Below are 115,343 nucleotides of genomic sequence, written 5' to 3' on the forward strand. Positions count from 1 at the left end.
CTGGTTGTTTGTGATGTAGCCTGTACACGCTGTTGAATATTTTGCTCAAGTGAATTAATTTCACGCACTTTAGTTTCATATTGTGACTTTAACTGATCTACTTCCGCAGGTTTTGCAGTACTTGCTTTGGCTTGGAGTGCCTGAATGTCTTTATTTAGTTGCTCAACGCGATCTGCAGATGGTTTGACTGACTGTTGTAATGTCGCATTTTGTTGCTTTAAATATGTACTACTTTCAACAACACGTTGCATATCAATCACACCATAGCCAGCTGCATGGGTTAGACCTGTTGCAGTTACACCCAAAGTCAAAAGAAGTGTTGATAGTTTTTTCATTTTAAATGTCCTAAAGTCGTTATGAAAGTCGTACTTAGAAAGTACGACCAATTTGGAATTGAACTGCTTGGGTGTCATCACCCTCTTTTTTGTTCAATGGGAATGCATAGCTAATTGATAACGGCCCAATCATGGTAATCCATGTCAAACCAACCCCTGCACTATAGCGCAAATTACCAACATCAAGTCCAAAATTGTCTTTGCAATATTGTTTTGCTTGATCTGCGGTATAACTATTGGTTGCTGTATTGAACGCACCTACATTTTTACATTCAGTGTCAAAAGTTTGACCACCTTCAACAAACAACGTTGGTCTAACCTGACGCGCCCAATCACCTTTAGAAGGAACAGGTAAAATCAATTCTGCGCCGAATTGCACTAAAGCATTACCACCAGTAGCATCGGTACTTGAGTCTGTAATTTTATTCCCACTATAGTAAACACCGGGATAACGAGGACCTAAGGTGTTGTCTTCATAACCACGCACCGAGCCCCAACCACCTGCATAGAAGTTTTTCCAGAATGGTAAGTCATGGCCATAACCAAGCTTTCCATAACCATGCAAGCCAAAGCCCAAACCAATTGGGAAGAAAACTTGGCCGCTATAGGTCAGTTTTTGGTATTCAGCATCACTGCCTGGTAGTGCCACTTCTAAATTAACGTTATGTAATTGACCAGAAGTTGGTAGCATTGGACGGTTTAAAGTGTTGAATGACCATCCAAGGTTAACTAGATAATTGAGATAATCACCCTCAAACTCACTATCGTAAGTGGTTGATGTTGCATTTCCATTTGCATCTACAACATTTGCCTGAGCTTTAGCTTTACCATCATGACTTAATAAGTAATCTCTAAATGCAGTTGAACCATAGATATCAGTTGAGATACTGGTTTTTTCAATTCCAATAGAACCACTTAAACTTTGGTTTTCGTCAATTGGATAAGAAAGGCTAGTATTTGCCCCATACGTTTCTGAGTAGTAATCACTGACGTGATAATTATCATAAGGCTTGGTTTTTTTGTAGTAAACATTATAACCTGCACTAATGCCATCAATAGTAAAATATGGATCAGTCACTGAAAGGTTATAGTTGGTCGAGTACGATGAACGGGTAAAGTCAAAACCAACACTTTTACCTGTACCTAAGAAGTTAGATTGGCTAATGCCTGCTTGGTAAGTGATACCGCCACTTTGAGAATAACCAATGGCTAAAGTACTTGTCCCCGAGTGTTGTTCTTCAACATTAACGTCTAAATCAACTTGGTCAGGTACATTTGGAATACGAACAGGTTTGATATCAACTGTTTTAAAGAAGCCTGTACGTTCTAAACGAACTTTAGATAAATCAATTTTTTCATTACTTGCTAAAGCGCCTTCCATTTGGCGCATTTCACGACGTAATACTTGATCTTCAGTTTTGGTGTTACCTGAGAAGTTAATACGACGAATGGTCACTTGTTGACCTGGATTAATGTAGTAATTTACATCAACTACTTTATTGTCATTATTAATTTGAGGTACAACATTGACTTCGGCAAAATAATAGCCTGCATTGCCATATTTACGCAGCAATAAGTTTTTTACTGCATCCACTTTTTCTTGCGAATAAGTGTCACCATCTTTATATAGTTGTAGTGTTTTTAATTCTTCAGGTTTAAATAAAGTATCACCTAAAAACTTAGTTTGACCGACTTTAAATTGTTGACCTTCATCGATTGAGACTTCAACGAAGATATTTTTTTTGTCTTCGCTAATATTTAAGTTCGATGAATTGACTGTGAAATTAATATAGCCGTTATTTAGATATAACGCTTTTAGTGCATCTAAACTTGCCGACATACGCTCTTTGGCATAACGGTCATTGCGAGTAACGATAGATGACCAACTGCTTTCTTTAAGTGCAAAAGCTTGTTTAATTTCATCATCTTTAAAAACATGATTACCAATCACATTAATTTCAACAACTTTTGCAGCCTTACCTTCATCAAAGTTAACTGTTAAATCAACACGATTATTTGGACGTGCTGTGGTTGTCACAGTAACTTTAGCGTCATATCGACCTTGCTGAACATACTGCTGTTCAAGTTCAGTTTCGATATTTTGTAAAGTTGATTTTTTCAGCACTTCACCTTCTGCAATTCCCATCTTCTTGAGACCATCTTGCAGTGCTTCTTTCGGAATCAGTTTGTTGCCTTTAAACTCAACTTTTGAAATAACGGGACGCTCAACCACATTAAACACCAAGCTCGAACCTTGTTGTGATGCTTTGATATCATCAAACAAACCAGAGCCATATAGCGAATGAATCGCACTGTTTAACACTGCATCATTAACACGGTCACCACTTTTAATTGGCAATATGCTATATAAGTTGGCAGGTGTCAGACGAACCAATCCATCAAATTTAATATCTTGAGCAACGAATTCGTCTGCCGCATAGACTTGTTGTACAGCAGCCATTGCACTAATCAGTGCCAAAGGCATAAAAATATGTGAGTGACGCATGCCTATTTTTCCACTAAGTTGAATATTGTGTAAATCCTGTTTTATAACCGCATAAAATCATTAAATAAAGCGAGGATCATCATACTTCCAAGCAATACCATACCGATTTTAAACCCAATAAGCTGTACTTGTTCCGAAACTGGTTTCCCTCTAATCGCTTCGATAACATAATAAATTAAATGCCCGCCATCAAGCATGGGAATAGGTAAAAGATTTAAAATCCCTAAACTCACACTCATGAGCGCCATAAAGGAAATAAATGTTTGCCATCCCATTTCAGCGCTTTGGCCAGCAACTTTGGCAATCGTGATCGGGCCTGATAAATTTTCTAACCCAATTAAGCCGCGTACCATTTTAACCATAGAATTTAAAATCATACCCGAAATTTCACCAGTTTTTTGTACAGCTTTTTCTACAGCTTGTAGTGGTGAATATTGAATGGTTTGTTTATAACTCTCTGGTACAACAACTTTTTCTGTTGCAGCTTTAACCCCAAGCATACCCGTAACATTGCCCATATTATCACGCTTGCCTTGAGGCATGACTGATAAATTAACCAATTGACCGTGTCGCAACACTTGAATATTTAATAATTTCTCTGGAGATTTTTGTACAATATCAACTACATCAAACCAATCTGGGGTTTTAACTTGGTTAATTGCAACAATAATATCACCCGCTTTCATTCCCTGACGAATTGCAGCGCCATCTACGCTCAACTCTGAAATAGTCGGTGTAATATGCGGACGATATGGCAAAAATCCAACACTTTCAAATGGCGAATCTGCTTGATTTTTCAAAAATTGATGAATGGGTAAACTAAAGTTTTTAAGCGAACCTTGGTGTTCCGCTTGAACCATAATTTCCCCTGTTTCACCCGCACGGTCAACTAAAGCAAAATTAAGTGCTTCCCATGTTGGTGTTTGTTTACCATCAATTGTAACAATTTTATCGCCTGTTTTAAGTCCTGCAACAGCAGCAGCAGTGTCAGGCAACACTTTACCAATACGTGTATTAAGCTGTTCTTGCTTTGGTAAAAATAGAATCCAAAACAATAACATAGCAAACAATAAGTTAATGACAGGTCCCGCTGCAACAATAGCAAAGCGTTTCCATACGGGCTGCCGATTAAATGCATAAGCTGCATCTTCAGGTTTTACTTCACCTTCACGCTCATCAAGCATTCGCACATAGCCACCCAAAGGAAGTAGCGAAAGTCGGTATTGAATCCCTGTTTTTTTCGAAGTCCAATTTAAGATTTTAGGGCCAAATCCAATCGAATACACCAATACTTTGACGCCTAAACGCCGTGCAACCCAGTAATGTCCAAACTCGTGAATAGCAATCAATGGCCCAAGCAATAAAATTGCTGCACAAATCATAAATAAGGCATTCATGCTAGGCCTCCTCGTTGTGTTGCAATATATTGCTGTGCTGCGCGACGTGCAGATGTATCTGCATCTAATATTGTATCTAAGTCATCGGCAGATGTGATTGCAATGTGATTTAAACTAAAATCAACCACTTCAGGAATTGCTGTAAATGGAATTTTTTGTGCTAAAAATGCGGCAACAGCAATTTCATTGGCTGCATTTAAAATTGCAGGTGCTGTACCACCACTTCGCATCGCTTGACGTGCTAAAGTTAATGCAGGAAAACGCTGTAAGTCAGGTTGTTCAAAATTCAAATGTTGATGACTAAATACATCAAGCGTAGGTACAGGTGCCGAGATACGATTTGGCCATGCCAATGCATGTGCAATTGGCGTACACATATCAGGATTACCCATTTGAGCCAAAGTCGAACCATCCACATATTGAACCATAGAGTGAATGATACTCTGTGGATGAATTACAACTGTAACAAAATGTTCTGAAATTGAAAATAAATGGCATGCCTCAATAAGCTCAAGCCCTTTATTCATCAGTGTTGCTGAATCAACTGAGATTTTTTGCCCCATCGACCAATTTGGATGCTTACATGCTTGTGCGGGAGTCACGGTTTGTAATTGTTCGATAGAGAAATTTAAAAATGGCCCACCCGATGCGGTTAATAAAATTTGCGATACGCCTTGTTTCGGTTGGTAATTTTCACGTTCTAATTGTAAGTAATTTTGCGGTAGACATTGAAAAATTGCATTATGTTCAGAATCTACAGGCAATAACAGCGCTTGGTGCTGCCTAGCTGCTTGCAGCATGATGTCACCCGACATAACCAAAGCTTCTTTGTTGGCAAGCAATACGCGCTTACCTGCCTTGACTGCCGCCAATGTCGGTAATAACCCTGCCGCCCCGACTATAGCCGCCATGACCACATCAACTTCAGGATGCGATGCCGCAGCGATTAGCCCTGCTTCATCTGCTAAAATTTCAATCTGTTGCAACTGATGTTGTTTTAACAATTGTGCAAGGTGATCAACAAGTTCTGTCGGCACAACTGCAATTTTAGGCTTAAACTGTTTGCATATTGCAACTAACTCATCTATTCGACTATTTGCCGTTACAGCATAAACCGTATATTTTTCAGGATGTTCAGCTAAAACTTTTAAAGTACTCTGACCAATCGAACCTGTTGCGCCTAATATACAAACAGTTTGTGACATTTATAAATCTACACCCATCATTTTTAAAAGATAAAGACCCGTTGCAAAAATAGGCGCCGCAGCCAATAACGAGTCGATTCGATCGAGGACACCACCATGACCCGGCAAAATGTGTCCAGAATCTTTAACACCTGCACGACGTTTAATCATAGACTCGAACAAATCGCCTTGTACTGAACCTAATACCGTTATCATCGACAAGGCTAAGAATAAAAAGTGCTGTGGTAACGTTAAATCTAAATAATAATGCTGTACAGCCAAAACAATTATAACAGTCAGACTAATCCCGCCCATTAAACCTTCTACTGATTTATTTGGACTGACGTTCGGTGCCATCTTACGACGCCCCAATTTTCGCCCCACAAAGTACGCCCCACTATCCGCTCCCCAAACCAATAGGAAGAGATACATTAACCACCAAGGAGAACTTTCCCAAACAGAAAATATTGCTGTAATTGCAGCAGAAATTAGAACTAAACCAATAATATTTAAACTTTTATTATACCAAGCATCATATTTTGGAAAGTTTTTAACCCAATACACACTTAACAACCAAACTAGAATAGACGCTGTCCAAAAAATTAATTGGATATCATGATAATACAGTGCAATCACTGCAACCATCAGTGCTAAAAAAGTATATCCCCAAGTAAACATGGGACGTGTTGATGGGTTCTGCACAGGCATTAATTTATACCACTCATATCCTGCAATGGTTGCCGCAACAGCCATTAAAATCAACATAGGATAGTGTGATGCAGTGGCAAACATACAACTTAGAACAATTGCCACCAATACCAATGCGGTTTTTATCCGCTCAAACATGAATTATTTCTCAATTTTCTCTTGTAGAATTTGTTCTGAAGTTTTGCCAAAACGACGTTCGCGTTGTGCAAATATTTTAAATGCACGATCTAACTCTTGTATGGTGAATTCTGGCCATAATGTATCAGTAAAATACAATTCAGCGTACGCTGTTTGCCAGAGTAAGAAATTAGAAATACGATAATCACCGCCAGTACGAATCAGTAAATCTACTGCGGGCAAATCATTTAGCTGCACATATTGACCAAAAAGTTGCGCATCGATGTTTTCTAGCTGAATTTCTTGCTGTATCACCTTTGCCGCAATTTCTTTTGCCGCATTGGCAATATCCCACATCCCACCATAACTAATTGCAATGGTTAAGGTCATTTTATGGAAATGTGCAGTTTGTGCTTCTGCCGAAATCAGTAGTGCTTGTAAATCACGCGTTAAACGCGAGCGATCTCCAATAAAACGCAAGGCAATTTCAAACTCAATCATCCGTGGGATTTGTTCATGCACTGCTTGTTCTAGCAAGTGCATCAACAAATCAACTTCGGCCTGTGGTCGGTTCCAATTCTCACTTGAAAATGCAAAAACCGTTAAGGCTTGAACACCAACTTCACGACAATGTTCAACAATTGGGTCAAGTGTTGACTTACCCTCTCGATGACCATCCCCTTGCTCAAGGTGCTTTTTCTTAGCAAAGCGATTGTTGCCATCCATGATGATGGCAACATGTTGAGGAAGATGAATGTCGGCTAATGTCGTCATTCATTAAACCTTCATTAACTCTTCTTCTTTAGCAGCAAGACGCTTGTCAACTTCTGCAACATATTTATCAGTGATCTTTTGAATATCATCTGCTGCGCGGCGCTCATCATCTTCAGAAATTTCTTTTTCTTTCAACAATGCTTTAATGTCGCCTAATACATCGCGGCGGATATTACGAATCGCAACTTTGGCATTTTCAGCTTCAGTACGTGCAACTTTCTGCATGTCGCGGCGAGTTTCTTCCGTTAAAGCAGGTAATGGAACGCGTATTGTGTCTGACGTGATTGGATTTAAACCCAAGTCGCTTTCACGAATTGCTTTATCAATTGCAGAAACCATTGTACGTTCAAATGGTTGAACGACCAACATACGTGAATCTTCAATGCCCACGTTTGCCACTTGGTTTAAAGGAACATCTGAACCATAGTAAGGAACCATCACACCGTTTAAAATAGATGGGTGGGCACGGCCTGTACGAACTTTAGCAAAACCAAGTTCTAAAGACTCCATCGACTTTTGCATGCGCAATTCGCCGTCTTTTTTAAGATCGTTAATCATCTGATTTACCTTACTTTCTCAAAACATTTAAATAAAAATTAGCGCTAGTATAAAGAGCTTTCTCGCTCACGTACATTAGTTCGTGACGCGAGTACCTTCTTTTTCACCCATAACGACAGATAAAAGTGCACCAGATTTGTTCATATCAAAAACTTGGAGTGGAACATTGTGGTCACGACATAAGCAAATGGCTGTTAAGTCCATTACACCTAATTTCTCATCTAAGACTTGATCGAATGTAAGTGAGTCATATTTCACTGCATCGTCGTATTTGCTTGGGTCTTTATTATAAACACCGTCCACTTTCGTCGCTTTTAAAATCAAATTCGCTTCAATTTCAATACCACGTAAACATGCAGCTGTATCGGTTGTAAAGAATGGATTGCCTGTTCCTGCAACAAATACACACACTTCGCCATTACCCAAATGACGAATTGCATCACGGCTTGAATATGGTTCAACCACTGTACCGATTGAAAGTGCCGACATTAAACGAGTTTTAATATTGCGACGAACCAAGGCATCACGCATTGCTAAGCCATTCATTACCGTTGCAAGCATTCCCATTTGGTCGCCTGTTACACGGCCAACCAAACCATCTTTTTGCAATTGACTACCGCGATAAAGATTACCACCACCCACAACAATACCGACTTGCACACCCAAACCAACCAAATGAGCAATAGATAAAGACATTTGATCAAGCACTTGCGCATCAATTCCCATGTCTTTATTTCCAGCCAAAGCTTCACCAGAAAGTTTTAATAAAATTCGTGCATAACGTGGATTTTTAGACGCCGACATACCTGTTCTCCAAATCGAATAATTTCAAAAAATTAAGATTTCGTTTTACTTCAAGCCGATTTAATTTGAATCAATTTTGCATATAAATCGTATTCATCTGCATCGGTGATTTCAACTTCAAGTAAGTCACCTGCTTTAATGATTGATTTGTCAATATCTTCAACAAAGACATTACCATCAATTTCAGGTGCATCTGCATACGAACGTGCAATCGCAACTGGAAATTCATCTTCTAAATCATCTACCAACACGGTCATGATCTGACCAACACGTTGCTTTAATTTAGCAGCAGAAATTTCTTGCTGAACTTGCATGAAACGCTCATAGCGTTCTTGTTTGATTTCTTCTGGCACATGATCGGGTAAGTCATTTGCTGTCGCACCTTCTACAGGTGAATAAGTAAAACATCCTACGCGATCGAGTTTGGCTTCTTTCAACCAATCTAAAAGCAATTGGAAGTCTTCTTCTGTCTCACCAGGGAAACCAACAACAAACGTTGAACGAATGACTAAATCAGGACATTTTTCACGCCAAACTTTTAAGCGCTCTAAAGTATTTTCGCTATGCGCAGGGCGTTTCATGAGTTTAAGAATACGCGGGCTGGCATGTTGGAATGGAATATCCAAATACGGTAAAATTTTACCTTGTGCCATTAAGTCAATCACTGCATCGACATGTGGATATGGATAGACATAATGTAAACGCACCCAAATTCCAAGCTGACCTAGTGCTTCACACATGTCATAGAATTTGGTTTTAACCGGCTGACCATTCCAAAAATCAAGCTTGTATTTAGTGTCTACACCATATGCTGAAGTATCTTGTGAAATCACTAACACTTCTTTGACACCTGCACGTTTTAGTGCAGCAGCTTCGTCAAGCACAGAGCCCACAGGACGTGAAACCAAATCACCACGCATACTTGGAATAATGCAGAAAGTACAACGATGGTTACAGCCTTCTGAAATTTTCAAATACGCATAATGTTTAGGGGTTAGACGAATGCCTTGTTCTGGAACTAAGTCAATAAATGGGTTATGTTTTGGTGGTGCAGGGACATATTCATGTACTGCTTCCATGACATCCTGATATGCTGCCGCGCCTGTTACTTTTAAAACATTCGGGTGCATTTGTCTGATTTTGTCTTCATCCTTACCTAAACAGCCTGTTACAATAACACGACCATTTTCACTCATTGCTTCACCAATCGCATCTAACGATTCTTGAACGGCAGACTCAATAAAACCACAGGTGTTTACGACGACTAGATCAGCACCATCATAATCTGAGGCAACTTGATAACCCTCAGTACGCAACTGGGTTAGGATACGCTCAGAATCGACCAATGCCTTAGGGCAACCTAAAGAGACAAAACCGACTTTGGGGGATTTCATGCAACAACTACTCCACTATAATGCGCGTATTGTATGTCTTTTCATGGCATAAGCATAGGTATAAAAAGCAATGAATCCCTAACGCACCAAAACATTGCTCAAGTTTTGACTACCTAAATATTTTGCACCAAATTAGGGCGAACACCATCTGTTTTTGTTATCCTTGCACTCTCATCTTACTCGAACACTGCAATACGTTTTGAATTTCACTTTTTTTTTGCTTAAAAATAAGACATTCTAGAAAGTTGGCTTACATTTTGCTTAAATCTGACCATATTCAATTTATGCATGTTCCATAACAGGGAGCAAAAAAGGTATGAAAAATATGCCATTGCGCCATTTTACATCAGGAAGATTTTGCTAATGGATCAGCCCACAATTGATTATCGACTTTTGGTGGACAATTTAACTACTGCTATTTTGTTAGCAGATAAAAACTTAAATATATTTTACCTTAACTCTGCCTGCGAAACTTTGTTTGATATTAGTTTACTTCGCGCCTCTGGCATGCCTGTAACGCAGTTATTACAAGCACCGAATGACCATTTTGATACCCGTGAAGCCCTTTTAAATACCTTAAAAGTTGGTCAGGCTTACACGCGCCGTGAAGCGACAATTAATGTTAATTTTAAAGATATTCATGTCGATTATTCAGTATCCCAACTCAATACAGGTAAGGCACATCATCCACTGCTGATTATTGAACTAAACCCAATTGACCGAATGCTGAAAATTTCTAAAGAAGAGAATCTAATCCAACAGCATCAAGTGACACGACAACTCATTCGAGGTGTCGCACATGAAATTAAAAATCCGTTGGGCGGAATTCGTGGTGCAACTCAGCTTCTAGCACGTAGCTTGAACGACCCTCAGTATGATGAATTCACTGATATTATTATTAATGAAGTCGATCGTTTACGCACTTTAGCCGACACTATGCTTGGTTCACGCCAATTACCTAGCTATTTAGATGTAAATGTGCATGAACCACTCGAACGCGTACGTTCACTCATTACCAATCAAACCAAAAAGAAAATCAAAATTATCCGAGATTATGACTTGTCTTTGCCTGACATTAAGGCCGATCGTGATCAACTGATTCAAGTCATGCTCAATATTAGTGTGAACGCCGTACAAGCGATGCTTGAAAACAAAGAATTTTTTACCGAGCACAAACCTGAACTTATTTTACGTACCCGTATCCAGCGTTTAGTCACCATTAATGGCGTGCTTAATCGCTCTGCGGTACGTATTGATATTGAAGATAATGGCCCAGGTATTCCTGAAGATATTTTAGAGTCTGTTTTTTATCCACTGGTTACTGGTCGTGCCAATGGTACAGGACTGGGTTTAAGTATCGCTCAAAATATTATGCATCAACACAACGGAATGATTGTTTGTCATTCCGTACCTGGAAAAACAACATTTAGCTTATATTTACCGTGGGAGTCGCAACATGTCGCGAAATAAAATTTGGGTGATTGATGACGATCGCGCCATGCGTTGGGTCTTAGAAAAAACCTTTAAAGAAGAAGGCTTTGACGTTACTAGCTTTGAAGAGGCACAAAGTGCTTTAGATCAACTTTTAGAAGAAGCACCTGATGTTATCTTAACCGATATTCGTATGCCCGGTATTGATGGACTGACTTTCTTAGGCAAAGTTAAAAGCAATTATCCAGATTTACCTGTCATTATTATGACAGCACATTCAGATTTAGAATCTGCGGTATCAAGTTATCAAACAGGTGCATTTGAGTATTTACCAAAACCATTTGATATTGATGAAGCTTTAGCACTGGTCAATCGCGCAATTTTACATATCACAAAATTGCAACAGCAAGAGTCTGCTAAAACCACGCTACCGCTACAATCGACTGAAATTATTGGTGAATCTCCTGCAATGCAAGAGGTTTTCCGTGCCATTGGTCGTTTGTCTCAGTCACATATTACAGTTCTGATTAATGGTGAGTCAGGCACAGGTAAAGAACTTGTTGCCCATGCCTTGCATCGCCATTCTCCACGTAAAGCGAAGCCCTTTATTGCCTTAAATATGGCAGCAATTCCAAAAGATTTAATTGAAACGGAGTTGTTTGGTCATGAAAAAGGGGCATTTACAGGGGCAAACACCCAACGTCAAGGTCGTTTTGAACAGGCCAATGGTGGCACATTGTTTCTAGATGAAATTGGTGACATGCCATTTGAAACACAAACGCGCTTATTACGCGTTTTGGCTGATGGTGAGTTTTATCGTGTTGGTGGGCACATTCCTGTTAAAGTGGATGTGCGTATTGTCGCCGCAACTCATCAAGACCTTGAAAAACTGGTCAATGAAGGTCGCTTCCGTGAAGACTTATATCATCGTTTAAATGTCATTCGCATTCATATTCCGAAACTTGCACATCGTAGTGAAGATATTCCAATGCTTGCACAACACTTCTTAGAAGATGCAGGTAAAGAATTGAACGTGAGTGCTAAAATTCTGCGTCCAGAAACCGTTAGCTATATGAAACAACTGCCTTGGCCGGGCAATGTACGTCAGCTTGAAAATACCTGCCGTTGGCTGACAGTCATGATTACAGGGCGTGATGTTTATCCTGAAGATTTACCGAATGAATTGAAGCAAATTCCAATTCATAAAGCAGGTGAAGTAACGACAGCCCCACTTGGCACACCAGAACATCCAAACACGCAACAATGGGATGAATCGCTTGGTTTATGGGCGGTACAAAAATTGCGTAATGGTGAAATGAAAATTCTTGACATTGCAACGCCAATGTTTGAAAAGGTGCTAATTAACGCAGCCCTTCAACAAACACGCGGACGCAAACGCCATGCAGCAGAACTTTTAGGTTGGGGGCGTAACACCCTGACACGTAAGCTAAAAGAATTAGGGATGGATACTGCTGACGATGAGGAAGAAGAAACTACACACGCCGATTCATAGTCAAAATTGATGTATAAAAGCTGCATTTTTTAGATGCAGCTTTTTTATGAAAAATATTCGCAATAAAATAAAAATATGCTATAAATGATAATAATTATCATTTTAAGTTAGAGCAGTCATGTGGACTTTTCGCCAAAGTAGAAATGCACTCAATGAGAATCTTACTCAGCTTTATCAAAATTTAGATACAGACCTAAAACTCGGACAGCACAAACAGGTATTAAAAACCTTACAGCAATTGCAAAAGCGCTATCCGCAAGACCCTCGTTGGATGACTCGACTTGGCATTGTATACGAACACCAAAGTCAGAAATGTCTTGCCTATCACTGGTATTTATCTGCGGCAGAAAAGAATTATGCTGCGGCTTTTTATCATTTAGGTTGTATTGAAATGAGTCGACATAACCATCGTTTAGCCGAACATTATTTAAAACAAGCCACTCTTCAAAATTATGCACATGCTTTTTTGGCTTTAGGTGAGATGTATTTTCAAATAAGCCAATATCAATTTGCGATTGAAGCATTCAAAAAAGCCTTAGAGCAACAAGTTATTGAAGCTTGGTTGCCACTAAGTAGAATTTATTTAATTCTTAAAGACTTCAAGCAAGCAAAATTATCCTTGGAAGCTGCATTTGAACATGATTTAACCTATAGCGCGCATTATTTGGGAGTTTATTATCAAAGCTTACATCGCTACTCCGAAGCTAAAGATTGGTATACCTATGCATTTCAAGTTGAAAAGAACCTGACTTCACTCGAAAACTTAGGTAAAGTTTTTTGCAGTGAAGGACAAATTTTGTATGGGGAAACGCTGATTACCATTGCACAAAAGCTTGATCAACAACAAGCTCTTAACCACAATCAACAACAACTTTTAGATCAAATCTTGGGTTATTTAAAGCCAAAAATTTTCCCGACAGAGGACTAAATCTACGACTTAACCTTATTTTTATCAAGGGATTTGCTATACTCTGATTGATCCCGTGAATTACATAAATGTATGTCAGCAGACCAATTCCCCCCTTGCCCTTGTCATCTTCCACCTCAAACCAAACGTGGTGTAGAGCGCCGTTTGGCATTTTTGGAATCTGCAAGCCAGCTTTTCATTGAAAAAGGCTATGATGACGTTTCTTTAGATGATGTGGTTCAACATGCAGGTGGTTCTAAAGCAACTATTTACAAATATTTTGGTAGTAAAAAAGGATTATTTAAAGCCATTTGTGACTATAGACGCGATTTATTTTTACAAGATTTATTTCAAGAAACCAGTCAATTTGAGTATCTTGAATTACGCACTTTTTTACTTCAAACGCTCGATAATTTTTATCAACACATTACCCAAATCGATAACCGAAAATTTATTCGACTTTTGTTTGAACAAGTCAAGTACGACCCAGATTTATCTGAATATATCTATCAAGCCTGCCCCGTCAAAATTTTGGCTCATGTCAGTCAAAAACTACGCTATGCACATGACAATGGTCTCATTTTTTGTGAAAACCCAGATGATGCCGCAAAAATTTATTTAGGTATTCTCTGGCACATTGAGTGGAAAATTTTTATGGGTGTAACCCTCACGGAAAACCCGAGTGATATTCAAAATTACATCCTCTATAGCGTCGATTTATTTTTAAAATCCTTACGTAATCCATAATGCTTTGCATTTTTTTATCGTTATCAGTATATTAATCGATTCCTTTTTTTCTCTTAACAAACGACATATTGTTATAAACGTTAATTATAACAATAATGGGGTAAGCCATGGCTCTGCGGCATTTTTTGACTTTACGTGACCTCTCTACAGCTGAACTTAATCGTGTGATTGCCCGAGCGCAAGAACTGAAAAAGCTTCAACACGAAAACAAACTTTATCAACCTTTTACTGGTAAAGTCTTAGGGATGATTTTTGAAAAGTCTAGCACCCGTACTCGTGTTTCATTTGAAGCAGGTATGAGCCAATTTGGCGGTAGCGCAATTTTCTTGTCTCCACGCGACACACAACTTGGACGTGGCGAACCCATTGAAGATTCAGCACGCGTTATTTCAAGCATGCTTGATATTGTGATGATTCGTACCTTTGGTCACGACATTGTTGAGCGTTTTGCCTCTTATTCAAAAGTTCCTGTGATTAACGCATTAACTGACGACCATCATCCTTGCCAATTGCTGGCAGATGTACAAACTTTTGTTGAGCACCGTGGTAGCATTGAAGGTAAAACCGTAGCATGGATCGGTGATGGCAATAATATGTGTAACTCATATATTGAAGCTGCACATATGTGGGGATTTAAACTCAAAATTGCTGCGCCAAAAGGCTATGAACCTAAGCCTGAGTTTTTATCTGAATTTGCACATTGTGCAGAACTGGTTGAATCAGCTGAAGATGCGGCGGTTAATGCCGACTTAATTGTGACCGATGTTTGGGCTTCTATGGGACAAGAAGAAGAACAAAAAATTCGTGAAGCAGCTTTTGCCGATTACCAAGTCAATGAACGTTTGATGAGCCTCGCCCATCCAGATTGTTTATTTATGCACTGCTTACCTGCTCACCGTGGCGAAGAAATTTCTGAAACAATGCTAGATCACTTAAACGCAGTGGTTTGGGACGAAGCAGAAAACCGCTTACATGCACAAAAAGCTTTAATGGAATTTTTAATTCTTGAAAATTTAAAGCCAAATTAATTTTAGCCAGTAGACTGGTTTAATACTGGTCTACTGTATTTTTACAACAATTAAAATATAAATATGACGATAATACCAAGCTCTATTAATGCAATTTTTTAAAATAATATTTAGATATCTGCCTCTATTACAGCAAATATGAATCCAGTATGAATACAATCCCCTCTTTATTTTTTGATGAAGTATTTATTTACCTTGATTACGTATAAAAATCTTTTATTTAAATTTGCTTAGGCTATTTTAGTGGGATTTTAAATTTACAACGTTAGTGGAATTTAGCGTACTAAACCATGTGGTTGTAAAATAATAATTGCTGCGCCAAATATGACAATCATCGCACCAGTAATATCCCAGCGTGTAAATGGAATTTGATCGACAAAGCGCAACCAAAGTAATGCGGTAAAAATATAAACACCACCATAAGCCGCATAAATTTTACCCGATGCGGCGGGATGTAAAGTTAAAAGCCATACAAAAATGCTTAGGCTAATTACAGTAGGCAACCACAACCATGCCGACCTCCCCTGATTCAAGATTAAATAAGGGAAATAACAACCCAACAGTTCAGCAATTGCGGTTATAAAGAATAACCCGAACACGTACAGTATTCGGGTTATTTCAGTTGAATCAAGTAACATTTAAGCGGGTTCAGCTGTCTGATCTTCAAAAACAGAAAGTTGTAAACCAACTGCTTTACCATTGTCTTTTTTCACAGTTACAGCAACATTACCACCATGCTCTGCCAACTCACCAAATAGAATCATTTCGGCAAGTGGCTTTTTCAAGTGCTCTTGAATCAAACGTTGCATTGGGCGTGCACCCATTAAACGGTCATAGCCATGCTCTGCCATCCAATCACGCGCACTTTGATCAACCTCAAGTACAACTTTTTTATCATCTAACTGTGCTTGCAATTCGGTTAAGAATTTATCTACCACCGACTCGATAATCACAGATGGCAATGCTTTAAATTGAATCACGCTGTCTAAGCGATTGCGAAATTCTGGCGAGAATGCACGTTTCATTGCTTCTTGATTATCGCTACTGTTGTCTTGTTCGGTAAAGCCCATACTGGTACGAGAAATACTCTCTGCACCAATATTGGTAGTCATTACCAAAATCACATTACGGAAATCTGATTTTCTGCCATTATTGTCAGTTAAAGCGCCGTGATCCATAATTTGCAACAATAAGTTATAAACATCAGGATGCGCTTTTTCAATTTCATCTAACAATAAAACACAGTGTGGATTTTTATGAATCGCATCCGTTAACAGTCCACCTTGGTCAAAGCCAACATAGCCCGGAGGCGCACCAATTAAACGTGAAACCGCATGGCGCTCCATATATTCCGACATGTCAAAACGCACAAGTTCCACACCAAGCAAGCGTGAAAGCTGTTTGGTCACTTCAGTTTTACCCACCCCTGTTGGGCCTGCAAATACAAAATTCCCCACAGGTTTGTCTGGCGCTTTAAGCCCTGCACGCGACAATTTAATCGCCGATGCCAGTGCCGTAATTGCCTCATCTTGACCAAAGACCACACGTTTTAAATCACGCTCTAGATTTTCAAGAACAGATTTATCGTCTTTAGATACGGTTTTTGGTGGAATACGTGCAATTTTAGACACGATATCTTCAATGTTTTCAACTGTAATATTACGATCAACATTACTTTTTAAACGACGCTGTGCCCCTGCCTCATCAATTACATCAATCGCTTTGTCCGGTAAGAAACGATCATTAATGAATTTAGCAGATAACTCCACCGCAGCAACTAAAGCTTTATCGTCATACTCAACATGATGAAAATCTTCAAATTTAGATTTCAAACCACGTAAAATATCAATGGTTTCATTAACACTTGGCTCATTTACATCAATTTTTTGGAAACGACGTGATAATGCATGGTCTTTTTCAAATACTTGACGATACTCTTGGAACGTGGTTGAACCAATACAACGTAAAGTTCCATTTGCAAGTGCAGGTTTAATTAAGTTTGAAGCATCCATTGTGCTGCCCATGCTAGAGCCAGCACCAATAATCATATGAATTTCATCAATAAATAAAATTGCATTTGGATTTTTCTTTAAAGCAGTTAATAATTGCTTTAAGCGTTTTTCGAAGTCGCCTCGATACTTTGTACCTGCAACCAATGCACCAATATCTAAACTGTAAATTTCGGCTTTGCTTAATGGTTCAGGTGCTTTTCCATTAACAATGAGCCAAGCCAAACCTTCAGCAATTGAGGTTTTACCCACGCCAGGGTCACCGACCAATAACGGATTATTTTTGCGGCGGCGACATAAAATTTGCGCAGCACGTTCAATTTCTTTTTCACGACCAATTAATGGATCGGTTTTACCCTTAGATGCTTCAAGATTAAGATTTAAAGTATATAAGTCTAATGGGCCAGATGCAGCAGTTGGATTCTCGCCTTCTAAATCATCACTTTCTTCTTCAACTTGAATTTCATCTTTACGTGTGCCATGAGACAAATATTGGGTCAAGTTTAAGCGATTAATTTGGTGGCGTTTGAGTAAGTAAACTGCAAAAGCATCGCGTTCAGAGTACATTGCAACTAAAACATCTGCACCTTCTACTGTGCGGTCTGTACCACTTGATTGCACATGAAAAATGGCACGCTGCAAAATTCGGTCAAAACTTTCGGTTGGATGTGGTGCTTGTTCGTTATTTTCACCCAATTTTGGCGTATGTTGCTCGACATATTCTTCAAGCTCTTTACGTAGCAACACAACATCTGCACCGCACGCTTTTAAAGCATTTACAGCAGAATCGTTATCTAATAATGCGAGGAGTAAATGCTCGACCGTCAAAAACTCATGTCTTTTTTGACGAGCCATACTGACAGCTAAACGTAGTGATACTTCTAATTGACGACTAAGCATGTGACCTCCTATACCTTATAATTTTGGCTCAATCTGACAAAGTAATGGATGACCTTGAGAGCGAGCGTAGTTGTTCACCTGATTTGCTTTCGTTTCAGCAATATCACGCGGATAGGTGCCTGCGACACCTTTCCCTTCATAATGTACTGTTAGCATTACTTGTGTGGCTTGGTCAAGATTCAACGCAAAAAAATCTTGTAAAATTTCAATAACAAAATCCATCGGGGTGTAATCATCGTTCATCAACACCACTACGTACAAAGGCGGACGCTTCAATTCAGGCGGTGCAGTCTGTAAGGCAATGTCGCCATCATCCACATCATTTTGCCCATCATGCATCATGGGTTGGATATGCCAATCGACATAACCCGATTGTTGAAAACGGATTTTGGCATCAATTAAACTGGTTTTACACTTCATTTTTTGCATAGGGGTGTTTTTCATCACTTACTGAGATTTTGCCTCAGCTTGAGGCACTTCTGATACAAATGTTGCAGGCGTTTCAACTTCAGGCCCACGTAGCCAACTAAAGCGTTTAGTTTCAGAAACGCTACCATTGACTCGCACTTCAATATATTGTGGTACAAAGCCTTTTGGCATGGTCCAACGCCCTGTTAAACGGGAAAAATCGGCAAAGTTGAAGTTTTTATCTTCCATCGGAACAACAAGCACTTCTGCACCACGTACAAGGCGAATTTCTACTGTTCCTGTCGCATTACGCCCAATTGGACTTGCCTGCACTAAATCAAGTTGATACTCATAGGCATTTTCAGGCAAGGGCTGAATGCTTAAATTCTGAATGGTCAGGCTTAAACCACCCCGATCTTTGAGTACATTACGATAAATTTGGCTTTGACCTTGGGCAATCGATAAATCTGCCTTGGCATTATTGAGAGCATCAGTTAAGTCATCGGTATTTCCAACAGCCAAGTCACGCTCTTGGATGGCAAGGTTGTATGCTTTATTTAAATTATCTAAGTTATCTTTTTGTTTCTTCACCACGTCAACCAATTGCTGCGCATCAGCATCATATCCTACAACAGTTAAGCCCTGACGATGTCCAACTGTATAGCCGAGTACGCCGCCCCCTGTAAATAAAATGATTGCACCTAACAACAAATAAGTATTCGGCATTTTCATTCTTTTTATTTCAAAGTCATCTGACATCATCGGTTTTTCTGTCATATTAAATACTCAATCACAAAGCACGCCGAAAACACGGCGTGCAGATAAAATGTATTGTCGAGTTAAGGCAATAAACCAATGCCTGCCAAGCCTTCATCTTCAGCAAAACCAAACATGATATTCATGTTTTGAATCGCTTGCCCTGCTGCGCCCTTAACCAAATTATCTTGTGCAGACAAAATAACCAGTTTTTTCGGGCCAATTTTATATAAAGCTAAACGTAATTGATTTGCACCACGTACGCTACGTGTTTCAGGCGAACTTCCCGCAGGCATCACATCCACAAAGCTTTCGGTTTGATAAAATGCTTCATATAACGCTTGTAGGTCAAGCGCTGCCCCTTCGTCAGTTAAATCGACATAAATGGTGCTCAGCATGCCACGAATCATCGGAACCAAATGCGGTACAAATACGAGGTCGTTAAATACGCCTTTTTGACCAGAAATACCTTCTAACGCTTCCACAATTTCAGGATGATGACGATGACCTGCCACAGCATAAGCTTTAAAGTTGTCGGCATTTTCACTATAAATCATACCTAAACTGGCTTTACGTCCTGCACCAGATACCCCCGATTTTGCATCAATAATAATACTTTCGGGTTTAATTAAAGCTTGTGCCGACTTTAATAACGGCGCTAAACCCAATTGTACCGTTGTTGGGTAGCAACCGGGGTTACCAATCACCATTGCCGATTGAATACGCTCACGATTGAGTTCAGACAAACCATAAACCGCATCTTTTAAAATGTCAGGGCAGCTATGTTGCATGCCATACCATTTTTCAAATTGTTGCAAATCTTGTAAACGAAAATCTGCGGCAAGGTCAATGACTTTGGTATTGGCAGCAGTCAGTTCGGCTGCGTGTTTCATAGCAACGCCATGTGGTGTTGCAAAAAAGACCACGTCACATTGTTTTAAAATATTAAGGTCTAAATCTGAAAAAGCTAAGTCGGTGTGGCCACGCAAACTTGGAAACATATCAGCCACAGGCTTACCAGCTTCGGTACGCGAAGTGAGTACATCTACACGTACTTGTCGGTGTTTTAATAATAATCTGAGTAACTCAACACCTGTATAACCCGTTCCACCGACAATACCAACTGAAATCACGACTTAACCTCATGTTTGTGTTTTAAACTTGGGTTAGTATGACAGGAAGCCACTAGTTTCAAAACACTTTCACATGTAAAAGTCACGGCTTTTTGTTGTCTAGTGCGAGTTTTTCAAACAAAGTTTAAGCCTCAAGCCACCATGCTGGCCATTTAAATTGCTTTAGTTGCTGCTGATGTTGCAGATAGTTGGGATCAAACTGCCGCACGGCGCGCCAAAATGCAGGACTATGGTCAAAATGCTGGGTATGCACCAATTCATGGATACACACATAATCTATTAATGCTTCTGGCAATAAAACCAAAGCGGCATTAAGCATAATCTTATGTTTGCTTGAACAACTCCCCCAACGACTTTTGGCATGTCTAACTTGTAAACCCTGAAAAGGCAAGTTTATGCTTAGGCTATTTTGTTGTAATTTTTGAGGTAGAACCACTTTCGCATATTCAACAATAAATCGTTTAAGCGCCAATGCCGCATTGTTGTGCTGTAAAAATAATGTATTTGTGCTGCCATCAAACTGAAATAAGTTTTTTTGCTCAATGCGTTGAATCTGCGTCGGTTTATTTTGCCCAAACAATTGTAATTGTATTGGAAAATCAACGGCGTTCTGTTGCCCCACTTTCTGCCACGTTTCAATTAACCATGCTTCCGATTGCTTCAAAAACTGGTCAATCTGGCCTTGGCTACAGCGTGGTGGCACGGTCAAACAAATTTGATGTGAATAAACACGTAAGCGCAAAGACTTTGCCCTTACGTGTCTTACAATCTTTACTTTCGGTAAAGTGCTCATACTTTATTGGGCAGTACGTTCTTCAATGCCGTTGTCGGTGGCAACAATGGCAATATCGGCTTTATTTAAAGCAAAAATTCCGTTTGTGACTACACCCGGAATATTATTAATGGTTTTTTCAATCTCTAATGCATCTAAGATATTTAAGTTAAAAACATCTAAAATAACATTACCGTTGTCTGTGACCACACCTTCACGGTAAACCGGGTCACCACCTAACGCCACCAATTTACGTGCCACAGCCGAACGTGCCATTGGAATGACTTCTACAGGCAATGGAAATTCACGCCCTAACTGACCTACCCATTTAGAATCATCTACAATACACACAAATTTTTTCGCAATGGATGCCACAATTTTTTCGCGAGTTAATGCCGCACCGCCGCCTTTAATCATGTGCATATGACGGTCAATTTCGTCTGCACCGTCTACATAAGCATCTAAACCACCTACGTGGTTCATATCAATCACTTCAATACCCAACTTTTGTAAACGCTCTGCGGTTGCAGTTGAGCTTGCAACTGCGGCTTCTAATTGTAACTGTGGCAACAAATCAATTAAGAAATTAACGGTGCTTCCTGTGCCCACCCCTAAAATCCCACCACGGGGCAAATGTTTCAGCGCCGCTTCAGCCGCCGCTTTCTTTTTCTCGTCTTGGGTTGTATATAAACTCATAAGTAAACTCAGTAATTGAAATCAATGATGGATTTGCCGCAATTTATCAGCGCAAATCTTTAGGGGTTTGCTACAATGCAGGCTTATTTTAAACTGTTAAATGGAAGATGAACATGTTGTTTCGCTTGGTAAGACAAATTTTACAAGCAACAGTCTACGATGTTGCCATAGAATCTCCTCTTGAAGCAGCACCACGAATGAGTCAAAAGCTTAATAATAATATTCGACTCAAACGTGAAGACCTACAACCCGTGTTCTCTTTCAAGCTACGTGGTGCGTATAACCGCATTAGCCAACTGTCAAAAGAGCAGCTTGAACGTGGTGTGATTACAGCATCGGCAGGCAACCATGCCCAAGGTGTCGCACTTTCTGGGGCAAAACTTGGCATTGAAGCGATTATTGTCATGCCAAAAACTACCCCCGATATTAAAATTCAGGCAGTAAAACGCTTAGGGGGCAATGTTGTGCTACACGGAGATGCCTTCGATGCTGCCAACAAATACGCACAAGAACGCGCAAAAGATGAAGGCTTAACCTTTATTCCGCCTTACGATGATGAAATGGTGATTGCAGGTCAAGGCACTATTGCCAACGAAATTCATCGTCAATGGCGTGAAGTCGATTATATTTTTGTGGCTGTTGGTGGTGGTGGCTTAATCTCGGGAATTGCTGCCTATTTTGGCGAAGTTGCACCACACATTAAAGTGATTGGAGTTGAATATGATGAATCAGCTTGTTTAAAAGCAGCACTAGCAGCCAATGAACGTGTCATTTTACCGCAAGTAGGCTTATTTGCAGACGGTACGGCGGTAGCACAAATTGGCAAATTGCCTTTTGATATTTTACGCATGGATAAATCGGACGGTTCAGGTAAAGTGATTGAGCCTGACATCATTACCGTCAATACCGACGAAATTTGTGCAGCCATTAAAGACACTTACGATGAAACGCGCAGTATTGTCGAACCGTCGGGCGCAATGGCTTTAGCTGCAATCAAGAAATTTGTGGGTGAAACCCAAATTGAAGGCAAAAACATGGTGTCGATTGTTTGCGGCGCCAATATGAACTTTGACCGCTTACGTTATATTGCCGAACGCACCGAATTAGGCGAGCATAAAGAAGCGATTTACGCAGTGACCATTCCAGAGCAAAAAGGCGCTTTCTTAGATTTCTGCCGTGCATTACAAGGTCGAAACATTACCGAATTCAACTATCGCTGTAATGATGAATCGTCTGCACAGGTTTTTGTCGGTATTAGCTTAAAAGGCGGTCAGACAGAACGCTTAGAAATTTTAAGCTTGCTACAAGCCCATTACGATGTTGATGATTTATCTGACGATGAAGTGGCAAAACTGCATATTCGTTATTTAATTGGTGGTCACGCACATTTAGACAACGAGCGTTTATTCCGTGTCGAGTTCCCTGAACGTCCGGGCGCTTTACTGACCTTCTTAGAGCGTTTAGGGCCAAACCACAATATTTCACTGTTCCACTACCGTAACCACGGCGCAGCCGAAGGTCGGGTTTTAGTCGGCTTACAAGCCACCGATGCAACAGAAAACCCCGACGTACTCATTGAAACTCTCGAAAATATTAGTTATCCGTATATAGAGATTACTGACAACGTAGGCTATAAGCGTTTCTTAAAATAATCGTTTAATTGAAAGCAAAATATGAAATGGCTACTCCGTTGAGTAGCCATTTTTAATTTTTGGAGGCTTTATTAACTTGGTGCAGAAATATTGTAAATTCTTTTAAGGTCAGCTTAAATCTAGTGCATCACTCAAACCAATAAACTGTTTTTCAATTGGTGTGAAGACATGTCCACTACGTGCAATTAAATACAGACCAATTTTTCGATACGCTTCTGGTGCATCTTGATAATACTGAATCTTAAACTTTGAAAGTAATGATTTGGCAATCATTGAAATTCCCATTCCTAGTTGAGTAAATTCAACCAATGCTTCATGGTCATAAATATGCGTCAGATCTCCTTTTGGAATCTGCTCATCTGCATAAATATGGTTTAAGATCGTTGCATAACAGCATGCTTCAGATGCTAATAAAATGTTTTGATGTGCAAGGCTGTTTTTCAAATTTTCATGATTAATTAGATTTTTACCAATAATCACCAACTCATCTTCAGCCTTTTGAATATATTGTAAATTCTTTTGAGTTGGATAGCCCAATACATAACCAATATCTAAACGCCCATTTAAAATTTCATCTTCAATATAACCTGTTGTACCGGTCTTTATCGTCACAGAGAAATCAGGATATGTACTGTACAACTGCTGAAACGGCGTATAAAAACGCATTCCACCTAAACTAGTATTGGTACCAAAGCGCAAAATATTGGTTTGTTGTTCAATCTTATTTTCAGTTTCCTCCCACATAAACATCATTTTTTTATATTGGGTATACAACTGCATTCCCGACTCGGTTAGGTCAACACCTTTAGGCTTACGAATAAAAAGCTGCTTTTTATAGTGATTTTCAATTTTCTTAATTTTTGCCGTCATATTCGATTGCAAATAATTTAACTTATGCGCAGCAGCAGTGATACTTTTTAGTTCTGCAACGGTAATAAAAGACCGAATGTCATTCATATCAATATTCATAGCATTATCTCACGCATATACGTTCATTCCAAAAGCCAACACACTTCGAAAGACATTAAAAAAAATGATGGGTACATCTAAATATAACATTATTCATGATATCTCTAGTTGTATAAAATCGAATCCATTCATCAAACTGAGTAAAATACATGAATATAAGAGTGATCGGTGCGATTGCATTATTATGTTTAGTCTGGGGGTCTTTATGGGGAATCGTAAAACATAGCCTACAGATTTTTTCACCATTCTTGTTTATTTCAGCTCGACTTATTTTGTCGGGACTAACATTAATGCTACTACAACGGATATTACATAAATCCATTTTGCCACAGCGTAATGAATGGCCCCGTTTAGTTACCTTAAGTTTTTTGGTTTGTATTGGTTTTTATGCCACACAGACCTTTGCCATGCAGTTTGTAGACTCAGGTTTATCTTCCGTATTGGTCTTTACCATGCCCATATTTATTGGTGTTTTAGCCCATTATATTTTGCATGAACATTTAAACCGACAAAAAATTATCGGTTTGATACTCGGTACTTTAGGTCTGATTTCGATCCTTTGGCCACAGTTACATCATTTAGGCTTAAATTTCTCGCTTATGGGACAAATCATTCTGATTAGTTCTGGTTTGTTCTGGGCACTTTCAACCATTTATATTAAAAAATACTTTGCACATTATGACAAAATTAAACTAACAATTTGGCAGTTCATGCTTGGCGGTATAGCCTTACTTTTATGTTCTTTGAGTTTTGAACCTATCCATTTAAAGATTTGGTTAAATCCTTCAAACTTACTGTCACTTTTATATATTGCCGTGATTGGAACAGGCTTTTCTTTTGCACTATGGAATTGGATTATTAGTCAGGTCGATACCTTTGTGGCATCAATCTCCATTATGTGTATTCCAATTATTAGCCTATTTTTTGCAGCCCTCGTTTGGCACGAAAATTTGACCTATAATATTTTAATCGGTGCAGCATTTATCTGTTTAGGGATTGTCATGAGTTCACTGAAAATAAAATCTCAAGCAAAACTAAGCCATTCTCATCTTAAAAAATAATTGCTGTGTATGTCTGCATAACGTGAAAAATGTTTTATGCAGACTTTACAGTCTATACAACTTATTTTTACGTGCCTTCATTGCACTTTCATCTTACAATCATTCTTCACCAAATATTGATACAAAAAGAAGGATGGCAATGGCGATTTTTACTGTAATCGGCTTAGGTTGTTTTGGACAAACCATTGCGCTTGAACTCACAAAACTTGGGCATGACGTTATAGGTATTGATACCGTACAACGTAATATCGAACAAGTTGCAGACCGCATCACTCATGCAGTCATTGCCGATGCGACTGATGAGAAAGTCCTAGACGAATTAAATGTAAAAAAGTCAGCTGCCGCAATTGTCGCCATTGGTGAAGACATTGAAGCGAGTATTCTATGCGTACTCAATTTAAAAAACTTAAATATTGCACAAGTTTGGGTAAAGGCAAAGACTAAGTCTCACCACACCATTTTGTCGCATTTAGGTGTTGAGAAAATTCTCCACCCTGAAGAAGACATGGGTATTCGGATTGCACAAACCTTAAGTTATCCTATGGTCAGTCGCTATATGGCGCTTGATAGTGGACACTTTATTGTTAAGGTATTGATTCACGAAAAATTACACGGCGTAAATTTACAGGGGTTAATGCAAAAATATGCCGAAAACATTCAAATTTTATTGGTACAACGTGATACACAGATATTTTACCAAATTTCGGACGATTTTACTTTGGCCAAAGATGATATTTTAATTGTTGAAGGTCTACAGCATAACTTACAAAAACTATCTTCGAGTTTTCAATAAATGAAAAAAACGCATTTTTCTCACCATAAAAAAACCATCAATTTAAGCCCACCACAAGTTTTAGCCTTGGGCTTTTTAAGTTTTATTGTGATTGGGACATGCTTACTTAAACTACCGTTTGCACATTTCGGTCATTTAACATGGATTGATGCTTTTTTCACAGCAACCTCTGCAGTCACTATTACAGGTTTATCTGTTATTCCCATCGGGCAAACTCTAACAGGCTTTGGGCAAGTCATTTTACTTTCACTTATTCAAATTGGTGGTTTAGGTTTCACAACTTTTGCAGTTTTGGCAGCATTAAGTTTATCACCTAATTTAGGCTTAAAAGAACAACTTATGGTACAAAATTCTTTAGGTCAAACAAGCTTAAGTAAAGCCACAATTATTGCTAAAAATGTGTTCATCTACACTATTTTTTTTGAAATTCTTGGCACAATTATTTTAACTGTACTGTGGTCTAAGCAATATAGCATTGCCACGGCGCTACACTTTGCCATTTTTTACAGTATTTCAGCCTTTAATAATGCAGGTTTTGCTTTATCTCCTCATGGACTGATTGACTTTCATCAAAATTTAGCCATTTGTTTGACTATTAGTGGTTTATACATTACAGGAGGATTAGGTTTTTTAATTCTCATGGATTTAAAAGAAAAACGCAGTTGGAAACGTTTAAGTAGTAATAGTAAATTGGTTCTATTAACCATGCTTATTCTCAACCTTAGCGGATTTATCTTAATTTGGTTATTAGAAGCCCATAATCCAAAAACTTTGGGGCTCATGTCTTTGCAAGATCAAGCACTAAATGCATGGATCCATGCAACAGTTCCACGCTCATCAGGCTTCAATACACTTGATATTTCACAAATGACACATGCTTCTACCCTCATCACAATATTTCTGATGTTTATTGGCGGTGGATCTTTGAGTACAGCTGGCGGCATTAAAATTGGAACCTTTATTGTATTGGTTTTTAGTGTTATTTCATTTTTACGCCGTAATGATGAAATTCGTATTTTTAATCATGCAATTCCATACCAAACTGCATTTAAAGCACTCGCCGTAACCTTAATTACGTGCATGCTGATTTTTTTTGGTTTATTTGGCATATTATTGTTAGAACCGAAACAACCCATTATCGATTTAATTTTTGAAGTCGTTTCAGCGGCATGTACTGTAGGTTTATCTCATGGTGTTACCAATCAACTCAACACCTATAGTCTAATTTTATTGACAATTTTAATGTATGCAGGTCGTTTAGGCCCACTTACCCTTGCCTATTTAATTGCAACACCAAAGAAAAGCCGTGTTAAACACCCTGTCACAGATATTCAAGTCGGATAATGAAATATCTATAGGCATAAAAAAAGTCTGTAATTTGGGGAAATTACAGACTGTAAACTGAGAATTCATATGATTGCTCTATGGATTAAATAGTATACCCAAAATAGTAAAATAGGTTAAATATTTACAAAAAAGTGTGACATATACAACACAAAAACCACAATGCTTGATCAATCATCTACTCACAAACTTACACATTTATTACGAATAACTTATAAATAAACGACTTATTTTTAAACGTAAGATATGAGCTAATTACATAAAATTACAATTCGATTTGGAGATTGCAGTGCTCATAGAATTAGCTACTCCAATATCGTCGCTTCGATGTATGTCCAATACCCACATTAAAACTATTGGTCGGATCAAGTTTTTGATAATGCTGCTGCAATGCTGGTTTAGCAACATACAAATGCCCAACATTATGTTCGGCAGGATATTGCGCCCCACGCTGATCAAGCAATTTCCACATTTGATGTTCCATCGCTAAAGGATCAACACCTTTTTTCACGATATAATCTTGATGAAACACATGACACAAAAAATGCCCATAATATAATTTATGAATAATGGCATCATTCATACTTTGCGGTAATTTTTCCATCCAATCCCGATCATCTCGGCGCAATGCAATGTCTAACGCGACAATATCTTCGACCTCATGCCGATGCGTATCTCGATAACGAATCGCCGCACCTGCAATAGCAAAACGATGTAAAAAGGCTTTACGACCTTCATCGGCATCACATAAAAACGCATCGCCTGTACGATTTTGCGCAAAATATTGCGTTAAAAATGCGGCAACCGTTGCAACATCCTGATCCTCAATTCGTAAAACAAGATGATGTTCATACAAATCCCGAAATTGATTCATTCGTTTAGGTAAATGATTCGGTAAAACTGCCGTTACGGCTTGTAAAATATGATCGGTTAAACCTCTAATTTTAAAGCGTTCTAAAAAACCATCAATTTTGTCTTTAAATGCAAAGGCTTTAGGTACATTCGCCGTACCAAATTTTTCAATAAATAAAAAACTGTCTTTGCCATATTTTGCGCCAATATCGTATGCCACACGGTGAACATACTCACCTGCAATGGGCAATCGTTCAAGCTCGGTAAGTAAATAACGGCGAATTTCGGTTAAATCGTCGATTGAATTTGAACCGACATAAAATACCTGACTTGGAATTTTCTCAAAGGTATCTAAACGCACCGCAAACACACAAACTTTGCCTGCTGAGCCTGAAGCTTCAAATAAGCGTTTTGGATCTGCATTAAAACGTGCTGGACTATGTTCATCGACTTGACGGACATCATGTCCATAGTGTTGATCCGACGCGCAGCAGGTAGAATTATTTTGAATGTCTGCCGCTTGATACTGTCCAGTTTGTAAGCGTTTCAAAATTTCTTCAGGTGTTTGACCTAAATCGATGCCTAAATGGTTAATCAGTTCTAATTGCCCTGCGGCATTGACCCGCGCATATAGCGCCAATTCGGTGTAAGCAGGCCCACGGCGCACCAATGCACCGCCTGAGTTATTACAAACCCCACCCAATACCGATGCCCCAATACAAGAAGAACCAATTACTGAATGTGGTTCACGATTAAGTGGACTAAGCTTGCGCTCTAACACATCAAGTGTTGCACCGGGCAAACACACCACTTGTTTACCCTCATTTATAATGTGTACACCTACCAAACGGCGCGTGCTGATTAAAATCACAGGGCGATCATAATCGTCACCAAATGGCGTAGAACCGCCCGTTAGCCCCGTATTGGCGGCTTGCATAATCACAATACAGTCGGCCGCCACCGCAACTTGCAGCACTTGCCATTGTTCTAACAAGGTTGCAGGAATCACCACTGCCAAGACTTGCCCACTACCATAACGCCGACCTTGCCGATACAAGCGTGTTTGTGTGTCATCAGTAAGTACATACTGTGTACCCACAATATCTTGCAGTTGCTGTAACGTACGATTTAAATCTTGATCGACCATATTTTACCCGTCTGAGGCAAGTGATTTCTGATTTGATAAAAGTGAGATCACATTATAAAAATAATAATGCTGACATTTATTTCAAATGATCTAAATGAACCAAACAATCTTGATTGATCTCTTGAATCGATTTTGCCCCTGTGAGCGTCATCGCAACACGCATTTCTTTATCAATCAATTCTAATAAATTTGAAACCCCAGCACCACCTGCCGCGCCCAAGGCATAAATAAATGCACGACCTAGCATACACAGGTCAGCACCCAGCGCAATCATACGCACCACATCTAAACCGCTACGAATACCGGAGTCGACCAAAATTTTTAAATCACCTTTGACAGCATCGGCAATGGCAGGCAATGCCCGTGCGGTAGACAATACACCATCTAGCTGACGACCACCATGATTCGACACCACAATACCATCTGCACCAAAACGTACGGCGTCTTTAGCATCTTCAGGGTCTAAAATGCCTTTAATGACCATTGGGCCATCCCAATAATCACGAATCCATTCTAAATCTTTCCATGAAATAGACGGATCAAAATTCGCCCCGAGCCAACCAATATAGTCTTCTAAACCTGTTGGTTTGCCTAAATATTTAGAAATGTTGCCTAAGTCGTGCGGACGACCTAACAAGCCCACATCCCATGCCCATTGTGGATGCGCCACCGCTTGCATATAACGGCGCATGGCAGCATTTGGCCCACTCATACCTGAATGGGCATCTCGGTAACGTGCGCCGGGCACTGGCATGTCTACCGTAAACACGAGTGTTGAACAGCCTGCTGCTTTGGCACGCTCCAAGGCATTTTTCATAAAACCACGGTCACGCAGTACATACAACTGAAACCACATCGGGCGCTTAATTGCAGGGGTAACCTCTTCAATTGGACACACCGAAACCGTTGAGAGCGTAAAGGGAATGCCTTTTTTATCAGCTGCCACCGCAGCTTGCACTTCACCACGGCGCGCATACATCCCTGTTAAGCCTACAGGCGATAACGCGACAGGCAATGCCAGTTTTTCATTAAAAATTTCAGTTTCTAAACTTAAAGATGACATGTCATTTAAAACACGTTGTCTTAAAGCAATTTTGGATAAATCGTCTACATTACGTTTTAAAGTTTGTTCGGCATACGCGCCACCATCAATATAATGAAATAAAAATGGGGGTAAACGACGGCGCGCCGCTTCGCGATAATCTTGAGCCGATGAAATGATCATGTAAGTCCAATCCTTTTTAGTTTAGATACACGTGCAAGACGTGCTTCTGCTTCATCAATGCCACGGACTTGCTGAATCACGTATTCAATATGACTGCACACACTGGCACGAGCCAATTGTGCATCTTGTTGGTCAATGGCATCCATGACTTGAAAATGTTGCAAATGCAGTTGTTCAAATTTTTGGGTATCGGTATAAATTTTTTGCCGTCCAACCGTCACGTTATATTGCAGTAGGTTAAATAAACTCTGCATCATTTGGGTCAGAACACTGTTATGCGATGCTTCAGCAATCGCCAAATGAAAATTTGCATCAGCTTCGGAGGCTTTTTCGGCATCGCCAATCGATTGAAAATGCAAAACTTGGTCGTAATATAAATGAATTTTGGCACGGTCTTCTGCGGTGGCACGTTGCGCAGCGTACCATGCGGTACCCCCTTCTAACACCAACCGCGCTTCTTGCACATCGAACCGATACGATGGGTCGGCGTGCATTAAGGCACTAATCGGTTGAATGATAAATTGTTCCGACCAATGCTGTGGTAACTTTTGTAAAAATGTTCCATGCCCCACCTTACTGGTTAAAATGCCCATATTGCTCATTTTTTGTAAGGCTTCGCGTAAGGATGCACGTGAGACTTCAAGTTGCTCACACAATTTACGTTCCGAAGGAAGGCGATCTCCAACCTGCATTTGTTGCTGCTCAATGAGTGCCGAGAGTTGTTGAAGCACTTGATCTGCAATTTTCATATCACCTTCCTTTTTACCCAATTATGGAATCATCCACGGGAATACATACGCTTGAAGGGTGATGATAATACCAATCATGATGGTAAATGAAATACTATGCTTGACCGTAAAGCGGAATAAATCCGATTCTTTACCGACTAAACCTGTTGCCGCACACGCAATTGCAATAGACTGCGGTGAAATCATTTTACCTGTTACACCACCTGAGGTATTGGCTGCGACTAGCAAGACATCGGGCACTCCAATTTGATGTGCCGTAGTGGCTTGCAACGCACTAAACAAAGCATTAGCTGAGGTGTCTGAACCTGTTAAGAAAACCCCCAACCAACCCAAGAATGGCGAGAAGAATGTAAATGCTTTACCTGTATGTGCCAAAGCTAAGGCTAATGTTGCCGACATGCCCGAATAGTTAGCAATAAAGGCAAAAGCCAACACCATGCCAATTGAGTAAATCGGGATTCTTAACTCTTTTACCGTTTCGACAAATGTAACCACCGCAAGTTTCGGGCGCATTTTAAGCAAAACAATTGAAATAATAGCCGCAAAGATAATGGCTGTGCCTGTCGCAGAGAACCAATCAAATTTATAAACTGCATCATAATCGGTGACTTTGCCCACCACAGGTGGCATTTTTTGTACCAATTGATGTAAATACGATACTTTAATGCTAATCACCCAATCATGTAACGCACCATCTTTGGTAAATAAACTTTTGAATGGCTTGATACTCCAAAGCGTGACCATAGCCGTTAAAATCGCAAACGGCGACCATGCTTTGACAATTTGCCCAATTGAATGGGTTTTCTTCTGTGCCGCTAAGCTTTGTTGTGGCTCGGCATCATCGTCGTGTTTAAAACGGAAAATATGCTTGGGTTGCCAAAATTTAAGCAACAGCGTCAGGCTAACCAACGATGCAATTGCAGCAGTAATATCGGGTAATTCAGGCCCCACAAAGTTTGAGGTTAAATATTGCGCCAATGCAAAAGAACCGCCTCCAACCAACACCGCAGGCCATGTTTCTTTCACACCACGCCAACCATCCATAATGGCCATAATCCAGAATAGGACAATTGGCACCATAAACGGTAACTGACGCCCCACCATTTGGCTAATAGCGTGTGTTTCTACACCCGAAACTTGCCCCGCCACAATAATCGGAATTCCCATTGCACCAAAGGCAACAGGTGCAGTGTTCACAATTAAACATAAACCTGCGGCATAAAGTGGTTTAAAACCAAGCCCAACCAATAACGCTGCGGTAATAGCAACAGGTGCACCAAAACCTGCCGCACCTTCTAAGAAAGTTCCAAAAGCAAAACCAACCAACAGCATTTGCAAGCGTTGATCTTCGGTGAGCGATAAAATGGAAGAACGGATAATGTCAAATTGCCCCGTTTTTACCGAGACTTTATATAAGAATACTGCGCCAATAATAATCCATGAAATCGGCCATAAGCCATAAAAAAACCCGTAGATAATCGATGCAAATGCCATTTGTGTCGGCATTTGATAGGCAAATAGCGAAACCAATAATGCCAAAATTACAGTGATCGTTCCCGCAACACTACCTTTTAATCGAAACACCGCTAATGCTAAAAAGAAGAAAATAATTGGAATGAGTGCAACTAAGCTTGAAAGCCAAATATTACCCATCGGATCGTACATTTGTTGCCATTGTGAAAGCATTTTCATCTCCTTGAAATGCTTAAAAGCACTATAACAAGCTTATAGTGCCAATTTTATAATTGGTCAGACCAATAATAGCCGATTAACGCTCATATTTCCATCCGCATTGTAAATTCCTCGGGAATATATCTCAATATTTAAGAAGCAAACACAATAAAGGTCAGACCAATAAAAAATCTAAGGCAAAATACACCTCAAAAAAAAATTAAAATTTATGATTATTTATCAATGACTAATCAATTTAAACCGAGTAAAACGCCACTTTAAAACACAATATACGACTTTAGTCGAATTAGACGATTGGCGAACCCTAGAATAAGCCATTTTTCAAACAAACTTAGATACGTGAACATTTCAAACTAAAACAGAGCCCTGTAAGCTAAATACAAAAAAAGGCTGAGTGATCTCAGCCTTTTTAAACATGATGCAGCTTATTGTGGTTTTATTTTCAAACAACGCTGCACAAACACAAAAATTGCAAAAACAAAAAGTGCCAACCCTAAATAGTTGGCCATTTTATCCCAATTGTTTAATACAATTGCAATTGGGGCATCTGATCCACCTGTACCCGTTGAAATCACAATCAGGATGGCTAAAATCACCCCCATCAAGCTTTCACCAACAATTAAGCCTGCGGCAAATAAAGTACCACGTTGCTCAAGTTGCTGCATCGCCTGCTCTTGTTGCGCAGCAGCAGTTTTCTTTTTAACATGCTGTTTAAGCAGCCAAAACATTACTGCACCAATAAACAATGGCATATTAATACTTGGCGGTAAATAAATGCCCATTCCAATTGCCAAAACAGGCAAGCCCATTTTTCCTTGGCTGCTTTTTTTCAAGATAAAATCAATCACAATACACAGCACACCAATCATCACACCAATAAAAATATAATTCCATTGCAGTTGATGAGAAAAAATCCCTTGTGAAATGGTGGTCATCAATAAAGCTTGAGGCGCTGCAAGTGCTTGTGACGGATCCATACTGGCACGCGGCATTGCACCTGCAAAACCATAGGCGTGATACAGCAATTCTAGCAACGGCGAAATAACCAATGCACCGACAATACTGCCAATAATCAAAGCAATTTGCTGACGTTGCGGGGTTGCATGAATTAAATAACCTGTTTTTAAATCTTGTAAGTTATCATTTGAAATGGTGGCCACCGCTAAAACAGCCGTTGTACCAAATAAGGTAAGTGCAGTTAAAAACTGTACGCCATTTGTCGATACAGTTAAATGTTCAAGATTACCAACAATAAGTAATACAACCGCAAATACCAACACCGACAAAATCCCAATACCAGAAATTGGACTTGAAGATGAACCTACTAGCCCTGCCATATAACCACACGCGGCTGCAATTAAAAAGCCAATCACAAAAGTGATGAAGGTCATGACAAGAACCAGTGCCCAAGCCATTTTAATGTCTAAGCCTGATGTTGCAACAAATGAATAAAACGTAGCAAATAAAATAATAATCATTGAAGCGGTGACCATTAACATTTGCTTAGGATTTAAATCGCGGTTTGCCCGTGCCAATGTTTCACCCGACTGTTTAGCAGAGGTATAGGCTGAAATTGATAAGCGAATACCTTCAACCATCGGCTTAAACAGCATCAGTAAAGTCCAAATTGCGGCAATCCCGATTGTTCCTACACCGATAAAGCGAACTTTAGATACCCATAATTGGTGAGCAAACGCCGCCATTTCCATATGCTCAGGTTGTGGAAACATACTACTTAATACAGGAACTGCAATTCCCCATGCAATAAAAATTCCGACAAAGATTGCACAGCCTGCAGCAAGCCCCATTAATGAACCCGCACCGAGTAATGCCAATGAAAAGCCCATTGGAATTTGGAAAATCGCCGAACCCGATTTAAACCAAAAACTCGCACTGTCTGAAATAAGACGTAAACCACCATTTAACAAGCTTGTTAGCGCAGCAAGTGCTCCACCTAATAAAATTTCTTTGGCATGACTTGGCTTGGCATCGCCTTGCTGATGATCTTGCAACAATTCACCGTGTTCATTGGCAACACGACCAACCGCACCGGCTTTTAGAATTTCTGCGGCAGCAACCCCTTCAGGATAAGGTAAATCGCTTTTCACTACCATGACATGTCTTAATGGAATGGTAAAAATTACCCCAAGAATCCCGCCACTTAAACACAGTAACGTGGTTTGCCAAAATGGAAACCCTTGCCAATAACCCATCATTAACAAACCAGGCAGTACAAAAACCACCGATGATAATGTGCCTGCTGCCGAAGCTTGGGTTTGTACAAAATTATTTTCTAAGATATTCGAGTTTTTCGCATAGCGTAATACCGCCATTGAAATCACGGCTGCTGGAATAGACGATGCAAAAGTTAAGCCGACTTTTAGACCTAAATAAATATTAGATGCCGTAAAAATAATCGTGATTAAAATACCAAGAATCACCCCGCGTAGGGTCAATTCTTTATATCCCAAATAAGGATCGGTATATTTTGATGGGTGTTGCATTCATTTAAACCTATTTTCCATTTAGATTTATATTAACTAAATTTGAATAAGATAAAAGTTATTTTCTCTGTGTTTTCATAATAGTATAAATTTCAAGCAGAAGTTTTTATCTTTTTAAATCAATTTTTAATATAACAATGTATCAAAAGTAGTAATTAATAATATCGAACTTATCATCGTTTAAGCCACATTTAAACTATTACAACTCTATTTTAATTAAAACACTCAGTTGGCGAATAAAAAATGCCGATTTATTACAATCGGCATTTTGATTAGATCGAACGATCGCCAAGCATAGAGCAACTCTGTATTTGATCAAGCGGTTTGGTTGACGCAACTTTCTGTGCGGTGAGTTGATCACTAATTTCATAAATAGTAATGCTGCAATTCGGCAGGATTGACGATATGAATCCATTACAATAAAGTCATGCAATATTAAAGTAAGATGCATTTTTGAGGAAATTTATTTTCTTTTACACTTAAAGTATTTGGTGCTTTTATCGTGCAACAGCTCCCTCTTTAAAGAAGGAGCTTTTGATAAATAACCTTAAAACCAGTCCATAAGTGACACGCCAACCCCAATATAATTAGCACGGTGATTATAATCGATCAAACTTTCACCATAACCACTAAAATATTGTAACTGACCCCGTAATTTACCTTTAATGGGGAATGTCCAATCAAACTGGACAGCACCATGTGAATCTTCTCCAGACCTTAAAGAATGACGCAACATGAGTGAAAAGTTATTGTCATTCCACTTATAAAATGCGGTTAAATCAGCACGTCCAACATAATTTTCAATATCAGGGTTATTATCATTGGCAGCATCTTCAGAAATACGATACCACGGACGGAACATCACAGCGAAATTACCACGCTCCAAACCTAAATCTAGCATGACCCGATTCCAACTACGTGAAAATGGATCTGCCTTACCATTAGATTGATGATTAAACGTCACACCAAGCAAACGCCCGTCCAAGCCCAATACATTGTAATTGGTTCGGAACATTAAACTAGCTTCAGGTTCGTAATTGGTTTCACGAAATGGGCGAGAATCTTCTGAGTTATAGACTTGCCAACGTGACGATTGCGTATAAGCCAACCATAAATCGCCATTATCACCAAAGATATTTTCCCATGCTTTGGTCTTCAATGATAATTGAAACTTTGACTCGGTAAAATTTAAGTTTTGGCGTTCAGTGACTGTATTGTCTGGATTTGCGCTATGCGGTAATTCATTGCGGTCACTGGTCCAAAACACAGGCAAAGCATAAACAGGTTTATACGCTCGAATATTCCATGTTCCAAGCTTACTTTGTGGCGATAACTCCCAACGACTATCTAACAGTGAACTATTGGCATTCATTGGTGAAGCATCATCGGAGTAAATAAAATGCAGCGAACGAGCAAGTTTTGCTTTTAAGTTTTGATTAGAAGGTGCTTGTTGCTGTGCCGTTACGGACATTTCGCGTGCCGAAGCTTCAAATGCAGCATTTGTTGTAACAGTAGCTGATTGCGCTTGTAACGAATCAGATAAATTATCCTGATGTGCTTTAAAATAACTGTCATAACACACCAAACGATCTGCATCACTTAAAATGCCCGAGCAGGCTTGCGCGCTACTCGGCTGAAAACTGGCTTTCTCCGTTGTGTCAGCAAAACTCATAGATGAAAGCAATCCACCAAGAATAGGGAAAAATGCACGTGTTATGGTTTTCTCTTTAAAGCGTTTGAGCAACATAGGCACCTTCTTTAATTAGTCTACTTGCTGAATATCAAAACCAAGTTGTTCAAGCTGTTCACGTTTTGCAAACGGCGCAACCACAGCTTTTACAGGCTGAACTTGTAATAAATATTGCTCAGTTACCCGTTTTAAATCATCTAAAGTGACCGCCAACAAACGTGAGCGCATTTCATTTCTAAATTTTGGCGTACGATTATGCAATAAAGCATAACATGCGGTAATCGCTTCGCCCGCAGGTGAACCCGGTTTATCCATGCCTGCAATTAAACCTAAAATTGCTTCTTCAAGTTGATGCGGCTGATGTACTGAAGTCATCATCCACTCTAAACTCGCTTCAAAATCAGCAAAAGTTTCAGTTAAACGTGGATCACGATAGCTAAAGAAACGGAACGCACACGCATTACCATCATAGTTTGCACCACCGCCGTAAGCACCGCCTTTCTCACGAATGGCACTATGTAAGAAACCATTACGTAAATATGCCGCCAAGACCATTAACGGCGCAGCATCAGGGTGTGTTACTGTCACCGCAGGATATGCCGAAGCACAGAACTGTACATTGGTTTGAATCAACCACGCTTGGTTTTGTGTGGTGAGTGTTTGGTTAAAATGTTGCAATTCAGGTTTTTGTGCAGTGACAGCAACTTTATCCCATACCTGTTGTACCTGCTCAACCAAAACATCGCTATGTGCATCTTCACACACCAACAAAAATTGCTTAGGTGCTTGTAACAATATTTGGTGAATGTTTTGCAGCTCTTGAATAAAGGCTGCATATTCAGTTTCATCGGCTTCAATACGGGCAATTAAGTCACCCAGCCAATTTAATGCGCCCAAACCTGTATTGGTGTAATCGCGCTTCGCAAGGCCACTCATATTACGAGAAGCTGCTTGCATAGCATAACTATGCCCTGAACCTGACAAACGCGACTGCCAACGGGTTTTACGTTGTTGTAACAACTCTAAAATACGTGATTTCTCATCAAAACGAAGCTGTTCAAATGCTACTTTTAACAGTTCAATGGCATCAAAACGGTTCGCTAAAGATTTTGTGGTGAGCGTTAGCCATGCGCTAATTTTTTCGCCGTCGGTCACATCACTACGTAATGATGCCCCCATGCCCAAACCACCACTAAGTGCAGTTTGTAACTGCTGCAAGCTCAAGTAATCGTGTTCACCTGCACCAACCTCACCCATTAACACCGAAAGCAAACCAAAATACGGTGAGTGCACAATTTCATCCGGAATTTGAATCAAAACTTGTTGATAATACAATCCGTTCGTGCCTGCGTGATACAAATGCAATGGCAGATCTAAACCATTACTAATAATCTCACGCAATTGCCCTTGTGCAATTTGTAGTGCCGCAGGAATATCCTCTAAGCCCACTTTTGGCAACAAGTTTAAGTCATCTACGGTTTCTTGACGCTGTTTGAGCGCTTCGGTATTGGCTTTAATCTCAGCACGGTCTTGCTCAGTTAATGTTGCGGCAATATCATCTAAACGTGCTTGTTCCGCCGCTTGCTCTTGTGCAGATTGTTCGGCATTTGGTACCAAGGTGAGTTGCACACGATGCGGATTATCTAATAGGTGAGTTTGAATTAAATTCGACAACCACATTGGGTCTTTGAGTTCTTCTTTCACCATCGCAATGGCGTGATCAACATCCCACACCCGCACAGGGTCGCTGTGATGAATCACACTGCCCAAGCCATTTAAAATTAAGCTTAAACCATAAGGCGAACCATCCCCGCCAATTTCACGTTGATGTAGCTCAATTTGGTGCAAAATGGAATCAATCACAGCTTGGTCAATTGGTTTTGAGGCAACATCTTGCAAAATGTTTATTACACCGTCTTTAAAGGTTTCGGCATGCTCAGCTTCAGAACCTTGCACGGCACAATAAAAAGTCATCTCAAAATTACTGTCATCCACGCCCATAAATGGACCGGTTGAGTCGGCATAACCACAGGTTTCTAAGTAATGACGCAATGGTGATGCTGAGTTTTCAAGCAATACACCTTCAACCAAACGCATACCCAAACGTAATTTAATATCGCTCGATTCAGGTAATAACCACGACAGTACATGATAAGTTTTGTCTTTTAAATCATCACTATCAACTGCATAAGTTTCAGTCACACTTATCGGTGCAGCTAAACGCTGTTCGGGCGTTGAATGTAAAGTGGTGCCTTTTTCAAACTTATGTAAGGCTAAAGTTTCAAGTTGCTCTTGCAAGTCATAAGCCGACTGATTACCAAAGCTCATAAAAATCGCATTACTTGGGTGATAATGTGATTGATAGAAACTTAATAATTCGTCATAGCTTAAATCGGGGATGTCTTTTGGCTCACCCCCCGAATTGTAATGATAAGTGGTTTTAGGGAATAGATGATGTGCTAAACGATGATAAAGCTGATCTGAAGGTGAGCTCATTGCCCCTTTCATTTCATTAAATACCACACCTTTAAAGACCGGCTGATTGTTTTCGTCTAATTCAACCCGAATACCTTCTTGGGCAAAATCTAAGGGATTTAAATTTGCAGCAAATACTGCATCTAAATATACCGCCAATAAGTTTTGAAAATCTTTTTTATTTTGCGTTGCAAATGGATAAGCTGTCCAATCTGCTGCGGTAAACGCATTCATAAAGGTATTCAGTGAACGGCGAATCATTAAGAAAAATGGGTCGCGCACAGGAAATTTTTCTGAACCACATAAAACCGTGTGTTCTAAAATATGCGCCTCTCCCTTAGAGTCCATTGGCTGTGTACGAAAAGCCACTAAAAACACATTTTCGTCATTCTCGCTTGCCAAATGGTAGTGCACTGCACCTGTAACATGGTGCTTATATTCATAGACTTGAATATCTAAAGCCTCGACATGGTGTTGACGTAACAACTGAAACGCAGGATGAACAGTTTTCGAAATAGTTTCAGTGACATCTACAGTCATGTGATCTCCTATAAAATCTTCATTCATTATGATATTGGCATTATAGCGGTAGAAATTATTTTTTTTCACATAAAACGTGATTGTTTTGCTACCAAATAGTAGGTTCTTCATATATTCATGGTACAGCTTTCATCCGATAAAAGATCAACAACAGAAATACCCTGAAAAAGCATGCTAAAATAATTCTAAATTTTTCATCTTTACTGCAAAATTACGACCCAATTATCGTGAATAAAAGAGCATCTCGACCGCATTCTTTCCCTCTCGGGGCACATTTAATTGTGAAACATTTTGGCTATACTCATCATGGTATTTATGCAGGGCGTGGACGAGTCATTCATTATTCGGGTTTGGCACACTTTTTTAAGAAAAAACCCATTGAAATGACTTCAATTCGCCAATTTTCACATGGTAAAACCATTCGCATACGCCATTATGAGCAACCCAAATACCGAGGACGTGCCGTAGTCAAACGGATGCGATCTCGCATGCATGAAAATCAGTATCATCTAATTATCAACAACTGTGAACACTTATGCAGTTGGGCAATTACAGGAATTGAAAGCAGTCCGCAAGTATTTAAAATGATGAATCGTTTAACCACGATTGGCTATGTCAGCTCTATTATGAGCTATATGAATAGTTTATTCTTAACACTTGCCACCACCAGTTTTGCATTGGTGCTATATATTAAAAAGAAACTCAAAGACCAAGCAAAAATTAAACTCATTCGGACACTAATCGAACAACAACGCACAGACAAAACTGAGCGCTAATCGGTCAATATTTTGGCTTTATTTTCAAGTACATTTTCATCAAGCAGTTGATTAGACGCGATAATTTTTTTACCAATATAATAACCATCTTGCTTACGAATTAAAATAATTTGCGTATGCAAGCTAATTTCACCAAATTCAGAACGAACTTGAACATAATGTAATTGTCCATATTCATCCCGCACTCGGGCTTGCGCTGTTCGTTCAGGACGAGCATTACCACTGCTAATGGTGGCTAAGCGCCCCAATAAATTGAGCTGCCGCACTTCAAGTTTTGATTGAATCACTTGATCTAAACAGTGAATCATAAAAACAGTAAAAAACAAGGCAACAACCGAAGCAGGTAGTAACAAGTAAATTACAGAAGCAAATTTTTGCTGATATGCAAAGAAGAAAAATTGTAAAAAGTAGCCTGCAAAACTAAAATTAATTAGAAAGAAAATGACAATTAGAATTTTCGAAAACTTAATTTGTAAGAGTGAACTTTGCCAACCTTCGGGCACAAAACGGCGTAAAAATGAAAATGGCCGTGCCCCCAAATAAAAGCCGATGGTTTCGACAATACTCAATACAGCCAATGCCACCACACTCAAATGAAAGGGTAACAATTCGGTATGCGTCAGGAACTTGTGCCATGGCACAAGATTAGCGCAAATAGATTCCACCATCAGAATGCACTTCAATTGCTCGTTTTTGTAAAAACTCCCCAGAACAAGGCCCTGCGACACACTCACCAGTGTCGACTTGGAACAATGCACCATGGGTTGAACATTCAATATACTCTTGATCTTGATCAAGAAATTGATTTTCTAAAAATTCTAATTCAACCTGTAAATGAGGGCATAAATTTTTGTAGGCATAAAACACGCCATCACGCTGCGTGATAAAAATTGTATCACCATCAGGCAATTCAAACGCCCGAGCTTCACGTTCAGGCACATCCTCAGTCATACAAATCTTATGCATTAAGCAAGATCCACTTCCATTGTTTGTAGCAGTTTAGCATATTTTTCAATTGGCAAACGAGGACCAAATTGAGCAACGACCTCACTTGAAATCAGCACTGCCAGTTCTGCAGCTTGCTCAACATCAAAACCACGTTGAATCGCATAAAGGAAGGCGCCCGCAAATGCATCACCCGCACCATTGGTGTCTACGGCTTGAACTTTACGACCCTTTACATAAATTTTTTCATTTTGTGTTGCAACTAAAGCACCTTTTACCCCTAAAGTCACAACTACAGTTGTATTGCATTCAAGCAACGCTGCAACTGCATCATCCAACTGATTTTGCTGTGTAAACATTAATGCTTCTTGCTCATTACAGAACAATAAATCTACACCTTCAGCCAACATTTCAGTTAAACCTGCACGTGCATATTGCACCATTGCAGGGTCAGATAAAGAAAGTGCAACTTGAATTTTGTTTTGCTTTGCAATGGTGCGTGCTTTTAAAACTGCGTGACGCGCACTGTCACTTGTCGACAAATAGCCCTCAATATATAACCATTTTGCATGGGCTAAAGCGACATAATCAATTTCGTTGATAGATAAATCAGCCGTCGTACCTAAATAAGTATGCATCGTGCGTTCGGTATCGGGTGTAATAAGTACCATACACGTTCCCGTTACGCCTTCACAAAATGACTGCTCTGCCGTACGAATGCCGACATCATTCAAACCATTAATATAAAATTGCCCTGCTTCACCTTCTCCCACACGGCAACCATAAAAGGCTCGACCACCTAAAGCAGCAAAGGCAACCGTCGTATTTGCCGCAGAACCACCACTGGCTTGTCCTTTATAGATTTGGCTTTCAGTTAAGCGTTGATATAAAGCAGTCTGTGTATCACCATCGGTCAATTGCATTGTGCCTTTTTGCAAATTTTGTTCAGCCAAAAATACATCTGAAACCTGAAACTCTTGGTCAATAATGGTATTGCCAATTGCAAAAAGATCGAGAGAAGACATCGCTTTATCATCGCAGAAGGAAAGAAAGGCGCTTATTCTACCTCAAGCAGGATCAACACAGTAGCCTATTAGAAAAAATTCGGCTCAGTTTCCAAACAAAAACTGAGCCGAGCAAAGTGGTTTAAATTAAACCACTGCGGTCATACCACCATCCACAAAGAGATTTTGACCTGTCACGAAATTACTTGCTGGTGAAGCAAGGAATACCAAAGCGCCTGCAAGTTCTTCAGGGCGTCCCCAACGTCCAGCAGGTGTTCGTTGTTCAAGCCATGAGGTAAAGTTTTCATCAGCAACAAGCGCACTGTTCATATCTGTTGCAAAATAGCCAGGAGATAAAGTATTGACCTGAATATTGTGACGCGCAAGGTCGGCTGTCATACCTTGTGTGAGTAGCGCCACACCACCTTTACTTGCAGCATAAGGTGCGATCGTTTGACGTCCTAATGCCGACTGTACAGATGCAATGTTAATAATCTTACCCGAGCCACGAGCAATCATGTGTGGCGTAATGAAGCGAGACACATAAAAAACACTTGATAGATTGGTCGCGATAATATCATCCCAATCAGACACTGCAAATTCTGCGAAAGGTGAACGGCGTTGGATTCCCGCGTTATTGACCAAAATATCTGGCACACCAAAGCGTGCAACAAGGTCATTTACGGCTGTTTCAACAACCGCAGCATCTTGTACATCAAACAAAACGGTATCTGGTCGCGCACCGTAAGTTTTCTCCCACTCAAGAGCAGCACTTTCAAGTACTGCCGCGTCACGGCCATGCAAAATAACACGCGCTCCAGCTGAGGCGAGCGCCCCAGCCAAAGTGTTTCCAAGACCACGAGAAGACCCTGTCACAAAAGCGAGTTTACCGCTAAGATCAAACATAAAAGCTCCTTAAAAAATCTCAAATATCACAAGTGTGATCGCGAAACCGATCACCGACTCCAAAGACTGTTGCACAGTCCAAGTTTTGAGAGTGGTCTTAACATCCATCCCCATCAAACGTCCCATTAGCCAGAAACCACCATCGTTGACGTGACCTGCAAAGACCGATCCTGCAGCAGTTGCCATAGTGATACACGCAAGCTCCATCGGTGAAAATCCAGCCGCAGCCACTGCAGGTGCTAGCAGACCCGCAGTGGTGACCAGTGCAACAGTTGCTGAACCTTGGGCAACACGTAATATCGCAGCAATCAAGTAAGCCGCAAAAATGAGCGGTAGGCCAAGCCCATTGAGACTTGCTGCAAGAGCATCCCCAATTCCTGATGCACGCAGCACACCACCGAACATCCCACCAGCGCCCGTGATGAGAACTACGGAACATATTGGAGCAAGCGAACGGTCAACAATCTTCTCAAGCGCACTTCCATGTATTCCTCGGCAACTACCCAGTACAAACATTGCAACGATAAGAGAAATAAGAAGCGCGATTTCACTTGTGCCAATTAAAATGAGTGCACGTACCCAAAGCTGATGACCATCAACAACCCCAGCCGAGACAAGAGACGTAAGTCCTGTGTTCATAAAAATAAGTAAAAGTGGAATAGTAATAATACCAATCACAGTGCCAGCAGAGGGTGGATTGGTCGGTTCAACATCATCTTCAGGGCTACCAAAGAGTGCTAAAACGGGCAAAGGAATGCGTTTGTTAATGTATTTTGCCCACAAGTAACCTGAAAGATACCATGTTGGAAGCGCGATGATTAAGCCCAAAACAAGCACAATACCAAGGTTAGCCCCATAAGTTGCCGTTGCAGTCACAGGACCTGGGTGCGGTGGCAAAAAGATGTGCATTGCTGAAAGTGCCGATGCTGAGCTTAAACCATATAACAACAGATTCTGACCACCAAGACGGCGCGCAACAGCAAATACAATCGGTAGCATGACGATAAGACCCGCATCGAAAAAGATCGGGAAACCCATAATCAGCGAAGCAACCCCCAATGCAAAAGGTGCACGTTTTTCACCGAAAATGCTGACCATTTTATCTGCGAGGATGCGTGCACCACCACTCGATTCAACCAAACTACCCAGCATGGCACCCAAACCAACAAGCAATGCAACGTGACCTAAGGTACCACTAAAGCTATTGACGAGAACTTTAGAAATGTCTTCGAGTGGAATACCGGTAGTAATTGCGGTGAGCAAAGATACGAGGATAAGTACTAAAAAAGCGTGTACTTTGAGTCTGATGACCATGAACAGGATGAGCGCAATAGCCCCAGCTGCAATGCCCAGCAGGGGGAAAGTCCCTAGTGTCTGAGTCCATTCTTGCATTACATATTCTCCATTAAACAAAATGGTAACAATCGCAGAGATATCTGTGATAGCTGCCTAGTAAATGACGCTATCCATAAGCATCACATCAAAATATTATGTTTTGTAACAGTAAGTCAGGTTCTATCGCATATAGAAATTAATGTTAAAAGCATGACCATATGTCTTTTTATCTATTCAATTGACAAATAATCTATTATTCAAATCAAAGTTCCTTTGTCTAAGATCGGTATTAATTTTCTTTCTATTCTCTATAAGATGATTTTTGTACTCCTAAACACTTTACAATCCAATATTTCTTCACTCGTTTTTAAATAAAATAATGATTTTTCTAAATACGATTCTTATACTGGTTTTTTCCGATTGTAATCGAATTTAATCACGTGATCGCAAGTGATTCACCATATCGATCGGTCATTATTTGCGCCACATGATACAAGTTTAGGGAATAAGCCAAATAACCCGTGATGTACGCTGCAATAATGTTATTTAGGTAATATCATCGTTTAAATGCATTAGCAATTAATATTTCAAATTTCTATAAAAATAATAATTCAGCTCAAATTTTCAATACAAAAAATCTTAAATTATTGATCTTCGTTCTGAATATTATCTTCTGTTAAATATAACTGCTCTGTCCCTTCGGTAAATGCTTGCTGCTGCTGAATACGAACAATCATTTTTTCCAATACATCAATCAATTGTTGATATTCGTAATGTTGAACTTCTTCTAGATTAAGCAACAAATGGAAGCCCTTATATTCATAATCAAACCATTGCTGTAAATCTGAATACACACCAGTATATTTATCCATAATCTGCCATGTATCAATTGCTTCACTTAAACCTTTAAGTTGCATTGGTTCTTTAGGAACACAAATAAAATCATGTTTAATTAATTTATAGGTGGAATCCGAGATCAAAATTTCGTCAGGGCTTGCAGCCGCTTGTAAACGTGCCGCTAAGTTAACATCGTGACCAATTAAGGTATATGACATTCGGTCATCTGAACCATAATTTCCAACGTGGCAATATCCTGTACTCACCCCCATACGAATATGCAGTTCAGGGAAGCCCATTTTTAACCAGCGTTCGCGCAAAAAATGCATTTGTTGACGCATGGCCAGTGCCATTTCAACACAATTTTTCGCATCTTGCTCGACACCACTCGACTGTGGGTCACCAAAAAAGATTAGCATCCCATCGCCAATAAACTTATCTAAAGTGCCTTCATAGCGCTTGGCAATACCAGCCATATGGCTTAAATAATCATTTAAAACAAAAGCTAAATCATCAGGGATTAATTTTTCTGCCAATTGGGTAAAACCAATTACATCTGCAAAAAATACTGTCATTTTTTTACGTTTATAATCAATTTTTGCTTGTGTATCGCCACGCATAATCGATTGCCACAACTGCAAAGGTGCATAACGACTAAGCTGATTAGCAAACATCACATAACGATTCATTTGCTCTTGATAATAATTTTTTGTTGAAATTAACTCCTGTATTTGCATACGATTATAATAATGAAGCAATCCAATACATAAACCAAAACAGGCAAGGCTATAAATGGTTAAAAGCGAACTACCTTGATTAAAGTAATAATCAAAACCATAAAAGAAATAACCGCTCAAATAAAATACAAAAATTGCAATTAGCGCAGCAATACTAAAATTAATATAATCAATTTTATAAACCGTACTCACATAAAAAATACAGATTAAGGCTAAACCACAAAACACCAACGAACAATGTGTTGCAGCTAAAGCTGCGGCAACAACGGCTAAATCTAAGATAAAAATAGTGGGCCGAACTTGCTCCACCGTCCACTGCTTTGCAAAATGATATAAAAATTGATTAATTAGAAAAACAATAGCAAAAAAGAGAAATACAACATAATGCTGCACATTTAGAGGCAAAGAAAAGTAATATAAGAGCACAGCAAAAGAAAGCATCAGATATGCCATAAGCCGAAAAATACTTTCCTGATGTCGCTTATTTTTTATTATTCGCTCAAATGGCACTTTTGCCTAACCTCTACGCAACATTATGCAAGTGATTTTAGTCCATACGCCAATCAAATGGCATATCACCTTGACCACGAAGTGCTAGCATGAGCGTTTGACGCATATGTGCCAATACATCATTGCTATAAGGTACAGCGGGTGCACCCCATACTGGTTTTGGCCAAGCGCTGTCATTTTGATAACGTACAATGTGATGAAAATGTAATTGTGGCACCATGTTACCTAAAGCAGCGACATTCATTTTATCGGCACGGAAAACACGCGACAATTGGCTCGACAACCAACTTGACTCACGTAAAAATTGTTCTTGATCGGCTGGGCTTAACTCATATAGTTCGGTCACGCCAGGCACACGTGGAATCAAAATCAACCAAGGGAACTGCATGTCGTTCATTAAACGGCATGTCGATAATGGAAAATCGCCCACAAGAAAAGTATCTTGGGCTAATTGCGGATGTAAGCTAAACATATCTTTATATATCGTAAAAATAACGAAAAGTGGCTTCATACTATCATATCCAATTTCACATGAATATGAACTGTGTAAGCTTTTGTATGCTTAATTGCTCATAAACAAAAGGAATGCCAACTTCAACATTCCTTTTGTTTCACCATCACTTAAAAATTATGCTTCATCAAGCTAGCATTAGGTAATATCTCGCTGAAGCTGCACCAGTAAATCTTGAATAAAGCGGATACGTTTGTCGTATTCTTCTAGTCTCAGCAGTACTTTTAAACGCTGACCACCCTCCATTCTAAAATAGGTCGGTTGTTTCTGCATCATTTGAATAATACTGATCGCCTGCACAGGAGTTTCAGGGGAAAATTCGATATACCCCCCATTTTGATGAAGATCAATTTTAGTGACACCTAAGTTCTCAGCTTGTAGGCGAATATCATGCACACTAAATAATTGCTTCACCGCAACAGGCAAAATACCAAAACGGTCAATTAATTCCATGCGAATATTGGCCAGTTTCTCTGCGCTACTGGCATTACTAATGCGTTTATAAAACAATAAGCGCTGATGTACATCACCCAAGTATTCATCAGGAATTAGCGCAGGCATATGTAAGTTAATTTCGGCAGTTAGACTTAACGGCGCATCAAAATTCGGCGTTTTGCCTTTTTGAATGGCTTTGGTGGCTTTTTCTAACATTTCCATATACAAGCTATAACCAATTGCCTGCATAGAACCACTTTGTTTTTCACCGAGTAATTCACCCGCGCCACGAATTTCTAAATCTTCCGTTGCCAACATAAAGCCCGCACCAAGCGTTGAGGCACGCTGAATCGCATCAAGGCGTTTTTCGGCATCGCCTTTTAACCCTTTAATGGATGGAACAAGCAAATAAGCATAAGCTTGATGATGCGAACGCCCCACTCGCCCACGCAATTGGTGCAATTGTGCCAAGCCTAACTTATCAGCACGTTCAATAATAATGGTATTGGCATTTGGTACATCAATCCCTGTTTCAACAATGGTTGAACACACCAAAACATTATATTCTTTGTGATAGAACTGCTGCATGACTTGTTCAAGTTCACGCTCTCGCATTTGCCCATGTGCGACAGCCACACGCGCTTCAGGCACTAAATTGCGAATATTTTCAGCGGTGCGCTCAATGGTATCCACTTCATTATGTAAGAAATACACCTGACCACCACGCAGTAATTCACGTAAAATTGCTTCTTTAATGGTCTCATTGGTTTCTTCTTGCACAAAGGTTTTCACTGCCAAACGCCGTGCCGGTGGTGTGGCAATAATCGACAAATCACGCATGCCGCTAAACGACATATTTAAGGTGCGTGGAATTGGCGTTGCAGTGAGTGTTAGCATATCCACATCGGCACGCAAAGCTTTAATACGCTCTTTGTCACGCACACCAAAACGATGTTCTTCATCAACAATCATTAAGCCCAACTGCTTAAATTGAATGTTCTCTTGCAAAATTTTATGGGTTCCAATCACAATATCGACTTTACCTGCTGCCAAATCTTCAATGGTAGCATTATGGCTTTTGCTAGAGCCAAAGCGTGATAAGACTTCGACGCGAATTGGCCAATCAGCAAAACGGTCTTTAAATGACTCATAATGTTGCTGTGCCAACAAGGTCGTTGGCACCAACACGGCAACTTGACGACTATTTTGCACTGCAACAAACGCTGCCCGCATTGCCACTTCGGTTTTACCAAAACCAACATCACCACACACCAAACGGTCCATTGGTTTTGCAAGTTGCATATCGTGTAAAGTTGCATCAATCGCATTGGCTTGGTCTAAAGTTTCTTCATACGCAAAGCCACTAGAAAACTGCATGTATAAACGCTGATCAAGCTCAAATCCATAACCTGGTTTGGCTTGTCTACGCGCTTGAATATGTAATAATTCCGCAGCAACATCATGAATTTGCTCTAAGGCTTTGCGTTTGGCTTTACTCCATTGGTCACTACCCAATTTATGTAATGGCGCTAGATCAGGGTCGCCGCCACTATATCGGCTAATTAAATTTAAGTTCGATACAGGCACATAAATTTTGGCTTCATCGGCATAATTGAGCTGTAAAAATTCATGTTCTTGTTCATCAATGGTTAACGTTACCAAACCTGCATAGCGTCCCACTCCATGATCTAAATGCACCACAGGCGCACCAATGTTTAATTCAGTTAAACTGCGTACCAAAAATTCTTCTGAAATTTCTTGCTGGCGCTTCTTACGGCGTTGCACCACGCGGTGTTCATACAACTGATTTTCAGAAATAATCGCCAATTGATCATGAAGCAATAACCCGCGATCTAAAGGCGCATTGGTAATCGCAACCGAATAATTCGACTGCACAAAGTCAGCAAAAGAGCTAACTTGTGGAATATCGCCAAAACTTGAACGTAACGCATCTTTTAAAGTTTCACGGCGCCCTGCACTTTCCGCCACAAATAACACAGGATAATTGGCGGCATCGACATAGCTTTTAATTTTATGAAATGGGTATTCCGACTTTGCATCCACAGCCAACTGCGGTGGTGCTAAAGTATTTAAATTGACCGTTCCTGCTTTATCTGCAAGTGTTTCGGCTGAAACCACCATCCGTCGAAAACGATTTAACTGCTGCGCGAGTTGTTGCGGTGCTAAAAACAGCTCATCTGGCGCTAAAATCGGCTGATCGATATTGTGCCTGCGGTCTTCATAACGGCGCATCACATCCTGCCAAAATTGTAGCAAGGTTGCATCTAAATCATCTGTTGCGACAATAATAGTATTGGCAGGGAAATAATCGCTTAAACAGCTCTCATTTTCCATTTGTGCGGCTGTAAAAAATAATGGAGAATAAAATTCTAAACCTGATGATGCAATGCCTTCTAATACATCTTGATAAATTGGATTTTTCTTTGGATTTGCAGTTGGGAATTTTTCAGCGTAGCGTTCTCGAAACGTTGCGCGTGCATCTTTTAATGGAAACTCTTTCGCAGGCAGAACCCGAAATTCAGTTAAATTTTGCGTCGTACGCTGAGTTTCTGGGTCAAAAAATTTCAGCGTATCCACTTCATCATCAAACAAATCAATACGAATCGGCGCTGATTGCCCTGATGCATAAATATCCATGATACTGCCACGCACTGCAAACTCGCCGTGATCATAAACCGTATCCACCAATTGATAACCCGCTTGGATTAAACGCTTTTTTTGTTGTTCGGCATTAAACTTTTGCCCAACCTGAATATTAAAATGCTCACCCAAGACCCAAGACACCGGCGAAACACGCTGTGCAAATGTGGTTGCAGATACCAATAAAACTCCATTTTTGGGCATATCAGATAAAATTGCCAAGCGTTCAGACACAATATCTTGATGAGGAGATAAACGGTCGTACGGTAAAATTTCCCAATCGGGGAAAATCGTTGGCTTTAAACCATAAAATTCAAATTCGCTTTCGAGTTGCGCCAAATGCTGATTATTTCGGGCAATCAATACAAATAACCCTGTCGATTGTTGCGCAATCTCTTTAAACAGTAATGCACTGGCCGAGCCTAATAACCCACCAACCCAGCGTTTTTCATGTTGTTTAAATTTTTCTAGGTTGAGTAATTGAATTTGCTTAGAAAAAATAGACATGGAGCGTCGCAATCACCTGTTTTTAGATGACTCAAATAGTAACACGTCTATTTTTATCTGTTCAGCGCAATTGCTTAATTTTCTTTTGCTAACATTTCAATAGTTTCTTTTTCTGAATAAAGCAAAATTAAAATATACTCAAAACAACGTCATTATGTAAATCATACTTCTTCTTACATTAAAGAAATGGTTCAAATAAAAATGCAGCATAAAAGAGCAATACTTACTGCCTTTATTATTTAATCAACGGCTGATCCACAATTAAAATACCGTTATTATCGGCATAGACATATTGTCCCGATGCAATATTTACATCGCCAAATTGAATATTGACATTGACTTCGCCCAGACCTTGGCGATTACTCTTGCGCGGTGTCGCTGCCAAAGCAAAAATACCAAGCTCCAAGGTTGCAAGTACATCTACATCACGCACACAGCCATAAATGATCACACCATTCCAATGATTTTTGACCGCAGATGCTGCAATTAAATCACCCATTAAGGCACAATTCATTGATGCTGCACCATCAACAATCAAGACTTTCCCTGCACCCTCTGTCGCCAAGATTTCTTTCACCCGTGAGTTATCTTCAAAACACTGCACAGTGACAATTTCACCTGCAAAGCTTGCAACCTTGCCATAGCGCTTAAACGTATAGCCATTTAAATACGGCGAAATGACTTGAATATTTCGATCTGGATAATCATCCAATACATCACAGGTCACAAATGAAGTCATAAGATGTTACTCGAAAAATATTGAATCTCTAAATTATCATAAATTTTACATGCTTCAACTTGTGTAGCTGCCGCCGCGACCAAAGTTTGAGCCACTTGCATAGCCGTCACAGGTTTATGCTTATAACGCTTTGGTAAATACTTTTCAGTCAACAAAAATGCCGATTGTGCTAATTTTTCAAATAAACGTGTATCGGCATGCTCACCAATCAATAATGACGGGCGTAAAAATGAAATTTTTGCCAAATTCAAGGCTTGGACATCACGCTCTAACTCACCTTTCACCCGAGTATAAAAGAAAGGTGATTGCACGGATGCACCTGCCGCACTAATTAGAAGATAATGTGCTGAACTTTGTTGCAAAAGTTGTGCAAAATGCATGTTAATGCCGTAATCAGTTTCATAAAAACATTGTTTTGATTTTGCCTGTTTTAGGGTTGTTCCCAAACAGCTAAAAGCATGACTATAACCTTCTACATCTTCAGGCTTTAGCATAAGGAAATTAGCTAATACGATTTGCTGCACTTTTGAAATTCCAGCATATTGTTGCTGAAATTTTCGAACAATAAGCGTAACTTGTTTGTAGTCGTTTGAAGTGAGCAACAACTCAACCAGTTTCCTTCCAACCAATCCCGTTGCACCAATAATGATTGCACGCTTCATACCACATTCCCCACATTGTTTGTTTTTTATGATTTTACAATTTTAACGCCCTATTTTTGCACAATTTTTGTTCTTTTTTTACATCTAAACCAGATCAAACCTTGATAATACTTGACTTCCGAGCAATGTTTTATCAAAATAACGCACTTGTTTACGGGCTGGTTCAAGCAAATTGAATCACTTCAATCTGTTTCAGCCCGCCCAGACCAATCTATTTAAGGAGTGCAAGAGTGGCAAACTCTGCTCAGGCAAAAAAACGTGCGCGTCAAAACGTTAAAGCGCGTAAACACAACGCAAGCTTGCGTTCTATGGTTCGTACTTACATCAAACGTACTGTAAGTGCAATTGCTACTGGTGACCACGCTGTTGCGACAGAAGCTTTCAAAAAAGCTGTTCCTGTTATCGACCGTTTGGCTGACAAAGGCATCATCCATAAAAACAAAGCTGCTCGTCACAAGAGCCGCTTAAATGCACAAGTTAAAGCTTTAGCAGCTTAAGCGATTGCATTAAGAAAAGCCCCTGATGGGGCTTTTTTATGGTCTAAATTTTATGAAACAGTCACCATACCAATAAAAAAACAAAAAAATGGGAGCCAAAGCCCCCACTTTTCATCATTCAAAACAATTATTTCTTCTCAGGCTTAAAGCTGTCTTTTAAATCTAAGATACGGTTAAACACAGGTTTTTCTGCACTGTGATCGTAACAGTCTGCCACAAAATAGCCTTCACGCTCAAATTGGAAACGATCTTCAGGATTTGCCAACGCCAATGCAGGTTCAACAAAGGCGTGTAAAACTTGTAATGAATTTGGATTTAAATTATCTAGGAAATCATCACCCGTTTCTGGGTCAGCTTCGCTAAACAAGCGGTCGTAAATACGAACTTCGGCAGGCACGCCTTTACTTGCAGATACCCAATGAATCACGCCTTTTACTTTGCGCCCTTCAGGGTTTTTGCCTAAAGTTTCAGGATCAATTGAACATTTAAGCTCAATAATTTCGCCGTTTTCATCTTTAACCACTTCATCACATTTCACCACATAAGCATGGCGTAAACGCACTTCACCATCAACAGTTAAGCGTTTAAAGCCTTTCGGTGGAACTTCTTCAAAGTCTTTACGGTCGATATAAATTTCTTTGGTGAGTGGGATGACACGTTCGCCCATGTCGACATTTGGATGACGAGAATGGGTTAAATCTAAATCTTCAGGCAAATTGGTTAAAGTAACTTTGAGTGGATTTAATACTGCCATACCACGTGCAGCCGTATTTTCTAACGATTGACGGATACAGAACTCAAGCATAGCCACATCAACAATACCATCGGTTTTAGACACACCAACGCGCTTACAAAAATCGCGTAAACCTTCAGGCGTATAACCACGGCGGCGCATTCCCACCACCGTTGGCATACGTGGGTCGTCCCATCCATTAACAAAACCACCTTCAACTAAACGGCGTAATTTACGCTTAGAGGTAATGGTGTAATCAATATTTAAACGAGAAGATTCATACTGACGTGGCACAGCAGGCGAATGAACTTTCGCAATCACCCAATCGTAAAATGCACGATGATCTTGGAATTCTAAGGTACACAATGAATGGGTTACGCCTTCAATCGCATCTGACAATGGATGTGCATAGTCATACATTGGGTACATTTTCCATTTATCACCCGTTTGGTGATGCTCAGAATGCAACACACGGTACAAAATTGGGTCGCGCATGTGGACATTCGGGCTTGCCATGTCAATTTTAGCACGCAGCACCGCTTGACCTTCTTTGAAAGTACCATCACGCATTTGTTCAAAACGCGCTAAGTTTTCTTCAATTGACGCATCACGATATGGTGAATTTGCACCCACTTCAACAAAATTACCACGATTTAAGCGAATTTCTTCCGGGCTTTGTAAATCAACATAGGCATCGCCTTGTTCAATTAATTGCACTGCCCACGCATATAATTGGTCGAAATAACTCGAGGCATAACAAGGTTCTCCTTGCCAGTTAAAACCTAGCCATTTTACGTCGTTGGCAATACCATCCACATATTCTTGTTCTTCAGCATCAGGATTGGTGTCATCAAAACGTAAATTACAGTAACCGTTGTATTCTTGAGCAATACCAAAGTTTAAACAAATGGCTTTAACATGACCAATGTGCAAATAACCATTTGGTTCTGGTGGAAAACGCGTTATAACAGTCTGGGTTTTGCCTTCAGCAACGTCTTGGGTGATGACCTGACGAATAAAATCTAAGCCTGCTTGTTGTTCTTGCTGCGTGGCTTCGACAGGTGTGGAATGGTTCGATGTCGGTGGATTAGGCAGAGTTGAAACAACATCAGTCGGCTTCATAGGGTTAAATCACTTCTATTTAAAAACAAATTAGGATAATTAAAACGCGATCAGAGTTTTTTAACAAAGAAAATAACGTTTATACTTGCTATGTAGTTTACAGTTTGCTTATGCTTCTCTCAACAAAAACCCATGGCTTTTTGCCATGTCTAGGAGATTATGGAATGAGTTTTCCTCAAGTTGAATTAAATACCAACAAAGGTCGTATTGTTCTTGAGCTGAACAGCGAAAAAGCGCCTAAAACAGTAGCCAACTTTTTAGAATATGTTCGTGATGGTTTTTACAACGGCGTAATCTTTCACCGCGTGATTGATGGCTTCATGATCCAAGGCGGTGGCTTTGACGAAAACTTCAAAGAAAAAGAAACACGTGATTCAATTGAAAACGAAGCAGACAATGGCTTAACCAACGATGCAGGTACAATTGCCATGGCACGTACTCAAGCACCGCACTCAGCTTCTGCTCAATTTTTCATTAACGTGAAAAATAACTCATTCTTAAACCATTCTGGCAAAACCACACAAGGTTGGGGCTATGCTGTATTTGGTAAAGTAGTTGAAGGCTTAGACATTGTTGAACAAATTAAAGGCGTTCGCACTGGCAACCGTGGTTACCATGCAGATGTTCCTTTAGAAAACGTTGTCATTGAAACTGCAACAATTATTGCTGAATAATTGTAGGTTAAAATATTGTGACGACTTATCTGTTTATTGCAGATTTACATTTGTCACCAGAACACCCTCGACTTGTTCGAGGGTTTTTTGCGCTGCTTGAAAAATATCGGGACCAACAGACTCAACTCTATATTTTAGGGGATTGGTTTAATACGTGGATTGGTGACGATTTTACCAGCCCATGGCTCGATGAAATTGTGATAGCTTTAAAAAAATTTAATGCGCATGGCAATCAAATTTACTTTCAAGCGGGTAACCGTGATTTTGCCTTAGGACAAACTTTTTTAGATCAATTTGCAGGGATTTTACTGCCTGACACTTACTTTTTAGACATTGCAGGACAGCATTATCGCCTTGAACATGGCGATGCACTATGCACCGATGATATTGCTTATCAACGCTTTAAAAAGATCATTCGCAATCCTTTTTTACTTAGGCTATTAAAGAAAACACCTCTATCATTTCGCCAAAATTTAGCGCAAGGTTTTCGTAAAAAAAGTACCTCTGCCCAAAAAAATAAAAGTTATAGCATCATGGATGTCAACAATAATGCAGTTAAAAGTGCTATGCCCGCACATATAGACTATTTAATTCATGGACACACCCATCGTCCTGCAATACACCAATTGAGTGCCAATCAACAACGGATTGTGTTAGGTGACTGGCGAGAAAATCCTGCTGAGGCCATGATTTTAGAAATTTCTGCACAAGGTGATCTACGTTTTTTTGCTTGGCAGTTTTAACTTAATTGTTCTTAATTTCAGAAAATATGCTTTGCAAGCATGAAATTGCATAACATAAATAATCTTTCTAAATAAAAACATGAGGCAAAAGCCTCATGTCTTACAGTATTATGATTGCATTATTGCCTGCTGTCGCTTATGTCGCTTCGTCACCCAAATCCCTGAAATAACCACCAATAATGATAAAATACCTGTCGAGGTGATTTCATGGGTGTGTTTTGGATCAAATGCCATAATTGTCAAAGCAATAACAATGAAAATGATCACCGCCCAAGTCAAATACGGAAACAACCACATTTTCATACGTAATGGCTTACCTTCTTGAATCAATTGCTTACGCATTCTAAGTTGCGAACAAGCAATCACCAAGTAAACCAACAACGCAATTGCACCTGAACTGTCCAATAAAAAACTAAACACTTCGGCAGGTGCAGCATAGTTCGCAAAAGTACATAAAAATGCAACCAAAGTAGAAAGCAGAACCGCTGCAACAGGTGTATGGTTTGCACTTAATTTTTGTGCAATTTTTGGTGCATCACCACGCTTTGACAGTGAAAATAACATCCGTGAAGCAGTATATAATGCTGAGTTTAAACAACTGGTTACAGCAGTTAAAACTACAATATCAACAATCAGTTTAGCATGTGGAATATTCAAAATTTGTAAAACTGTTTGATAAGAACCCATGCTTGACAAACGCGGATCATTCCATGGCACAAGACTGACCACAATAAAAATCGATACCAAATAAAATAGTGCAATCCGCCAAATCACCGAATTTGTTGCTTTAGTAATTTGCTTTTCTGGATCTTTTGATTCACTTGCAGCAATTGTGACAATTTCAGAACCCATAAAAGAGAACATAGTTGTTAAGATTGCCGCAATCACAGTGCCCCAACCTGTTGGTAAGAAACCACCACTGTTATATAAATGCTGAATACCACTCACCTGAGGGTTCGGTGAAATGCCAAAAATTGCAGCACAGCCCACAACAATAAAGACAATGATTGAACAGACTTTTACCGTTGCTAGCCAAAATTCAAATTCACCGTAATTTTTAACACTAAATAAGTTTGTAATCGTTAGAGCCGCAGTAATTAAAAATGCGAGTAACCAAATTGGAGCGGTTGGCATCCACGAGTGAATAATTGCCGCTGCTGCATTGGCTTCAAAAGGAATAACTAAAACCCAAAACCACCAATACAACCACCCAATGGTAAAACCCGCCCACTTTCCAATGGCGCGGTCGGCATAAGTTGAAAATGAACCACTATCTGGTTGTGCAACTGCCATTTCAGACAACATTCGCATCACCAAAACAACCAATGTTCCTGCAATTAAATAAGAAATAAGTACAGCAGGCCCTGCCGAAGCAATTGCATGGCCTGAGCCAACAAATAAACCTGCGCCAATTGCCCCTGCAATTGACAACATTGTGACATGTCTATTTTTAAGACCTTGCGCTAAGGCGGCATTTTCCATAAAACGAACCCTTTACAATCTTATCTTGAATAAGATTTATTTATATCGCCAAACGATTACGGAAATTCAATTTGACCTGTGCAAAGGTACAGTTTAAAAATATGTTTATTTTGCTTGGTTAAATCGATAATTCCCTGTTTATTGCATCTAATGCTTTACCTATATTCCTTTAGAAAAACACTAGAAAAGCAATCATTACAAACAATTTGACGAGTAACTCACTATAATCTGCATAGTTTTTAGATAAAAACTCAGATTATACTCCTTTTTTTGTTTTTATTTTCAACCAAAATATTATGTATTAAAAAATAAAGTACTGATTTATATTAATTAAAAATATAAAAGTAGCTTAAAAAGCTACTTCTGAAATTTAGCTCATATCGTGACGACCTCGACTAAGGTAGTACACGTCTTAATGTCACAAAACATTGGCTCACTTTATCGGCAGTACAAAACTGAATCGTGTCGGTATTTTGCCACTTCACAAAGTATTGTGTTGCTTCGCCCGATTGATCCTCTTTATTACCAGAACAATCGGTTTGATTATTATCGTATTTAATTTGCATAGCCAATGCACCTAAGTTTTTATTTTCATTTGAGGGTTGATAGTCATAAACTCCTGTTGACCATTCCCCCGCACTTTTAACAATAACTTGGTTACCAGATTTAAAATTATAGTACTCTACACAACTTTTATTCGGAATTTGCATGCCCCATAAACCTGCAATTGCAGGACGAACCACAATATTGATGCTATCCGTATCTTTTGTTGCTCGTTCGGCAGAGGCCGCCAAAACCATAGTACTGCACATCGACAAAAAACCGGCTATCATTAATTTTTTCATACGTCTTTTGGCCTTGATCTAATAGCAATTAACTTAACATAGTTATTTTAAAAGTGCTGTTACGATAACGCTTTACACACATTTTTCTACTTTTAGATGATTATAATTGGCTTACTGGATGCCGAGGTAACCCATAAACAAGCGGCATGGCACATAAAACCAATAAACTTGCACCAATAAATATTGACGGGCCTGAATAAATTTGCCAATAATGACCTGCGATTAAACTTCCTAAAGCAACGCCAATCCCCCAAACAGTACTATATACAGCCTGCCCTCGCCCTTGCTGCGAAGGATCAAATGATGCTGAAATCAAGCGCATCGCAATCACATGAAAAAGCCCAAAGCTGAATGCATGAATCATTTGTGCGAATACTTGCACATAAATTAATTGAGGAAATATCCCTACCATTAACCAACGTAACGATGTCAGTAACAAACAACAACCAATCAATTGCCGCCAACTAAAACGATGTAATAGCTTAGCTGCATGTGCGAACATTATAATTTCTGCAATTACACCAACTGCCCAAAATATACCAATAAAAGTCGTGGTATACCGTTGCTGATGCATATAGTTACTATAAAAACTATAAAACGGGGCAAATGAGCTGAGCAAAATAAATTCAATAATAAAAAAAATCGCAACATGTTTCTGCCGAAGAATAGACAGTATAGGCGTCAACCGTTGTTGTGCTTTAGGTGCTGCATGTGGCTCTTGAACAATAAATGCCCACAAAAAAGTGAAAAGTGAAACTCCAAGCAAAATAACAGGTAGGAACTGAATCGAGATAAGGTCAAGAGCGTGCCCCGTTCCAAAAACAGCAACAATAAAACCCACCGATCCCCATTTGCGAATTTGGCCATAGCGCTGTGTTTTTTCATTTCCCAACCAAAACAAAGTGACACTTTCAAACTGTGCCAAAATTGCATTTTGAAAAAAGCTAAAGACCAACATCAGCATCGCAATATATTGAAATTGATTTGGAATCACAAAGACAGCCAACCAAACCATACTTTCTACACAGGTCGCAACGCGAATCAACAGCATCCTTTTGCCTGTTTTATCCGCAACCCATCCCCACACTAAAGGTGCAAAAAAGCGTGTCATAATCGCAATAGAAGACAAAATACCAATTTGTTCAAAACTCATGCCTTGATTTTGTAAATACAAATTCCAAAATGGCATAAACACACCAATAATGGCGTAATAAAAAAGATAAAATCCTGAGAGTTTAGTGTGGATTGAAAAGTTAGGCATGAGATCGATTTATCGCTTGGAGCGATTAAAACTTAAATATATCAATGGGAATATATAGGCTTAATCACATTTAGAAAATGTCTTTAAGCCTACAATGCTCTATTAAATCGTTTTACATGGATTATGTATTTCTTTCACTGCGGCTGCCGAAGTTGCTAGGCCACCAAAATCTTTATATTTAGTAAAATTTTCACGAATATCCTGCTTAGAACGCTGAATCATCGCATTTGCCATATCATGCACATCAACATTGGTTAAACCCGTAATGCGTTTACGATCTTGATCATTTTTCAGTGCGCTATTGGCACGCTCAATACTTTTATACGAAGATACAATTTTATTAGACGTTATATAAATTTGATAATCGGTTGTTGCCTTACACAAACCCACTGATTCTTGTCGAATTTGCTCTTGTAACGTTTTTGAATGGATTAAAGTTTCAATAGAATCATTCTTATTTACAGTTTTATTCCGAGCATTGATCACCAAATTTTGGGTTTTTATTGAACCACTCACGCCATTATTACGCACTTTTTGTACTGCTTCTTTTATGTATTGTTCTTTCGAAAAATCTGCATAATCATTTAAATAACGATTAAAAGCACCAATAAATTCTGTACCACAACTTTTTTGAATAAATTGATGTCTTTTCTTAAAACGCTGCATAATTGCATTACGCTGTGGCTCATCCATATCAGGGCGGCTTAAAAATGCCACCGCACGAACATCATTATATAAATCTTGGTCTAATGCTGATGGATTAGATCTTAATAGCGTATTTTTGCCACCAAGTTGCTGATACTCAGGCATATCATAACGTTCATAAAATCCATGATTTTGCTCAAATTTACGATAATCTTGATCACTATAATTATCTTTGATCGCATAAATTCGACATTTTAAATCTTTTTTGAGTTTGTAATTTTCAACTAGAACTTGATATAAATCATTGGTACGGTCAATATTATTTAATTTACTTATTTTATCTGGATTATTTCGCTCTAAACATTTTCGCCAATCACTAAAAGCGATTATACCATTTTGGCTCACACCACATTGATAGACATCATATTTATAAATCATTTTAGGATTTTTAGAAACTGCACTTACTTTCTTATTAAAAATATCTTCAACAAGCCCAGCATGTGCTGTCAAACTTAAACAATAAAGTCCAAAGAAAAAAACTCCTTTGTTCATATTCCCCCCAAAAAATGACAGATGAAAAATAAAAATAAATTTATATGATGATTTCGAATGAGACTCACCTTTCAACCCTACACATTGTTTTATGTCAAACTGTGTATTTGCCAAAAATAGCTCAAATAAAGTTTCAAAAAATGTTAAGTGTAAAAGATAAAAATATTTTTCAAAATAATAACATACATCGATCATGGCAATGGAAATAATTTTTCTTTTTATAAAAAATCGCCTCATAACGTTATATAAAATTAGAACTTAAAACACACTTCTTGCATTAGAACCATTACAAAATAAGTTGGTAATCATTTTCGAAATAACAAGATGAATACTCACCTTCAACTAAATATAGTGAATGATGAACCAATGTATTAAGTGCAATACAATCATCTATATCCACAATCGCATCTGTATGTGGTTTAAACCAATGCTGTTCAATTGCTAGTTTCCCTTGAGCCTTAGCATCTTGCTCATTTTTACCCGCAACAACCACATATTTATGAATTTCACCAAATTCATGCGGCAGATAAGCGCCTAAGTTAATTAAAAATAATTTTAATTTATGTGCTGATGAATCTGTTGACTCAAATGAAATTCGATAATCAATACCATCATAACTTACACCCTCAATTCTCATCCAAGCATCAACATGCACATGCTGCTTTGAACCAAACCATTGTTGCTTCAAACATGGAAATGCTGAAGCAATATCTGTACTAATCACAGGAATCAGATCATGCACTTCAATATTCGCCTGTTCATGCTTACCACCAAGTAATACAAGATATAAGTTCAATTTAGACATTATTTTCTCAAAATTTCATGCTATGCATAAATTATACATTTTAAAATTCAAACACATACCATAAATTCAGTTTGATCTTATAAGTTAAATCGGCAACGAGCAAAATTATACATCCTGCTTATTAAACCTATTGCAGTTGCAATGAATCATGCACGAAGTATTGATAGCTAGTATCAAAGCATATTCATAATAATACTACGCTCACCTTACAGATTTACATGCTCTCAATTTTATACCTCGATTCAGCCAATAGAACTCAATAACACATAAATTTTACATCTTCTTCATACAAGAAAAACGCATCAAAGCTGCAATTTTTATTATAAAAAACCTCGCTAAAATAATAAATTACATAAAAAATTGCATATGATTCATACAACAATATACAGCGCTATAAAAAACCACTACAATTTCAATTGTTTTTCTAAGTTTTACTTTTATTTTGAGCCGTTTGTATTTCAATATGCATAAACTTTCTTTCCATCATATTTTCCGCACCTTTTCTATTTTGGCACTTTCTGTCGGCTTAGTAGCATGCGGTGATAAATCATTGTTTTCTCATGACGATGATGAAAAACATCTTTCTGAAAAGCAGATCAAACGTCTAATTCCTGCACATGTCCACGACCGAGAATCGTGGGCGAAAGATATGAATCAAATTATGGATGAGCTTAAAATTGAGAAAAACAAAGAAAATGTTTGTAGCATTGTGGCAATTGTCGACCAAGAATCAAATTTTGTTGCTAATCCACAAGTGCCGGGACTGGGTCAAAAAGCAGTTGCAGCGGTTAACTCTCGTTTACAAGAAAAATTTACCGACAAGCTTGGTACAACCTTAGGCACGCCAATTGCCAATTATTTTGATCAAGTTTTGAAAACTCAACCAACACCAGAAAATAGCTATTTAAAACAAATGGCAAAAGTGAAAACAGAAAAAGACTTAGATATTTTATATCGCCAAATTTTTGATTATATGTCTAAGCATTATCATGTCAGTGCACTTACAGGCGCAGCAAAACTGGTTGGTAACGATATTGGCGAGCGTATGAATCCAATTACCACGCTAGGTTCTATGCAAGTCTTGGTGCATTATGCCCAAGACCACCAAAAAGACCGCATGAACGTGCATGAACTACGCGACTATCTTTATACCCAATATGGCGGTATGTATTACGGCATACATCGTTTAATGATGTACCAAGCCGATTATGACAAACCTATTTATCGGTTTGCCGACTACAACTCGGGCATGTATTCAAGCCGTAATGCATCTATCCAAAATGGATTGCGTCGTTTAACCGATACAGACCTTGCTTTAGACGGCGATTTATTAATTTACGATAAAAATGAAGATATTCAAGCCACCCAAAGTAGCTCAGAACTGGCTTTTATTAAACTTTTCACCCAAAACCATGTTGTAATTACCCCACGCCAATTACGTAGCGACTTAAAACAGGAAAAAACCGTCGATTTTGAAAAAACCCAAACTTATTTGGTACTACTCAAAATTTATAAGCAACAAACTAGCAAAGATTTACCATATGCAATGATGCCACAAGTGATTATTTCAGGGCCAAAACTTAGTCGTGATTATAATACCAATTGGTATGCAAGCCGTGTCAATGGACGGTTTGAAAGCTGTATGCATCGTGGGCGAAAAATTCGCTCATGAGTCAATCACTCGCATTGTTCGACTTTGATGGCACGCTTTATCTAGATGATAGCTTTACTCAATTTATTTTCTTTACGCTTTCTAAACGACATATTGTTCGTCGAGGCATGGCGATTCTACCGTGGATTCACGCCTATTATGCCAAGCTGTATCCCGCGCCTTTAATGCGACAAAAACTGTATCAGCAGATGTTTAAACGACAAAAATATGCGCCGATTGAGCATTTAGCACATCAGTTTAGTCAACAACTATTTAAAAAACTCAATCCTGTGATGTTAGCACAACTCAAACACCATCAAGCCTTAGGGCATACGGTGGTGATTGTTTCAGCCTCACTCGATTTATATTTACGTCCAATCAGCCAACTTTTGAAGGTTGAATTAATTTGTACAGAAACACAACAACATCAACACCAATTAACAGGTCTATATCAAAGCCCTGACTGTAGTGGCGAAGAAAAAAAATGTCGTATTCAACAACAGTTTCAACTCGAACAGTTTGACCACATTTATGCTTACGGCAATAGCCATGAAGATATTGCGATGCTCAGCCTTGCAGGCCACCCCTTTATGGTTGGTTTAGATAAAAAACTGCCCTTATTAGCCAATCATCAAAACCTATAACAAAAGGGATCTATTAATTTAGATCCCATATTTGGCACAATGAAGATAAATTAAGCCACTTTTGGACAAATGCTTGAAGCACCCGCCACTAAACTTTGAATGCTTTCAGGATGGAAATGAAGGGTGAGCACATGATTTTCAACATGAATCTCATATTGACGAATCAATGGTCGCATGCCTCGCTCTGTATGAATTTGATATTCATCGGCAATATTTAAAATACTTTCAAGATTAATTGAACTTGATGCGCGATCATGCCCAAAGACCCGATGTTGAATCGTTTGTAAATTAAACTCGGCATCCGTTTCAGGATGCTGACGCAAATACTCCTCTAAAAATGAAACCAAACGATGCGCGAAGAAAAAATATTCAGGTTGATGTGTATATTCCATATTCATTTCAAACTCCTTAATCACAACATTTCTTACTTTCCTTGAAACTCAAACATAAGAATATAAGATTAAAATTTTCTTAAAACAAAATACTTGTTACACAAATTATCACAATACGATTATTTAATTACACCTCCAAACTATGCTCACTTTTCAAGCATACAACATCCAAAGCGATTTCACCAACATCAACACTGCAATTATAATCACCACTGTCGCAAAAATTCGTTGAATGAATGATGTTGCTAAGTATGCAATTGCACAACGTCCGACCAACAATCCAATCAAACAACTCGCACTAAAATAAGCACTCACCGGCATAGGATAATGAAAACCATCTAAGGCATGTAGAACAATGCTCATTCCACCAACTAAGCAAATGATCATTAAAGAGGTTGCAACAATCTGTTGCATGCTTAAATTGGTGGCTTTTTTTAAAGCAGGAATAATCACAAAACCGCCCCCAACCCCCAACAAACCTGTTAAAAATCCCGCCAATACACCAATCGCTGAAAGTACAAGCACACTATACATATCCCAAATCAACTTGCCTGTCTGCGGGTGAATCCGACACGGTGGATTATGAAATTCTTCATGCTGAGCGCTAAACATTCGATATGCCACCACTAGCATGGTGATAGCAAAACATAACATTAGCCATACTGTTGGAACTTGGTGACTCAAACCAATCGCAAAATGTGAACTTGGGATGCTCATGATGGCAATCCAAATTGCAGCACGATAACGCACAATACCTTGGTATAAGCCTTGTAGGCTACCAATGAAGGTCGATAAAGTCACCGCAAGCAAGCCCACAGGCGCTGCTTGTGCCACCGTCCAACCTTGGCTTGCCATAAGCATAGGGACTGCAAGAATTCCACCACCTGCACCAGTTAAGCCGAGCAAGCAACCAATCATCAAGCCTGAAATCAGTAAAACTAACATGCTGTTTTTGTCGCCATAACGACTTTTTGTTTAGGTTTAACTAGCCATTCTCGACCTTTGAGCATGCCCTGCCAATAAATTGCAGGCAAACATTGGGCTTTTAACATCCATGCCAATCCACTTGCTTTACGTCCATCTAGCATCCATGCAGGAAAGGTCGGCAATAATTTTCCACCATAGCCAAACTCTGCCAAGACCACTTTGCCACGCTCTACGGTGAGTGGACAAGAACCATAACCATCGTATTGATAAAAATCCTGACGCCCATGTAAAAATAACAATACATTCATTGCCACAATTGGAGCTTGCTTTCTGGCTGCTGCCATGGTTTTAGCATTGGTTGTATTTAAAACATCCCCCACACCAAAAATATTGGCATAACGGCGATGTTGCAACGTTGTAGGTTCAACATCAAGCCAACCATTTTCATCTGCTAGCGGGCTATCGCGAATAAAATTTGGGGCGTGTTGTGGTGGCACGACATGCAATAAATCAAAATGAGTTTCTATTTCAATACTTTGATTGCCATTTTGACAACGAAACCATGCCCGTTTCGTTGCACCATCCACCCGAATCAATTGTGACTCAAAAGACAATTGCACTTGGTATTTTTGCATATAACACATCAACTCAGGCACATAGTCTTTAACCCCAAACAACACTGCACCTGCATTATGAAATGCGAGCGAAATATTGGTTAAAACTCCTGCTTTTAGCCAATAATCAGCGGCCAAATATAAGGCTTTTTGCGGCGCACCTGCACATTTTATGGGCATAGGCGGTTGCGTAAAAATGGCTTTACCATGCTTTAAATTTTGCAACAATTGCCATGTGTACGGCGCTAAATCATAACGATAATTTGATGTTACGCCATGTTTTCCCAAAGTTTCAGGCAAGCCTTCAATCGCATCCCAATCTAGGGTTAAACCTGAACACACAATTAACACTTGATAGGCAACCATCGTCCCATCTTGCAACACAAGGTGCTGCTGCTCGGGATGTATGTGTCTAACTGCTTGCTGAATCCATTTTGCACCAACCGGAATCAGCTCTTGCATTGGACGTGCGGTTGAAGCTGCATCAAAAATACCCCCGCCTACCATCGTCCAACCTGGTTGATAATAATGCGTTGTTGCAGGGTCAATCAGCACAAGGTTTAAATAGGGCGAACGTGCCAATAAACTTGCAGCGACGGCAATGCCTGCCGAACCTGCCCCAACAATCGCCACCTGATACGACATCATTTCATTTTTTTCTACACTTGAATTCATCTGTCTTAGCCTTGCATGTTTTGCTTCGCTGTTGCACCACACGCCTGATTCGCAGGTAAAGCCTCAGCAATTTTGGCAGGATAAGCCAGTTTTAAATTCCCCATTAACGCAATAAAGGCATCACGACTTTGCTGCTGTCCTAAACGTGCATTATGTTCACGTTCATGACCAATGGTTGATGCGCGTTTGCCATGATAATCATGTGCAGGATATACCACCGTCTCATCTGGTAAGCTAAAAAGTTGCTGCTGAATACTGTCATATAAGCGCCCTGCATCCCCACCTTGGAAATCGGTACGTCCACAACCATTAATCAGCAAGGTATCTCCTGTAAAAACAGCATTGCCACATACATAGCTCATACAAGCATTGGTGTGCCCAGGGGTATAACGGGTTTCAATTTCAAGGCTGCCCATACGAATGATACAACCATCACTTAATAGTAAATCGCCGCATGCAACATTCGATGCCCGATGTAACACCGTTTTAGCCCCCAATTGATCGCGCAGCAAACTCGCACCTGTAATATGGTCTGCATGCACATGAGTTTCTAAACTATAGACTAGACTCAACCCCAATGCCGATAAACGCGCGACGTAATGTTCAACTTCTGACTGCACAGGGTCAATTAAAAGTGCCTGTTGGCTATGTTCACATGCCAATAAATAGGTATAACTACTGCTCTGTGACTCAAAATATTGTTCAAAAATCATTTTAATTGTTCCAACGGTAACGTTTAGTTTTGAGCAAAAGCCATGCCAATCATTTTATTTTTAAAATTTACTTAAAAATCATATAAATATAAAATTAAGAAAAAACACATATGATTGAGCCGTTTCATTGATGTTTCACAATAATCAAATTATGATTAATATTGAAACACCCATGAAACACAGTGAAACAGAGCTCCGAATGACGCATCTTTCTTTTGACCACCTTGAACACGCACAAGTTTTTTTTCAGCAATTACAGCAACTTTTTACTGATACCCAAATTCTTGTGTTGAATGAGCAGCATAAATGCCTGTGGTCATCAGATTCATGCGCTGTAACATTCAATTTTGAAACCGTCGTATCAGAACATTTTGGCTATATTTTAAATATCAATCAGCAACCCGGCAGGCTGTTGTTATTGCCATTACAAACGGTGCAAAAAAATACCACAACACAATCGCTTTCTGCTGAGATTCAGGCATTAGCACAACATTTCAATGGCTTTTCGCCTGCCATGCTCAGCATGTTCTCTATTATTCAACGTGTTGCCAAGACACAATTTCCTGTGCTTGTACGTGGTGAATCTGGCAGCGGTAAAGAATGGGTTGCCCGAGCAATTCATGAGCACAGTGACCGCAAGCAACATCCATTTATTGCCATCAACTGTGCAAGTTTAAATATTCATTTACTTGAAAGTGAATTATTTGGTCATGTCAAAGGGGCTTTTACAGGCGCAATTCGCGAACATAAAGGCGTATTTGAACGTGCCAATGGCGGCACTTTATTTTTAGATGAAATTGCCGAGATTCCTTTAGAACTACAAGCTAAATTACTGCGGGTTTTAGAAACAGGCGAATACAGCCAATTGGGCGGTGAAAAGACCTTAGTTAGTCAGGTTCGGATTATTGCTGCAACGCATCGGGCATTGCGCGAAGAAGCACGACTTGGCAGATTCCGCCAAGACCTGCTGTATCGTTTACGCGTCATCCCAATTTTTGTACCACCACTTCGTGACAGAAAAAGTGACCTGCCACATCTTATTCAAACCATTTTAACCGAAAACTGTTTATATCAACAAAAAACTGCGCCACAACTTAGCCTAACAGCGCTCAAAACCTTGGTTGATTATGATTGGCCGGGCAATATTCGTGAACTTAAAAATACTTTGCTATATGCGCTCACCATGGCACAAGGTAAAACAGCCATTGATGTTGCGGATCTACCTTACGAAATTTCCAACTTACAACCTGCTTTGGATTTTCAATCGCATACCCCCGTATTGTCACCAAACATGAGTAAAACTGAATTAGAAACTTTACTGAAACAGTTCCCTCACGACTTAAATCAAGTTGCGAACGTGCTACAAATCAGCCGTACTACTTTATGGCGTTATCGTAAAAAATGGGGAATCTAGAAATAAATAAGTGCCTTATATACATCTATTATTGATTTTTATGAAAAAATTAAAGCAGGTAAATAGGCAATAAGCTTAAGAATTAAATGTGGCTCGTGCCAAACACGCCGCCACATTCCTTATCCATAAAACGATCAAACCCGACTGAGCATATTATAACAGTTAAAAACGTCATATTTTTTGATTACAAAACTCGAATGTAACGCCACGACATTTTCAATTTTGGCAATGCGACGCAGCAAAATTTCACTATAGTCTTCCATATTTTTAGCGACCAATTCAACAATAAAGTCGGCACTTTGCCCTGTAACTAAATAGGCATTAATCACTTCTGGAATGGATTCAATTTGCTCAAGAAAACGATCAAATGTTTCGCTGTCGTGTTTATTCAGTGAAACTTGTAATAAAATATGCAGCGTAAACCCTAATTTAGCGTAATTAATCTCACGCTTTAAATGGGTCATAATATTAGCTTCAATTAAATGCTTAATACGGCGGTGTACTGAACTTACGGATAAGTTAATCCGCTCAGACAGTTCATTTAGATTTAAATCTTCATGGGTAAGAATTTCAAGAATTTGTTTGTCATAGCGGTCTAATTGCATGTTATTTCCCTGTTTATCATAGGAAAAACAAAAAGAACTAAAGATGTGTAGCAGTGATATTTTAAGAGTCAAGGGAAAACCAATGTTTACTTTTAATACAACTCAATGTAGGTAACATTTGAGTCTATTCAAACAACTTGTGGCTGTTTGCGTTTAAAAGCCGAACCTAACCTTTTGGGTATGGTCAATGCTGATCTCCCAATAGCATTGTACCTGTCGTCCGATCCCCATCACACCCTGATTCATACTATAGCGATCTTCATTTCGAATTATTTTTCTTTATCTAAGCGATTTCATAGTAATAAAGAATTTTTTCTCACTTTTCAACACAATTATGAAAAAAATAATAATTTAGATATTTTTTAATCAATTTTTTTTCTTAAATTTGAGTTTTTAATGAAATTTATGGCAATTTCAAACACCACGCCAATCCACCCGAGCATGACGATGATGGACATAAGTTTGTATGACGTACTGCCCCAAAGGTAAGTCTAAAATAAACTGTTGCAACAATTGTGTTTCAGGGTCAAGCGTAGTGCTTTCTTCTAACTCCCACGGCGTTGCGTCAATATTAAGGAGCGGCGCTAACATACTGCACACTGCAATATCGGCCAAACTCAAGCGTTGTCCCACCATAAAGGATGCAGCTGTCGGGTAGTGATCATTTAGCTGCAATACAGCATTTTGAATCTGCTCTTTTAGTTGTTGCTTACGTTCAATATTTAAATCAAATCCTTTACTTAAAATAGTTTTAAACAATGGTTTTGAATAACGTGAAAATTTGCGTAAATACCCTGTTTCACCCAAAGCAATATCCATTGCCTGATCTTGTTGCCATGCTTCACTTAATAACCACTGATGAATCAAAACACCTAAAGCATTGCACTGTGTATCTATAGCTAAAATTTGGCTACGTACGGATGTACTCGCCCCCAACAGCAAATATTCGGGATAATGCAAATCTAAATATTCGGCAATTGGTGTGGAATTGGCAATCCAATGCTGTTGATCTTTTAATATAGGTAAGTTGGGCTGCCCTGTTTTAAGCCGAGCAAATGCCTGATGCCAACCTGGAGTTAAGTTTTGAGCAACATAATCAAGTTCTTTATAATCCAGTAGCCATCTTGCTTTCTCACAAAAATGAGACAACGGAAACTGGTATAAAATACGCATAATGGCAATGCCTCCAATGGCATAAATCATGATTTTTACACCTTGCTGCTTGAGATATATGCAATCACATTCAGACAACAAGGTCTATTTATAAGGTCTACTTTAGACAGCCGTACATAAAAACTCAATTGCATTTTATTCAGTTTTGCTTAAATATCGTAGCTTTGGCAAATCAATTGCAAATGAATAGATTAAGCTTATGCAAAACAATCAACAGCGCCTGACTTTAAAATGACTTTGTAGTAGAATAAGCCCCAATTTTGATAACAACTTTTGTGAGTCTTGCATGGGTTTTAATTGTGGTATTGTAGGTTTACCAAATGTGGGCAAATCGACCCTATTTAATGCATTAACCAAAGCAGCAATTGCAGCGGAAAACTTTCCTTTTTGTACCATTGAACCAAACACAGGCATTGTTCCTGTACCTGATGCACGTCTAGACAAACTGGCAGCAATTGTAAAACCACAGCGTATTTTACCAACCACAATGGAATTTGTAGACATTGCAGGTTTAGTGGCTGGTGCATCTAAAGGTGAAGGTCTAGGCAACCAATTCCTAGCCAACATTCGTGAAACCGACGCAATTGCACACGTTGTACGTTGTTTTGAAGATGAAAACGTCATTCACGTTAATGGTAAAATTGACCCACTTGATGACATTGCCACCATTAACACAGAACTTGCTTTAGCAGATTTAGATACCGTAACCAAATCATTATTACGTCTTACTAAAACAGCAAAAGGTGGCGATAAAGAAGCGATTGCAACCAAAGCAATCTTAGAGAAAATTTTACCGTTATTGAATGAAGGTAAACCTGCCCGCGCCGCAGATTTATCTGATGATGACCGTAAACTTTTACGTGGTTATGGCTTATTAACTTTAAAACCAACCATGTATATTGCTAACGTTGCTGAAGATGGTTTTGAAAACAACCCTCATCTTGAAGCTGTACGCCAACTTGCAATCGAAGAAAATGCAATTGTTGTTCCGCTTTGCAACCAAATTGAAGCTGAAATTTCATTGCTTGAAGATGACGAACGCGCAGAATTTTTAGAAGCAATGGGCATGGAAGAACCAGGTCTAAATGTGGTGATTCGCGCAGGTTATAAACTTCTTGGCCTACAAACCTACTTCACTGCTGGCGTACAAGAAGTTCGCGCATGGACTGTAAAAATTGGTGCGACTGCACCACAAGCGGCAGGTGTCATTCATACCGACTTTGAAAAAGGCTTTATTCGTGCTGAAGTTATTGCTTATGACGACTTTGTTGGATTTAACGGCGAAGCAGGTGCTAAAGAAGCAGGCAAATGGCGTTTAGAAGGCAAAACTTATGTTGTTCAAGACGGTGATGTGATGCATTTCCGCTTTAATGTCTAAGATAATTGACATTATTTAAAAAGTCGCTGTTCATCAGCGGCTTTTTTACTTTTAGCGAGAACCAATACAAGAACATCTTTTCACAAACTTTTATAGACTAAAATCAAAAAATATAAACGCGGTATATTTAACAAAAACTTGAATTTTACAAAGATTAAGTCACAATAAAAATAAATCAAAGGTTTGGTGCGCAATATGAAAAACTACAAGTATCTGCCATCCTCAAATCAACCCAACGTTGAACTTAGCCCGTTACACTGGATTTCGCGTATTCATTTTAAATATACGCAAGAAATTGATGATATTTTAAAAAGATATCAGCTTGATGCCTCACGACATTGGTTAATGCATGCCATTTATAACGCCCCTAATGCGAGCATCTCACAACTGGCTGAAATTCTAGCCTATAGAATGTCTACGACGACTAAATTAGTGCAACGATTAAAAGAACAAAGTTTTGTTGAAACGCATCCTTGCAGTGAAGATGCCCGTATTACTCGAGTCAAATTGACTCAACAAGGTCAAGATAAAGTCATTAGAATGAATGAATTACTTGAAGTAAAGCTGTCGAATACTTTTGAAGGACTAACCGCATCACAAATTGAAAAATTAGCCCAACAGCTGAAAAGACTCTTTCAAAATTTAACACGCTAACTAAAGACGATATTTAATTTTGATGTCTTTTCTACAGCTTAATTGCTGCCGATGCGTTGCGATATGTGTTGTCATCATCGCCATAACCTGATGATGGTCAAATCCTAAACTATGTGCTCTCATAACCACATGACTTGGTAAACTAAAGAAAAAATACTCTAACTCATCTTCAGATACCTGAGAAAAAAGCTGTTGCTGTTCCAAAAAGACTTTAAGTGATTGTTTATTGTTCTGCACTGAAATAGAAGCTTCTTGCCAATAACGCAACCGCATCGCCATCAAGTTATTATGTTTATAACTCAACCCTCTTTCCTTTTTTTCTAAAGACAATGTCTAAATATAGACACATCATCAGTAAATGTCTTAAGACACCGCAGCACTTTTGTAAAGATACGTACAATGTCGTACTAAACATAGCCAATCACATGTAATTACGCCGTTTTGATGTCACTCAGAATCGATTTTCGATATAATAACACCTCTATTGTTGATTTTACGCTCAACCGAAGGTGATTGAATGTCTGACCGCAAAGATAAATTAAAAAACTTAAAGACATCTTCTGTTGACCGCCGACTATCTTTAGTCAAAGCCTCTTTACTTGCAGGAACACGTTGGGCAACTTCTAATGCAACCACAATGTTCTCAAATGAAGAAGAAAAAGAGCGCAAACGTAAAAAAGCCTTAAAAGACCAAGCCGAATACCTTGTCGGTGAAATTGGCAAACTCAAAGGTTCAATTGTTAAAATTGGACAAATGATGGCACTTTATGGTGAGCACTTTTTACCTGAAGAAGTCACGCAGGCCCTAAATAATTTAAACAACCAAACGGTTGCACTTGAATGGAGTGCTATAGCTCCACATTTAAAAGCACAATTGGGTCACAAACTCGACCAACTTGAAATTGACCCAGAGCCAATTGGCACTGCCTCACTTGCACAAGTACACCGGGCAAAACGTAAATCGGATGGTTTAGATATTGTCTTAAAAATTCAATACCCAGGCGTTGCTTCTGCCATCGATTCCGATATGAATCTATTTAAAAGCATGCTTAAACTTACGCATTTAGTACCACAAACGCGTGAGTTTGATCAGTGGTTCGAAGAAGTCCGCGAAATGATGCATCGTGAAGTCGATTACAAAATAGAAGCGGCAACCACACGCCGTTTTGCCAACTACTTAAAAGATGATCCACGCTATGTCGTGCCACAAATTATTGATGACTATTGCACCCCACAAATTTTATGTATGACCTTTGAGCAAGGTTTAGCTGTCAATAGTCCTGCGGTATTATCTCTACCACAACAAAGACGCAACCAAATTGCCGAAGCTGCTCTTGATATCGCCATTCGTGAACTATTTGAATGGGGCGAAATGCAAACCGATCCTAATTTTGGCAATTATTTAGTTCGCATCGGCAACGGCGAAGCACAGCTTGATCAAATTGTACTCCTCGATTTTGGTGCAATCCGACAATTTGATGATAAATTATTAAAAATTGCACATGGGTTGATTGCTGCTGGGTATAAACATAATTTAGAGATGATGGTCAATGCCATGACAGGTTATGACTTTTTCGACCTCATTCCACCCAGTATTAAACCGGATATGGCAAAAGTATTTTTACTTGCCACAGAACCGTTTAGCTGTTTAGAAAATAATGCTGATTTTCCTGCGGGCGTCATGGACAATATGAATCGCTACCACTGGAAACCAAGTCAGTTACACAGTCGCGTCATGCAACGTGCTAGCAAATCTATGGCGTCACGTTATTTTAGTGTTCCACCCAAAGAGTTTATGTTCATTAGCCGTAAATTTATTGGTGCTTATACCTTTATGACCGTGCTTGATGCACAAACGAATGTCAGAAAAATTGTCCAACGTTTTATATAAGCACTTGTCTCAACAAACTGCCTTTCTTTCATTTCCAACCGAGTGAGATTATGCGCTCGGTTTTCTTATTTTCCTCATTGTTATATAAAACAATCTAAAATCCGCTTGGCTGCGTAGGCTAAAATTTATCACCAACTGCACCAGTTTTGATAAAAATATGGACGTGTTTAAATAAACATTGGTTAATATCTATTTGGTATATTCTAAATCAATCAAGATATTGTAGTGTTACATTCATATAAAAAAATTCTGAGGAGAATAAATGGATCATCAAGATCGTTTAATGATGGGATTGTACTACTCACTAGGTGGAATTTTTTTAGGGTTGGGATTCGCAATATTCACATCATTTTATTTTAGCACTTCATTTAGTTCGGTTAAAATAGTGATAATCACTGTAATATCTTGCTTCATTACTGGTTACCTATTTCCAAATTTTGTGAGAAATATATTTAGATACTTTTGGAAATTTTTTGTCGATTAGCAGTCTAACCTCTATTTTTACAAAAACTGATTTATTGCCCAAATTAAAATTAGGATCAACGTATCCTTAAAACACCGCCAAAAACTTAAACTGCACCTATCATAAAAATAAAAAAACGTCCGATTACACATATCGGACGTTTTGAAGAAATAAGAATCAATTTAAAGTGAACAATAGTTCATCCATTTTATTTAAAAATGAACCACACTACGAATTGATTTACCTTCATGCATTAAATCAAAAGCGTCGTTAATTTGTTCTAATGGCATGGTATGCGTTACAAATGGCGCAAGTTGAATTTCACCTTTCATTGCATCTTCAACCATTGTTGGCAATTGTGAACGCCCTTTAACCCCACCAAATGCAGTACCTTTCCAACTACGCCCTGTTACCAATTGGAATGGTCGAGTCGAAATTTCTTGGCCTGAACCTGCAACACCAATAATAATCGACTGCCCCCAACCACGATGTGCACACTCTAAAGCTGAACGCATTACATTCACATTACCAATACATTCAAATGAATGATCAACACCCCAACCTGTCATTTCTACAATGACTTGCTGAATTGGCTTATCATATTCTTTTGGATTTAAAAAGTCAGTTGCACCAAACTCTTCTGCCAACTTGAACTTTTCAGGATTGGTATCGACTACAATAATACGACCAGCCTTGGCTTGACGTGCGCCTTGTACTACAGCCAAACCAATACCACCTAAACCAAATACGGCAACACTGTCGCCTTGTTGTACTTTGGCAGTGTTATGCACCGCACCAATTCCTGTCGTTACGCCACAGCCCAACAAGCAGACTTGCTCAGGATTCGATTCAGGGTTAATTTTTGCCAATGAGACTTCGGCAACCACCGTATATTCGCTAAAAGTTGAACACCCCATATAATGATAAATTGGCTCGCCATTATAAGAAAAACGTGTCGTACCATCTGGCATTACCCCTTTACCTTGGGTTGCGCGAACAGCGACACACAAATTGGTTTTACCTGAGGTACAAAATAAGCATTCCCCACATTCGGCAGTATAAAGCGGAATGACATGATCGCCAGGCTGAACACTGGTCACACCTTCACCTACTTCAACCACAACACCTGCACCTTCATGCCCTAAAATAGCAGGAAAGACCCCTTCAGGGTCATCACCTGAAAGCGTAAAGGCATCCGTATGGCAAACGCCAGTATGGGTAATTTTAATTAATACCTCACCCGCTTTAGGTAGTGCAACATCAACTTCAACAATTTTAAGAGGTTGGCCTGGACCAAAAGCAACAGCTGCACGTGATTTCATATATAACGCCTCAATATTTACTTTAGATAAGATTTTAGGATTTTTGAAATTTCATTAAGTTCGTTTTGACGCTGAGCTTCATTGGTCTCACCTGATACTAATGTATCTTTAATATGAGCTTCTAACATCTCATTCATTAGACCGTTAATTGCACCGCGAATTGAACAAATTTGTTGCAGAATTAAAGGGCAGTCAACACCTGCTTCTAATGCATTTTCAATGCCTTGAACTTGGCCTTTTATTCGATTCACTCTGATCAATATCTTTTTTTTGTCTTCAGGTTGATTCGGCATACACTTTTCTCGTTAAACTCAAATATACTATAGTACCCTATACAATAAAAGGCAAATCGTTTGACTCATATTGATTGGAAATAACGCTAAATAATTTTTTTTGCTCGTTTACACACTAAATATTGAAAAATGGAGAAAAAAGGCAAAATTAAAAATAGATACTATCGACCATCCAAACCACCAAAAATAACTTAAAAAATATAACACTTTAAAAATAAATAATATTTATTACATTTTATAATTTTATTGAACAAATCCGCACAAAAATAAAACACACACTTTTTAACCAAGACAGAGCCAATTTACTCAAATTAGCGCTCAAAAAACAAGCATAAGACTAAAGTATAACACCAAAAATGTATGTATTTTATACAAAAATAATATTCAAAAAAACTAACTAAAACAGCTTTAAAATTGATAAGCATCTGTTTTAAAAAAATTTTATTGTAAAATTCAATGTAATTTTTTATTTCTTTTCGTTATTTATTTTAATTTTACATTTCTTAATTTTATGGCTACATTTCAGCTTAAAACATTTTTTTACAGTAAAATCCCTTCTGCACATGATCGATACATTGGCAGCCACTATATTTGAAACATCAGGATTTTAATTCATGGACATCCATTCACACCAACACCCAGCTTCAGGGAAGAAGCAAAAGTTTTATCAAATACTGTACGTACAAGTTATTTTTGCTATTACATTAGGTATTTTATTGGGCCATTTTTATCCAAGTGTTGGTGAGAGTCTTAAACCTCTAGGCGATGCTTTCATTAATATTGTTAAAATGATTATTGCACCGGTTATTTTCCTCACGGTTGTAACGGGAATTGCTGGCATGAATAACGTTGGAAGCGTTGGACGTGTGACAGGTAAAGCAATGCTGTATTTTCTCACCTTCTCAACTCTAGCCTTATTTATTGGTATGGTGGTTGCTAATGTGATTCAACCTGGTCATGGTTTAAATATTGATCCTGCAACATTACATGCAGATAAAGTCAGTGACTATGTTGAAAAAGCCCACGATTCAACTATCGTTGGTTTCTTAATGGGTATTATTCCAAAAACATTAATCAGCCCATTGGTGGGTGGCGATATTCTTCAAGTGCTTTTCGTTGCCGTTTTATTTGGTATTGCACTTGCAACGACACATGAACATTCTAAACCAATTACTGAATTCTTAAACACATTAACCACGCCTGTATTTAAACTTGTAGGCATGTTAATGAAACTTGCACCGATTGGTGCGTTTGGTGCAATGGCATTTACGATCGGTAAATATGGCATTAGCTCAATTGGTAACCTTGCGCTGCTTATTTTAACGTTCTACATCACATCGGTTTTGTTTGTTGTAATTATTTTAGGTGCTGTTGCACGTTATAATGGCTTTTCAATCATTGATTTAGTTCGTTATATTAAAGATGAATTATGGTTAGTGTTAGGTACTAGTTCTTCTGAAGCTGCGTTACCTTCTTTAATGAGCAAAATGGAAAAAGCAGGTTGTGAAAAATCGGTCGTTGGTCTTGTAATCCCAACAGGTTATTCATTTAACTTAGATGGTACCAATATTTATATGACCATGGCTGCATTGTTCATTGCACAAGCATGTAATATTGAATTGACCATTACACAACAATTAACCTTATTATTGGTTGCCATGATTAGCTCTAAAGGCGCAGCAGGTGTTACTGGTGCGGGCTTTATTACCCTTGCTGCAACATTATCTGTTGTCCCTGACGTTCCTGTTGCAGGTATGGCTCTCATTCTAGGAATTGACCGCTTTATGTCTGAATGTCGTGCATTAACCAATTTAGTTGGTAATGCGTGTGCAACAATTGTTGTGGCACGTTGGGATAAAGCCCTAGACAAAGAACAATGTGATGCTGCATTAAAAGGTTATAAAAATAAAGCCTAAATTAGCAGTGTAAAAAAACCGTGGCATGCCACGGTTTTTTATTTTAATTTTTTAAATTATGCCAAAGTACCATTCAAAATAGCATCAGACACGTACCCTTTCCATTGCTCACGTAAAGTCGGCAAATAGAATTTCTCACCAATCTCAACCAAATCAGCATCAATTAAGGCATGTAAGTCTTGTAAAAATAAATAATCTAATTCAAGGTTATTCAATTTTGTATGCTTTTTACGGTTCGATTGGCGTGCCACATTGGCTTTTTTGACAAATTGATCCGCATAGTTTTTATCTTTATAACGGGTTAATGCACCCAGACGCAGCTCAACCAAACCCCAGCCATTTAAAAATAATTTAAAAATTTCGAAATCACGTGAAGTCGACTCCCATGTCATACCTTCTAAATTTTCATCCGCAGGTAATACAGGTAATAATAATTCCATCACACAAGGAAAGATTTTTTTGAACTGTAAAATGAACTTTACAGGATGATCACCCGGATAATCTTGAAACTGAACGTGTTGTTGCGTATCGGTTAAATATATATCGAGCATAAAGAGATCATCAATGATTAAATTAGAGCGCTATATTGTACGCAGATTTTTTTTAATTTTCACGCACACAGCGCACATTCTCACTTTAAGGTACTCAATTATTTAAGTAAACCCACCGTAGTAAGTTTACTTTTCACACACAATATCTAATTTTTTATTTTACATTCGGACTGATCATTTTTTCAGGTCGTACCACTTCATCAAATTGCTCAGCGGTAATCAAGTTCAGCTCAACCGCCACCTCTTTTAAAGTTTTACCTTGCTTATAAGCTGTTTTGGCTACTTTTGCTGCATTTTCATAACCAATGACAGGATTCAGAGCCGTCACCAACATAAGTGAATTATGCAAAAAGTGGTCAATCTTTTCTAAATTTGGCTCAATCCCCACAGCACAGTGGTCATTAAAACTGTTACATGCATCCCCAAGCAAACGAATCGATTGCAATAAATTAAAGGCAATCACAGGCATAAACACATTCAGTTCAAAATTTCCCGAAGCACCTGCAATATTAATCGTGGTGTCATTACCTAATACTTGTGCAACAACCATCGTCATAGCTTCACTTTGGGTCGGATTCACCTTACCCGGCATAATACTTGAACCCGGCTCATTTTCAGGAATAGTGATTTCTCCTAAACCACAACGTGGACCACTGGCAAGCCATCGCACATCATTGGCAATTTTATTTAAACTCACCGCTAAAGTTTTAAGCGCACCCGAGGCAAACACAGCCGCATCTCGCCCTGCCAATGCTTCAAATTTATTAGGTGCAGTAACAAAAGGTAAGTCTGTTAAACTGGCTAACTGTGCCGCCGCTTTTTCTGCATAAAGTGGATGTGCATTTAACCCCGTACCCACAGCCGTGCCACCTAAAGGCAACTCATACAACCCTTCTAAGGCCTGATGTAACCGTTTTAAACCATGTTCTAATTGTGAAACATAGCCACTAAATTCTTGTCCTAATGTTAAGGGCGTTGCATCTTGCAAATGGGTACGGCCAATTTTAACAATACCCTGAAACTGCTCAGATTTATGCTGTAAGGTTTCTTTTAAACGAGTCACAGCAGGAATCAATAATTGATGAATTTGTAAACTTGCTGCCACATGAATGGCGGTTGGAAAAGAATCATTGGTTGACTGTGCACGGTTAACATGATCATTCGGATGTACAGGATGCTGCGCACCCAAAGCCTGACCTAATTTTTGATTGGCAATGTTGGCAATCACTTCGTTACAGTTCATATTACTTTGCGTACCTGAACCCGTTTGCCATACTACTAAGGGAAATTGTGCATCCCACTGCCCATCAATCACTTCTTGCGCAGCATTAACAATATAACCAGCAAGGTCTTGTGGAATTTGTTCCAGTTCGGCATTGGTCATAGCAGCCGCTTTTTTGACGAGTCCCATCCCCTGAATCATGGCACGAGGTAAATGTTCAATCCCGATTTTAAAGTTCTCTAAGCTGCGCTGGGTTTGCGCACCCCACATGGCTTCACTCGGTACAACCACTTCGCCCATTGTGTCATGTTCAATCCGTGTTTTCATTTTATGTCCTCATCGCTGATTGTGCATCAATTTATCGTGGCAATATTTTAACGGGCAAGATTCTCAAAGTAAATGATTATCATTTATATTATCTGCTGTGATAAAACCGCCATTGATCCTCAATCATTTGTTCAAGACTACGCTCGGCTTGCCAACCCAATAATTGCTGCGCCTTTTGTGTGGTTAATCCAACTTGATCGAATGGTGCAAATAATAATGACGATTCTATTGTAGAAATTTGACGCTGCGTAATCTGTTTAACCTGTTGAATTAGACTTGCCATACTTAACGTATTTGAATGTGCAATATTAAAAACCTCAGCGCTTATATTTGGCTGTGATTTCCAAAAAATCGCCTTCTCTATTGCCTGACACACATCCAAGATATGCACAAAACTGCGTTCAACTGTCTGATCAGACGTGTTCGCCTGCTGATAAAGTTCAATATATTCACGTTCCTGATTGGCAACTTGCATCAATAAACCCATGATGTTTTTAGGTAATTTAGGAATATATTCTCCCCAGAACCCTTGCTCAAATGCACCTGCAACATTAGCAACACGCAATACACGTATTTCCCAATCAGGATCACTCGCAGCGACATCATTTAAAATACGCTCCATCATTTGTTGCGTTTGAATATAGGGATTAACTGCTTGATAATGAAGCGGTGTTTGCTCATCCAATGCCAAACTTGACTGCCCATACACCATTGCACTCGATAAATGAACCAGTCTGCGACAACCTACACGCTGCATAACACGCACCAAACTCATCAGTGCATTTAAATTATTATTATAGTATTCAATCGGTCTCACCGCCGACTCTTGTAATGACTTAAATCCTGCACAATGCACCACTGCATCAATCGGATATTGCTCAACAAACTTATTTAATGCTGGTGTATTGCGAATATCAAGCTGAGCAAAAGGCAAATATTGCCCTGCAATTTGCTGTAAACGGTCAAGCGTCATGGCATGGCTATTGACCAAATTATCGACCAAAACCACACCTTTCCCCTGCTGCAACATGTGCAAAGCCATATGGGAACCGACAAACCCAAGACCACCTGTAATTAGAATCATGTATAATTTACCTATTGTTGTAATTTATTACTGTATAAACCTTTATTTCATTTGGATGATGCCTTTATATGAGTACACTTCTTCTCGTCACATCATCTCCCAATTCGATGTTGGCATGGCATGCCTTGGGTGTTACACAAGCATTGATCGAAAAAAAACAGCCTGTACAGGTTTTTTTCTATCAAGACGGCGTTTACGTTGCCAATTTACTCAATTGGGTGCCTGATGATCAACTTAAACTGACACAAGCATGGCAAAAATTGGGTATTCGTTTACCTGTATGTGTCAGTGCAGCGTTAACACGTGGCATTAGCGATGAGACTAATGCAGCAAGGCATCAATTAACACAGTTTAATTTGGCCACAGGTTTTGAATTGGTCGGTTTAGGTGAATTTGCCGATGCAGTCCAACATGCAAGTCGCCTCGTACAATTTTAATCTGTTGTATCCCTCATTTTATTCTTGAAAAGGGTCATTCTGTGAAACGTGTTTTGGTCATTTTAACCCAAGCCAACGCCATGCAACTACAAAGTCACGAAAGTTTATCTGCTACAATGGTATTGGCAACTTTCGGCTGTGAAGTGCAGGTATTACTTAAAGATGCAGCACTCTCCTTATTAAAGCAAGCACTTATTTTTGACCCTGAGCAACATCCATTTAAATTGGGTTCAAATTTGGTTGATAGTTTTGAATTTTACGACCTAAGTCCAATTTTAATTGAACAAGCACAACAATCACATCCATTTGTCACCCAAAGTGAACATGAATTGAAATTCATTGATGTCACACCTGAATTTATTCAGCAATTTGATCATGTGCTTTATTGGTAATTTTCATGCAAACCAAGACCTTATTTTTATTACAAGCTGAATTTAAACACGCAGCCACAATTTTAGCGCAACTCCAGCAAATTGCGCGACCAACTGACCCTGTCGTACTCATGGCAGAAGCAGCGTTATGGATGGATCTACCCGAAATTTTGACACATCCACTATATCTCTTCAAAACAGAAGCTGAATTACTCGGCATCAAAATCCCCGAACAGATTACAGTCCTCGACTACGCACAATTTAGCGACCTGTTACTACAACATTCACGTTGTATCAGCTTAAAATAATTGAAGATAGGAACAATCATGACGTTCGAACTTGATCAAGATGGTCATTTAGTTGATTACACTATTTGGAATGACGCTGTAGCTCAAGAACTTGCTCAAAGCTTAGAGATTAGTCTAAGTCCTTGGCATTTTGAAGTATTACATGCAGTCCGTCAGTTTTATCAGCAATTTGGACATTCCCCTGCGACACGACCATTAATTAAGTATTTAATGAAAACTGTGAGTAGCGATATTGATAATGCCATGTTACAACAACAATTTAACACAGGCTTAGTAGCACGACATTTAAGTCGCCTTGCAGGCGTGCCAAAACCTGCCAATTGTTTGTAATTTTTTTAAAAAAGTAATAAAAAACCCGTCAGAGCATGAGCATCTGACGGGTTGGCATAACACCGAAATAACTGCTTATTTTACAGTGGCAATTAATTGATCTAGTACCATTTGGTAATGAATCGTAATGTCTTCCGATAAAATTTTATATGCATTATCAAATTGCACCATTGGAAAACCTTCTTTCCAAAATGGGAAAATATTGTGCAAATCATTGGTCACAATCGCATCATCATAATGAATCGCTTGGGCAATTTGTGCCAACACTTGCGCCGTGTCTGCACCATCAATCGCCATATAATCAATCCCATGCGCCTTAAAAATACGGACACGGTCTTTTTTGTAACGGATTTTTTTGACTTGTGCAGGAAATAAGTCAAATGCTGTAGTCACCGCTTCAAGGAAATGATCTTCAAAGCTTAAACACAACTCAGTCAGTGCCTGCTTATGGCTTTCTTGTCTACCTGCTTTACCACCTGCAAGAATGGCTTTTTGTGCTTGTTCAGTTAAGTCAACGCTTTTAAGCTGCGTTAAAAACTGAAGTTTATCTAGAGGTGCTACACCGTCAACCATATACAACCTAAATTGAATGCTATACAAAAGAAAGGCGACTATTGTGACACACTTTTGGACGGCTGAATATAAAAAGCCCCAAGACAATGCTTAGGGCTTTTTATATGTTATGTATAACTTAGATGATAACCAACTGACGAATTTGCTCTGCAACATCTTCAACTGTTTCCGCACTAATTTGCTGATCAACTGTTGTTGAGTGGGTAATCACAACCACGCCTGTTTCACGTAATAATGCTGTTTGCTCTGCATTTAAGTTCGCTTTCGCCACAGCAACAACACCATGTTGAATCAATAAGCGTTCAAGTGCTTGAGCTTGGGCAATCACTTCGGCAGTAACACCCAATACCGCAGGTTTTTGACCTAAACGTGCAGCACGCTCTTCAGCAGTAACCGCTTGAGTGGTATTGCTTACTTGAGCCACATCTTCAATCATTGCTGCGCCAACAGTGACGTTGCTTAAACGATCAATAAAGATAAAGCTCCCTGTGAAACGGCTGTCTTGATAATCATCAAATACCACTGCACGGTCAAACTCAACCACAACTTCGGCAATACCGTTTAGCTCAAGTTGTTCAACAGGTGCACGCTCCAATGTGTTGACATCTATTCGATAATTTATTTGCGTAACTTTAGCAGGAACACTTTGCGTACCGACTTTAACGTTATACAGTTTACCGAGCACCAATGGCTGTTCTGCCATCCACACTACAGTTGAGCGTACAGCACGTGCAACCGTTGGAAGTTTTTGTGGATGAACCAACATATCGCCACGGCTAATGTCAATTTCATCGTTTAAGGTTAACGTAACCGCTTGACCTGCAAAGGCTTGGGTTAAATTGCCATCATACGTGACAATTTCTTTTACTGTGCTACGTTTACCCGACGGCAATGCAATAACTTCATCACCTTGACGTACTGAACCCAGTGCAATTGTGCCTGCAAAACCACGGAAGTCGAGGTTTGGACGGTTAACGTACTGTACGGGGAAACGTAAGTCTTGGTTTGATATATCTTGCGAAATTTCAACGGTTTCTAAAATATCCATCAAGGTTTGGGCTTGATAGTTTGGGGTGAAATACCACGGCGTTTCGCTTGAACGATTCACCACATTGTCGCCATTTAATGCCGAAATCGGAACAAAACGGATATCAACAGGTTTACGTGAACCCAATTGCTCAACAAAGTTTAAATAGTCCGCTTGAATGTGGTCAAATTTGTCTTGTGCAAAGCCGACCAAATCCATTTTGTTAATGGCAACCACAATGTTTTTAATGCCAAGCAAGCTTGCAATATAGGTATGGCGGCGGGTTTGGGTTTGCACACCATAACGCGCATCAATTAAAATGATTGCTAAATTACACGTCGATGCACCGGTTGCCATGTTACGTGTGTATTGCTCATGCCCTGGGGTGTCGGCAATAATGAATTTGCGCTTTTCAGTTGAAAAATAACGATACGCAACGTCAATGGTAATCCCTTGCTCACGCTCTGCTTGCAAGCCATCCACAAGTAATGCTAAATCTGGTGCATCACCCGTTGTTCCGACTTTTTTACTGTCGCGGGTCACGGCTTGCAATTGATCTTCATAAATCAATTTTGAATCGTACAGTAAACGCCCAATCAAGGTGCTTTTACCGTCATCGACATTACCGCAAGTTAAAAAACGCAATAAGTCTTTATTTTCATGTTGTTTTAAATACGCCAAAATGTCTTGGCTAATTAAATCTGATTGATGCGACATCGCTCAAACTCCAAAAATTCATTCAAAATTAGGTTGTATTAGAAATAGCCTTCTTGCTTTTTCTTTTCCATAGAGCCAGCTTCGTCGTGGTCAATCATACGACCTTGACGCTCTGAACTGGTCGCTAACAACATCTCTTGAATAATTTCAGGCAAGGTATCTGCGGTTGACTCAACTGCACCCGTAAGTGGATAACAGCCTAAAGTACGGAAACGTACCGATTTCATCTCTGGCACTTCACCTTCACGCAATGGGAAACGCTCGTCATCAATCATAATTAACGTGCCATTACGCTCAACCACAGGACGTTCCGCCGCTAAATACAATGGAACCAATGGAATATTTTCTAAGTAGATATATTGCCAAATATCTAACTCAGTCCAGTTTGAAAGCGGGAAAACACGAATGCTCTCACCTTTATTGACTTTACCGTTATAAATATTCCAAAGCTCAGGACGCTGATTTTTCGGGTCCCAACGGTGTTTGGTATCACGGAATGAATAGACACGTTCTTTAGCACGTGATTTTTCTTCGTCACGGCGTGCGCCACCAAATGCAGCATCAAATTGGTATTTATCTAAAGCTTGCTTTAAGGCTTGCGTTTTCATGATGTCGGTATATTTTGAGCTACCATGATCGAATGGATTAATATTTTGTTCCATGCCTTCTAGGTTTTTATGCTCAATTAATTCAAGACCCAATTTTTTCACCATCGCATCGCGGAAGGTGATCATGTCTTTGAATTTCCAACCCGTATTTACATGCATGAGTGGAAATGGCAATTTTGCAGGATAAAAGGCCTTCATAGCCAAATGCAGCATGACGGCAGAGTCTTTACCAATCGAGTAAAGCATGACGGGATTTTCAAATTCCGCTGCAACTTCTCGAATAATATGAATACTTTCAGCCTCAAGTTGCTTAAGGTGAGTTAATCTTTCCTCAGTCATTATATACCCAGCGACACCCAAATTTTGCGGTCTATGTTAGCATGACTCTTTATAAATAGTATGTTTGATTGTCATTTTGTTTTCTGAATATCTAAATCATTTTTTCTACTTTAGAATGCGATTTTCTATCAATTTTCAATGTATTGGCGCCTATTAAATGAGAACCAATTTATTCAAAAACATTCTTTTTCAAATAGAATCAACCAAAAAAATTAAATAAACAGCAACAATAAATAAAAAGCGCCATGTGGTGCTTTTTATTTATTGACTGTATTTTTTCGAGGTCACTTAAATGGTCGCAGGTACACCACTGTGAAAACGGAAAGTATCATCTGGGCTAGAAATTAACTTGGCTTCAACAGCACGAATATGTTCAATACGTTGTTGAATATCTTCTTCAGCATTCTTGAGTTTTGCGGTTTGTGCAACTTCTAAAGCTAGAGCCAAATAATCTTCAAAATGACGCGACTCCGACTTGAGCAAATAGCGATAATATTTACCTAATTCTTCATCAACCAATGGTGCCAAGGCATAAAAACGTTCACACGAACGCGCCTCAACAAAAGCCCCAATAATCAGAACATCAATTAAGGCTTCAGGCTCATAGGTTCTCACTTCTTTACGCAATTCGCCTGCATAACGCCCTGCACTCACCGCCTTCCACGCTTGCCCACGTTTTTTCATTAACTCAAGCACTTGCTCATAATGGAGCATTTCTTCGCGTACTAACTGCGCCAGTTTGACTTGCAAATCGGTAAAAAAGCTATAGCGAAACATTAAGTTCATTGCTGTGCCCGCAGCTTTTTTTTCACAATTGGCGTGATCTTGCATCAATAATTCTAAGTGATTGATCGCTTCATTAAGCCATGCTTGTGGCGTACGACAGCCCAAAAAATCAATCACAGGTTGCATTAATGTATCATATTGAATATTCGACATTAGTGACTCGCAGCAGCAATTGCATCTTTCATACGTTTGACTGCTTGCGCTAAGCCAACAAAGACACTATCGGCAATAATTGCATGACCAATGTTTAATTCATGAATCTGTGGAATCGCTGCAATTGGGGCAACATTGTCTAAATTCAGACCATGCCCTGCATTTACAATTAAGCCTTTTTCCGCAGCATATGCGGTTGCTGCAATAATTCGCTGCAATTCAAATTGCTGTTGTTCTGACGTATGCGCATCTGCATAAGCGCCTGTATGCAATTCAATGGTTGGTGCACCACATGCAATAGCCGCATCAATTTGGTTAAAATCAGCATCGATAAACAAAGACACATCACAACCGATTGCAACTAAACTTTGTGTTGCAGCTTTGACTTTATCAAAATTCCCAACCACATCTAAACCACCTTCTGTGGTCAATTCTTGGCGACGTTCTGGTACAAAACAAACATGCTGTGGCTGAATTTCTTTTGCAAAAGCGACCATTTCATCGGTCACTGCCAACTCTAAATTCATTCTCGTGGCTAAAGCAGGACGCATACGACGCACATCATCATCTTGAATATGACGACGGTCTTCACGCAAATGCAAAGTAATTCCCTCTGCACCTGACTGCTCACACACCAATGCTGCTTGAACAGGGTCAGGGTAAACTGTACCGCGTGCTTGTCTTAAAGTGGCAACATGGTCGATATTCACACCAAGTAAAACAGCCATAACATTGTTCCTATTTAGTTCTGAATTTGACGATGCTGAATCCAAAGTTGGCGACTTTTCAATGGTCGTTCACCCAATAAAGCGGTCAGCATCTGCCGATAAAGTTTAGTTAAACATTGTAACTGCTGTGCATCAAATTCCCTATCTGGAATATAGTCATGCATGCTTAAAATAAGCTCACCTGTTAATGCAGAATTGGTCATTTTGGTTTCAACCAAAAAACCTTCATTCAGATGAAATTGATATTGGCGTGCCGCAGAAATCGGATTTTGATGTGCATCGAAGTTAAAATCGATGGGATAGCCCAAATCTTGTAGTAATGCATGTTCGAATTGTCTGAGAATTTGCTTTAAAAATTGTCCATCCTGATTACGCTCGGCCAAATGCTGTAACTCGGCTAAACACAACGCATATTGAGAAAAAGTCAGATCTAAGTTTTCTTCTAATGGACATAAACGCAAAATAATTTCATTTAAGTAAAAACCACAAAAAAAAGCATCACCATGAAAAAAAATCGGCTGTTGCTGAATTTCCAGTTTACTAAAATTTTTAAGTTCGGACTTGCCTGAGGCTTGAATCTGAATCGGTTGAAACTGTGGTGGTGGCGTTTGACGCAAAATACCATCCACCCGCCCATATTCTTGGGTAAACAAATGCACAATATGGCTTTTTTCACGATATTTACGATGATGTATCAAATATCCATGTAAAAGTTGATTGCGCATTTGGGCTATTGATCTTCTTTATCATCACCATCGGGGGTGACAGCACGCACCACTGCAGCCGTGCCTTTCACAACACCTTTGGTGGTCTTATATGCAATTCCTACAGGTACAGTTACAATTTTAGTAATACAACCTTGTAGCAATAAAATACATCCCATGATTGCAATACATCGCATCATAACTGTCACCGTAAAAATCAAATTAGATATCGCTATAGCCTAAACTTTTCAAAGCACGTTCATCATCAGACCAACCACCTTTGACTTTCACCCAAAGCGTCAGCATGATTTTTTCTTCGAACATTTTTTCCATGTCGACCCGTGCATCCATACCAATTTTTTTCAGCTTGGCACCTTTATCACCAATCACGATGGCTTTTTGCCCCGGACGATCGACAAAAATTGTAGCATCAATATAAGTACATGCGGGCTTTAAACGACCTGTTTTTTCATTTACCGCCGCTTCTTCTGTCTTAAATGACTCAATTTGTACGGTTAAATCATAAGGAAGTTCTTCACCCAATTGACGCATAATTTTTTCACGAATGATTTCACTCGCCAAGAAACGTTCTGAACGATCCGTCACTTGGTCAAATGAATACAATGGCTGTGAAAATGGTAAATACTTTTCAATCACATCACGCAAATGGTCTAAGTTTGCGCCACGAAGTGCTGATACTGGCACAATCTCAGCAAAATTCATCAATTTTGCACGTTCACGAATGAGTGGCAATGCTTGATTTTTATTTTCAAACGTATCCAGTTTATTGATCACCAAAATCACTGGCATATCGGCATTTTTTAACTTTTCCAGAACCAGTTCATCGTTCTGAGTCCATTTTTGTGCATCAACCACAAAAAGAACCAAGTTCACATCACGCAGTGCAGAATGTGCAGCACGGTTCATCATTTTATTGATGGCACGGACTTCTTTTTTATGCATTCCTGGGGTATCAACATAAACCGCTTGCGATTTCTCGCGCGAATCAATCCCGATAATTTTATGGCGTGTTGTTTGCGGCTTACGTGATGTAATCGAAAGCTTTTGACCCAATAAATGGTTCATTAAAGTCGATTTTCCGACATTTGGACGACCAACAATTGCGACAAAGCCACTTTTAAAGTCTGCCGGAATTGTTGTACCTTGTGATTTAAAAAAAGAATCTATTAAATTAGGCTCTTCTACATTCACATTTTGATCATCGTGTTGATCAGATGACATCGTCATGCTGTTTTTTGCTCCAATAACTTCAATATTTCAGCAGCCGCAGCTTGTTCTGCAAAACGGCGGCTACTTCCTTCGCCAAGGCTAACAGGCAAACCTTCCACTTTACACACCACTTTAAAGTGTTGATTTGGCGCATCACCCTGAATATCAGTCACCTCATAAATTGGCAAAGGTTTCTTGTGTGCTTGTAAAAATTCTTGCAAGCGTGATTTTGGATCTTTTAACTGATCCGTTGGTTCAATATGGCTTAAATATGGCGTATACCAATTTAAGACAATGGTTTTAAGTTGTTCTAAATCATTACAATCTAGATAAATCGCGCCAATAATGGCTTCAACTGTATCGGCAAGAATCGATTCGCGGTGATGCCCACCCGACTTTAATTCTCCCGCACTTAGAATCATATACTGACTGAGTTTCAAATCGGTTGCAATTTTACCTAAAGTTTCTTGGCGCACCAAGGTTGCACGCATGCGTGTCAGTCGACCTTCATTTTCATGCGGATAAGCATGATATAAATAATTCGCCACAATCATTCCAAGTAAGGAGTCTCCAAGAAACTCCAAACGTTCATAATTGTATTTATGACTGACTGAACGATGCGTTAAGGCAAGTTGCAATAATTCAGCTTGCTGAAACTGATAACCAATTTGTTGAGCTAAGCGCATATTACTTAGCTTGGACTGTCCTTTGATCAAAACTTTTCTCGAAGCTTAGAATTAAATCAATATTCAAAAACAAATGATTGCGCACTTCGTAGTGCTTTTTCACCTGAATTTGACCATCATTATTTGAAACTTTAGCAATATCATCAAATTTAAAATCATTGATATGATTCATATCAAGGCTTTGATTCATTTTTGATGAAAATTGACTAAGTGATAAATCACTATTGGTTTGTAAGGTCTTTACAATTTCCTTATTGATAATACGATCATCCCAATAAGCAGGCCAAATAATTACAATCACTTTTAACACCATGATTGTAACCATAATAGCAATTGCAAAACCTAAATAGGAAGCACCACGTTGACCTTGTTGCATTTTAATTTTTATCCAAGTGAAATTTTAGTCGATTTTACCATTTCGGCTAAAACTTGGAAGATGTAAACCTGGTTCTTTATGCATCCAGACATAAAAAGCTCGACCGGTTAAGTTTTCTTCAGGTACAAAACCCCAAAAACGGCTGTCAGCACTTTCATCACGGTTATCCCCCATGGCAAAGTAATGACCTTTTGGAACGGTCACTTCCCACGCCTTACCTTCACTTTGTACAAAAGTTTTATTTACACTTGCAACAAATGGTACTGCACTTGCTTGATTGGCAGACACAGCATAATTATATTGCTCAACCAAAGGGTCACGCCCTTCTAAATGACGAACAAGATGCTTATGCGTACCTAAAGTCTCATAGGTATATTGCGGTGCAAAAGAAGAAAGCTGGTCTTTTTCACGACTAAATTGTGTTGAAGTTGTTGGCACTGGTTGATTATTAATCGTCAATATACCATCACGGTAACGAATATGGTCACCAGGCAAACCAACTACACGTTTGATATAACTGATTTTCGGATTGAGTGGATAACGAAAAACAATCACATCACCGCGTGATGGCTCACCCACATCAAGCACTTTTTTATTTAACAATGGTAAGCGAATGCCATAGTCAAACTTATTCACCAAAATAAAATCACCCGTTTCTAAGGTTGGTACCATCGAATCTGAAGGAATGTTAAATGGTTCATATAAGAATGAGCGCAAGATAAGTACAACCGCAAGCACTGGCCAAAAGTCATACGCCCATGTAATGACAAAATGTTCATTACCTCGTCCCCTTGTTTGACGCTGTTTAAGTTTCAACTTATCCAACAGCCAAATAAAGAATAAAACAATCGTTACGGGAACGAGGATTAAATTAAAATCAAAATCCATGGGGGTATCCTAATGGTGGTTTATCGATCGACTTTCAATACCGCTAAGAAAGCCTCTTGTGGAATTTCAACACTTCCCACTTGCTTCATGCGTTTCTTACCTTCTTTTTGTTTCGAAAGCAATTTCTTCTTACGCGAAACATCACCACCGTAACATTTTGCCAATACATTTTTACGCATTGCTTTCACAGTTGAACGCGCAATAATTTGTGCGCCAATCGCTGCTTGAATTGCAACATCGTACATTTGACGTGGAATCAAATCTTTCATTTTTTCAACAAGTGCAATACCACGATGACGTGCGTCTTGGCGGTGACAAATCATCGCCAAGGCATCAACCTTTTCACTGTTAATTAATACATCGACTTTCACTAAAGATGAGCTTTCAAAGCGCACAAAGTTGTAGTCGAGTGATGCAAAACCACGTGAACACGATTTTAATTTATCAAAAAAGTCCATGACCACTTCAGCCATTGGAATTTCAAACGATACAGAAACTTGGTTACCCAAGAATTTCATGTCTTTTTGCACACCACGACGCTCGATACATAAGGTCATCACGTTACCCAAATATTCTTGAGGAACTAAAATATGACACTCTGCAATTGGCTCACGTAAATCTTCAATGGTGCTGCCATCAGGCATTTTTGATGGGCTATCGATATAAATCGTTTCGCCTTTTTTGGTCACAGCTTCATAAATAACCGTTGGCGCAGAGCTAATTAAGTCTAAATCGTACTCACGCTCTAAACGCTCTTGTACAATTTCCATGTGCAGCATACCCAAGAAGCCACAACGGAAGCCAAAACCTAAAGCATCCGAGCTTTCTGGTTCAAAGAACAGCGCCGAGTCATTAATTTGTAACTTCTGTAACGCTTCACGGAACGGCTCGAAGTCACTGGCATCAATTGGGAAAAGACCTGCATAAACCTGTGGTTTCACCTTTTTAAAACCAGGTAATGTCGCAACTTCAGGCGTTGCAGATAGCGTAATGGTATCGCCCACTGGCGCACCAAAAATATCTTTAATCCCTGCAATAACAAAACCTACTTCGCCCGCTTCAAGGATGTCGGTTTCGGTATGTTTTGGATTAAACACACCTACAGAAGTTACAGGATGAACTTGCCCTGTAGATTTCACTAGCATTTTGTCGCCCTTACGGATACGACCTTGCTTAATACGAACTAAAGACACAACGCCCAAATAGTTGTCGAACCATGAATCGACAATTAACGCTTGTAGCGGTGCTTCACGGTCACCTTCAGGCGCTGGGATCACATCGACCAAACGCTCAAGAACACCTTCAACACCTAAACCAGTTTTAGCTGAACACGTTGGTGAATCTGTTGCTTCAATGCCAATAATTTCTTCAATTTCATGAATCACACGTTCAGGTTCAGCCTGCGGCAAATCAATTTTATTTAGAATAGGTAAAACTTCTAAGCCTTGTTCAATTGCGGTATAACAGTTTGCAACCGATTGTGCTTCTACGCCTTGTGCTGCATCTACAACCAAAAGCGCGCCTTCACAGGCTGCCAATGAACGAGATACTTCATAAGAGAAGTCGACGTGCCCCGGAGTGTCAATAAAGTTAAGCTGATACTCTTGACCATTTGGATGAGTGTAATATAAGGTCACAGACGCAGCTTTAATGGTAATCCCACGTTCGCGCTCAAGCTCCATAGAGTCCAAGACCTGAGCTTGCATTTCACGATCTTGCAGACCACCACACATTTGAATAAAGCGGTCAGCCAATGTCGACTTACCGTGGTCAATGTGAGCAATGATCGAAAAGTTGCGAATATTGCTGATATTTACGGATTTTTTAGTTACTGCCATGAATCACTCAAAATATAAGTACACGATCATGTACTTATTTAATGAAGTACCCATGACGTGTAAAGAATTAAAATCTCAATAACGGCACAGTATAAACAGCTATGTTAAAAAAACATAGATTTTATAAAAATTTGTTTAGTTCACGCTTTACTTAACCTTAGGTTAAAATATGATCATGATTATAGTTAGCGAAGTGAACAGGTCTGTTTAAACAAACAAAACTTAGCAATGACAAACGACTAAAAACAAGATTGATTCAGCCAAGTCGAACCATGCCCATATATCGAGTGACGACGAACAAGTTTATCACTACAGCTAAGATAATATCAGCTTAGCTAATCCCCACCTCAATACAACTAAGTTCAGAAAACGTTGTAGAATAAAGTAAACATCCGTTCACTTAATTTCATCTAAGATCAAACACCACCTTAACTCGCTTAGTCTATTAAACCCATCATCTTATATTTTGATAGAGATTTTAAATATTTTCCGTAAAATCAAATGGATTTATCTCGCCTGACAAAGCCGCATAAGCCTGAATAAATGTGGGTGACATGCGTTTTGGTCTTGCTGTACTCAGTTCCACACACGCCCATTTGGTTGTTCCCACCAAAATAATCGCAGCATCACGAGCACGATACAACGCATAATCACGGTAACTGTGCATACTGTCAGTTTTAGATACCCATGTTCGAAGTATAAGTTGATCTGCTAAAAAGGCAGCTTTACGATATTGCACATGTTGCTCAACTACCACCATGGCATGCTTTAATTGCTGGAATATTTCTAAACTTAAGCCTAAATCTGTTGAATGCGCCTGTGCAATCTGCTGCATCCATGCTAAATAAGCCATCTGCTGGACTTGCCCTAATTCATCCAAATGTTCAGGCAATATTTGTACCTGTAAATCAAATACCTGACTCATAATTTTTCCATCAAAATCTAAACAATCATGTTACGCCAATTTAAATGATGCCTGCATCAAATAAAAATAAATCTGCACATATTCAAACCACTACACTATACTCAAATACAATAAATTGAGATTCATTTTATGATTTTAGTCAATGCCTGCCTTACAGGTGAGCCTGTTCGTTATGATGGAAAATCATGCCTAACACCGCTCTTAGCAACCCTGATTGCACAAGGTAAAGTCAAAACAGTATGCCCTGAATTACTAGGAGGATTTAGCACGCCAAGACTTGCAGCTGAAATACAATATGGTACAGGTGCAGACGTATTAAATGGTGATGCAAAAGTTATAGATGCTTCAGGCCAAGATGTCACCGCCATATACCTAGACGGTGCAAAAAAGACCTTACATTATGTACAAAAACTTCGTCCTCAATGTATTGTTTTAAAAGAAAATAGCCCTTCATGTGGTTCAGCATTTATTTATGATGGTCATTTTCAGCAAAAGAAACACCATGGATTCGGGGTCACAACTGCGCTATTGCAGCAGCATGGCTTTCAAGTTATTTCAGAGCATGAGCTTCCAACATGGCTTCACCAACATCCACTCGATTAAACGGATGAATAGATTTTGAAAAATAAAGAAAATAGCCACATTATTTCCGAGCAACAAATTGAAACACACCCTCTGCCGCCATTCTTACCCACAAATGCACAACTTTTAATGGTTGGTAGTTTTCCACCGCCACAAAGTAAATGGAAAATGGATTTTTATTATCCAAATTTTCAAAACGATATGTGGCGAATTATGGGCTTACTGTTTTTTCAGGATAAAAACCATTTCTTAGATTTAACCAATAAACAATTTAAATTAACCGAGATTAAAGCTTTTTTAGAATATTACGGCATTGCCATTTACGATACCGCCTATCAAGTGATTCGGCAAAAAGGCAATGCGTCTGATCAGTTTTTAGAGGTGATGACACCAAGTCCACTCTTAGAAATATTAGAAAAAATTCCGAATTGTTATACGATTATGACCACAGGCGAAAAAGCAACAGATACGCTGATGCTTAATTTTAGTCCGGACACACAAAAACCGACACTTAACCAACCATCACTAGTGCAGCTTACACAAAAAACACTCCATCTATATCGCCTACCTTCTAGTTCTCGCGCCTATCCGCTGGCTTTAGAAAAAAAGGCCGAATGTTATGCCAATTTTTTTAGAAGCATTGGCATGCTCAATTAAAAACCCCTCTTAGGTTATAAAAGGGGTTTATTTAGACATTAAAGCGAATTAATGCACAGCTTGGATTTTCTCAAGGAAGGACTTAGCACGTTCATGCCTTGCATCTAAGTTTCCAAAAAATTCAGAGGTTGCACAATCTTCTAAAATTTCGCCTTGATCCATGAAAATCAGACGATTAGAGACTTTTCTAGCAAAGCCCATTTCATGGGTCACACACATCATGGTCATGCCTTCATTCGCAAGCTGCATCATGACATCTAGCACTTCACCCACCATTTCAGGGTCAAGCGCAGAGGTTGGTTCATCAAACAACATACAAATTGGGTCCATACATAAACCACGGGCAATCGCAACACGTTGCTGTTGCCCACCCGAAAGTTGCCCCGGAAATTTATCTTTATGCGCTAACAAACCAACACGCTCTAAATACTGTGTCGCTTTGGCACGCGCATCGGTTAAATTACGTTTAAGAACTTTGATTTGTGCAATGGTTAAATTTTCAAGTACAGTCATGTGTGGGAATAACTCAAAGTGTTGAAACACCATACCTACACGCGAACGAAACTTAGCTAAATCAGTTGCTGAATTTGTCAATGACACATTATCGACAATAATTTCGCCTTTTTGGAAAGGCTCAAGCGCATTCACTGTTTTAATTAAGGTTGATTTTCCTGAACCTGAAGGGCCACACACCACGACTACATCACCTTTTTCAATTGATGTAGAACAGTCAGTTAGAACACGGAAATCACCATACCATTTTGAAATATGCTGTATGTCGATCATCGGCATTTTGATATCCTCAATTTAGCGAATAATGGCTACTTTTTGCTGTAAACGTTTAACTAATCTAGATAAGAAGAAAGAAATACAGAAATACACCACAGCCACGATTAAATAAAAAGTTGCTTTTGTTTCTGGTCCGTATGTATTGGCGAGACTATCTGCATTACCTAAAAAGTCTGGTGCACCAATCACGTAAACCAATGAAACGTCTTGAAATAAAATAATAGTTTGGGTCAGTAAAACTGGAATCATGTTACGAAACGCTTGTGGCAACACCACATAACGCATTGACTGCCCATAGGTAAAACCTAATGCAGAGCCTGCAAATACCTGCCCTTTAGAAACCGATTGAATCCCTGAACGGACAATTTCAGAAAAAAAGGCAGCTTCAAATACTGCAAAAGTTATCACACTTGAAAATAACGGGCCGTAATAAGTATCTGACTGAAACTGAAAAACTTTAGGTAATAAAAAGTAAAAAATGAAAATGACTTGAATCAGTGGAATACCACGAAAGCAGTCAACATAAAGTTTGGCAAAGTTACGCGCAATGACATTGTTAGATAAACGCATCATTGCCAGTGGCGTACCAATTAGAATCCCGCCAATCATGGCAAGTACGCTCACAATCAGGGTAAATTGCAAACCTTTGAGTAAAGTTTGTATGACATCAGGATGTAAAATACTAAAATCCATCTTATTTATCCCCTGAACCTAAGCCTGGCACACGCATACGTTTTTCAACCCACGCCATCATCGCTTTAATGCTATAGGTAATGATTAAATAAACAGGTGTCGATAAAATCAAAATCACAATATCTTGCGAGGTTTCTTCACGCATAGTTTTGGTATATGCAAAGAAGTTAAGCACACTTAATGCATATAACACGGCTGAGTTTTTGAAGATATTCATTGATTCTGAGGTCAATGTCGGCCATACAATTCGATATGCAACAGGCAAAATCACGTAACGATAGCTTTGTGCTGTGGTAAAACCCATTGCAGATGCGGCAAATTTTTGCCCACGTGGGACGGTTAAAATACCTGCACGAATATGCTCAGAAATACGGGCTGCGGTATATAAACCCAATGCCATCACCCCAATTACCGCAGGATGTTGATTCAAAATACCTTTCCACCAACCGCCTGCAACAATTTCACCACTACCAGGACTTAAACTTTTTGGTAAAAACTCTGGGAATACAAATGCCCAGAAAAACAACTGAACAATTAAAGGAATATTTCGGAAGATTTCAACATAGGTATTGCCAATCGCTGCAAGCGGTTTATTTGGCAAAGTACGAATAACACCTAAAACTGACCCAAGCAAAAATGCAATAATAAAAGACAAGAGTGCTGTCCACACCATCGTCACAACACCGTTACCTAGCATTTGTAACCATGTTGGTGCTTCAGCAAAAGCTGAGTAATTACTACCGCCGATATGCTGACAAATATTTTCTGCCCAAGCTGCCTTATCGACACTGTATTCATTTGAAGCTGAACAAAAAGACGTCCAATTTAATGAGCCAAGAGACATACATGCTCCTTAAAAAATAAAAACCTGATCACTCATTCACTGAGTGATCAGTCTCATTACAACCGAATTAGATACCAGCGTCGGTTGGACGTGCTTTTAACTTTTTAAATGATGCACTTGGTGCCATATTCAAATTGGTGTTTTTTGGTGGAATTGGTGACTCAAACCATTTTTTGTACAACTTATCCATTTGACCAGTTTTCCACATATTGGTCACAACACGGTCAGCAACCGCTTTGATGGGTGCATCACCCTTAGCCAACATAATGCCATATGGCTCTGAAGACAATACTGGCCCTACAATCGCAAAGCTTTTTGGATTTGAAGATTTTGCAATTAAACCTGCTAAAATATTATCATCCATCACAAATGCAGCCGCACGGCCAGAAGCGAGCATTGCAAAAGAATCGGCATGGTCTTTACCATAGACGTTTTGCACATTTACAGCCTGACCTTTTTCATTCATTTTAATGTATTTATCAGACGTTGTGCCTTGTGTGGTCACAACCGCTTTACCATTTAGGTCGCCAATACTTTTTATGCTTGTTCCCGCTTTAACAGCCATACGCACTTCTGTTGCATAATAGTTGGTTGAAAAAGAAACTTGTTGCTGACGTTGAATTGAGTTGGTTGTAGTACCACATTCCATATCAATATTCCCTGAAAGCAATTCAGGAATACGGGTAGAAGATGTGACCGCCTTATATTCAACTTTTAAATTCGGCATATTCAATTCTTTCTTAATTTCATTTGCAACATTATTACAAATATCAATTGCATAGCCGACTGGCTTACCAGCAACCACATAAGAAATTGGATCAGACGACTCACGATGTCCAATCACAATTTTACCTGTGCTTTTGATTTTTGCTAATGTATCTGCTGCTTGAACCTGACTTGCACCAGTCATTGCACAACACATCAATGCAGAAGCCAGTACTGATTTTGAAGAAAGTTTCATGATTCACTCCGTGATTAATTGTTGTTTCCGCCGATCATTTACCCCAGATGGCGTTGATTGGCAAAAATGATTTTGCTTCTAATAAAGCAAACCTCATGCCAACTACTATTTAGTAATCTTTATTGTTTTCATTACTAAGCCTAGATTTATAATCAATTTAATCAAAAGAGTGAACAAAAAACCGACCTTATTCGACTTTTGTCTAATTTAAAGCCACTTTATTAATATATTTTTTATCTTAATTGGCATTTTACGCACTATTTTCTTATCTCATACAAAAAAACGCCCAACAATAAGGCGTTTTTCTCAAACATTGTTTGTTTTTGTTTCAATCTGTTTTATTGAGTACAGCTAACGCTTGCTGGAATACAGCCTCTTCATTTTGCGTTGCATCTAAACGAACAATCCGCTCAGGATAACGTGCATATAAATACTGATAACCCTCACGAACACGACCAAAAAATTCCAGTTTTTCTTGTTCAAAACGATCTAACTCGCCACGCTCACGTGCACGTGCCATGCCTGTTTCAATTGGTGCATCCAACCAAAAGGTAATGTTAGGTAAACGGGTTACAAAATTTTGATTCAGCATTTCAAGTTTAACTTGATCTAAACCACGACCTTTGACTTGATAAGCAAAACTTGCATCGCAAAAACGATCACTTAGCACGACTTTATCGGCTGCCAAAGCGGGTAAAATCACTTGGTTCAAATGCTGACTACGCGCAGCATACATCAATAAAAGCTCAGTATCTGCGGCCATTTGTTCTTCGTGGTTTACAGCAAGTAGCATGTTACGAATTTTTTCAGCCAGCGGTGTCCCACCAGGTTCACGAGTCAATACAACATCTTGCCCTAAACTTAAAAAGTGAGCATGTAGCTTGCGAATTAATGTGCTTTTTCCAACACCTTCTGTACCCTCAAAACTTACAAACATTAAGGCGTTGCTCCCGCTTTTTTCTCTCTTAAAACTGTTAAATATTGCTGAACAGCCTGATTATGTGCATCTAAGGTGGCGCTAAAGGTATGCCCACCACGACCTGTTGCTACAAAATAAATATTATTTGACTGATCAGGATGCAATGCCGCTTCAATTGCCCGTTTGCTTGGTAACGCAATCGGTGTTGGAGGTAAACCTGACATGGTATAGGTATTATAAGCCGTTGGTGTACGTAAATCGTCTTTGGTCAATTTACCCTGATAATGACTACCCATGCCATAAATCACGGTTGGATCGGTTTGTAAACGCATCCCTTGTTGTAAACGGCGTACAAAAACACCCGAAACTTGACTCAGTTCATCTTTTAAACTGGTTTCTTTTTCAAGAATAGATGCCATAGTTAAAGCTTCATATTTATTTTTATACGGCAAATTTGGCGCACGCTGTGCCCATGCGGTATCTAAGTTATTCATTTGATGTTGATATAAGTCGAGTAAGATTTTTTTATCTGACTCACCTTTATTATAAAAATAAGTATTCGGGGCAAATAAACCTTCTAAATGCGCATAGGGTAAACCTAAAGCTTTGAGCATTTCTGCTTCGGGTAAATTCACCACAGTTTTATTCACCAATGGATCTTGTTGTAAACGCTCAACCAATTGCTTAAATGTGGTGCCTTCAATCACCAAAATACGATTCATATGTGCATTGTCTGCATTTGAAATCATTTCAAGAACTTGGCGCACACTCATACCACGGCGTACTTCATAAACCCCTGCTTTTAAAGTGTCATGAATGAATAATTTTTGATAAATTTTCAGCACGATCGGAAACTTAACCTTATTTTCTTTGGCTAAATTGTCAATAAAACGAGTATAGGTTTCCCCTGTATTCACCGACATAAATTGGCGGTCAGCTTGTATAGGATAGCCTTTCCATAAACTGAGCGATGCCATCCACAACAATATGGCAGCAAGGACAAATAAACTGGTGATAATCCATTTGCCAACTGAAAACGTTGACTTATTCGGTGCTGACTTTCGCTTTACTGACTGTGCCATAGTGCATCTATCTGATTCAATTTAAGTTGCTGAAATAATGCTTGTGCAGGTTCAAGCTGTAATGCCCGTCCATTTAAATGGGTTGCAATTTGCATCGGATGTAAAGCATTACAAAAAAACAGCGCATCGATTTGAGTAAGCTGCATTATTGTGAGATTTTCTTCAAAACATGCAATCTCTAACTGCTGCATACGCGCTAAAATTTCCGCACGCATAATGCCATGTACGCCATTATACCCAAGATTCGGGGTAATCCAGCGATTATTCACCCACAGAAAACAATTACTGCTGATTCCTTCAACAATTGTACCATTCACATCGGCAACCAATGCTTCTGCCAAGCCTTTTTGTTCTGCTTCTTGCTTTAACATCACTTGTTCAAGTCGATTTAAGCTTTTTATTCCAACCAAAGTTGGCATACAAAGACCCAAACGCAATGCTAAAAGCTCAACTTGCCCAACTAAACTCCACATTGAATTGGCGTTCATCTCAGCACTTGGATAAAAAAACACCCAAACATCTGCATCATGTTGAGGAAAAGCATAGCCCCGTTGCCCTTCGCCCCGACTAATTACAATTTTAAGCGTGCCATTCAAAAAATTGGCGTGTGCTAAACTTTCTGCAATTAAAGATAAATTACATTGTAATTGCATTTTCTGACATGCTTGTTCAAGCCGTTGCATATGCCGCAACCACAGCTGCACCTGACCATTCACTACTTTGGCTGTACTAAAACAACCATCACCATAATGAAACGCACGATCGAGTACTGCAACTGAATCTTGCAATACTGCATTTTTATAACAGAGCATAACCTGCGCCAAACCATTGATTTTCAGATCTAGTTTAAGGTGAATCCACTTTTATTATTTCTTTTTTATTCATATAAATTGCATTTTTTATTATTTTTTTAGATTTAAAACTCATCGTATGCTGCACCACATGACTATTTCAGCACTATGCCGAGAACGAAAATGCAATTAAATCAAATAAAAGTTGGGCTTTTAGTATCACTCTTATCTTTTTCATCATTCAGCTTTGCTGCCAAAGATTTCTTGAATGTGTCTTATGATCCAACTCGCGAATTATATACAGACATCAACAAATCATTTGGTGCTTATTGGAAGCAAAAAACAGGTGAAACACTAAACTTTAAGCAATCACATGGCGGTTCGGGTAAACAAGCTCGTGCTGTTATTGATGGTTTAGATGCCGCTGTGGTGACCCTTGCACTTGCGGCCGATATTGATGTGATTGCAGAAAAAGCCAAATTATTACCCCAAAATTGGCAACAACTTTTACCACAGAACTCAACGCCTTATACTTCAACCATTGTCTTTTTAGTGCGCAAAGGTAATCCAAAACACATTAAAGACTGGAATGATTTGGTTAAACCTGAGGTTGAAATTATCACACCAAACCCGAAAACTTCGGGTGGTGCGCGTTGGAACTATTTGGCTGCATGGGCTTGGGCAAAACATCAACCGAATGGCAATGACAAAACTGCTCGGGATTTTGTTGCTAAAATTTATAAGCAAACCAAAGTATTAGATTCAGGTGCACGTGGCGCAACCACCACCTTTGCAGAGCGTGGCATTGGCGATGTGCTTTTGGCATGGGAAAATGAGGCTTATTTAGCGGTACGTGAACAACCGGGTAAATTTGAAATTATCACCCCGTCTTTATCTATTTTAACCGAACCGCCTGTTGCCATTGTTGAGAAAAATGCCAAACGAGATGGCAATTATTATCAAGCCAAAGGCTATTTAAATTATTTATATTCACCTGCTGGCCAAGAAATTATCGCCAAAAACTTTTATCGCCCTCGTAATCCTGCGGTATTAAAAAAGTATAGCACTGTATTTAAGCCACTCAAGTTAGTGACGATTGACCAAGAATTTGGTGGTTGGAAAAAAGTACAAAAAGAACATTTCGAAAATGGTGGTGTATTCGACCAAATTGTGCAAAGCAACAATGCAAAAAGATAACCATTTCAAAGTGTAATAGGAGTTCAAGGTATGACACATCATCTGATTGTTCCGGGTGTTGGCGGCAGTGATTCGAATCATTGGCAATCTTGGTTACAACGCCACCTAAAGAACAGTTCACGTGTAGAACAACAGTGGGATCGACCTATTTTAACTGAATGGATCAAACGCTGGGTTCAGATGGTAAATCATATCCAAACGCCTATTGAAGTGGTCGCACATAGTTTTGGCTGTTTAACCAGTATTGCTGCATTAGCACAGCATCCTGAGCTTGCGGATAAAATCTCTAAATTGATTTTAGTTGCTCCCGCCAATCCTGCACGCTTTGGCGAAGCGGGGTTTGCTCAAAACAGTTCTAAAACCTATCAAGATTTTTTTGCCAAGATACGTATTCAAGTCCCCGCACTGATGTTAATGAGTGAAAATGATGCGTGGTTTGCCATAGATGATGCACGCCAAGCAGCAGCCCAATGGCAAATTCCAAGTATTAATTTAGGCCAAGTTGGTCACATTAATGTCGCCTCAGGGTTTGGACCTTTTCCTGAAATTTTTGACTATTTAGAGGCAGATTTACCAACAGCAGAGGCACGAATGCGCAAATTGACTCAGCCTTTATCCTCCTAGTATTCTTTTATTTGCCTATGACCAAGGTTGGTCATCACTGAGGTTTTCATGTCACAGCCAAAACGTGTCCTTCCGGGCTTTGGATTATCCTTAGGTTTTAGCCTATTGTATTTATCCATTATTGTATTCATTCCCTTATCTGCGGTTTTTATTAAATCGCTTGGCATTGGTTGGAATGGTTTTATCGACATTGTCAGTTCGGCACGGATTTTAAAAGCCTTGCAACTGAGCTTTAGCACAGCACTATTTGCCGCATTGATTAATGTTTTTTTAGGGTTATTGATTGCGTGGTGCTTAGTACGTTATCAATTTCCAGGGAAGCGGATTGTCGATGCGTTGATTGACTTACCGTTTGCGCTCCCTACAGCTGTCGCCGGAATTGCACTCACCTCGCTCTATGCATCTACAGGCTGGATTGGACAATACCTCGAACCTCTCGGCATTCATGTTGCATATACCCCCATTGGCATTACGCTTGCCTTGATTTTTATTGGCTTGCCATTTGTGGTACGTACTGTACAACCTGTGTTGGCTGACCTTGAAACTGAACTTGAAGAAGCGGCTTCTGCTTTAGGTGCAAGTCGTTGGCAAACTATTCGTCATGTAATTTTCCCGATTACCCTCCCTGCCATTTTTACAGGCTTTGCTTTAGCCTTTGCACGTGGTGTCGGCGAGTACGGCTCGGTGATTTTTATTGCAGGTAATCAGCCTTTTAAAACAGAAATTGCCCCGCTCATGATCATCTCACGCTTAGAAGAATACGATTATGCCGCAGCAACCACCATTGCGGTGATTATGTTGATCATCTCATTTGTGATCTTATTTGCAATTAACTTGCTTCAAGCATGGGCAACACGTCGTAGAGGGAGAGTAATAGCATGAATATTTCATCATCAAGCGATTATGCTCAACAATTACAATCCCGCGATGCAACACGAGAACCACTTTGGGTACGTTATCTATTACTCAGCTTGGCGTTAATTGTATTTTTATCGGTGTTAATTTTACCACTCATTTTGGTGTTTGTTGAAGCATTTCGCCAAGGCGTACAGGTGTATTTTGATGCACTGATCGACCCCGATACCCTATCGGCAGTAAAACTCACTTTAGTGAGCGCACTGATTGCAGTCCCGCTCAATGTGATTTTTGGTGTTGCGGCCGCTTGGGCAATTGCCAAATTTAGCTTCAAAGGTAAATCGTTTTTAACCACTTTGATTGATCTGCCATTTTCAGTTTCACCCGTCATTGCAGGCTTAATGCTGGTACTGGTTTTCGGAACACAAGGTTGGTTTGGCAGTTGGCTATTAGATCACGACATTAAAATTTTATATGCACCGCCTGCGATTATACTCGCCATCGTCTTTATCACCGTACCCTTTGTGGCACGAGAACTGATTCCTTTAATGCAAGCCCAAGGCTCGGAGGAGGAAGAAGCCGCTATTTTGCTTGGTGCTTCGGGTTGGCAAACTTTTTGGCACATTACGCTTCCCAATATTAAATGGGGCTTATTGTACGGCGTGATTTTGTGTAATGCCCGTGCAATGGGTGAATTTGGTGCAGTTTCGGTCGTTTCAGGACATATTCGCGGTGAAACCAACACCCTGCCGCTACATGTTGAAATTTTATACAACGAATACAGTTATAGCGCAGCGTTTGCTGTGGCATCGTTATTGGCATTTCTCGCAATTATTACATTAATGATCAAAACATGGGTTGAACTGCGCCAAGAAAAAGCCACTCAACTGCAACAGTCTGAATAATGGAGTCCACATGAGTATTCAAGTTAAAAATATCGAAAAAAATTTCGGATCATTCCATGCACTAAACAATATTAGCCTTGATTTCCCCGAAGGTGAACTCGTGGCCTTACTTGGCCCATCCGGCTGCGGAAAAACCACATTGTTAAGGATTATTGCAGGCTTAGAGTCGGCTGATGCAGGACAAATTTTATTGGAAGGTTCAAATGCCACCAACACTCATGTGCGTGAACGCCAAGTCGGCTTTGTATTTCAGCATTATGCACTGTTTAGACATATGTCTGTTTTTGAGAACGTGGCTTTTGGCTTACGGGTTCGCCCCAAAGCCACACGCCCGTCCGAATCTGAAATTAAAAAGCGCGTGCACGAATTGTTAGAATTGGTACAGCTTGACTTTTTAGCCAGCCGTTACCCCGCACAACTTTCGGGTGGGCAACGCCAACGTATTGCGTTGGCACGGGCATTAGCGGTTGAACCTCGAGTGCTGTTACTCGATGAACCTTTTGGCGCTTTAGATGCCAAAGTGCGTAAGGAATTACGACGATGGTTACGCCGTTTACACGACGAACTGCATATTACCTCTATTTTTGTGACCCACGACCAAGAGGAAGCCTTAGAAGTTGCCGACAAAATTGTAGTCATGAATAAAGGGAATATCGAACAAATTGGTTCACCTCGTGAGGTCTACGAACATCCTGCCACACCGTTTGTATTTGACTTTTTAGGTCAAGCCAATCGTTTTGAAGGACACAATCAACACGGCAAACTCATTTTAGGGGAAGATCAACTTTGGCTTAAAAACAACCAACCCCAAGGTCATTTGATTGCATTTGCACGACCACATGAGTTACAAGTACATGAACATGCTATTGAAAATGCCATTCAAGCCACTTTTATTCGGGAGCTTTGGGTTGCAGGCAAAATCTATTTAGAATTGAAAGATCGTCAAGGAAAAATGATTGAAGTGGTATTAACCGCCGAACAAGCCCAGAATAAATCCCTACAACCCAATCAAACCGTTTGGGTGAGTGCAAAGCAGTTACATTTATTTGAACATCCTGCGGCTTAACAAACGTTAAGTCTATATAAAACAGTATTAGGTTGGTTAAATGCGATGAATTTTCAGCAATTAAGAATTATCCGAGAAACGGTTAGACAAAATTTTAATTTAACCGAAGCTTCTGCGGCACTATACACCTCGCAGTCGGGTGTCAGCAAACATATTAAAGACCTAGAAGATGAGCTTGGTGTACAACTGTTTGTACGTAAAGGCAAACGCTTGTTAGGCTTAACCGAACCGGGACAATCTTTGCTTGGCATTGTCGAGAGAATGCTGGTCGATGCCGACAACATCAAACGCCTTGCCGATGACTTTAATAAAGTAGATGAAGGTACACTCACCATTGCCACAACGCATACTCAAGCACGTTATGTGTTACCCCCGATTGTGAATCTATTTAAAAAAGAATTTCCTAAAGTTCATTTGGTGTTACAACAAGGCAGCCCAAACGAAATTACCGAAATGCTGTTACGTGGCGAGGTCGACATTGGCATTGCAACAGAATCTCTGACCACCGAAGATAATTTAGCGAGCGTACCGTATTACACGTGGCAACATAGCATTATTACGCCACACGATCATCCTTTGGGTCAATTAGACCACATCGATTTAGACGACTTAGCACAATATCCAATTATTACCTATCACGATGGTTTTACAGGACGCTCTAAAATTGACCGTGCCTTTGAAGCACAAAATTTAGATGTTGATATTGTGATGTCTGCACTCGATGCCGACGTCATTAAAACCTATGTTGAACTGAACATGGGAGTTGGGATTATCAATGACGTTGCTTATGACAAAACCCGAGATTATCGCTTACAACAAATTAAAACCGATTTATTTGGGCTAAATACGACGTGGATTGCGGTACGTAAAGGTCATTTATTACGAGGTTATGGTTATGCCTTTATTTCACTATGCTCACCCGACACTAATATTAGCGAATTAAAAAAACTCGCTTATCCTGAAAATTAAACTCTCAGCTTCATCATCACCTTACCTAAGCTTTACAAATCCACCATATTTGTAAAGCTTTTCTATATGCGCAGCTAAAACTGTTTTCACCTTCGAGAAATAGATCTTAATCCTCTAATCAATTTTTTAAAATTCAAACATAGTTCAAGCAAAAATTTAGCTTTATAATTAAATCGACATAGCGTAGGAACTGACAAACGATGTCTCACTATAAAATTCATGTTATCGATGTCAAAAATAATCTACAAAACTATATTTGGCTACTTGAACACACACCAACGCACGAGGTTGCCATTATTGACCCCACCGAAGCCGATTTAGTGTTTGACTACTGCAACCAGCATCAGCTCAAAATCCAGCAAATTTGGCTCACCCATTGGCACAAAGACCATGTTGGCGCGGTACCCACATTACTTAAACAGCAGCCTCATTTGCCTGTGTATGGACCACGGGAAGAACTGAGTAAACTTCCGTTTGTGTCACATCCCTTACATGACCAACAGCAGTTTAACTTTCACGACTTAGAGGTTGAAATTATTGCAGTTCCTGGGCATACGCTTGGGCATTTGGTCTACTACTGCGATGCTATTGCAAGTGCTTTTGTTGGTGATTGCCTCTTTGCAATGGGCTGTGGACGTGTATTTGAAGGCACATTTGAGCAAATGTTTCATTCTTTAAACCGCATTGCAGCCTTACCCGTAGAAACTAAACTATATTGTGCACATGAATATACGCTAAGCAATGCTCAATTTGCACGTAGTATTGAACCACACAACCTTGCATTGCAACAACGTGCCAATGAGGTTGAAACAATGCGTGTTTTAAATCAAATCACCTTGCCCACCACTGTTGGCATAGAACTAAAAACCAATCCTTTTTTAAGAGCAGAGTCTCTGGCTGAATTTATTCGTATTCGTAAACTGAAAGATGCGGCTTAACCAAATGCGCTATTGTGGAATTTAAGACTCAAAACAAACAATAGCGCCTGTTAAAATAAAAGCCAAAGAAATATTTACTTACACTAAGATCAACTTATCCACGCTTTCCCTAGACCTTATTATTTAAAAATAAATCATTGTTTATACAAATATTTTTAAACTTTAACATCACAATCTGTACCCTTTTTGAACACCTGTTACAGATGAGATACTTTTCTTCGTAAATATTAAAAATTATTCACTGAGTTACCCTTTAAAAAAGTAACCTGCATCCTTATAAATATATGTAACGATGACTCAAAGGAATTAGCCATGAAAAAAGTTGTAAAAGCAAAAAACCTAACTGCTTTTCGTATTTGGTTAGAAAAACTCGGCTATTCAGTAAAAAACTTAGCCGACAATAAGGGATTTACATTTTCATTTAAAAAAGAATATGGACTAGTCACCTGTGATTTATCGGGCAATACTTTAGCCGTGCAACTAGGTGAAGAATTTGAAGATCATTTAAAGGCTTAAACTAGATACCTCCAGAATGAAAACCCTACCCTGTTTTAGCATTATTTTTTTGGCTTTTTATCCAAACAAGATATTCCCATTCGACTTTTCATTTCCTGAAAAGTCGTTTTTTTAACGAAATTTTAAAAATTCACACTTTATATAATGAAAAGACTTGTAAATTAATAAAACAAATATATACTACGCGCAAATTCAATACGAGGAGACCCTAAGTGGGAAGTTGTTCGAGGTTATACTGTAAAGCGATTACACAACCTATTATCTGAGCAAGTACGTCAACTTAGGGCGGCTATCTTGCAACGAGATAGCTTGTCAACACCTTTATATTTAAATCTATTTTTTATTGTATCAACACTTATATAGTGTCTGTGCAATGCGCCCGCTTAGGCCTCCTCAAATCGGGGAGAAGCCAATGTTATTACATGCTTCCATATTAAAGCTTTTTAGTTTGCCATATTTTTGTGTATGGATCTTTCTTTTGCTGACTCAATATGCAAAAGCAAGCCCCTTACTCAATACGGATGACACCGCAATTGTCGCGGCACATCATTGCCAACTTGAATCAGCTATTGTCTCTGCTAAACAAGCAGATACAGCCTATCAAGTGAATACCGCCTGTCAGTTACTTAAAGGGGTCGAGTCCTCTATTGCTTATAGCGCAACCGACTCACATTCAACTGAAACCACTTGGTCAGCACAATTAAAAACTGTACTCAAGCCAATGGATCGTTGGGGCGTTGCGACAAGCTTACTATTTTCTCAAACTCAAACAGTCGATGGCAAACAAAATGATTGGTTCTTGAATGTACCAGTTGAATGGGCTGCATTGAATGAGCGAGTGCATGTTTATAGCAATATCGGCTATCAACATTCAGCAGATCAACCGAACTTGCTGCGCTGGAGTTTGGCGACTAACTTCGCTCTTACACCAAAAACCAGCATGAGCCTTGAAGCTTTTAATCAAGATCGACAAGCACCTCTAGCTCAAACAGTATTGCACTACACTGTTATTCCAGATTTATTCACCCTCGAGGCCTCATTTGGCCAACGTTTAGACGATTTTCGACAGCGATTTTTTGGCTTCGGACTGAGTTTTACGCCTTAAGTTTTCTCCCAAACTAACTTCACACTTTTAGTTTCTTAGCTGGCTTTATTTTTACTCAAATAGAGTCTGGACTTCGTATGCCTGAAAAAGGAGATCTTGAATGAAATATGATCTATGGCAACGTCTTTTTACTCGTTTTTTAAACACTTTTCACTTTAAGCGCTTTTTTGAACGTCATCGTTCATTTAAAGAATTACGCCAATCTAGCCATGCACAGCAAATTGGTCAAGCATTGACACAGCATTTAAAAGACTATGCACAAGCCGATGTAGACACAGTCTTAACACGCTTAAACACGCAAGCAGATGGCCTGACTGAAAAACAAGCCTATGATAAACAACGGACGATTGGGCTAAATGAAGTTGCTCAAGAAAAACCGTTACAGTGGTGGCAACATTTATGGTACTGCTATCGCAATCCATTTAATATTTTATTAAGCCTATTAGCATTGGTGGCTTATTTAACCGATGATGCAACGGGTGCAAGTATTATCAGCCTGATGGTTTTACTTTCAACGTTATTGCGTTATTGGCAAGAGGCAAAATCAAATAAAGCTGCCGATGCGCTAAAAGCAATGGTCACCAATACTGCAATGGTGTTACGTAGCGCAGTTAACAGCCAAGATCAGCTCTTGTTTAAGCAGCGTTATCATGTTGAAACGTCAAAATTAAAAGACATTCAATTTGAAATTCCGATTCAATATTTAGTTCCTGGTGACATTATTTTGCTTTCTGCGGGCGATATGATTCCGGCCGATTGCCGAATTTTAACCGCAAAAGATTTATTTGTTTCGCAAGCGGCAATGACTGGCGAATCAATGCCTGTTGAAAAATATGCAACACAAAAAAATGCCAATATTGATTCACCATTAGAGCTAGACAACTTACTCTTTATGGGCACAAATATTGTATCTGGTACTGCGCGTGCAGTCGTGGTCAGCACTGGAATTCAAAGCTATTTTGGTGCATTGGCGCATCGTGTCACCGCAACAGATCATACTGTTACCGCCTTTCAGCTTGGTGTGAATAAAGTCAGTTGGTTACTTATTCGCTTTATGCTGGTCATGGCACCCGTGGTTCTGTTTATTAATGGATTTACCAAAGGCGATTGGGGCGAGGCTGTACTATTTGCACTATCTGTGGCGGTGGGGTTAACTCCAGAAATGCTACCGATGATTGTCACCTCAACTTTAGCGAAAGGTGCGGTATTTTTATCTCGTAAAAAAGTCATTGTAAAACGCCTAGATGCCATTCAAAACTTTGGTGCGATGGATGTGTTATGTACTGATAAAACCGGCACATTAACCCAAGATAAAATATTTTTATCACACCATGTCGATATTTATGGTCGAAAATCACATGACGTATTAATGCAAGCCTTTTTAAACAGTTACTATCAAACTGGGCTTAAAAACTTACTTGACGTTGCCGTACTTGAAGCGGTTGATCAGGATATGAAGTTTGAGAAACTGCGCTATAAAAAGCTAGATGAAGTACCATTTGATTTCGAGCGTCGTCGCATGTCGGTGATTGTACGCACCCCGCAAAAAGAAGTGCGCATGGTCACCAAAGGTGCAGTAGAAGAAATTTTAAAAGCTTGTTCACATGTTGAAATTCAAGGCAAAGTACAGCCGTTAACCACACAAATTCAAAGTGAAATTGAAACAATCACACAGAACTACAACCGCGAAGGCTTACGTGTGGTTGCGGTGGCTTATCGCCAGTTTGATGCTGACCAAGATACTTTTTCGGTTCAAGACGAATGCAATTTAACCTTAATTGGCTATTTAACTTTTCTTGATCCACCGAAAGAGTCCGCTCGACCTGCGGTAGAAAAATTACATGCCTATGGTGTCGCAGTTAAAGTACTGACTGGTGATAATGAGTTTGTGACACAAAAAATTTGCCGTGAAATTGGTATTGCCCATGACAAAGTATTATTGGGAGGTACTATTGAACAACTTACAGATACAGAGTTGAAACAAGCGGTTGAAGAACATACCATCTTTGCTAAACTGAGTCCGATTCATAAAGAACGTATTGTAGATCAACTCAAAGCCAATGGCCATGTTGTCGGATTCTTAGGTGATGGTATTAACGATGCAGCGGCCATTCGCGCAGCTGATATTGGTATTTCGGTCGACACTGCGGTGGATATCGCCAAAGAATCTGCCGATTTAATTCTACTCGAAAAGAGTTTAATGGTCCTTGAAAATGGCGTTATTGAAGGTCGTCGCACCTTTGCCAATATGCTCAAATATATCAAAATGACCGCAAGTTCAAACTTCGGAAACGTCTTTTCAGTCTTGGTTGCTAGTGCATTTATTCCATTTTTACCAATGTTACCAATTCACTTACTGATTCAGAACTTACTGTATGATGTTTCTCAAATTGCCATTCCATTTGACCATGTGGATGAAGAACAACTTGAAAAGCCTCAACGCTGGCAACCTTCGGATGTTGGGCGTTTTATGGTGGTTTTTGGCCCAATCAGTTCAGTATTTGATATTTTAACCTTTTGTTTAATGTGGTTCGTATTCCATGCCAATACGCCTGAACAACAAACCTTGTTCCAATCAGGTTGGTTTGTGGTGGGATTACTTACGCAAACGCTGATTGTACATATGATTCGTACGCAAAAAATTCCATTTATTCAAAGCTGTGCAGCATTGCCACTACTGATGATGACGGTGATCATTTGCGCACTTGGTATTTTTCTACCGATGGGGCCATTTGCGCATTATTTTAAATTACAAGCATTGCCTGTCACGTATTTCTTATATTTACCGTTTATATTAATGGCCTATATGTGCGTGACTCAATTAATTAAACGCATGTATATTCGCCGTTATGGATGGCAATAATAGGTGTGATATGACATTGCAATTTTTAAACACAACCAATTTACCCAATATGCTGAATACCATTATCAGCTTAGCAACTGCCTTTATTTTAGGTGGATTAATTGGTCTTGAACGGCAATATCGACAACGTACAGCAGGCTTAAGAACCAATGTTCTTGTGGCTTTAGGTGCGGCAATATTTGTTGATATTGCAAATAATCTTTCAGGTGCTGATGGTGCAGTACGTGTAATTGCTTATGTTGTTTCTGGTATTGGCTTTCTTGGCGCAGGTGTAATTATGCGCCAAGAAGGCAATATTCATGGCTTAAATACAGCAGCAACACTTTGGTGTTCTGCTGCCATTGGTGCTGCGGCAGGTTCTGATTTAATTGTTGAGGCAATTGTTGCAACGGCATTTATTTTGGCTGCGAATACGCTCCTGCGCCCATTAGTGAATATGATTGACCGACAGCCTTTAGATGCCGACTCGGAAGTCACACATGTTATTTATTTGATTGCAGCAAAAGACCATCGCAAATTGGTCATGTATAAGCTAACAGAGATCTTGCATCACTTTAATTATCCACTCAAAGATTTAGATGTCGAACCTTTCGGTGATAATGATATTGAAATTGAAGCGACCTTAATTGCAAGTTCAATTGAACCAACGGAAATGAATGAAATTATTCAGCAGCTAAATCTAATGCCGCAAGTGCAACAAGCATACTGGGATAAAAATACCATGGCATAAATAGCTATATTTCAGACAATAAAAAACCCTAATCAAATGATTAGGGTTTTTAAAATTTTGGAGCGGGAAACGAGACTCGAACTCGCGACCCCAACCTTGGCAAGGTTGTGCTCTACCAACTGAGCTATTCCCGCAATAGGACGCATTATAAAGAGATTTAAATTCGAGTCAAGCCCAACTTCAATCAACTGCTGAATTAATCAGCACGTCGCCACAATGTGCCTTGACGGGTATCTTCTAACACAATGCCCTTTTCTAACAAATCCTGACGAATCGCATCAGCACCGGCAAAATCTTTGGCTTTTTTGGCATCACTACGTTGTTGAATCAATGCCTCAATTTCGGTATCTGACAAACTTAACGCGCTTTGTCCAATATCCGACTTCAAAAACTCGTCCACATCATGCTGAACCAAACCTAAAATATCGGTTAAATAACGCAATGTTGCAAAACTGATATGGGCAGCTTCTTCTTGCTCTTCTTTTAAGGCGCGGTTTAATTCTTTATTCAGTTCAAATAAAACAGCAAGCGCTTCTGCGGTATTGAAATCATCTGACATTGCCGCATTAAAACGCGCAATATAATCTTCATAGACTGGATGCGTTGGGTGTTGCTCCACACCAAAACGTT

General features: G+C 39.3%; 109 protein-coding genes, 1 tRNA gene and 1 pseudogene (2 of these 111 running past the window's edge). 37 read left to right on the top strand and 74 right to left on the bottom strand.

Going from position 1 to position 115,343, the window contains the following annotated elements; translation table 11 throughout:
- The 9 genes from FXN70_RS01950 to rimO all read right to left on the bottom strand — a co-directional run.
- Positions 1-335, bottom strand: the 5' portion of a protein-coding gene (locus tag FXN70_RS01950) for an OmpH family outer membrane protein (protein ID WP_324645730.1). Its footprint begins 154 nt before the window's first position; the window shows 335 of its 489 coding nt (coding positions 1-335); the start codon lies at positions 333-335; its stop codon lies beyond the left edge, outside the window.
- A gap of 34 nt (positions 336-369) precedes the next feature.
- The gene (bamA, locus tag FXN70_RS01955; RefSeq protein WP_324645731.1) at positions 370-2,841 is read right to left on the bottom strand and encodes an outer membrane protein assembly factor BamA; all 2,472 of its coding nucleotides are present in this window, start codon (positions 2,839-2,841) and stop codon (positions 370-372) included.
- Between the two features lie 41 nt (positions 2,842-2,882).
- Positions 2,883-4,238: an RIP metalloprotease RseP gene (gene rseP, locus FXN70_RS01960; RefSeq protein WP_324645732.1), complete on the bottom strand. Its 1,356-nt coding sequence runs from the start codon at positions 4,236-4,238 to the stop codon at positions 2,883-2,885.
- Positions 4,235-5,443, bottom strand: a complete 1,209-nt coding sequence (gene ispC / locus FXN70_RS01965) for a 1-deoxy-D-xylulose-5-phosphate reductoisomerase (RefSeq protein WP_324645733.1) — start codon at positions 5,441-5,443, stop codon at positions 4,235-4,237. The genes rseP and ispC overlap by 4 nt, the downstream gene beginning before the upstream one ends.
- The gene (locus FXN70_RS01970) at positions 5,444-6,268 is read right to left on the bottom strand and encodes a phosphatidate cytidylyltransferase (RefSeq protein WP_324645734.1); all 825 of its coding nucleotides are present in this window, start codon (positions 6,266-6,268) and stop codon (positions 5,444-5,446) included.
- A 3-nt stretch (positions 6,269-6,271) separates the two neighbouring features.
- Positions 6,272-7,021: a polyprenyl diphosphate synthase gene (gene uppS / locus FXN70_RS01975; protein WP_324645735.1), complete on the bottom strand. Its 750-nt coding sequence runs from the start codon at positions 7,019-7,021 to the stop codon at positions 6,272-6,274.
- Between the two features lie 3 nt (positions 7,022-7,024).
- Positions 7,025-7,579: a ribosome recycling factor gene (gene frr / locus FXN70_RS01980; protein ID WP_324645736.1), complete on the bottom strand. Its 555-nt coding sequence runs from the start codon at positions 7,577-7,579 to the stop codon at positions 7,025-7,027.
- Between the two features lie 75 nt (positions 7,580-7,654).
- On the bottom strand, positions 7,655-8,383 hold the full coding sequence (gene pyrH, locus FXN70_RS01985) for a UMP kinase (RefSeq protein WP_324645737.1): 729 nt from the start codon (positions 8,381-8,383) through the stop codon (positions 7,655-7,657).
- Positions 8,384-8,433: 50 nt separating this feature from the next.
- A complete protein-coding gene (gene rimO, locus FXN70_RS01990) occupies positions 8,434-9,777 on the bottom strand; it encodes a 30S ribosomal protein S12 methylthiotransferase RimO (RefSeq protein WP_324645738.1) in 1,344 nt (447 codons plus the stop codon).
- A 363-nt stretch (positions 9,778-10,140) separates the two neighbouring features.
- Between rimO and glnL the strand changes: the two genes are divergently transcribed.
- The 5 genes from glnL to argF all read left to right on the top strand — a co-directional run bounded on the left by glnL (position 10,141) and on the right by argF (position 15,403).
- Entirely contained in the window at positions 10,141-11,247 is a 1,107-nt protein-coding gene (glnL, locus tag FXN70_RS01995) for a nitrogen regulation protein NR(II) (protein WP_324645739.1), read from the top strand.
- Positions 11,234-12,721 carry a nitrogen regulation protein NR(I) gene (gene glnG, locus FXN70_RS02000; protein ID WP_324645740.1) on the top strand — a complete coding sequence of 496 codons (1,488 nt, stop codon included), beginning with the start codon at positions 11,234-11,236 and terminating at the stop codon, positions 12,719-12,721. Before glnL ends, glnG begins: the two co-directional genes overlap by 14 nt.
- 118 nt (positions 12,722-12,839) lie before the next feature.
- On the top strand, positions 12,840-13,649 hold the full coding sequence (locus FXN70_RS02005; RefSeq protein WP_324645741.1) for a tetratricopeptide repeat protein: 810 nt from the start codon (positions 12,840-12,842) through the stop codon (positions 13,647-13,649).
- A gap of 72 nt (positions 13,650-13,721) precedes the next feature.
- Positions 13,722-14,375 (top strand): TetR/AcrR family transcriptional regulator, encoded by a 654-nt coding sequence (locus FXN70_RS02010; protein WP_324645742.1) that lies wholly within the window; start codon positions 13,722-13,724, stop codon positions 14,373-14,375.
- A gap of 107 nt (positions 14,376-14,482) precedes the next feature.
- On the top strand, positions 14,483-15,403 hold the full coding sequence (gene argF, locus FXN70_RS02015) for an ornithine carbamoyltransferase (RefSeq protein WP_324645743.1): 921 nt from the start codon (positions 14,483-14,485) through the stop codon (positions 15,401-15,403).
- A gap of 275 nt (positions 15,404-15,678) precedes the next feature.
- On the opposite strand, the gene FXN70_RS02020 is transcribed toward argF, so the two are convergent.
- The 7 genes from FXN70_RS02020 to rpiA all read right to left on the bottom strand — a co-directional run bounded on the left by FXN70_RS02020 (position 15,679) and on the right by rpiA (position 22,077).
- Entirely contained in the window at positions 15,679-16,041 is a 363-nt protein-coding gene (locus FXN70_RS02020; RefSeq protein ID WP_324645744.1) for a YnfA family protein, read from the bottom strand.
- A complete protein-coding gene (clpA, locus tag FXN70_RS02025; protein ID WP_324645745.1) occupies positions 16,042-18,312 on the bottom strand; it encodes an ATP-dependent Clp protease ATP-binding subunit ClpA in 2,271 nt (756 codons plus the stop codon). It abuts the gene before it with no gap.
- Positions 18,313-18,327: 15 nt separating this feature from the next.
- On the bottom strand, positions 18,328-18,741 hold the full coding sequence (gene clpS / locus FXN70_RS02030) for an ATP-dependent Clp protease adapter ClpS (RefSeq protein ID WP_324645746.1): 414 nt from the start codon (positions 18,739-18,741) through the stop codon (positions 18,328-18,330).
- 18 nt (positions 18,742-18,759) lie between these two features.
- Positions 18,760-19,482 (bottom strand): DUF6776 family protein, encoded by a 723-nt coding sequence (locus tag FXN70_RS02035; RefSeq protein WP_324646052.1) that lies wholly within the window; start codon positions 19,480-19,482, stop codon positions 18,760-18,762.
- A 77-nt stretch (positions 19,483-19,559) separates the two neighbouring features.
- A complete protein-coding gene (argC, locus tag FXN70_RS02040; protein WP_324645747.1) occupies positions 19,560-20,609 on the bottom strand; it encodes an N-acetyl-gamma-glutamyl-phosphate reductase in 1,050 nt (349 codons plus the stop codon).
- Between the two features lie 124 nt (positions 20,610-20,733).
- Positions 20,734-21,402 (bottom strand): SprT family zinc-dependent metalloprotease, encoded by a 669-nt coding sequence (locus FXN70_RS02045; protein ID WP_324645748.1) that lies wholly within the window; start codon positions 21,400-21,402, stop codon positions 20,734-20,736.
- A 3-nt stretch (positions 21,403-21,405) separates the two neighbouring features.
- Entirely contained in the window at positions 21,406-22,077 is a 672-nt protein-coding gene (gene rpiA / locus FXN70_RS02050; protein ID WP_324645749.1) for a ribose-5-phosphate isomerase RpiA, read from the bottom strand.
- 107 nt (positions 22,078-22,184) lie between these two features.
- Between rpiA and ilvA the strand changes: the two genes are divergently transcribed.
- Positions 22,185-23,729 (top strand): threonine ammonia-lyase, biosynthetic, encoded by a 1,545-nt coding sequence (gene ilvA, locus FXN70_RS02055; RefSeq protein ID WP_324645750.1) that lies wholly within the window; start codon positions 22,185-22,187, stop codon positions 23,727-23,729.
- Positions 23,730-23,837: 108 nt separating this feature from the next.
- Here the strand turns inward: ilvA and FXN70_RS02060 are convergent, their stop codons facing one another.
- Positions 23,838-24,698: a LysR family transcriptional regulator gene (locus FXN70_RS02060; RefSeq protein ID WP_324645751.1), complete on the bottom strand. Its 861-nt coding sequence runs from the start codon at positions 24,696-24,698 to the stop codon at positions 23,838-23,840.
- Between the two features lie 149 nt (positions 24,699-24,847).
- Between FXN70_RS02060 and FXN70_RS02065 the strand changes: the two genes are divergently transcribed.
- The 3 genes from FXN70_RS02065 (at position 24,848) to FXN70_RS02075 (ending at position 27,896) form a co-directional block, all read left to right on the top strand.
- Complete coding sequence (locus tag FXN70_RS02065; protein ID WP_324645752.1) at positions 24,848-25,759, top strand: DMT family transporter; 912 nt, start codon at positions 24,848-24,850, stop codon at positions 25,757-25,759.
- Between the two features lie 139 nt (positions 25,760-25,898).
- Positions 25,899-26,552: a TrkA family potassium uptake protein gene (locus tag FXN70_RS02070; protein ID WP_324645753.1), complete on the top strand. Its 654-nt coding sequence runs from the start codon at positions 25,899-25,901 to the stop codon at positions 26,550-26,552.
- Positions 26,553-27,896 carry a TrkH family potassium uptake protein gene (locus FXN70_RS02075; protein ID WP_324645754.1) on the top strand — a complete coding sequence of 448 codons (1,344 nt, stop codon included), beginning with the start codon at positions 26,553-26,555 and terminating at the stop codon, positions 27,894-27,896.
- A gap of 301 nt (positions 27,897-28,197) precedes the next feature.
- On the opposite strand, the gene dld is transcribed toward FXN70_RS02075, so the two are convergent.
- The 7 genes from dld to FXN70_RS02110 all read right to left on the bottom strand — a co-directional run bounded on the left by dld (position 28,198) and on the right by FXN70_RS02110 (position 40,770).
- The gene (gene dld / locus FXN70_RS02080; protein ID WP_324645755.1) at positions 28,198-29,895 is read right to left on the bottom strand and encodes a D-lactate dehydrogenase; all 1,698 of its coding nucleotides are present in this window, start codon (positions 29,893-29,895) and stop codon (positions 28,198-28,200) included.
- Positions 29,896-29,971: 76 nt separating this feature from the next.
- Complete coding sequence (gene lldD / locus FXN70_RS02085) at positions 29,972-31,120, bottom strand: FMN-dependent L-lactate dehydrogenase LldD (protein ID WP_324645756.1); 1,149 nt, start codon at positions 31,118-31,120, stop codon at positions 29,972-29,974.
- Entirely contained in the window at positions 31,117-31,869 is a 753-nt protein-coding gene (lldR, locus tag FXN70_RS02090) for a transcriptional regulator LldR (RefSeq protein WP_324645757.1), read from the bottom strand. The genes lldD and lldR overlap by 4 nt, the downstream gene beginning before the upstream one ends.
- A 21-nt stretch (positions 31,870-31,890) precedes the next feature.
- Positions 31,891-33,561, bottom strand: a complete 1,671-nt coding sequence (gene lldP / locus FXN70_RS02095) for an L-lactate permease (RefSeq protein WP_324645758.1) — start codon at positions 33,559-33,561, stop codon at positions 31,891-31,893.
- A 425-nt stretch (positions 33,562-33,986) separates the two neighbouring features.
- Positions 33,987-36,065: an OPT family oligopeptide transporter gene (locus FXN70_RS02100; protein WP_324645759.1), complete on the bottom strand. Its 2,079-nt coding sequence runs from the start codon at positions 36,063-36,065 to the stop codon at positions 33,987-33,989.
- 547 nt (positions 36,066-36,612) lie between these two features.
- Positions 36,613-37,812: a phospholipase A gene (locus FXN70_RS02105; RefSeq protein ID WP_324645760.1), complete on the bottom strand. Its 1,200-nt coding sequence runs from the start codon at positions 37,810-37,812 to the stop codon at positions 36,613-36,615.
- Between the two features lie 15 nt (positions 37,813-37,827).
- Positions 37,828-40,770, bottom strand: a complete 2,943-nt coding sequence (locus FXN70_RS02110) for an insulinase family protein (RefSeq protein WP_324645761.1) — start codon at positions 40,768-40,770, stop codon at positions 37,828-37,830.
- A gap of 227 nt (positions 40,771-40,997) precedes the next feature.
- Here FXN70_RS02110 and FXN70_RS02115 point away from each other — a divergent pair, with 227 nt between their 5' ends.
- Positions 40,998-41,546, top strand: coding sequence for a lecithin retinol acyltransferase family protein (locus FXN70_RS02115; protein WP_324645762.1), 549 nt, complete (start codon positions 40,998-41,000; stop codon positions 41,544-41,546).
- Here the strand turns inward: FXN70_RS02115 and FXN70_RS02120 are convergent.
- The 10 genes from FXN70_RS02120 to FXN70_RS02165 form a co-directional block, all read right to left on the bottom strand.
- On the bottom strand, positions 41,543-42,187 hold the full coding sequence (locus FXN70_RS02120) for an OB-fold-containig protein (protein ID WP_420714349.1): 645 nt from the start codon (positions 42,185-42,187) through the stop codon (positions 41,543-41,545). The two genes, FXN70_RS02115 and FXN70_RS02120, sit on opposite strands and share 4 nt — an antisense overlap.
- A 4-nt stretch (positions 42,188-42,191) precedes the next feature.
- Positions 42,192-42,497: a Rieske (2Fe-2S) protein gene (locus FXN70_RS02125; RefSeq protein WP_324646053.1), complete on the bottom strand. Its 306-nt coding sequence runs from the start codon at positions 42,495-42,497 to the stop codon at positions 42,192-42,194.
- A 14-nt stretch (positions 42,498-42,511) separates the two neighbouring features.
- Positions 42,512-43,516 carry an adenosine kinase gene (locus FXN70_RS02130; RefSeq protein WP_324645764.1) on the bottom strand — a complete coding sequence of 335 codons (1,005 nt, stop codon included), beginning with the start codon at positions 43,514-43,516 and terminating at the stop codon, positions 42,512-42,514.
- A gap of 126 nt (positions 43,517-43,642) precedes the next feature.
- Positions 43,643-44,401, bottom strand: coding sequence for an SDR family oxidoreductase (locus tag FXN70_RS02135; protein WP_324645765.1), 759 nt, complete (start codon positions 44,399-44,401; stop codon positions 43,643-43,645).
- A gap of 9 nt (positions 44,402-44,410) precedes the next feature.
- Positions 44,411-45,793 (bottom strand): GntP family permease, encoded by a 1,383-nt coding sequence (locus FXN70_RS02140; RefSeq protein WP_324645766.1) that lies wholly within the window; start codon positions 45,791-45,793, stop codon positions 44,411-44,413.
- 587 nt (positions 45,794-46,380) lie between these two features.
- Positions 46,381-47,820: an adenylate/guanylate cyclase domain-containing protein gene (locus FXN70_RS02145; RefSeq protein ID WP_324645768.1), complete on the bottom strand. Its 1,440-nt coding sequence runs from the start codon at positions 47,818-47,820 to the stop codon at positions 46,381-46,383.
- A 37-nt stretch (positions 47,821-47,857) separates the two neighbouring features.
- Positions 47,858-48,292, bottom strand: coding sequence for an HIT domain-containing protein (locus FXN70_RS02150; RefSeq protein ID WP_324646054.1), 435 nt, complete (start codon positions 48,290-48,292; stop codon positions 47,858-47,860).
- 177 nt (positions 48,293-48,469) lie between these two features.
- Positions 48,470-51,934, bottom strand: a complete 3,465-nt coding sequence (mfd, locus tag FXN70_RS02155) for a transcription-repair coupling factor (RefSeq protein WP_420714350.1) — start codon at positions 51,932-51,934, stop codon at positions 48,470-48,472.
- Between the two features lie 235 nt (positions 51,935-52,169).
- Positions 52,170-52,673, bottom strand: a complete 504-nt coding sequence (rraA, locus tag FXN70_RS02160) for a ribonuclease E activity regulator RraA (protein WP_324645769.1) — start codon at positions 52,671-52,673, stop codon at positions 52,170-52,172.
- Positions 52,670-53,335: a nucleoside-diphosphate sugar epimerase gene (locus FXN70_RS02165; protein WP_324645771.1), complete on the bottom strand. Its 666-nt coding sequence runs from the start codon at positions 53,333-53,335 to the stop codon at positions 52,670-52,672. Before FXN70_RS02165 ends, rraA begins: the two co-directional genes overlap by 4 nt.
- Positions 53,336-53,565: 230 nt before the next feature.
- On the opposite strand from FXN70_RS02165, the gene rpsT reads away from it, so the two are divergent.
- Complete coding sequence (gene rpsT / locus FXN70_RS02170) at positions 53,566-53,832, top strand: 30S ribosomal protein S20 (RefSeq protein ID WP_324645773.1); 267 nt, start codon at positions 53,566-53,568, stop codon at positions 53,830-53,832.
- A gap of 127 nt (positions 53,833-53,959) precedes the next feature.
- Here rpsT and FXN70_RS02175 read toward each other — a convergent pair whose 3' ends face one another.
- A complete protein-coding gene (locus tag FXN70_RS02175; RefSeq protein ID WP_324645774.1) occupies positions 53,960-55,687 on the bottom strand; it encodes a glutamine--tRNA ligase/YqeY domain fusion protein in 1,728 nt (575 codons plus the stop codon).
- 164 nt (positions 55,688-55,851) lie between these two features.
- Between FXN70_RS02175 and FXN70_RS02180 the strand changes: the two genes are divergently transcribed.
- Both FXN70_RS02180 and FXN70_RS02185 read left to right on the top strand, forming a co-directional pair.
- Positions 55,852-56,361 (top strand): peptidylprolyl isomerase, encoded by a 510-nt coding sequence (locus tag FXN70_RS02180; RefSeq protein WP_324645776.1) that lies wholly within the window; start codon positions 55,852-55,854, stop codon positions 56,359-56,361.
- 17 nt (positions 56,362-56,378) lie between these two features.
- Positions 56,379-57,104 (top strand): UDP-2,3-diacylglucosamine diphosphatase, encoded by a 726-nt coding sequence (locus FXN70_RS02185; protein WP_324645778.1) that lies wholly within the window; start codon positions 56,379-56,381, stop codon positions 57,102-57,104.
- A 108-nt stretch (positions 57,105-57,212) separates the two neighbouring features.
- Here FXN70_RS02185 and gabP read toward each other — a convergent pair whose 3' ends face one another.
- The 5 genes from gabP to FXN70_RS02210 all read right to left on the bottom strand — a co-directional run bounded on the left by gabP (position 57,213) and on the right by FXN70_RS02210 (position 62,694).
- The gene (gene gabP, locus FXN70_RS02190; RefSeq protein WP_324645780.1) at positions 57,213-58,586 is read right to left on the bottom strand and encodes a GABA permease; all 1,374 of its coding nucleotides are present in this window, start codon (positions 58,584-58,586) and stop codon (positions 57,213-57,215) included.
- Positions 58,587-58,981: 395 nt separating this feature from the next.
- Positions 58,982-59,431 carry a hypothetical protein gene (locus FXN70_RS02195; protein WP_324645782.1) on the bottom strand — a complete coding sequence of 150 codons (450 nt, stop codon included), beginning with the start codon at positions 59,429-59,431 and terminating at the stop codon, positions 58,982-58,984.
- A gap of 100 nt (positions 59,432-59,531) precedes the next feature.
- On the bottom strand, positions 59,532-60,692 hold the full coding sequence (locus tag FXN70_RS02200; protein ID WP_324645783.1) for an MFS transporter: 1,161 nt from the start codon (positions 60,690-60,692) through the stop codon (positions 59,532-59,534).
- A gap of 102 nt (positions 60,693-60,794) precedes the next feature.
- Positions 60,795-62,003 carry a hypothetical protein gene (locus tag FXN70_RS02205; RefSeq protein ID WP_324645785.1) on the bottom strand — a complete coding sequence of 403 codons (1,209 nt, stop codon included), beginning with the start codon at positions 62,001-62,003 and terminating at the stop codon, positions 60,795-60,797.
- Between the two features lie 172 nt (positions 62,004-62,175).
- The gene (locus tag FXN70_RS02210; protein ID WP_324645788.1) at positions 62,176-62,694 is read right to left on the bottom strand and encodes a DUF1543 domain-containing protein; all 519 of its coding nucleotides are present in this window, start codon (positions 62,692-62,694) and stop codon (positions 62,176-62,178) included.
- A 463-nt stretch (positions 62,695-63,157) separates the two neighbouring features.
- Between FXN70_RS02210 and FXN70_RS02215 the strand changes: the two genes are divergently transcribed.
- Both FXN70_RS02215 and FXN70_RS02220 read left to right on the top strand, forming a co-directional pair.
- Complete coding sequence (locus FXN70_RS02215; protein ID WP_324645790.1) at positions 63,158-64,366, top strand: DUF1615 family protein; 1,209 nt, start codon at positions 63,158-63,160, stop codon at positions 64,364-64,366.
- Positions 64,363-64,989, top strand: a complete 627-nt coding sequence (locus FXN70_RS02220; protein WP_324645791.1) for an HAD family hydrolase — start codon at positions 64,363-64,365, stop codon at positions 64,987-64,989. Before FXN70_RS02215 ends, FXN70_RS02220 begins: the two co-directional genes overlap by 4 nt.
- 50 nt (positions 64,990-65,039) lie before the next feature.
- Here FXN70_RS02220 and FXN70_RS02225 read toward each other — a convergent pair whose 3' ends face one another.
- The 4 genes and pseudogenes from FXN70_RS02225 to FXN70_RS02240 all read right to left on the bottom strand — a co-directional run bounded on the left by FXN70_RS02225 (position 65,040) and on the right by FXN70_RS02240 (position 68,310).
- On the bottom strand, positions 65,040-65,387 hold the full coding sequence (locus FXN70_RS02225; RefSeq protein WP_324645793.1) for a hypothetical protein: 348 nt from the start codon (positions 65,385-65,387) through the stop codon (positions 65,040-65,042).
- Positions 65,388-65,534: 147 nt separating this feature from the next.
- Positions 65,535-66,326 (bottom strand): sulfite exporter TauE/SafE family protein, encoded by a 792-nt coding sequence (locus FXN70_RS02230; RefSeq protein WP_324645795.1) that lies wholly within the window; start codon positions 66,324-66,326, stop codon positions 65,535-65,537.
- Positions 66,320-67,561: pseudogene (locus tag FXN70_RS02235) on the bottom strand (pyridine nucleotide-disulfide oxidoreductase); the annotation flags it as partial. The gene FXN70_RS02230 and the pseudogene FXN70_RS02235, both read right to left, overlap by 7 nt.
- A gap of 41 nt (positions 67,562-67,602) precedes the next feature.
- The gene (locus FXN70_RS02240) at positions 67,603-68,310 is read right to left on the bottom strand and encodes an MBL fold metallo-hydrolase (RefSeq protein WP_324645796.1); all 708 of its coding nucleotides are present in this window, start codon (positions 68,308-68,310) and stop codon (positions 67,603-67,605) included.
- Positions 68,311-68,509: 199 nt separating this feature from the next.
- Here FXN70_RS02240 and FXN70_RS02245 point away from each other — a divergent pair, with 199 nt between their 5' ends.
- Positions 68,510-69,724 carry a sigma-54 dependent transcriptional regulator gene (locus tag FXN70_RS02245; protein WP_324645798.1) on the top strand — a complete coding sequence of 405 codons (1,215 nt, stop codon included), beginning with the start codon at positions 68,510-68,512 and terminating at the stop codon, positions 69,722-69,724.
- Between the two features lie 134 nt (positions 69,725-69,858).
- Here FXN70_RS02245 and FXN70_RS02250 read toward each other — a convergent pair whose 3' ends face one another.
- Together FXN70_RS02250 and FXN70_RS02255 are read right to left on the bottom strand one after the other, a co-directional pair.
- On the bottom strand, positions 69,859-70,329 hold the full coding sequence (locus FXN70_RS02250; protein WP_324645800.1) for an Lrp/AsnC family transcriptional regulator: 471 nt from the start codon (positions 70,327-70,329) through the stop codon (positions 69,859-69,861).
- Positions 70,330-70,743: 414 nt separating this feature from the next.
- Positions 70,744-71,502 (bottom strand): glutathione S-transferase, encoded by a 759-nt coding sequence (locus FXN70_RS02255; protein ID WP_324646056.1) that lies wholly within the window; start codon positions 71,500-71,502, stop codon positions 70,744-70,746.
- A 286-nt stretch (positions 71,503-71,788) separates the two neighbouring features.
- Here FXN70_RS02255 and ychF point away from each other — a divergent pair, with 286 nt between their 5' ends.
- Both ychF and FXN70_RS02265 read left to right on the top strand, forming a co-directional pair.
- Positions 71,789-72,880 carry a redox-regulated ATPase YchF gene (gene ychF, locus FXN70_RS02260; RefSeq protein WP_324645801.1) on the top strand — a complete coding sequence of 364 codons (1,092 nt, stop codon included), beginning with the start codon at positions 71,789-71,791 and terminating at the stop codon, positions 72,878-72,880.
- Positions 72,881-73,075: 195 nt separating this feature from the next.
- Positions 73,076-73,534 (top strand): MarR family winged helix-turn-helix transcriptional regulator, encoded by a 459-nt coding sequence (locus tag FXN70_RS02265; RefSeq protein ID WP_324645803.1) that lies wholly within the window; start codon positions 73,076-73,078, stop codon positions 73,532-73,534.
- Here FXN70_RS02265 and FXN70_RS02270 read toward each other — a convergent pair whose 3' ends face one another.
- The gene (locus tag FXN70_RS02270; RefSeq protein ID WP_324645805.1) at positions 73,535-73,837 is read right to left on the bottom strand and encodes a hypothetical protein; all 303 of its coding nucleotides are present in this window, start codon (positions 73,835-73,837) and stop codon (positions 73,535-73,537) included.
- A 214-nt stretch (positions 73,838-74,051) separates the two neighbouring features.
- Here FXN70_RS02270 and FXN70_RS02275 point away from each other — a divergent pair, with 214 nt between their 5' ends.
- On the top strand, positions 74,052-75,425 hold the full coding sequence (locus FXN70_RS02275; protein ID WP_324645807.1) for an AarF/ABC1/UbiB kinase family protein: 1,374 nt from the start codon (positions 74,052-74,054) through the stop codon (positions 75,423-75,425).
- A 675-nt stretch (positions 75,426-76,100) separates the two neighbouring features.
- Here FXN70_RS02275 and FXN70_RS02280 read toward each other — a convergent pair.
- Positions 76,101-77,210, bottom strand: coding sequence for an S-(hydroxymethyl)glutathione dehydrogenase/class III alcohol dehydrogenase (locus FXN70_RS02280; protein WP_324645808.1), 1,110 nt, complete (start codon positions 77,208-77,210; stop codon positions 76,101-76,103).
- 17 nt (positions 77,211-77,227) lie between these two features.
- A complete protein-coding gene (locus FXN70_RS02285; RefSeq protein WP_324645810.1) occupies positions 77,228-77,503 on the bottom strand; it encodes a metal/formaldehyde-sensitive transcriptional repressor in 276 nt (91 codons plus the stop codon).
- 614 nt (positions 77,504-78,117) lie between these two features.
- Here FXN70_RS02285 and FXN70_RS02290 point away from each other — a divergent pair.
- A complete protein-coding gene (locus FXN70_RS02290) occupies positions 78,118-79,419 on the top strand; it encodes a dicarboxylate/amino acid:cation symporter (protein ID WP_324645812.1) in 1,302 nt (433 codons plus the stop codon).
- A gap of 56 nt (positions 79,420-79,475) precedes the next feature.
- Here the strand turns inward: FXN70_RS02290 and FXN70_RS02295 are convergent, their stop codons facing one another.
- The 3 genes from FXN70_RS02295 to FXN70_RS02305 all read right to left on the bottom strand — a co-directional run bounded on the left by FXN70_RS02295 (position 79,476) and on the right by FXN70_RS02305 (position 82,603).
- Complete coding sequence (locus FXN70_RS02295) at positions 79,476-79,970, bottom strand: hypothetical protein (RefSeq protein WP_324645814.1); 495 nt, start codon at positions 79,968-79,970, stop codon at positions 79,476-79,478.
- 154 nt (positions 79,971-80,124) lie between these two features.
- Complete coding sequence (fumC, locus tag FXN70_RS02300; RefSeq protein WP_324645816.1) at positions 80,125-81,519, bottom strand: class II fumarate hydratase; 1,395 nt, start codon at positions 81,517-81,519, stop codon at positions 80,125-80,127.
- Between the two features lie 88 nt (positions 81,520-81,607).
- Entirely contained in the window at positions 81,608-82,603 is a 996-nt protein-coding gene (locus FXN70_RS02305; RefSeq protein ID WP_324645817.1) for an SDR family NAD(P)-dependent oxidoreductase, read from the bottom strand.
- Between the two features lie 68 nt (positions 82,604-82,671).
- On the opposite strand from FXN70_RS02305, the gene tusD reads away from it, so the two are divergent.
- The 4 genes from tusD to FXN70_RS02325 are packed head-to-tail and all read left to right on the top strand — an operon-like array spanning position 82,672 to position 84,049.
- On the top strand, positions 82,672-83,040 hold the full coding sequence (gene tusD, locus FXN70_RS02310; RefSeq protein ID WP_324645819.1) for a sulfurtransferase complex subunit TusD: 369 nt from the start codon (positions 82,672-82,674) through the stop codon (positions 83,038-83,040).
- A 41-nt stretch (positions 83,041-83,081) separates the two neighbouring features.
- Complete coding sequence (locus FXN70_RS02315; protein ID WP_324645821.1) at positions 83,082-83,432, top strand: hypothetical protein; 351 nt, start codon at positions 83,082-83,084, stop codon at positions 83,430-83,432.
- A 5-nt stretch (positions 83,433-83,437) separates the two neighbouring features.
- Positions 83,438-83,719, top strand: coding sequence for a hypothetical protein (locus FXN70_RS02320; protein WP_324645823.1), 282 nt, complete (start codon positions 83,438-83,440; stop codon positions 83,717-83,719).
- A gap of 18 nt (positions 83,720-83,737) precedes the next feature.
- A complete protein-coding gene (locus FXN70_RS02325) occupies positions 83,738-84,049 on the top strand; it encodes a TusE/DsrC/DsvC family sulfur relay protein (RefSeq protein ID WP_324645824.1) in 312 nt (103 codons plus the stop codon).
- A gap of 75 nt (positions 84,050-84,124) precedes the next feature.
- Here FXN70_RS02325 and FXN70_RS02330 read toward each other — a convergent pair whose 3' ends face one another.
- The 13 genes from FXN70_RS02330 to FXN70_RS02390 all read right to left on the bottom strand — a co-directional run bounded on the left by FXN70_RS02330 (position 84,125) and on the right by FXN70_RS02390 (position 95,627).
- Positions 84,125-84,622, bottom strand: a complete 498-nt coding sequence (locus tag FXN70_RS02330) for a hypothetical protein (RefSeq protein ID WP_324645826.1) — start codon at positions 84,620-84,622, stop codon at positions 84,125-84,127.
- A gap of 118 nt (positions 84,623-84,740) precedes the next feature.
- Positions 84,741-86,366: a sulfate adenylyltransferase subunit CysN gene (gene cysN / locus FXN70_RS02335; protein WP_324645827.1), complete on the bottom strand. Its 1,626-nt coding sequence runs from the start codon at positions 86,364-86,366 to the stop codon at positions 84,741-84,743.
- 38 nt (positions 86,367-86,404) lie between these two features.
- Positions 86,405-87,313 (bottom strand): sulfate adenylyltransferase subunit CysD, encoded by a 909-nt coding sequence (gene cysD, locus FXN70_RS02340; RefSeq protein ID WP_324645829.1) that lies wholly within the window; start codon positions 87,311-87,313, stop codon positions 86,405-86,407.
- Between the two features lie 288 nt (positions 87,314-87,601).
- Positions 87,602-88,252: a tRNA-(ms[2]io[6]A)-hydroxylase gene (locus FXN70_RS02345; RefSeq protein ID WP_324645831.1), complete on the bottom strand. Its 651-nt coding sequence runs from the start codon at positions 88,250-88,252 to the stop codon at positions 87,602-87,604.
- Positions 88,252-88,980, bottom strand: coding sequence for a pyridoxine 5'-phosphate synthase (gene pdxJ, locus FXN70_RS02350; protein ID WP_324645833.1), 729 nt, complete (start codon positions 88,978-88,980; stop codon positions 88,252-88,254). Before pdxJ ends, FXN70_RS02345 begins: the two co-directional genes overlap by 1 nt.
- 14 nt (positions 88,981-88,994) lie before the next feature.
- On the bottom strand, positions 88,995-89,705 hold the full coding sequence (gene recO / locus FXN70_RS02355) for a DNA repair protein RecO (protein WP_324645835.1): 711 nt from the start codon (positions 89,703-89,705) through the stop codon (positions 88,995-88,997).
- A gap of 5 nt (positions 89,706-89,710) precedes the next feature.
- The gene (locus tag FXN70_RS02360; RefSeq protein ID WP_324645837.1) at positions 89,711-89,884 is read right to left on the bottom strand and encodes an NF038104 family lipoprotein; all 174 of its coding nucleotides are present in this window, start codon (positions 89,882-89,884) and stop codon (positions 89,711-89,713) included.
- A gap of 22 nt (positions 89,885-89,906) precedes the next feature.
- Entirely contained in the window at positions 89,907-90,926 is a 1,020-nt protein-coding gene (gene era / locus FXN70_RS02365; protein WP_324646057.1) for a GTPase Era, read from the bottom strand.
- 2 nt (positions 90,927-90,928) lie between these two features.
- Positions 90,929-91,630 carry a ribonuclease III gene (rnc, locus tag FXN70_RS02370; RefSeq protein WP_324645839.1) on the bottom strand — a complete coding sequence of 234 codons (702 nt, stop codon included), beginning with the start codon at positions 91,628-91,630 and terminating at the stop codon, positions 90,929-90,931.
- Entirely contained in the window at positions 91,602-91,976 is a 375-nt protein-coding gene (locus FXN70_RS02375) for a DUF4845 domain-containing protein (RefSeq protein WP_324645841.1), read from the bottom strand. Before FXN70_RS02375 ends, rnc begins: the two co-directional genes overlap by 29 nt.
- 24 nt (positions 91,977-92,000) lie before the next feature.
- A complete protein-coding gene (lepB, locus tag FXN70_RS02380; protein WP_324645842.1) occupies positions 92,001-92,864 on the bottom strand; it encodes a signal peptidase I in 864 nt (287 codons plus the stop codon).
- Between the two features lie 20 nt (positions 92,865-92,884).
- On the bottom strand, positions 92,885-94,702 hold the full coding sequence (gene lepA, locus FXN70_RS02385; RefSeq protein WP_324645844.1) for a translation elongation factor 4: 1,818 nt from the start codon (positions 94,700-94,702) through the stop codon (positions 92,885-92,887).
- A gap of 478 nt (positions 94,703-95,180) precedes the next feature.
- Positions 95,181-95,627: an acyl-CoA thioesterase gene (locus FXN70_RS02390; RefSeq protein WP_324645846.1), complete on the bottom strand. Its 447-nt coding sequence runs from the start codon at positions 95,625-95,627 to the stop codon at positions 95,181-95,183.
- 129 nt (positions 95,628-95,756) lie between these two features.
- On the opposite strand from FXN70_RS02390, the gene FXN70_RS02395 reads away from it, so the two are divergent.
- Together FXN70_RS02395 and FXN70_RS02400 are read left to right on the top strand one after the other, a co-directional pair.
- Positions 95,757-96,230, top strand: coding sequence for a DUF523 domain-containing protein (locus tag FXN70_RS02395; RefSeq protein ID WP_324645848.1), 474 nt, complete (start codon positions 95,757-95,759; stop codon positions 96,228-96,230).
- Positions 96,231-96,272: 42 nt separating this feature from the next.
- Complete coding sequence (locus FXN70_RS02400; RefSeq protein WP_324646058.1) at positions 96,273-96,866, top strand: uracil-DNA glycosylase family protein; 594 nt, start codon at positions 96,273-96,275, stop codon at positions 96,864-96,866.
- Positions 96,867-96,914: 48 nt separating this feature from the next.
- Here FXN70_RS02400 and FXN70_RS02405 read toward each other — a convergent pair whose 3' ends face one another.
- From FXN70_RS02405 to pabC, 7 genes are all read right to left on the bottom strand, one after another.
- Positions 96,915-97,658, bottom strand: a complete 744-nt coding sequence (locus tag FXN70_RS02405; protein ID WP_324645850.1) for an amino acid ABC transporter ATP-binding protein — start codon at positions 97,656-97,658, stop codon at positions 96,915-96,917.
- 15 nt (positions 97,659-97,673) lie between these two features.
- Positions 97,674-98,348, bottom strand: coding sequence for an amino acid ABC transporter permease (locus FXN70_RS02410; protein ID WP_324645851.1), 675 nt, complete (start codon positions 98,346-98,348; stop codon positions 97,674-97,676).
- Position 98,349: 1 nt separating this feature from the next.
- Positions 98,350-99,192 carry an amino acid ABC transporter permease gene (locus FXN70_RS02415; RefSeq protein WP_324645852.1) on the bottom strand — a complete coding sequence of 281 codons (843 nt, stop codon included), beginning with the start codon at positions 99,190-99,192 and terminating at the stop codon, positions 98,350-98,352.
- Positions 99,193-99,259: 67 nt separating this feature from the next.
- Positions 99,260-100,114: an amino acid ABC transporter substrate-binding protein gene (locus FXN70_RS02420; RefSeq protein ID WP_420714358.1), complete on the bottom strand. Its 855-nt coding sequence runs from the start codon at positions 100,112-100,114 to the stop codon at positions 99,260-99,262.
- 367 nt (positions 100,115-100,481) lie between these two features.
- The gene (gene tmk / locus FXN70_RS02425) at positions 100,482-101,090 is read right to left on the bottom strand and encodes a dTMP kinase (RefSeq protein ID WP_324645856.1); all 609 of its coding nucleotides are present in this window, start codon (positions 101,088-101,090) and stop codon (positions 100,482-100,484) included.
- The gene (mltG, locus tag FXN70_RS02430; RefSeq protein WP_324645857.1) at positions 101,090-102,154 is read right to left on the bottom strand and encodes an endolytic transglycosylase MltG; all 1,065 of its coding nucleotides are present in this window, start codon (positions 102,152-102,154) and stop codon (positions 101,090-101,092) included. Before mltG ends, tmk begins: the two co-directional genes overlap by 1 nt.
- A complete protein-coding gene (gene pabC / locus FXN70_RS02435) occupies positions 102,139-102,966 on the bottom strand; it encodes an aminodeoxychorismate lyase (RefSeq protein WP_324645859.1) in 828 nt (275 codons plus the stop codon). The genes mltG and pabC overlap by 16 nt, the downstream gene beginning before the upstream one ends.
- A 162-nt stretch (positions 102,967-103,128) precedes the next feature.
- Between pabC and FXN70_RS02440 the strand changes: the two genes are divergently transcribed.
- The 11 genes from FXN70_RS02440 (at position 103,129) to FXN70_RS02490 (ending at position 114,713) form a co-directional block, all read left to right on the top strand.
- Positions 103,129-104,142 (top strand): sulfate ABC transporter substrate-binding protein, encoded by a 1,014-nt coding sequence (locus FXN70_RS02440; protein ID WP_324645861.1) that lies wholly within the window; start codon positions 103,129-103,131, stop codon positions 104,140-104,142.
- 30 nt (positions 104,143-104,172) lie between these two features.
- On the top strand, positions 104,173-104,766 hold the full coding sequence (locus FXN70_RS02445; RefSeq protein WP_324645862.1) for an RBBP9/YdeN family alpha/beta hydrolase: 594 nt from the start codon (positions 104,173-104,175) through the stop codon (positions 104,764-104,766).
- Positions 104,767-104,814: 48 nt separating this feature from the next.
- Entirely contained in the window at positions 104,815-105,648 is an 834-nt protein-coding gene (gene cysT, locus FXN70_RS02450; RefSeq protein ID WP_324645864.1) for a sulfate ABC transporter permease subunit CysT, read from the top strand.
- The gene (gene cysW, locus FXN70_RS02455) at positions 105,645-106,526 is read left to right on the top strand and encodes a sulfate ABC transporter permease subunit CysW (RefSeq protein WP_324645865.1); all 882 of its coding nucleotides are present in this window, start codon (positions 105,645-105,647) and stop codon (positions 106,524-106,526) included. Before cysT ends, cysW begins: the two co-directional genes overlap by 4 nt.
- A gap of 10 nt (positions 106,527-106,536) precedes the next feature.
- The gene (locus FXN70_RS02460; RefSeq protein WP_324645866.1) at positions 106,537-107,592 is read left to right on the top strand and encodes a sulfate ABC transporter ATP-binding protein; all 1,056 of its coding nucleotides are present in this window, start codon (positions 106,537-106,539) and stop codon (positions 107,590-107,592) included.
- 45 nt (positions 107,593-107,637) lie between these two features.
- Positions 107,638-108,561 carry a CysB family HTH-type transcriptional regulator gene (locus tag FXN70_RS02465; RefSeq protein ID WP_324645868.1) on the top strand — a complete coding sequence of 308 codons (924 nt, stop codon included), beginning with the start codon at positions 107,638-107,640 and terminating at the stop codon, positions 108,559-108,561.
- 200 nt (positions 108,562-108,761) lie between these two features.
- Complete coding sequence (gene gloB / locus FXN70_RS02470) at positions 108,762-109,499, top strand: hydroxyacylglutathione hydrolase (RefSeq protein WP_324645870.1); 738 nt, start codon at positions 108,762-108,764, stop codon at positions 109,497-109,499.
- Between the two features lie 312 nt (positions 109,500-109,811).
- Positions 109,812-110,015, top strand: coding sequence for a hypothetical protein (locus FXN70_RS02475; RefSeq protein ID WP_324645872.1), 204 nt, complete (start codon positions 109,812-109,814; stop codon positions 110,013-110,015).
- 478 nt (positions 110,016-110,493) lie between these two features.
- A complete protein-coding gene (locus tag FXN70_RS02480; RefSeq protein WP_324645874.1) occupies positions 110,494-111,120 on the top strand; it encodes a hypothetical protein in 627 nt (208 codons plus the stop codon).
- A 232-nt stretch (positions 111,121-111,352) separates the two neighbouring features.
- A complete protein-coding gene (gene mgtA, locus FXN70_RS02485) occupies positions 111,353-113,983 on the top strand; it encodes a magnesium-translocating P-type ATPase (protein ID WP_420714359.1) in 2,631 nt (876 codons plus the stop codon).
- 10 nt (positions 113,984-113,993) lie between these two features.
- Entirely contained in the window at positions 113,994-114,713 is a 720-nt protein-coding gene (locus tag FXN70_RS02490; RefSeq protein ID WP_324645881.1) for an MgtC/SapB family protein, read from the top strand.
- A gap of 58 nt (positions 114,714-114,771) precedes the next feature.
- Here FXN70_RS02490 and FXN70_RS02495 read toward each other — a convergent pair.
- Both FXN70_RS02495 and cysS read right to left on the bottom strand, forming a co-directional pair.
- Positions 114,772-114,847: transfer RNA gene (locus FXN70_RS02495), tRNA-Gly, on the bottom strand.
- A gap of 62 nt (positions 114,848-114,909) precedes the next feature.
- On the bottom strand, positions 114,910-115,343 hold the 3' end of the coding sequence (gene cysS, locus FXN70_RS02500; RefSeq protein WP_324645883.1) for a cysteine--tRNA ligase. The gene runs 994 nt beyond the window's last position; the window shows 434 of its 1,428 coding nt (coding positions 995-1,428); its start codon lies beyond the right edge, outside the window; the stop codon is at positions 114,910-114,912.

Source organism: Acinetobacter sp. MD2, assembly GCF_035615575.1.
Lineage (GTDB): Bacteria > Pseudomonadota > Gammaproteobacteria > Pseudomonadales > Moraxellaceae > Acinetobacter.

What these genes read in the sequence shown, in the direction of transcription:
- FXN70_RS02305 (WP_324645817.1), bottom strand. Translation starts at nt 82,603, where the DNA reads ATGATTCTAATTACAGGTGGTCTTGGGTTTGTCGGTTCCCATATGGCT.
- FXN70_RS02245 (WP_324645798.1), top strand. Translation starts at nt 68,510, where the DNA reads ATGACGCATCTTTCTTTTGACCACCTTGAACACGCACAAGTTTTTTTT.
- lepB (WP_324645842.1), bottom strand. Translation starts at nt 92,864, where the DNA reads ATGGATTTTGATTTTAATTTAATCCTCGTTCCCGTAACGATTGTTTTA.
- FXN70_RS02295 (WP_324645814.1), bottom strand. Translation starts at nt 79,970, where the DNA reads ATGCTCGATATATATTTAACCGATACGCAACAACACGTTCAGTTTCAA.
- FXN70_RS02360 (WP_324645837.1), bottom strand. Translation starts at nt 89,884, where the DNA reads ATGATGCGATGTATTGCAATCATGGGATGTATTTTATTGCTACAAGGT.
- gloB (WP_324645870.1), top strand. Translation starts at nt 108,762, where the DNA reads ATGTCTCACTATAAAATTCATGTTATCGATGTCAAAAATAATCTACAA.
- FXN70_RS02075 (WP_324645754.1), top strand. Translation starts at nt 26,553, where the DNA reads ATGAAAAAAACGCATTTTTCTCACCATAAAAAAACCATCAATTTAAGC.
- fumC (WP_324645816.1), bottom strand. Translation starts at nt 81,519, where the DNA reads ATGAAAACACGGATTGAACATGACACAATGGGCGAAGTGGTTGTACCG.
- lepA (WP_324645844.1), bottom strand. Translation starts at nt 94,702, where the DNA reads ATGGCAGTAACTAAAAAATCCGTAAATATCAGCAATATTCGCAACTTT.
- FXN70_RS02375 (WP_324645841.1), bottom strand. Translation starts at nt 91,976, where the DNA reads ATGCAACAAGGTCAACGTGGTGCTTCCTATTTAGGTTTTGCAATTGCT.
- lldD (WP_324645756.1), bottom strand. Translation starts at nt 31,120, where the DNA reads ATGATCATTTCATCGGCTCAAGATTATCGCGAAGCGGCGCGCCGTCGT.
- rimO (WP_324645738.1), bottom strand. Translation starts at nt 9,777, where the DNA reads ATGAAATCCCCCAAAGTCGGTTTTGTCTCTTTAGGTTGCCCTAAGGCA.
- frr (WP_324645736.1), bottom strand. Translation starts at nt 7,579, where the DNA reads ATGATTAACGATCTTAAAAAAGACGGCGAATTGCGCATGCAAAAGTCG.
- FXN70_RS02005 (WP_324645741.1), top strand. Translation starts at nt 12,840, where the DNA reads ATGTGGACTTTTCGCCAAAGTAGAAATGCACTCAATGAGAATCTTACT.
- FXN70_RS02330 (WP_324645826.1), bottom strand. Translation starts at nt 84,622, where the DNA reads ATGGTTGACGGTGTAGCACCTCTAGATAAACTTCAGTTTTTAACGCAG.
- cysT (WP_324645864.1), top strand. Translation starts at nt 104,815, where the DNA reads ATGTCACAGCCAAAACGTGTCCTTCCGGGCTTTGGATTATCCTTAGGT.
- FXN70_RS02445 (WP_324645862.1), top strand. Translation starts at nt 104,173, where the DNA reads ATGACACATCATCTGATTGTTCCGGGTGTTGGCGGCAGTGATTCGAAT.
- rseP (WP_324645732.1), bottom strand. Translation starts at nt 4,238, where the DNA reads ATGAATGCCTTATTTATGATTTGTGCAGCAATTTTATTGCTTGGGCCA.
- rraA (WP_324645769.1), bottom strand. Translation starts at nt 52,673, where the DNA reads ATGACTTCATTTGTGACCTGTGATGTATTGGATGATTATCCAGATCGA.
- gabP (WP_324645780.1), bottom strand. Translation starts at nt 58,586, where the DNA reads ATGGAAAATGCCGCCTTAGCGCAAGGTCTTAAAAATAGACATGTCACA.
- FXN70_RS02420 (WP_420714358.1), bottom strand. Translation starts at nt 100,114, where the DNA reads ATGTGTTGTGCAATGACTGGTGCAAGTCAGGTTCAAGCAGCAGATACA.
- FXN70_RS02390 (WP_324645846.1), bottom strand. Translation starts at nt 95,627, where the DNA reads ATGAGTCAGGTATTTGATTTACAGGTACAAATATTGCCTGAACATTTG.
- tusD (WP_324645819.1), top strand. Translation starts at nt 82,672, where the DNA reads ATGAGTACACTTCTTCTCGTCACATCATCTCCCAATTCGATGTTGGCA.
- FXN70_RS02035 (WP_324646052.1), bottom strand. Translation starts at nt 19,482, where the DNA reads ATGATGTCAGATGACTTTGAAATAAAAAGAATGAAAATGCCGAATACT.
- FXN70_RS02200 (WP_324645783.1), bottom strand. Translation starts at nt 60,692, where the DNA reads ATGCCTAACTTTTCAATCCACACTAAACTCTCAGGATTTTATCTTTTT.
- FXN70_RS02110 (WP_324645761.1), bottom strand. Translation starts at nt 40,770, where the DNA reads ATGACTGTAGATGTCACTGAAACTATTTCGAAAACTGTTCATCCTGCG.
- dld (WP_324645755.1), bottom strand. Translation starts at nt 29,895, where the DNA reads ATGGTCGATCAAGATTTAAATCGTACGTTACAGCAACTGCAAGATATT.
- FXN70_RS02410 (WP_324645851.1), bottom strand. Translation starts at nt 98,348, where the DNA reads ATGGATTTTAGTATTTTACATCCTGATGTCATACAAACTTTACTCAAA.
- FXN70_RS02275 (WP_324645807.1), top strand. Translation starts at nt 74,052, where the DNA reads ATGTCTGACCGCAAAGATAAATTAAAAAACTTAAAGACATCTTCTGTT.
- uppS (WP_324645735.1), bottom strand. Translation starts at nt 7,021, where the DNA reads ATGACGACATTAGCCGACATTCATCTTCCTCAACATGTTGCCATCATC.
- bamA (WP_324645731.1), bottom strand. Translation starts at nt 2,841, where the DNA reads ATGCGTCACTCACATATTTTTATGCCTTTGGCACTGATTAGTGCAATG.
- FXN70_RS02345 (WP_324645831.1), bottom strand. Translation starts at nt 88,252, where the DNA reads ATGTCGAATATTCAATATGATACATTAATGCAACCTGTGATTGATTTT.
- clpS (WP_324645746.1), bottom strand. Translation starts at nt 18,741, where the DNA reads ATGCAAAAAATGAAGTGTAAAACCAGTTTAATTGATGCCAAAATCCGT.
- FXN70_RS02405 (WP_324645850.1), bottom strand. Translation starts at nt 97,658, where the DNA reads ATGCCGATGATCGACATACAGCATATTTCAAAATGGTATGGTGATTTC.
- FXN70_RS02070 (WP_324645753.1), top strand. Translation starts at nt 25,899, where the DNA reads ATGGCGATTTTTACTGTAATCGGCTTAGGTTGTTTTGGACAAACCATT.
- FXN70_RS02290 (WP_324645812.1), top strand. Translation starts at nt 78,118, where the DNA reads ATGGACATCCATTCACACCAACACCCAGCTTCAGGGAAGAAGCAAAAG.
- FXN70_RS02100 (WP_324645759.1), bottom strand. Translation starts at nt 36,065, where the DNA reads ATGCAACACCCATCAAAATATACCGATCCTTATTTGGGATATAAAGAA.
- pyrH (WP_324645737.1), bottom strand. Translation starts at nt 8,383, where the DNA reads ATGTCGGCGTCTAAAAATCCACGTTATGCACGAATTTTATTAAAACTT.
- argF (WP_324645743.1), top strand. Translation starts at nt 14,483, where the DNA reads ATGGCTCTGCGGCATTTTTTGACTTTACGTGACCTCTCTACAGCTGAA.
- cysD (WP_324645829.1), bottom strand. Translation starts at nt 87,313, where the DNA reads ATGACTGAGGAAAGATTAACTCACCTTAAGCAACTTGAGGCTGAAAGT.
- FXN70_RS02255 (WP_324646056.1), bottom strand. Translation starts at nt 71,502, where the DNA reads ATGCGTATTTTATACCAGTTTCCGTTGTCTCATTTTTGTGAGAAAGCA.
- ispC (WP_324645733.1), bottom strand. Translation starts at nt 5,443, where the DNA reads ATGTCACAAACTGTTTGTATATTAGGCGCAACAGGTTCGATTGGTCAG.
- cysW (WP_324645865.1), top strand. Translation starts at nt 105,645, where the DNA reads ATGAATATTTCATCATCAAGCGATTATGCTCAACAATTACAATCCCGC.
- FXN70_RS02215 (WP_324645790.1), top strand. Translation starts at nt 63,158, where the DNA reads ATGCATAAACTTTCTTTCCATCATATTTTCCGCACCTTTTCTATTTTG.
- FXN70_RS02125 (WP_324646053.1), bottom strand. Translation starts at nt 42,497, where the DNA reads ATGACTGAGGATGTGCCTGAACGTGAAGCTCGGGCGTTTGAATTGCCT.
- lldR (WP_324645757.1), bottom strand. Translation starts at nt 31,869, where the DNA reads ATGAAAATTGCAGATCAAGTGCTTCAACAACTCTCGGCACTCATTGAG.
- FXN70_RS02325 (WP_324645824.1), top strand. Translation starts at nt 83,738, where the DNA reads ATGACGTTCGAACTTGATCAAGATGGTCATTTAGTTGATTACACTATT.
- FXN70_RS02065 (WP_324645752.1), top strand. Translation starts at nt 24,848, where the DNA reads ATGAATATAAGAGTGATCGGTGCGATTGCATTATTATGTTTAGTCTGG.
- FXN70_RS02180 (WP_324645776.1), top strand. Translation starts at nt 55,852, where the DNA reads ATGAGTTTTCCTCAAGTTGAATTAAATACCAACAAAGGTCGTATTGTT.
- FXN70_RS02460 (WP_324645866.1), top strand. Translation starts at nt 106,537, where the DNA reads ATGAGTATTCAAGTTAAAAATATCGAAAAAAATTTCGGATCATTCCAT.
- FXN70_RS02465 (WP_324645868.1), top strand. Translation starts at nt 107,638, where the DNA reads ATGAATTTTCAGCAATTAAGAATTATCCGAGAAACGGTTAGACAAAAT.
- recO (WP_324645835.1), bottom strand. Translation starts at nt 89,705, where the DNA reads ATGCGCAATCAACTTTTACATGGATATTTGATACATCATCGTAAATAT.
- glnL (WP_324645739.1), top strand. Translation starts at nt 10,141, where the DNA reads ATGGATCAGCCCACAATTGATTATCGACTTTTGGTGGACAATTTAACT.
- FXN70_RS01970 (WP_324645734.1), bottom strand. Translation starts at nt 6,268, where the DNA reads ATGTTTGAGCGGATAAAAACCGCATTGGTATTGGTGGCAATTGTTCTA.
- FXN70_RS02490 (WP_324645881.1), top strand. Translation starts at nt 113,994, where the DNA reads ATGACATTGCAATTTTTAAACACAACCAATTTACCCAATATGCTGAAT.
- FXN70_RS02130 (WP_324645764.1), bottom strand. Translation starts at nt 43,516, where the DNA reads ATGTCTTCTCTCGATCTTTTTGCAATTGGCAATACCATTATTGACCAA.
- mfd (WP_420714350.1), bottom strand. Translation starts at nt 51,934, where the DNA reads ATGTCTATTTTTTCTAAGCAAATTCAATTACTCAACCTAGAAAAATTT.
- ilvA (WP_324645750.1), top strand. Translation starts at nt 22,185, where the DNA reads ATGAACATGTTGTTTCGCTTGGTAAGACAAATTTTACAAGCAACAGTC.
- FXN70_RS02150 (WP_324646054.1), bottom strand. Translation starts at nt 48,292, where the DNA reads ATGTTTAGCTTACATCCGCAATTAGCCCAAGATACTTTTCTTGTGGGC.
- FXN70_RS02140 (WP_324645766.1), bottom strand. Translation starts at nt 45,793, where the DNA reads ATGCAAGAATGGACTCAGACACTAGGGACTTTCCCCCTGCTGGGCATT.
- ychF (WP_324645801.1), top strand. Translation starts at nt 71,789, where the DNA reads ATGGGTTTTAATTGTGGTATTGTAGGTTTACCAAATGTGGGCAAATCG.
- FXN70_RS02225 (WP_324645793.1), bottom strand. Translation starts at nt 65,387, where the DNA reads ATGAATATGGAATATACACATCAACCTGAATATTTTTTCTTCGCGCAT.
- lldP (WP_324645758.1), bottom strand. Translation starts at nt 33,561, where the DNA reads ATGAAAATGCTTTCACAATGGCAACAAATGTACGATCCGATGGGTAAT.
- FXN70_RS02195 (WP_324645782.1), bottom strand. Translation starts at nt 59,431, where the DNA reads ATGAAAAAATTAATGATAGCCGGTTTTTTGTCGATGTGCAGTACTATG.
- FXN70_RS02135 (WP_324645765.1), bottom strand. Translation starts at nt 44,401, where the DNA reads ATGTTTGATCTTAGCGGTAAACTCGCTTTTGTGACAGGGTCTTCTCGT.
- clpA (WP_324645745.1), bottom strand. Translation starts at nt 18,312, where the DNA reads ATGCTTAGTCGTCAATTAGAAGTATCACTACGTTTAGCTGTCAGTATG.
- FXN70_RS02045 (WP_324645748.1), bottom strand. Translation starts at nt 21,402, where the DNA reads ATGAGCACTTTACCGAAAGTAAAGATTGTAAGACACGTAAGGGCAAAG.
- FXN70_RS02320 (WP_324645823.1), top strand. Translation starts at nt 83,438, where the DNA reads ATGCAAACCAAGACCTTATTTTTATTACAAGCTGAATTTAAACACGCA.
- era (WP_324646057.1), bottom strand. Translation starts at nt 90,926, where the DNA reads ATGTCATCTGATCAACACGATGATCAAAATGTGAATGTAGAAGAGCCT.
- FXN70_RS02020 (WP_324645744.1), bottom strand. Translation starts at nt 16,041, where the DNA reads ATGTTACTTGATTCAACTGAAATAACCCGAATACTGTACGTGTTCGGG.
- pabC (WP_324645859.1), bottom strand. Translation starts at nt 102,966, where the DNA reads ATGCTCTGTTATAAAAATGCAGTATTGCAAGATTCAGTTGCAGTACTC.
- glnG (WP_324645740.1), top strand. Translation starts at nt 11,234, where the DNA reads ATGTCGCGAAATAAAATTTGGGTGATTGATGACGATCGCGCCATGCGT.
- FXN70_RS02475 (WP_324645872.1), top strand. Translation starts at nt 109,812, where the DNA reads ATGAAAAAAGTTGTAAAAGCAAAAAACCTAACTGCTTTTCGTATTTGG.
- FXN70_RS02230 (WP_324645795.1), bottom strand. Translation starts at nt 66,326, where the DNA reads ATGTTAGTTTTACTGATTTCAGGCTTGATGATTGGTTGCTTGCTCGGC.
- FXN70_RS02210 (WP_324645788.1), bottom strand. Translation starts at nt 62,694, where the DNA reads ATGTCTAAATTGAACTTATATCTTGTATTACTTGGTGGTAAGCATGAA.
- rpiA (WP_324645749.1), bottom strand. Translation starts at nt 22,077, where the DNA reads ATGAGTTTATATACAACCCAAGACGAGAAAAAGAAAGCGGCGGCTGAA.
- pdxJ (WP_324645833.1), bottom strand. Translation starts at nt 88,980, where the DNA reads ATGGCTGTTTTACTTGGTGTGAATATCGACCATGTTGCCACTTTAAGA.
- FXN70_RS02220 (WP_324645791.1), top strand. Translation starts at nt 64,363, where the DNA reads ATGAGTCAATCACTCGCATTGTTCGACTTTGATGGCACGCTTTATCTA.
- FXN70_RS02165 (WP_324645771.1), bottom strand. Translation starts at nt 53,335, where the DNA reads ATGAAGCGTGCAATCATTATTGGTGCAACGGGATTGGTTGGAAGGAAA.
- FXN70_RS02240 (WP_324645796.1), bottom strand. Translation starts at nt 68,310, where the DNA reads ATGATTTTTGAACAATATTTTGAGTCACAGAGCAGTAGTTATACCTAT.
- FXN70_RS02175 (WP_324645774.1), bottom strand. Translation starts at nt 55,687, where the DNA reads ATGAAGCCGACTGATGTTGTTTCAACTCTGCCTAATCCACCGACATCG.
- FXN70_RS02395 (WP_324645848.1), top strand. Translation starts at nt 95,757, where the DNA reads ATGATTTTAGTCAATGCCTGCCTTACAGGTGAGCCTGTTCGTTATGAT.
- mltG (WP_324645857.1), bottom strand. Translation starts at nt 102,154, where the DNA reads ATGGCACAGTCAGTAAAGCGAAAGTCAGCACCGAATAAGTCAACGTTT.
- FXN70_RS02105 (WP_324645760.1), bottom strand. Translation starts at nt 37,812, where the DNA reads ATGTTGCTCAAACGCTTTAAAGAGAAAACCATAACACGTGCATTTTTC.
- FXN70_RS02060 (WP_324645751.1), bottom strand. Translation starts at nt 24,698, where the DNA reads ATGAATATTGATATGAATGACATTCGGTCTTTTATTACCGTTGCAGAA.
- cysN (WP_324645827.1), bottom strand. Translation starts at nt 86,366, where the DNA reads ATGTCGCATCAATCAGATTTAATTAGCCAAGACATTTTGGCGTATTTA.
- FXN70_RS02415 (WP_324645852.1), bottom strand. Translation starts at nt 99,192, where the DNA reads ATGTCTCTTGGCTCATTAAATTGGACGTCTTTTTGTTCAGCTTCAAAT.
- FXN70_RS02280 (WP_324645808.1), bottom strand. Translation starts at nt 77,210, where the DNA reads ATGAAATCACGTGCAGCTGTTGCTTTTGGTCCAGGCCAACCTCTTAAA.
- FXN70_RS02265 (WP_324645803.1), top strand. Translation starts at nt 73,076, where the DNA reads ATGAAAAACTACAAGTATCTGCCATCCTCAAATCAACCCAACGTTGAA.
- FXN70_RS02250 (WP_324645800.1), bottom strand. Translation starts at nt 70,329, where the DNA reads ATGCAATTAGACCGCTATGACAAACAAATTCTTGAAATTCTTACCCAT.
- FXN70_RS02010 (WP_324645742.1), top strand. Translation starts at nt 13,722, where the DNA reads ATGTCAGCAGACCAATTCCCCCCTTGCCCTTGTCATCTTCCACCTCAA.
- FXN70_RS02440 (WP_324645861.1), top strand. Translation starts at nt 103,129, where the DNA reads ATGCAATTAAATCAAATAAAAGTTGGGCTTTTAGTATCACTCTTATCT.
- FXN70_RS02285 (WP_324645810.1), bottom strand. Translation starts at nt 77,503, where the DNA reads ATGCCGAATCAACCTGAAGACAAAAAAAAGATATTGATCAGAGTGAAT.
- tmk (WP_324645856.1), bottom strand. Translation starts at nt 101,090, where the DNA reads ATGTTTGTAAGTTTTGAGGGTACAGAAGGTGTTGGAAAAAGCACATTA.